Annotated in this window: 134 protein-coding genes, 1 tRNA gene and 1 pseudogene (1 of these 136 cut by a window edge); 74 read left to right on the forward strand and 62 right to left on the reverse strand. The window is 63.1% G+C overall.

The window, feature by feature from the left end:
• Positions 1-202: 202 nt before the first annotated feature.
• Both AC1DQR_RS19705 and ompR read right to left on the reverse strand, forming a co-directional pair.
• A complete protein-coding gene (locus AC1DQR_RS19705) occupies positions 203-1,552 on the reverse strand; it encodes a sensor histidine kinase (protein ID WP_150990620.1) in 1,350 nt (449 codons plus the stop codon).
• Between the two features lie 13 nt (positions 1,553-1,565).
• Positions 1,566-2,288 carry an osmolarity response regulator transcription factor OmpR gene (gene ompR / locus AC1DQR_RS19710; RefSeq protein ID WP_006576352.1) on the reverse strand — a complete coding sequence of 241 codons (723 nt, stop codon included), beginning with the start codon at positions 2,286-2,288 and terminating at the stop codon, positions 1,566-1,568.
• 255 nt (positions 2,289-2,543) lie between these two features.
• Between ompR and AC1DQR_RS19715 the strand changes: the two genes are divergently transcribed.
• The gene (locus AC1DQR_RS19715) at positions 2,544-2,879 is read left to right on the forward strand and encodes a hypothetical protein (protein WP_477133583.1); all 336 of its coding nucleotides are present in this window, start codon (positions 2,544-2,546) and stop codon (positions 2,877-2,879) included.
• A gap of 126 nt (positions 2,880-3,005) precedes the next feature.
• On the opposite strand, the gene AC1DQR_RS19720 is transcribed toward AC1DQR_RS19715, so the two are convergent.
• The 3 genes from AC1DQR_RS19720 to hpnD all read right to left on the reverse strand — a co-directional run bounded on the left by AC1DQR_RS19720 (position 3,006) and on the right by hpnD (position 6,186).
• Complete coding sequence (locus tag AC1DQR_RS19720) at positions 3,006-3,902, reverse strand: SMP-30/gluconolactonase/LRE family protein (RefSeq protein ID WP_416048253.1); 897 nt, start codon at positions 3,900-3,902, stop codon at positions 3,006-3,008.
• Between the two features lie 93 nt (positions 3,903-3,995).
• Positions 3,996-5,270, reverse strand: coding sequence for a Zn-dependent hydrolase (locus AC1DQR_RS19725; protein WP_416048254.1), 1,275 nt, complete (start codon positions 5,268-5,270; stop codon positions 3,996-3,998).
• Positions 5,271-5,349: 79 nt separating this feature from the next.
• On the reverse strand, positions 5,350-6,186 hold the full coding sequence (gene hpnD, locus AC1DQR_RS19730; RefSeq protein ID WP_477133584.1) for a presqualene diphosphate synthase HpnD: 837 nt from the start codon (positions 6,184-6,186) through the stop codon (positions 5,350-5,352).
• 500 nt (positions 6,187-6,686) lie between these two features.
• Between hpnD and AC1DQR_RS19735 the strand changes: the two genes are divergently transcribed.
• Positions 6,687-7,883 carry an efflux RND transporter periplasmic adaptor subunit gene (locus AC1DQR_RS19735; RefSeq protein ID WP_477133585.1) on the forward strand — a complete coding sequence of 399 codons (1,197 nt, stop codon included), beginning with the start codon at positions 6,687-6,689 and terminating at the stop codon, positions 7,881-7,883.
• A gap of 9 nt (positions 7,884-7,892) precedes the next feature.
• On the forward strand, positions 7,893-11,006 hold the full coding sequence (locus AC1DQR_RS19740) for an efflux RND transporter permease subunit (RefSeq protein WP_477133586.1): 3,114 nt from the start codon (positions 7,893-7,895) through the stop codon (positions 11,004-11,006).
• 52 nt (positions 11,007-11,058) lie between these two features.
• Here AC1DQR_RS19740 and AC1DQR_RS19745 read toward each other — a convergent pair whose 3' ends face one another.
• The 7 genes from AC1DQR_RS19745 to AC1DQR_RS19775 form a co-directional block, all read right to left on the reverse strand.
• Positions 11,059-11,469 carry a DUF3830 family protein gene (locus tag AC1DQR_RS19745; RefSeq protein WP_477133587.1) on the reverse strand — a complete coding sequence of 137 codons (411 nt, stop codon included), beginning with the start codon at positions 11,467-11,469 and terminating at the stop codon, positions 11,059-11,061.
• A 32-nt stretch (positions 11,470-11,501) separates the two neighbouring features.
• On the reverse strand, positions 11,502-12,692 hold the full coding sequence (locus AC1DQR_RS19750) for an amidase (RefSeq protein ID WP_416048259.1): 1,191 nt from the start codon (positions 12,690-12,692) through the stop codon (positions 11,502-11,504).
• A gap of 123 nt (positions 12,693-12,815) precedes the next feature.
• Positions 12,816-13,844, reverse strand: a complete 1,029-nt coding sequence (locus tag AC1DQR_RS19755) for an ABC transporter ATP-binding protein (protein ID WP_416048260.1) — start codon at positions 13,842-13,844, stop codon at positions 12,816-12,818.
• A gap of 58 nt (positions 13,845-13,902) precedes the next feature.
• Positions 13,903-14,988, reverse strand: coding sequence for an ABC transporter ATP-binding protein (locus AC1DQR_RS19760; protein WP_477133588.1), 1,086 nt, complete (start codon positions 14,986-14,988; stop codon positions 13,903-13,905).
• A 4-nt stretch (positions 14,989-14,992) separates the two neighbouring features.
• Positions 14,993-15,880 (reverse strand): ABC transporter permease, encoded by an 888-nt coding sequence (locus AC1DQR_RS19765; RefSeq protein WP_416048262.1) that lies wholly within the window; start codon positions 15,878-15,880, stop codon positions 14,993-14,995.
• Positions 15,881-15,907: 27 nt separating this feature from the next.
• On the reverse strand, positions 15,908-16,858 hold the full coding sequence (locus AC1DQR_RS19770; protein ID WP_416048263.1) for an ABC transporter permease: 951 nt from the start codon (positions 16,856-16,858) through the stop codon (positions 15,908-15,910).
• Positions 16,859-17,005: 147 nt separating this feature from the next.
• Complete coding sequence (locus AC1DQR_RS19775) at positions 17,006-18,583, reverse strand: ABC transporter substrate-binding protein (protein ID WP_477133694.1); 1,578 nt, start codon at positions 18,581-18,583, stop codon at positions 17,006-17,008.
• A 290-nt stretch (positions 18,584-18,873) separates the two neighbouring features.
• Between AC1DQR_RS19775 and AC1DQR_RS19780 the strand changes: the two genes are divergently transcribed.
• A complete protein-coding gene (locus AC1DQR_RS19780) occupies positions 18,874-20,121 on the forward strand; it encodes a Zn-dependent hydrolase (RefSeq protein ID WP_477133589.1) in 1,248 nt (415 codons plus the stop codon).
• A gap of 30 nt (positions 20,122-20,151) precedes the next feature.
• Here AC1DQR_RS19780 and AC1DQR_RS19785 read toward each other — a convergent pair whose 3' ends face one another.
• Positions 20,152-21,003, reverse strand: coding sequence for an IclR family transcriptional regulator (locus AC1DQR_RS19785; RefSeq protein ID WP_477133590.1), 852 nt, complete (start codon positions 21,001-21,003; stop codon positions 20,152-20,154).
• Positions 21,004-21,402: 399 nt separating this feature from the next.
• Between AC1DQR_RS19785 and AC1DQR_RS19790 the strand changes: the two genes are divergently transcribed.
• The 5 genes from AC1DQR_RS19790 (at position 21,403) to AC1DQR_RS19810 (ending at position 25,888) form a co-directional block, all read left to right on the forward strand.
• Positions 21,403-22,101, forward strand: a complete 699-nt coding sequence (locus AC1DQR_RS19790; protein ID WP_150990592.1) for a GntR family transcriptional regulator — start codon at positions 21,403-21,405, stop codon at positions 22,099-22,101.
• Between the two features lie 38 nt (positions 22,102-22,139).
• Complete coding sequence (locus AC1DQR_RS19795; RefSeq protein WP_477133591.1) at positions 22,140-22,817, forward strand: DUF2848 domain-containing protein; 678 nt, start codon at positions 22,140-22,142, stop codon at positions 22,815-22,817.
• Positions 22,814-24,148, forward strand: coding sequence for an amidase (locus tag AC1DQR_RS19800; protein WP_416048267.1), 1,335 nt, complete (start codon positions 22,814-22,816; stop codon positions 24,146-24,148). The genes AC1DQR_RS19795 and AC1DQR_RS19800 overlap by 4 nt, the downstream gene beginning before the upstream one ends.
• A gap of 81 nt (positions 24,149-24,229) precedes the next feature.
• Positions 24,230-25,561: an MFS transporter gene (locus AC1DQR_RS19805; RefSeq protein ID WP_416048268.1), complete on the forward strand. Its 1,332-nt coding sequence runs from the start codon at positions 24,230-24,232 to the stop codon at positions 25,559-25,561.
• 240 nt (positions 25,562-25,801) lie between these two features.
• Positions 25,802-25,888: transfer RNA gene (locus AC1DQR_RS19810), tRNA-Leu, on the forward strand.
• 47 nt (positions 25,889-25,935) lie between these two features.
• On the opposite strand, the gene AC1DQR_RS19815 is transcribed toward AC1DQR_RS19810, so the two are convergent.
• The 21 genes from AC1DQR_RS19815 to AC1DQR_RS19915 all read right to left on the reverse strand — a co-directional run bounded on the left by AC1DQR_RS19815 (position 25,936) and on the right by AC1DQR_RS19915 (position 37,795).
• Positions 25,936-27,162, reverse strand: coding sequence for an Arm DNA-binding domain-containing protein (locus AC1DQR_RS19815; protein WP_477133592.1), 1,227 nt, complete (start codon positions 27,160-27,162; stop codon positions 25,936-25,938).
• Positions 27,163-27,451: 289 nt separating this feature from the next.
• The gene (locus AC1DQR_RS19820) at positions 27,452-27,802 is read right to left on the reverse strand and encodes a hypothetical protein (protein ID WP_477133593.1); all 351 of its coding nucleotides are present in this window, start codon (positions 27,800-27,802) and stop codon (positions 27,452-27,454) included.
• Positions 27,786-28,397 carry an HNH endonuclease signature motif containing protein gene (locus tag AC1DQR_RS19825; RefSeq protein ID WP_477133594.1) on the reverse strand — a complete coding sequence of 204 codons (612 nt, stop codon included), beginning with the start codon at positions 28,395-28,397 and terminating at the stop codon, positions 27,786-27,788. The genes AC1DQR_RS19820 and AC1DQR_RS19825 overlap by 17 nt, the downstream gene beginning before the upstream one ends.
• A complete protein-coding gene (locus AC1DQR_RS19830; protein ID WP_477133595.1) occupies positions 28,394-29,314 on the reverse strand; it encodes a DNA cytosine methyltransferase in 921 nt (306 codons plus the stop codon). Before AC1DQR_RS19830 ends, AC1DQR_RS19825 begins: the two co-directional genes overlap by 4 nt.
• A complete protein-coding gene (locus tag AC1DQR_RS19835; RefSeq protein WP_477133596.1) occupies positions 29,311-29,673 on the reverse strand; it encodes a hypothetical protein in 363 nt (120 codons plus the stop codon). The genes AC1DQR_RS19830 and AC1DQR_RS19835 overlap by 4 nt, the downstream gene beginning before the upstream one ends.
• Positions 29,673-30,395, reverse strand: coding sequence for a hypothetical protein (locus AC1DQR_RS19840; RefSeq protein WP_477133597.1), 723 nt, complete (start codon positions 30,393-30,395; stop codon positions 29,673-29,675). The genes AC1DQR_RS19835 and AC1DQR_RS19840 overlap by 1 nt, the downstream gene beginning before the upstream one ends.
• The gene (locus tag AC1DQR_RS19845; protein WP_477133598.1) at positions 30,392-30,916 is read right to left on the reverse strand and encodes a hypothetical protein; all 525 of its coding nucleotides are present in this window, start codon (positions 30,914-30,916) and stop codon (positions 30,392-30,394) included. Before AC1DQR_RS19845 ends, AC1DQR_RS19840 begins: the two co-directional genes overlap by 4 nt.
• Entirely contained in the window at positions 30,913-31,479 is a 567-nt protein-coding gene (locus AC1DQR_RS19850) for a hypothetical protein (protein WP_477133599.1), read from the reverse strand. Before AC1DQR_RS19850 ends, AC1DQR_RS19845 begins: the two co-directional genes overlap by 4 nt.
• Complete coding sequence (locus AC1DQR_RS19855; protein WP_477133600.1) at positions 31,476-31,781, reverse strand: hypothetical protein; 306 nt, start codon at positions 31,779-31,781, stop codon at positions 31,476-31,478. Before AC1DQR_RS19855 ends, AC1DQR_RS19850 begins: the two co-directional genes overlap by 4 nt.
• Positions 31,778-32,977: an RNA-directed DNA polymerase gene (locus tag AC1DQR_RS19860; protein WP_477133601.1), complete on the reverse strand. Its 1,200-nt coding sequence runs from the start codon at positions 32,975-32,977 to the stop codon at positions 31,778-31,780. The genes AC1DQR_RS19855 and AC1DQR_RS19860 overlap by 4 nt, the downstream gene beginning before the upstream one ends.
• Before the next feature lie 202 nt (positions 32,978-33,179).
• Positions 33,180-33,551 carry a four helix bundle protein gene (locus AC1DQR_RS19865; protein WP_150983252.1) on the reverse strand — a complete coding sequence of 124 codons (372 nt, stop codon included), beginning with the start codon at positions 33,549-33,551 and terminating at the stop codon, positions 33,180-33,182.
• Between the two features lie 17 nt (positions 33,552-33,568).
• Positions 33,569-34,075, reverse strand: a complete 507-nt coding sequence (locus AC1DQR_RS19870) for an Lcl C-terminal domain-containing protein (RefSeq protein ID WP_477133602.1) — start codon at positions 34,073-34,075, stop codon at positions 33,569-33,571.
• 61 nt (positions 34,076-34,136) lie between these two features.
• Positions 34,137-34,751, reverse strand: a complete 615-nt coding sequence (locus AC1DQR_RS19875; protein WP_477133603.1) for an Lcl C-terminal domain-containing protein — start codon at positions 34,749-34,751, stop codon at positions 34,137-34,139.
• A gap of 62 nt (positions 34,752-34,813) precedes the next feature.
• Positions 34,814-35,470, reverse strand: a complete 657-nt coding sequence (locus tag AC1DQR_RS19880) for an Lcl domain-containing protein (protein ID WP_477133604.1) — start codon at positions 35,468-35,470, stop codon at positions 34,814-34,816.
• Positions 35,471-35,525: 55 nt separating this feature from the next.
• On the reverse strand, positions 35,526-35,687 hold the full coding sequence (locus AC1DQR_RS19885) for a hypothetical protein (protein ID WP_477133605.1): 162 nt from the start codon (positions 35,685-35,687) through the stop codon (positions 35,526-35,528).
• 168 nt (positions 35,688-35,855) lie between these two features.
• Positions 35,856-36,086: a hypothetical protein gene (locus tag AC1DQR_RS19890; RefSeq protein ID WP_477133606.1), complete on the reverse strand. Its 231-nt coding sequence runs from the start codon at positions 36,084-36,086 to the stop codon at positions 35,856-35,858.
• Positions 36,083-36,736: a hypothetical protein gene (locus AC1DQR_RS19895; RefSeq protein WP_477133607.1), complete on the reverse strand. Its 654-nt coding sequence runs from the start codon at positions 36,734-36,736 to the stop codon at positions 36,083-36,085. The genes AC1DQR_RS19890 and AC1DQR_RS19895 overlap by 4 nt, the downstream gene beginning before the upstream one ends.
• A gap of 127 nt (positions 36,737-36,863) precedes the next feature.
• Positions 36,864-37,034, reverse strand: a complete 171-nt coding sequence (locus tag AC1DQR_RS19900; protein WP_477133608.1) for a hypothetical protein — start codon at positions 37,032-37,034, stop codon at positions 36,864-36,866.
• Positions 37,031-37,180, reverse strand: a complete 150-nt coding sequence (locus AC1DQR_RS19905) for a hypothetical protein (protein WP_477133609.1) — start codon at positions 37,178-37,180, stop codon at positions 37,031-37,033. Before AC1DQR_RS19905 ends, AC1DQR_RS19900 begins: the two co-directional genes overlap by 4 nt.
• A gap of 1 nt (position 37,181) precedes the next feature.
• The gene (locus tag AC1DQR_RS19910; protein WP_477133610.1) at positions 37,182-37,415 is read right to left on the reverse strand and encodes a hypothetical protein; all 234 of its coding nucleotides are present in this window, start codon (positions 37,413-37,415) and stop codon (positions 37,182-37,184) included.
• 35 nt (positions 37,416-37,450) lie between these two features.
• Positions 37,451-37,795, reverse strand: coding sequence for a hypothetical protein (locus tag AC1DQR_RS19915; protein ID WP_477133611.1), 345 nt, complete (start codon positions 37,793-37,795; stop codon positions 37,451-37,453).
• Positions 37,796-37,947: 152 nt separating this feature from the next.
• On the opposite strand from AC1DQR_RS19915, the gene AC1DQR_RS19920 reads away from it, so the two are divergent.
• Complete coding sequence (locus AC1DQR_RS19920) at positions 37,948-38,322, forward strand: hypothetical protein (RefSeq protein WP_477133612.1); 375 nt, start codon at positions 37,948-37,950, stop codon at positions 38,320-38,322.
• A gap of 19 nt (positions 38,323-38,341) precedes the next feature.
• Here the strand turns inward: AC1DQR_RS19920 and AC1DQR_RS19925 are convergent, their stop codons facing one another.
• Complete coding sequence (locus AC1DQR_RS19925) at positions 38,342-38,758, reverse strand: helix-turn-helix domain-containing protein (RefSeq protein ID WP_477133613.1); 417 nt, start codon at positions 38,756-38,758, stop codon at positions 38,342-38,344.
• Between AC1DQR_RS19925 and AC1DQR_RS19930 the strand changes: the two genes are divergently transcribed.
• The 47 genes from AC1DQR_RS19930 (at position 38,757) to AC1DQR_RS20160 (ending at position 73,552) form a co-directional block, all read left to right on the forward strand.
• Positions 38,757-39,038, forward strand: a complete 282-nt coding sequence (locus AC1DQR_RS19930; RefSeq protein WP_477133614.1) for a helix-turn-helix domain-containing protein — start codon at positions 38,757-38,759, stop codon at positions 39,036-39,038. The two genes, AC1DQR_RS19925 and AC1DQR_RS19930, sit on opposite strands and share 2 nt — an antisense overlap.
• A gap of 510 nt (positions 39,039-39,548) precedes the next feature.
• Positions 39,549-39,947, forward strand: a complete 399-nt coding sequence (locus tag AC1DQR_RS19935) for an XRE family transcriptional regulator (RefSeq protein WP_477133615.1) — start codon at positions 39,549-39,551, stop codon at positions 39,945-39,947.
• Complete coding sequence (locus tag AC1DQR_RS19940) at positions 39,940-40,128, forward strand: hypothetical protein (protein ID WP_477133616.1); 189 nt, start codon at positions 39,940-39,942, stop codon at positions 40,126-40,128. Before AC1DQR_RS19935 ends, AC1DQR_RS19940 begins: the two co-directional genes overlap by 8 nt.
• Before the next feature lie 195 nt (positions 40,129-40,323).
• Complete coding sequence (locus tag AC1DQR_RS19945) at positions 40,324-40,620, forward strand: hypothetical protein (protein WP_477133617.1); 297 nt, start codon at positions 40,324-40,326, stop codon at positions 40,618-40,620.
• Positions 40,621-40,643: 23 nt separating this feature from the next.
• Positions 40,644-41,087: a nuclease domain-containing protein gene (locus tag AC1DQR_RS19950; protein WP_477133618.1), complete on the forward strand. Its 444-nt coding sequence runs from the start codon at positions 40,644-40,646 to the stop codon at positions 41,085-41,087.
• Positions 41,087-42,028, forward strand: a complete 942-nt coding sequence (locus AC1DQR_RS19955; RefSeq protein ID WP_477133619.1) for a hypothetical protein — start codon at positions 41,087-41,089, stop codon at positions 42,026-42,028. The genes AC1DQR_RS19950 and AC1DQR_RS19955 overlap by 1 nt, the downstream gene beginning before the upstream one ends.
• Complete coding sequence (locus AC1DQR_RS19960; protein WP_477133620.1) at positions 42,025-42,297, forward strand: hypothetical protein; 273 nt, start codon at positions 42,025-42,027, stop codon at positions 42,295-42,297. Before AC1DQR_RS19955 ends, AC1DQR_RS19960 begins: the two co-directional genes overlap by 4 nt.
• Before the next feature lie 44 nt (positions 42,298-42,341).
• The gene (locus tag AC1DQR_RS19965; protein WP_477133621.1) at positions 42,342-42,662 is read left to right on the forward strand and encodes an endonuclease domain-containing protein; all 321 of its coding nucleotides are present in this window, start codon (positions 42,342-42,344) and stop codon (positions 42,660-42,662) included.
• Positions 42,659-43,258: a hypothetical protein gene (locus AC1DQR_RS19970; protein WP_477133622.1), complete on the forward strand. Its 600-nt coding sequence runs from the start codon at positions 42,659-42,661 to the stop codon at positions 43,256-43,258. The genes AC1DQR_RS19965 and AC1DQR_RS19970 overlap by 4 nt, the downstream gene beginning before the upstream one ends.
• Positions 43,259-43,602: 344 nt before the next feature.
• Complete coding sequence (locus tag AC1DQR_RS19975) at positions 43,603-44,703, forward strand: hypothetical protein (protein ID WP_477133623.1); 1,101 nt, start codon at positions 43,603-43,605, stop codon at positions 44,701-44,703.
• Entirely contained in the window at positions 44,693-45,709 is a 1,017-nt protein-coding gene (locus AC1DQR_RS19980) for a Lar family restriction alleviation protein (RefSeq protein ID WP_477133624.1), read from the forward strand. Before AC1DQR_RS19975 ends, AC1DQR_RS19980 begins: the two co-directional genes overlap by 11 nt.
• A 171-nt stretch (positions 45,710-45,880) precedes the next feature.
• Positions 45,881-46,210 carry a hypothetical protein gene (locus AC1DQR_RS19985; RefSeq protein WP_477133625.1) on the forward strand — a complete coding sequence of 110 codons (330 nt, stop codon included), beginning with the start codon at positions 45,881-45,883 and terminating at the stop codon, positions 46,208-46,210.
• Complete coding sequence (locus AC1DQR_RS19990) at positions 46,210-46,620, forward strand: hypothetical protein (protein ID WP_477133626.1); 411 nt, start codon at positions 46,210-46,212, stop codon at positions 46,618-46,620. Before AC1DQR_RS19985 ends, AC1DQR_RS19990 begins: the two co-directional genes overlap by 1 nt.
• Positions 46,617-46,811: a response regulator transcription factor gene (locus AC1DQR_RS19995; RefSeq protein WP_477133627.1), complete on the forward strand. Its 195-nt coding sequence runs from the start codon at positions 46,617-46,619 to the stop codon at positions 46,809-46,811. Before AC1DQR_RS19990 ends, AC1DQR_RS19995 begins: the two co-directional genes overlap by 4 nt.
• Positions 46,808-47,149 (forward strand): hypothetical protein, encoded by a 342-nt coding sequence (locus AC1DQR_RS20000; protein ID WP_477133628.1) that lies wholly within the window; start codon positions 46,808-46,810, stop codon positions 47,147-47,149. Before AC1DQR_RS19995 ends, AC1DQR_RS20000 begins: the two co-directional genes overlap by 4 nt.
• A gap of 84 nt (positions 47,150-47,233) precedes the next feature.
• Positions 47,234-47,704, forward strand: a complete 471-nt coding sequence (locus AC1DQR_RS20005) for a hypothetical protein (protein WP_477133629.1) — start codon at positions 47,234-47,236, stop codon at positions 47,702-47,704.
• A gap of 202 nt (positions 47,705-47,906) precedes the next feature.
• Complete coding sequence (locus tag AC1DQR_RS20010; RefSeq protein WP_477133630.1) at positions 47,907-48,347, forward strand: hypothetical protein; 441 nt, start codon at positions 47,907-47,909, stop codon at positions 48,345-48,347.
• A gap of 417 nt (positions 48,348-48,764) precedes the next feature.
• Positions 48,765-49,031 (forward strand): hypothetical protein, encoded by a 267-nt coding sequence (locus AC1DQR_RS20015; protein ID WP_477133631.1) that lies wholly within the window; start codon positions 48,765-48,767, stop codon positions 49,029-49,031.
• A 158-nt stretch (positions 49,032-49,189) separates the two neighbouring features.
• On the forward strand, positions 49,190-49,477 hold the full coding sequence (locus AC1DQR_RS20020) for a hypothetical protein (protein ID WP_477133632.1): 288 nt from the start codon (positions 49,190-49,192) through the stop codon (positions 49,475-49,477).
• 1 nt (position 49,478) lies between these two features.
• Positions 49,479-50,153, forward strand: coding sequence for a hypothetical protein (locus tag AC1DQR_RS20025; RefSeq protein ID WP_477133633.1), 675 nt, complete (start codon positions 49,479-49,481; stop codon positions 50,151-50,153).
• 89 nt (positions 50,154-50,242) lie between these two features.
• A complete protein-coding gene (locus tag AC1DQR_RS20030; RefSeq protein WP_477133634.1) occupies positions 50,243-50,860 on the forward strand; it encodes a hypothetical protein in 618 nt (205 codons plus the stop codon).
• Positions 50,796-52,961 (forward strand): phage terminase large subunit family protein, encoded by a 2,166-nt coding sequence (locus AC1DQR_RS20035; RefSeq protein ID WP_477133635.1) that lies wholly within the window; start codon positions 50,796-50,798, stop codon positions 52,959-52,961. Before AC1DQR_RS20030 ends, AC1DQR_RS20035 begins: the two co-directional genes overlap by 65 nt.
• A 7-nt stretch (positions 52,962-52,968) precedes the next feature.
• Complete coding sequence (gpW, locus tag AC1DQR_RS20040) at positions 52,969-53,214, forward strand: gpW family head-tail joining protein (RefSeq protein ID WP_477133636.1); 246 nt, start codon at positions 52,969-52,971, stop codon at positions 53,212-53,214.
• Positions 53,214-54,875, forward strand: a complete 1,662-nt coding sequence (locus AC1DQR_RS20045) for a phage portal protein (RefSeq protein WP_477133637.1) — start codon at positions 53,214-53,216, stop codon at positions 54,873-54,875. Before gpW ends, AC1DQR_RS20045 begins: the two co-directional genes overlap by 1 nt.
• Complete coding sequence (locus tag AC1DQR_RS20050) at positions 54,872-55,750, forward strand: S49 family peptidase (protein WP_477133638.1); 879 nt, start codon at positions 54,872-54,874, stop codon at positions 55,748-55,750. Before AC1DQR_RS20045 ends, AC1DQR_RS20050 begins: the two co-directional genes overlap by 4 nt.
• A gap of 26 nt (positions 55,751-55,776) precedes the next feature.
• A complete protein-coding gene (locus AC1DQR_RS20055; protein WP_477133639.1) occupies positions 55,777-56,397 on the forward strand; it encodes a hypothetical protein in 621 nt (206 codons plus the stop codon).
• A gap of 27 nt (positions 56,398-56,424) precedes the next feature.
• Positions 56,425-57,357, forward strand: coding sequence for a head decoration protein (locus AC1DQR_RS20060; protein WP_477133640.1), 933 nt, complete (start codon positions 56,425-56,427; stop codon positions 57,355-57,357).
• A 107-nt stretch (positions 57,358-57,464) separates the two neighbouring features.
• The gene (locus AC1DQR_RS20065; protein ID WP_477133641.1) at positions 57,465-58,529 is read left to right on the forward strand and encodes a major capsid protein; all 1,065 of its coding nucleotides are present in this window, start codon (positions 57,465-57,467) and stop codon (positions 58,527-58,529) included.
• Positions 58,529-58,861 (forward strand): head-tail joining protein, encoded by a 333-nt coding sequence (locus AC1DQR_RS20070; RefSeq protein ID WP_477133642.1) that lies wholly within the window; start codon positions 58,529-58,531, stop codon positions 58,859-58,861. Before AC1DQR_RS20065 ends, AC1DQR_RS20070 begins: the two co-directional genes overlap by 1 nt.
• The gene (locus AC1DQR_RS20075; protein WP_477133643.1) at positions 58,858-59,568 is read left to right on the forward strand and encodes an ABC transporter permease; all 711 of its coding nucleotides are present in this window, start codon (positions 58,858-58,860) and stop codon (positions 59,566-59,568) included. Before AC1DQR_RS20070 ends, AC1DQR_RS20075 begins: the two co-directional genes overlap by 4 nt.
• A gap of 9 nt (positions 59,569-59,577) precedes the next feature.
• On the forward strand, positions 59,578-59,772 hold the full coding sequence (locus AC1DQR_RS20080; RefSeq protein ID WP_150983282.1) for a DUF2635 domain-containing protein: 195 nt from the start codon (positions 59,578-59,580) through the stop codon (positions 59,770-59,772).
• Entirely contained in the window at positions 59,769-61,259 is a 1,491-nt protein-coding gene (locus tag AC1DQR_RS20085) for a phage tail sheath subtilisin-like domain-containing protein (RefSeq protein WP_477133644.1), read from the forward strand. The genes AC1DQR_RS20080 and AC1DQR_RS20085 overlap by 4 nt, the downstream gene beginning before the upstream one ends.
• A 29-nt stretch (positions 61,260-61,288) precedes the next feature.
• Positions 61,289-61,657: a phage tail tube protein gene (locus AC1DQR_RS20090; RefSeq protein WP_477133645.1), complete on the forward strand. Its 369-nt coding sequence runs from the start codon at positions 61,289-61,291 to the stop codon at positions 61,655-61,657.
• 1 nt (position 61,658) lies between these two features.
• On the forward strand, positions 61,659-61,952 hold the full coding sequence (locus AC1DQR_RS20095) for a phage tail assembly protein (protein ID WP_477133646.1): 294 nt from the start codon (positions 61,659-61,661) through the stop codon (positions 61,950-61,952).
• Between the two features lie 112 nt (positions 61,953-62,064).
• Positions 62,065-64,086, forward strand: a complete 2,022-nt coding sequence (locus AC1DQR_RS20100) for a transglycosylase SLT domain-containing protein (RefSeq protein ID WP_477133647.1) — start codon at positions 62,065-62,067, stop codon at positions 64,084-64,086.
• A 20-nt stretch (positions 64,087-64,106) separates the two neighbouring features.
• Positions 64,107-65,522 (forward strand): DNA circularization protein, encoded by a 1,416-nt coding sequence (locus AC1DQR_RS20105; protein ID WP_477133648.1) that lies wholly within the window; start codon positions 64,107-64,109, stop codon positions 65,520-65,522.
• A gap of 11 nt (positions 65,523-65,533) precedes the next feature.
• Complete coding sequence (locus tag AC1DQR_RS20110) at positions 65,534-66,634, forward strand: phage baseplate assembly protein (RefSeq protein WP_477133649.1); 1,101 nt, start codon at positions 65,534-65,536, stop codon at positions 66,632-66,634.
• Positions 66,631-67,194: a phage baseplate assembly protein V gene (locus AC1DQR_RS20115; RefSeq protein WP_477133650.1), complete on the forward strand. Its 564-nt coding sequence runs from the start codon at positions 66,631-66,633 to the stop codon at positions 67,192-67,194. The genes AC1DQR_RS20110 and AC1DQR_RS20115 overlap by 4 nt, the downstream gene beginning before the upstream one ends.
• Positions 67,191-67,637, forward strand: a complete 447-nt coding sequence (locus AC1DQR_RS20120) for a phage GP46 family protein (protein ID WP_477133651.1) — start codon at positions 67,191-67,193, stop codon at positions 67,635-67,637. The genes AC1DQR_RS20115 and AC1DQR_RS20120 overlap by 4 nt, the downstream gene beginning before the upstream one ends.
• A 112-nt stretch (positions 67,638-67,749) precedes the next feature.
• A complete protein-coding gene (locus tag AC1DQR_RS20125; RefSeq protein WP_477133652.1) occupies positions 67,750-68,751 on the forward strand; it encodes a baseplate J/gp47 family protein in 1,002 nt (333 codons plus the stop codon).
• Positions 68,752-68,758: 7 nt separating this feature from the next.
• A complete protein-coding gene (locus AC1DQR_RS20130; protein WP_477133653.1) occupies positions 68,759-69,427 on the forward strand; it encodes a YmfQ family protein in 669 nt (222 codons plus the stop codon).
• Positions 69,428-69,441: 14 nt separating this feature from the next.
• Complete coding sequence (locus tag AC1DQR_RS20135; protein ID WP_477133654.1) at positions 69,442-70,299, forward strand: gp53-like domain-containing protein; 858 nt, start codon at positions 69,442-69,444, stop codon at positions 70,297-70,299.
• Positions 70,300-70,308: 9 nt separating this feature from the next.
• A complete protein-coding gene (locus AC1DQR_RS20140; RefSeq protein ID WP_477133655.1) occupies positions 70,309-70,881 on the forward strand; it encodes a DUF4376 domain-containing protein in 573 nt (190 codons plus the stop codon).
• Position 70,882: 1 nt separating this feature from the next.
• Complete coding sequence (locus AC1DQR_RS20145) at positions 70,883-71,179, forward strand: hypothetical protein (RefSeq protein ID WP_477133656.1); 297 nt, start codon at positions 70,883-70,885, stop codon at positions 71,177-71,179.
• A 61-nt stretch (positions 71,180-71,240) separates the two neighbouring features.
• A complete protein-coding gene (locus AC1DQR_RS20150; RefSeq protein WP_477133657.1) occupies positions 71,241-71,531 on the forward strand; it encodes a hypothetical protein in 291 nt (96 codons plus the stop codon).
• Between the two features lie 3 nt (positions 71,532-71,534).
• Positions 71,535-72,671, forward strand: coding sequence for a hypothetical protein (locus tag AC1DQR_RS20155; RefSeq protein WP_477133658.1), 1,137 nt, complete (start codon positions 71,535-71,537; stop codon positions 72,669-72,671).
• Positions 72,668-73,552, forward strand: a complete 885-nt coding sequence (locus tag AC1DQR_RS20160) for an SGNH/GDSL hydrolase family protein (protein ID WP_477133659.1) — start codon at positions 72,668-72,670, stop codon at positions 73,550-73,552. The genes AC1DQR_RS20155 and AC1DQR_RS20160 overlap by 4 nt, the downstream gene beginning before the upstream one ends.
• Before the next feature lie 375 nt (positions 73,553-73,927).
• Here AC1DQR_RS20160 and AC1DQR_RS20165 read toward each other — a convergent pair whose 3' ends face one another.
• The gene (locus AC1DQR_RS20165) at positions 73,928-74,644 is read right to left on the reverse strand and encodes a hypothetical protein (protein WP_477133660.1); all 717 of its coding nucleotides are present in this window, start codon (positions 74,642-74,644) and stop codon (positions 73,928-73,930) included.
• A 99-nt stretch (positions 74,645-74,743) separates the two neighbouring features.
• Between AC1DQR_RS20165 and AC1DQR_RS20170 the strand changes: the two genes are divergently transcribed.
• Genes AC1DQR_RS20170 through AC1DQR_RS20195 form a run of 6 tightly spaced genes read left to right on the forward strand, consistent with a single transcriptional unit; the run spans position 74,744 to position 77,351 of the window.
• Positions 74,744-75,154, forward strand: a complete 411-nt coding sequence (locus AC1DQR_RS20170; protein WP_416048930.1) for a hypothetical protein — start codon at positions 74,744-74,746, stop codon at positions 75,152-75,154.
• Positions 75,147-75,695 (forward strand): glycoside hydrolase family 19 protein, encoded by a 549-nt coding sequence (locus AC1DQR_RS20175; RefSeq protein WP_477133661.1) that lies wholly within the window; start codon positions 75,147-75,149, stop codon positions 75,693-75,695. Before AC1DQR_RS20170 ends, AC1DQR_RS20175 begins: the two co-directional genes overlap by 8 nt.
• Positions 75,692-76,057 (forward strand): hypothetical protein, encoded by a 366-nt coding sequence (locus tag AC1DQR_RS20180; protein WP_477133662.1) that lies wholly within the window; start codon positions 75,692-75,694, stop codon positions 76,055-76,057. Before AC1DQR_RS20175 ends, AC1DQR_RS20180 begins: the two co-directional genes overlap by 4 nt.
• A 60-nt stretch (positions 76,058-76,117) precedes the next feature.
• Positions 76,118-76,684, forward strand: coding sequence for a hypothetical protein (locus tag AC1DQR_RS20185; protein ID WP_477133663.1), 567 nt, complete (start codon positions 76,118-76,120; stop codon positions 76,682-76,684).
• Complete coding sequence (locus AC1DQR_RS20190; protein WP_477133664.1) at positions 76,678-77,097, forward strand: hypothetical protein; 420 nt, start codon at positions 76,678-76,680, stop codon at positions 77,095-77,097. Before AC1DQR_RS20185 ends, AC1DQR_RS20190 begins: the two co-directional genes overlap by 7 nt.
• The gene (locus AC1DQR_RS20195; protein ID WP_477133665.1) at positions 77,094-77,351 is read left to right on the forward strand and encodes a hypothetical protein; all 258 of its coding nucleotides are present in this window, start codon (positions 77,094-77,096) and stop codon (positions 77,349-77,351) included. The genes AC1DQR_RS20190 and AC1DQR_RS20195 overlap by 4 nt, the downstream gene beginning before the upstream one ends.
• Before the next feature lie 391 nt (positions 77,352-77,742).
• On the opposite strand, the gene AC1DQR_RS20200 is transcribed toward AC1DQR_RS20195, so the two are convergent.
• Both AC1DQR_RS20200 and AC1DQR_RS20205 read right to left on the reverse strand, forming a co-directional pair.
• A complete protein-coding gene (locus AC1DQR_RS20200) occupies positions 77,743-78,249 on the reverse strand; it encodes a hypothetical protein (protein WP_477133666.1) in 507 nt (168 codons plus the stop codon).
• Between the two features lie 136 nt (positions 78,250-78,385).
• Positions 78,386-78,685: a hypothetical protein gene (locus tag AC1DQR_RS20205; RefSeq protein ID WP_477133667.1), complete on the reverse strand. Its 300-nt coding sequence runs from the start codon at positions 78,683-78,685 to the stop codon at positions 78,386-78,388.
• A 400-nt stretch (positions 78,686-79,085) separates the two neighbouring features.
• Between AC1DQR_RS20205 and AC1DQR_RS20210 the strand changes: the two genes are divergently transcribed.
• Positions 79,086-79,565, forward strand: a complete 480-nt coding sequence (locus tag AC1DQR_RS20210) for a hypothetical protein (protein ID WP_477133699.1) — start codon at positions 79,086-79,088, stop codon at positions 79,563-79,565.
• Positions 79,566-79,680: 115 nt separating this feature from the next.
• Here the strand turns inward: AC1DQR_RS20210 and AC1DQR_RS20215 are convergent.
• From AC1DQR_RS20215 to AC1DQR_RS20240, 6 genes and pseudogenes are all read right to left on the reverse strand, one after another.
• Positions 79,681-80,655, reverse strand: a pseudogene (locus AC1DQR_RS20215) (DNA cytosine methyltransferase); the annotation flags it as partial.
• Positions 80,652-81,242, reverse strand: coding sequence for a hypothetical protein (locus tag AC1DQR_RS20220; protein WP_477133700.1), 591 nt, complete (start codon positions 81,240-81,242; stop codon positions 80,652-80,654). The pseudogene AC1DQR_RS20215 and the gene AC1DQR_RS20220, both read right to left, overlap by 4 nt.
• Positions 81,239-81,709 carry a Lar family restriction alleviation protein gene (locus AC1DQR_RS20225; protein WP_477133668.1) on the reverse strand — a complete coding sequence of 157 codons (471 nt, stop codon included), beginning with the start codon at positions 81,707-81,709 and terminating at the stop codon, positions 81,239-81,241. Before AC1DQR_RS20225 ends, AC1DQR_RS20220 begins: the two co-directional genes overlap by 4 nt.
• Before the next feature lie 209 nt (positions 81,710-81,918).
• A complete protein-coding gene (locus tag AC1DQR_RS20230) occupies positions 81,919-82,272 on the reverse strand; it encodes a hypothetical protein (RefSeq protein ID WP_477133669.1) in 354 nt (117 codons plus the stop codon).
• Complete coding sequence (locus tag AC1DQR_RS20235) at positions 82,259-82,564, reverse strand: DNA translocase FtsK (protein WP_416048271.1); 306 nt, start codon at positions 82,562-82,564, stop codon at positions 82,259-82,261. The genes AC1DQR_RS20230 and AC1DQR_RS20235 overlap by 14 nt, the downstream gene beginning before the upstream one ends.
• A gap of 372 nt (positions 82,565-82,936) precedes the next feature.
• Positions 82,937-83,146, reverse strand: coding sequence for a hypothetical protein (locus AC1DQR_RS20240; RefSeq protein ID WP_416048272.1), 210 nt, complete (start codon positions 83,144-83,146; stop codon positions 82,937-82,939).
• A 38-nt stretch (positions 83,147-83,184) separates the two neighbouring features.
• Here AC1DQR_RS20240 and AC1DQR_RS20245 point away from each other — a divergent pair, with 38 nt between their 5' ends.
• Both AC1DQR_RS20245 and AC1DQR_RS20250 read left to right on the forward strand, forming a co-directional pair.
• Positions 83,185-83,502 (forward strand): hypothetical protein, encoded by a 318-nt coding sequence (locus tag AC1DQR_RS20245; protein ID WP_416048273.1) that lies wholly within the window; start codon positions 83,185-83,187, stop codon positions 83,500-83,502.
• 332 nt (positions 83,503-83,834) lie between these two features.
• Positions 83,835-84,806: a hypothetical protein gene (locus tag AC1DQR_RS20250; RefSeq protein WP_477133670.1), complete on the forward strand. Its 972-nt coding sequence runs from the start codon at positions 83,835-83,837 to the stop codon at positions 84,804-84,806.
• Positions 84,807-84,842: 36 nt separating this feature from the next.
• On the opposite strand, the gene AC1DQR_RS20255 is transcribed toward AC1DQR_RS20250, so the two are convergent.
• Positions 84,843-85,205: an SOS response-associated peptidase family protein gene (locus tag AC1DQR_RS20255; protein WP_416050466.1), complete on the reverse strand. Its 363-nt coding sequence runs from the start codon at positions 85,203-85,205 to the stop codon at positions 84,843-84,845.
• Positions 85,206-85,454: 249 nt separating this feature from the next.
• Between AC1DQR_RS20255 and AC1DQR_RS20260 the strand changes: the two genes are divergently transcribed.
• A complete protein-coding gene (locus AC1DQR_RS20260; protein ID WP_416048275.1) occupies positions 85,455-85,931 on the forward strand; it encodes a hypothetical protein in 477 nt (158 codons plus the stop codon).
• Between the two features lie 99 nt (positions 85,932-86,030).
• On the opposite strand, the gene AC1DQR_RS20265 is transcribed toward AC1DQR_RS20260, so the two are convergent.
• Genes AC1DQR_RS20265 through AC1DQR_RS20275 form a run of 3 tightly spaced genes read right to left on the reverse strand, consistent with a single transcriptional unit; the run spans position 86,031 to position 86,789 of the window.
• Positions 86,031-86,234, reverse strand: coding sequence for a hypothetical protein (locus AC1DQR_RS20265; protein ID WP_416048276.1), 204 nt, complete (start codon positions 86,232-86,234; stop codon positions 86,031-86,033).
• Positions 86,235-86,241: 7 nt separating this feature from the next.
• Complete coding sequence (locus AC1DQR_RS20270; RefSeq protein WP_416048277.1) at positions 86,242-86,439, reverse strand: hypothetical protein; 198 nt, start codon at positions 86,437-86,439, stop codon at positions 86,242-86,244.
• Entirely contained in the window at positions 86,427-86,789 is a 363-nt protein-coding gene (locus AC1DQR_RS20275) for a hypothetical protein (RefSeq protein WP_477133671.1), read from the reverse strand. Before AC1DQR_RS20275 ends, AC1DQR_RS20270 begins: the two co-directional genes overlap by 13 nt.
• A 370-nt stretch (positions 86,790-87,159) precedes the next feature.
• Between AC1DQR_RS20275 and AC1DQR_RS20280 the strand changes: the two genes are divergently transcribed.
• The 5 genes from AC1DQR_RS20280 to AC1DQR_RS20300 all read left to right on the forward strand — a co-directional run bounded on the left by AC1DQR_RS20280 (position 87,160) and on the right by AC1DQR_RS20300 (position 91,937).
• The gene (locus AC1DQR_RS20280) at positions 87,160-87,627 is read left to right on the forward strand and encodes an RcnB family protein (RefSeq protein WP_416048279.1); all 468 of its coding nucleotides are present in this window, start codon (positions 87,160-87,162) and stop codon (positions 87,625-87,627) included.
• Between the two features lie 1,257 nt (positions 87,628-88,884).
• Positions 88,885-89,124 carry a hypothetical protein gene (locus AC1DQR_RS20285; protein ID WP_416048280.1) on the forward strand — a complete coding sequence of 80 codons (240 nt, stop codon included), beginning with the start codon at positions 88,885-88,887 and terminating at the stop codon, positions 89,122-89,124.
• Positions 89,125-89,484: 360 nt separating this feature from the next.
• Positions 89,485-89,991, forward strand: coding sequence for a hypothetical protein (locus AC1DQR_RS20290; protein WP_416048281.1), 507 nt, complete (start codon positions 89,485-89,487; stop codon positions 89,989-89,991).
• 690 nt (positions 89,992-90,681) lie between these two features.
• Complete coding sequence (locus tag AC1DQR_RS20295; RefSeq protein WP_477133672.1) at positions 90,682-91,455, forward strand: alpha/beta fold hydrolase; 774 nt, start codon at positions 90,682-90,684, stop codon at positions 91,453-91,455.
• Between the two features lie 14 nt (positions 91,456-91,469).
• Positions 91,470-91,937, forward strand: a complete 468-nt coding sequence (locus tag AC1DQR_RS20300; protein WP_416048283.1) for a MarR family winged helix-turn-helix transcriptional regulator — start codon at positions 91,470-91,472, stop codon at positions 91,935-91,937.
• 150 nt (positions 91,938-92,087) lie between these two features.
• Here the strand turns inward: AC1DQR_RS20300 and AC1DQR_RS20305 are convergent, their stop codons facing one another.
• Positions 92,088-92,840, reverse strand: coding sequence for a carbonic anhydrase family protein (locus AC1DQR_RS20305; RefSeq protein WP_416050467.1), 753 nt, complete (start codon positions 92,838-92,840; stop codon positions 92,088-92,090).
• 426 nt (positions 92,841-93,266) lie between these two features.
• Entirely contained in the window at positions 93,267-93,596 is a 330-nt protein-coding gene (locus AC1DQR_RS20310) for a hypothetical protein (RefSeq protein ID WP_477133673.1), read from the reverse strand.
• Between the two features lie 248 nt (positions 93,597-93,844).
• Between AC1DQR_RS20310 and AC1DQR_RS20315 the strand changes: the two genes are divergently transcribed.
• Positions 93,845-94,276, forward strand: coding sequence for a GNAT family N-acetyltransferase (locus AC1DQR_RS20315; RefSeq protein WP_416048285.1), 432 nt, complete (start codon positions 93,845-93,847; stop codon positions 94,274-94,276).
• A gap of 68 nt (positions 94,277-94,344) precedes the next feature.
• On the opposite strand, the gene AC1DQR_RS20320 is transcribed toward AC1DQR_RS20315, so the two are convergent.
• The 10 genes from AC1DQR_RS20320 to AC1DQR_RS20365 all read right to left on the reverse strand — a co-directional run bounded on the left by AC1DQR_RS20320 (position 94,345) and on the right by AC1DQR_RS20365 (position 104,689).
• The gene (locus AC1DQR_RS20320; RefSeq protein ID WP_174424498.1) at positions 94,345-94,578 is read right to left on the reverse strand and encodes a DUF2188 domain-containing protein; all 234 of its coding nucleotides are present in this window, start codon (positions 94,576-94,578) and stop codon (positions 94,345-94,347) included.
• Positions 94,579-94,687: 109 nt separating this feature from the next.
• Positions 94,688-95,068: a helix-turn-helix domain-containing protein gene (locus tag AC1DQR_RS20325; RefSeq protein ID WP_416048286.1), complete on the reverse strand. Its 381-nt coding sequence runs from the start codon at positions 95,066-95,068 to the stop codon at positions 94,688-94,690.
• Positions 95,069-95,262: 194 nt separating this feature from the next.
• Positions 95,263-95,784, reverse strand: a complete 522-nt coding sequence (locus AC1DQR_RS20330) for a hypothetical protein (protein ID WP_416048287.1) — start codon at positions 95,782-95,784, stop codon at positions 95,263-95,265.
• 163 nt (positions 95,785-95,947) lie between these two features.
• Positions 95,948-96,469 carry a hypothetical protein gene (locus AC1DQR_RS20335; RefSeq protein ID WP_416048288.1) on the reverse strand — a complete coding sequence of 174 codons (522 nt, stop codon included), beginning with the start codon at positions 96,467-96,469 and terminating at the stop codon, positions 95,948-95,950.
• 219 nt (positions 96,470-96,688) lie between these two features.
• The gene (locus AC1DQR_RS20340) at positions 96,689-98,143 is read right to left on the reverse strand and encodes a sensor domain-containing diguanylate cyclase (RefSeq protein ID WP_477133674.1); all 1,455 of its coding nucleotides are present in this window, start codon (positions 98,141-98,143) and stop codon (positions 96,689-96,691) included.
• A 341-nt stretch (positions 98,144-98,484) separates the two neighbouring features.
• A complete protein-coding gene (gene dinB, locus AC1DQR_RS20345) occupies positions 98,485-99,648 on the reverse strand; it encodes a DNA polymerase IV (protein ID WP_477133675.1) in 1,164 nt (387 codons plus the stop codon).
• Positions 99,649-99,721: 73 nt separating this feature from the next.
• Entirely contained in the window at positions 99,722-102,187 is a 2,466-nt protein-coding gene (locus AC1DQR_RS20350; RefSeq protein ID WP_477133695.1) for a TonB-dependent receptor, read from the reverse strand.
• 171 nt (positions 102,188-102,358) lie between these two features.
• Positions 102,359-103,372 carry a FecR family protein gene (locus tag AC1DQR_RS20355; protein WP_416048291.1) on the reverse strand — a complete coding sequence of 338 codons (1,014 nt, stop codon included), beginning with the start codon at positions 103,370-103,372 and terminating at the stop codon, positions 102,359-102,361.
• A gap of 69 nt (positions 103,373-103,441) precedes the next feature.
• Positions 103,442-103,945, reverse strand: coding sequence for a sigma-70 family RNA polymerase sigma factor (locus AC1DQR_RS20360; RefSeq protein ID WP_416048292.1), 504 nt, complete (start codon positions 103,943-103,945; stop codon positions 103,442-103,444).
• A gap of 252 nt (positions 103,946-104,197) precedes the next feature.
• Positions 104,198-104,689: a hypothetical protein gene (locus tag AC1DQR_RS20365; RefSeq protein WP_416048293.1), complete on the reverse strand. Its 492-nt coding sequence runs from the start codon at positions 104,687-104,689 to the stop codon at positions 104,198-104,200.
• A 333-nt stretch (positions 104,690-105,022) separates the two neighbouring features.
• On the opposite strand from AC1DQR_RS20365, the gene AC1DQR_RS20370 reads away from it, so the two are divergent.
• Positions 105,023-105,274 carry a DUF1488 family protein gene (locus tag AC1DQR_RS20370; RefSeq protein WP_043345911.1) on the forward strand — a complete coding sequence of 84 codons (252 nt, stop codon included), beginning with the start codon at positions 105,023-105,025 and terminating at the stop codon, positions 105,272-105,274.
• A 47-nt stretch (positions 105,275-105,321) separates the two neighbouring features.
• Here AC1DQR_RS20370 and AC1DQR_RS20375 read toward each other — a convergent pair whose 3' ends face one another.
• Positions 105,322-105,978 (reverse strand): SOS response-associated peptidase, encoded by a 657-nt coding sequence (locus tag AC1DQR_RS20375; RefSeq protein ID WP_477133676.1) that lies wholly within the window; start codon positions 105,976-105,978, stop codon positions 105,322-105,324.
• A 158-nt stretch (positions 105,979-106,136) separates the two neighbouring features.
• Positions 106,137-106,540, reverse strand: the 3' portion of a protein-coding gene (locus AC1DQR_RS20380) for a 23S rRNA (adenine(2030)-N(6))-methyltransferase RlmJ (protein WP_043345913.1). The gene runs 454 nt beyond the window's last position; 404 of the gene's 858 nt are visible here — the last part of the coding sequence; the start codon falls outside the window, past its right edge; its stop codon occupies positions 106,137-106,139.

The raw sequence follows: 106,540 nt of genomic DNA on the forward strand, positions 1-106,540 counted from the left end.
GCCTGGGGGCGGGAAACACCCATGGCGATGCGAAGCGAGCCGTGGAGGTGTACCAAGGCCGTATGGCCGCCTTTTTTGCCTACTTTTTTGGCAAGACAAAAAAGTAGGTCGCCGCCCCGCAGGGGTAGTGAAACTGCCTTTGACTTTGCAGTTAAGCAGTTAAGCAGTTAAGCAGCTAAGCAGTTGCAGCCAGCATCTCAATCTACGCCCGCCTGAAAAACGCACTAACTACCAACCCCGTTGCCGGCGGCGGCCGGTTCGCCAACATCAACCTCCCCCCATTTCGCTGCAAGATCCGATTAACGATCGACATCCCCAGCCCGGCGCCCTTGGCTTCGCTGCGTGCGCCATCGAGCCGGTAGAAGGGCCGGGTCAGCAAGGGCAATTGCGCTTCCGGCACGCCGCTGCCATGGTCGGCCACGGTCAGCACGGCTTCCTTGTCTTCGATGCGGGTGCTGATCTCGACCACGGCTACGCCGTTGTCTTCGTCCTTGGCGTAGCGGCGGGCGTTTTCGACCAGGTTGTCCAGGATCCGCTGGACTTCCATGCGGTTGGCCACGGCCATTACGGGGTCGCCGGCGCGGACATGGACGCGTACGTCGTCGTGCGCGCCATAGACGCCGACGGCGTCTTGCACGAGTGCGGACAGGTCGACGGGTTCGACCGTCTCCAGCGCGGGGCGGGCGTAGTTGAGGAACTGGCCGATGATGGCGTCCATCTGTTCGATGTCGGCGATCATGGCTTCGCGCGTGGTGTTATCCACGGGGGACATCTCGGTTTCCAGCCGCAGGCGCGTCAGCGGCGTGCGCAGGTCGTGCGAGATGCCGGCCAGCATGACGACGCGGTCGTCGTCGAGCTGGCGCAGGTCGCGCACCATCTGGTTGAAGCTGTGGTTGGCCTGCGCCACTTCGCTGGCGCCGTGCTCAGGCAGGGTGGGCGGGTCGCCACCGCCGCCGATGGCGCGTGCCGCGTTGGCCAGCCGCTTGAGCGGGTGGTTGACCAGCGACGTGATAAAGGCTGCGCCGATGATCGACAGCAATAGCGCGGCGATGCTCCACCAGAGCCACTGGATGCCGGGCACGCGCTCGAACCGTTCGGGGCTGATCGCCACCCAGTAATCGTCGCCCTCGATCTCGAAACTCACCCATACGCCGGGAATGTCGTTCACGGTGGTGGCGATCACGGTCCCTTCGCCGAGCCGGCTGCGAATCTCCTGCTGCACCAGCTGGGTCAGGAAGGGGTTCGTGGTGGGCACGGAGAAATCGTCGTCTTTCTCGCGCGGGTAGACCTTGATGCCCTCGTTTTGCACCAGGTCGAGCAGCAGGAAACGCCGCCGCGCGGGATCGGAATAGAGCAGGGCGGCACGCGTGAGCTTGACCACGCTGACCACTTGCATGGCGATCTGCTGGGCGCGCGGCGCGCGTTCGAAGAGCCGATAGCTCTGGAACCAGATACCCAGCGAGATCGCCAGCAATAGGGCGATCAGCATGAAGGTTCGCCAGAACAGCGAACCGAACAGGCGCGTAGCCGTGCGGCTGATGACAGTCGCCACGATGCGCGGCGCCTTACTTCACGCCATCGGGGATGAAGACGTAGCCCAGACCCCAGACCGTCTGGATGAAACGTGGGTTGCCCGGATCAGGTTCGATCAGCTTGCGCAGCCGTGAGATCTGCACGTCCAGGCTGCGGTCGAATACCTCGTACTCGCGGCCGCGCGCCATTTCCATGAGCTTCTCGCGCGACAACGGCTGGCGCGGATGCCGGGCGAAGACCTTGAGCACCGAGAATTCGCCGGTGGTCAGGGTGATCTCCTCATCATTTTTGGTCAGCGTGCGGGTAGCGAGATTGAGCACGAAATCGCCAAAGGCGAAGGTCTCCGGGGTTTCCGACGGCGCGCCGGGGACTTCGGCGGGGCCCTTGCGGCGCAGCACGGCGTGGATCCGCGCGATCAGTTCGCGCGGGTTGAAGGGCTTCGGCAGGTAGTCGTCGGCGCCCATTTCGAGGCCGACGATGCGGTCGACGTCCTCGCCCTTGGCAGTGAGCATGATGATGGGCGTCTGGTCGTTGGCGCCGCGCAGGCGCCGGCAGATCGACAGGCCGTCTTCACCGGGCATCATCAGGTCGAGCACTAGCAGGTCGAAACGCTCGCGCAACCAGAGCTTGTTCATCGCGGTGGCGTTCTCAGCTACCAGTACGGTGAAGCCCTGTTCGCCAAGGTAACGGCGCAGCAGGTCGCGCAGACGGGGGTCGTCGTCTACGACGAGAATCTTGTGACTGGTATTTTCCATGGCGGTATCTTAGCGACAAACGCTTTCGGTCAAAATGGCTTAACAAAAGGTTACATACTTTACCCCGAGGTATGAAGGCGCGCATCCACCCTGCGTTTAAACTGCCGCATACCGTTTCCGTAGCCAGTCCCGCGGGGATTTCGTGGGCGTCCGCCGTGTAGTTCACTGCCATGACGTGGCGAGGCGGGGCTACTGGATGTCCGGCTTCCGGCGGTCCTGTAACCACCGTTTCCGAAGCCCAAACCGCCATTATCAATGAAAGTCACCTGCAAGCGCGCCGGGCATACCCTTTCCCGCGCCGGCGCGACTGTTGCGCTGTTGCTTGCCGCTAGTGCGGGGTACCCGCAATCGCCCGGCATGGCGCATTTGTTCCCGGGCGCTGGCAAGCCAGCACCCCGCGAGGCCGCCCCGCGCAACGAGCGCTACAGCCAGGACGAGGCGCGAGCGCGCGCCGGAAAGTACCGCGCCGAGCGTGACATGAACGAGCGCCTGCCCCACGCGTCCCCGAACGACAAGCTCTCGCCCGACGAGCGGCGCAAGCTGCGCCAGAACCTGTACGAACTCGGCCGGGAGATGTACCAGGGCGGCTAGGAGCGAGGCACGCGCACATGCGTGCAGCTTGACACGCTGCGCGGCGAGCGCGATATCGGCGTCCGTCCTACTTCAGCGCCATAGCCCCATCGCCTCATAGGCTCACAGCCTCACAGCCGCATAGCCTCATGGCAGGCCGGCGTGCGGCACTTCGACTTCCGTCATCAGGATACGGCCCTGGCACGAAGCGCGCCGCTGCGCCTCGTCGAAGTTCGGCGCGGCGGCCAGGAACAACGTGGTGCCACGCGGGCCACCCAGGGCGGCCGCGAAGATGCCCGTTCCGCAGGCAATCTCCTCATCGATGCGCCCGCCCGGCATTACCCGCAATACGCGATTGCCGATGGCGTCAGCCACCCAGAGCGCACCTTGCGCATCCTGGGCACACCCGTCCGGCGCCACCTTCGCGCCGCCCAGCACCTGGCCGAGATCCGATCCCGTGGGCTGGCTGCCGAAGAGGGCCCAGTCACGGCGCGGGCCCAGCGAGCCATCCGCGTGCAGATCGAAGGCCGAGATGCGATTGCCCAGGGTCTCGCCCACCACCAGGGACTTGCCGTCCGGCGTGATGACCGAGCCATTGGGGAAGAACAGGCCATCGGCCACCACGGTCACCGAGCCATCCGGGTCGACCCGCACCAGACTCGCGGTGCGCATCGGGGCGCCGGCCATCAGGTCGAAACCGAAATTACCCACATAGGCGCGGCCGTGCTGGTCCACCACCATGTCGTTGACGTGCCCGCTGGCCACGCCGGACAGGTCGGCATGTACCACGAGGCTGCCATCCGGCTCGCGGCGCAGCAGCTTGCGGTCGCGCATGGAGACGATCAGCAGGCGCCCGTCCGGCAGCCATCCCATGCCGGATGGCTGTTGCGGCACTTCGGCGATCTGTTCGACGGCGCCATCCAGGCTCACCGCCATCACCCGGTGGGTGTAGAAATCCGACAGCCAGAGCCGGCCATCGTGCCAGCGCAGTCCTTCCAGAAAGGTGTGCCCCTCGGTCAGGACCGATAGTTCGCGGTGCGCCATGCAGTGTCTCCGTTGTGATCTTTCGATCTTGTGATTGGTGTGCCTACATCCAATACGATTTGTGCCGGGACCGCAAGCGCGCCGCGGTGGGGGTCAGGCGCGGGGCTGGAAATGCCGCAGGAAGTCGACGAAGACCTCGGCCGCGAGCTGGGCGTCGTCGGCCGTGATGGTTTCCAGCGGGTTGTGGCTGATGCCGCCGTTGCCGCAGCGCACGAACAGCATCGCCACGTCGGTCATGCGCTGCATCATCATGGCGTCGTGGCCGGCGCCCGAGGGCAGCTCGAACGCGTCCAGCCCGCGCTTCTTGAGCACCGCGCCGAACTGGTCCATCAGCCAGCGCGCGCAGGGGGCGTTGTTGACCGGCGTCACCCGTTCCACGCCGGCGCTGAGGCCGCGACGCTCGGCGATGGCCTGGATGCCCGCCACGATGTCGGCAATGGCGGCTTCGCGGATGCTATCTTCGCCGGCACGGATGTCCATCGAGAACACGCATTCGGCGGGGATGACGTTGCTCGACCCGTTGGGCACCTGCAACTGGCCCACCGTGCCTACCAGCGTCGGCACTAGCCCGCAGCGCTGCTCCACCAGCAGCACCATCTCGGCCGCCGCCGCCGCGGCGTCCTTGCGCAGGGTCATGGGCGTGGTGCCGGCGTGGCTGGCCAGGCCCTCGACGCGGACCTGGAAGCGGCTGCTGCCGGCAATCTGCGTGACCACGCCAAGCGGCAGGCCGTGGTGCAGCAGGACCGGGCCTTGCTCGATATGGACTTCGACAAAGCCATGCAGGGTGGCGGGGTCTACCGCCGCGGCGCGCAGCGCATCGACGCCGCCCGCGCCCGGCAGGCCAGAGGCGGCCAGGGCTTCGCGCAGCGTCACGCCGTCGGTGTCSGCACGATCCAGCAGGGCSGGGTCGAAGCGGCCGGCCAGCACGCTGCTGGCCAGGAAGCTGGTCTTGAAGCGCAGGCCTTCTTCCTCGGCAAAGCCCACGACCTCGAAGTGATAGGGCAGGCGGATGCCGGCCGCGTTGAGCGCCCCAACCACCGCCACGGGCAGCAGGATGCCAAGCCGGCCGTCATAGCGCCCGCCGTTGCGCACGGTGTCGAAGTGCGAGCCCGTCATCAGCACGCGCGCGCCGTCGCCCACGGCAGGATCGGCGGCGTAGCGGCCGATCACGTTGCCGATGGCGTCGATGCGGACCTGCATGCCCGCCGCCTCCATCCATGCCACCAGCTGGGCCTGCGCGGCGCGGTGGGCCGGGGTCAGGTAGGCGCAGGTCAGGCCGCCTTCCATATCCGAGAAGCGGGCCAGCGCCGCGGCCTGGTCGAGAATGGTCTGGCCAAGCGGGAGGAGTGGGGAGGCGGATTGGGTCATGGCAGCTCGGGCAGTGAAGGCAGTGAAGGCAGCGAAGGCAGTGAAAGCAGGTAGCGGTGCAAAAGGCAGGACGTGGCGTTCAGCGGTTGCGCATCCACGTTTTCCACGCGACCCACAGCTTGCGCATGGGCGTGAGCGAGATGCGCTGGTTCAGCACCTGGAACTCGCTCGCCTCCAGCTCGTCGAGCAGCGTCTGGTAGATCGCGCCCATGACCAGGCCAGCGCGCTGGGCGCGGCGGTCGGCAGCGGGCAGCAGCGCCAGCGCCTCGCGGTACAGCGTGCGGGCCTGCTCGGCCTGGTAGCGCATCAGCGTGACGAAGCGATCGGAGTGCGTGGCCTGGTTGACCTCGGAGACCGGCACCTGGAAGCGCTGCAGCGTGTTTACCGGCAGGTAGATCCGGCCGCGCCGGGCATCCTCGCCCACATCACGCAGGATATTGACCATCTGCAGCGACAAGCCCATCTTTTCGGCGTATTCGAGCGTGCGCGGATCCGTTTGGCCGAGGATCCGGGCGCTCATGGTGCCGACCACGCCGGCCACGCAATGGCAATAGCGCGCGAGCGCGATGTCATCCAGGTAGCGCGACTGGTTGAGGTCCATCTCCATGCCTTCGAGCACTTCGTTGAACATCGGCTGGGTCAGCCCATAGGCTTGCGCGTGCGGCTGCAGCGCCTTGGTCACGGGATGGGTCGGCGCGCCGTTGAACATCTGGGCGAGCTCATTGCGCCACCAGGCCAGTTTTTGATAGGCCACGCTGGCGTCCTGGGTGTCGTCCACGACATCGTCGACCTCCCGGCACCAGGCATAGAGGGCGGTAATGGCCTGCCGCCGCTCGGGCGCCAGGAACAGGGAGCTGTAATAGAAGCTGGAGCCGCTCTGCGCGGCTTTCTCTTGGCAATACTGATCGGGCGTCACGCCAGGCTCGGGTCGGTGAAATGGGGGGCTATGGGGGGCTATATGCCTGCGCTGTCGCCGCGGCAGCCTGGCCGGCGCGGGGCGACCGGTGTGGCGAGATGGCGCGATGCGCTAGCCAGGGGGCCTGTGCCAAGAGCCGCGATTTCCAGTCGTCAGGCCATTCCACGACGGGGGGCAAGGCAGCGCGGGCGACGGGCCGGATTGTAGCATCGCCCTCCCGGCGGCACTGGCCGCGGGCGAGGGCGCCGTCGTGCACTTCGGGCCGCGCGGATACCCAGCGCTGCGGCATTTGGCCGCGCCCGGCGCGATTCCTGCGTCCGACTTGGGATCCAGGGTGGGTGCCCTGTTTGAAAAGTGCGTTTCCGGTATCCCCCTCCGCGCGCCATTTGACGCTTTCAGCTTCACGCCGTTACATTACTGACCGGCGAGTTATTAATCGCCGCCACGCCGCGCCGTGCCTGCCGCAGTGCAAACCGTGCCACCGATCTAACGCTTAACTCATGCCAGTGCCTCATCCCGGGCCGGAAGTTGTGGCCATCGAAGTGCCTTTTTCCACGCTTTTCAGCGCGAACGCATTCGCGGCCGGCTTGCGCATGCGCGGTCGCGGCGCGTTGGTGACCCTGCTGCTGCTCGCCGGAGTGGCGCTGGCGGGTTGCAGCCGTCAGGCAGAAAAGGCGCCAGAGATCCGCCCGGTGCGCCTGATGCAGTTGCAACCGGGCGCAGGCAAGACGGAGGTCGAGTTCTCGGGCGATGTGCGGCCCCGGATCGAGTCGCGGCTAGGCTTTCGCGTGGGCGGCAAGATTGCCGCGCGCCTGGTCGACGTGGGCGCCACCGTGCGCAAGGGCCAGCCGCTTGCCCGCCTCGACCCCGCCGACCTCGGCCTGGCGGAAGCCGGCTCGCGGGCCCAGTACGACGCGGCCAAGACCGACCGCGACCTCGCCGAGGCCGATCTGAAGCGCTACAACGAGCTGTTCGCCAAGAAGTTCATCAGCGCGGCCGAGCAGCAACGCCGCCAGGCCACCTTTGACTCCGCCGCCTCCCGCCTGCGCCAGGCCGAGGCGGGGCTGCGCAACCAATCCAACCAGACCGGCTACGGTGTGCTCGCCGCCGACGCCGATGGCGTGGTAACGCTGATCGAGGCAGAGGTCGGCCAGGTCGTGGCGGCCGGCCAGTCGGTCGTGCGGGTGGCGCAAACCGCGGAGAAGGAGGTCGCGGTTGGCCTGCCGGAGGATCAGGTCGAGCGCCTGCGCGGCATCTCCGACGTCACCGTGCGCACCTGGGCCGAGCCCGGCCGGCCGCTGCCGGGCCGCGTGCGCGAGATTTCGCCAATGGCCGACCCGGTGACGCGCACTTACGCGGCGCGCATCAGCGTGCCCAATCCACCGGCCGACTTCAAGTTCGGCATGACCGCCGTGGTCACCTTCACCCGTACCGGCGACGCTGCCGCGCTGCGGGTGCCGCTCTCCGCGCTGCTGCAAAAGCAGGGCAGCAACCAGGTCTGGGTGTACGACGCGGCAACGGGCGCCGTGCAGCCGGTCAACGTGACATTGGGCGAGCTTCAGGGCAACGAGATCCAGGTCAGGCAGGGGCTATCGCCCGGCCAGACCATCGTCACCGCGGGCGTGCACCTGCTCAAGCCCGGGCAGAAGGTCAAGCCGCTGCAGGCCGTGGTGCCCACGCCAGCCGTGCGCAACTAAGGCGCCGGCATGGATCATTCCCGTTTCAACCTGTCCCGCTGGGCTCTGGAGCACCAGCCACTGACCCGTTACCTGCTGGTGGTGCTGTTGCTGGGCGGGCTCTTTGCCTTTTTCCAGCTCGGTCAGGACGAAGACCCGCCTTTCACCTTCCGGGTGATGGTGGTGCAGGCGTTCTGGCCCGGCGCCACCGCCGAGCAGATCGCGGTGCAGGTCACCGACAAGATCGAGCGCCAGCTGCAGGAAGTGCCCTACGCCGACAAGATCCGCAGCTTCTCCAAGCCCGGCGAGACCACGGTGATCTTCCAGCTCAAGGACACCGCGCCGGCCAAGGACACCGCGCAGATCTGGTACACCGCGCGCAAGAAGGTCGGCGACATCGCGCAGACGCTGCCGCCGGGCGTGCGCGGCCCGTTCTTCAATGACGAGTTTGGCGACGTGTATGGCTCCATCTACGCGCTCTCGGCCGACGGCTTCAACTACAAGGAGCTGCGCGAGTACGCGGACCTGGTGCGCCAGCAACTGCTGCGTGTGCCGTCCGTCGCCAAGGTGTCGCTGATCGGGTTGCAGGACGAGAAGGTCTACATCGAATTCAACCAGGCGCGCTTTGCCCAGCTCGGGCTGGACATCAATGCGATCGCCGACCAGATCTCGCAGCAAAACAGCATGACCGCCAGCGGCGTGCTGGTGACCCCGGGAGACAACCTGCAGGTGCGCTTGTCGGGCCAGTTCGCCAACGTGGCCGACCTGGAAAACCTGGTGCTGCGCGGCCCCAACGGCATTGCCAATATCCGCCTGGGCGATATCGCCCATGTGTACCGCGGCTATGTCGATCCGCCGGCCAGCAAGATGCGCTTCCAGGGCAAGGAGGTGATCGGGCTGGGCATCTCGATGGAGCGCGGCGGCGACATCATCGCCATGGGCAAGAACCTGCGTGCCGCAACGGACGGTTTGCGCGGGCAGCTGCCAGTCGGCATCGAGCTGGACCAGGTGCAAAACCAGCCCGAGGCCGTTGAGCGGTCGGTGGGCGAGTTCGTGCACGTGCTGATCGAGGCCGTGGTGATCGTGCTGGGCGTGAGCTTTGTCTCGCTCGGGCTGCATACCAAGCCGCTGCGCATTGACGTGCGCCCGGGCCTGGTGGTGGCGCTGACCATTCCGCTGGTGCTCGCCGTCACGTTCCTGTTCATGAACATCTTCGGCATCGGCCTGCACAAGATATCGCTCGGGGCGCTGATCGTGGCGCTGGGGCTGCTGGTCGACGACGCCATCATCGCCGTGGAGATGATGGTGCGCAAGCTGGAGGAGGGCTTCTCCAAGATGGAAGCCGCCACCTTCGCCTACACTTCCACCGCCATGCCGATGCTGACCGGCACGCTGATCACCGCCGCCGGCTTCCTGCCGGTGGGGCTGGCGCGTTCCACCGTGGGCGAGTACACCTTCGCCATTTTCGCCGTGACCGCGATGGCGCTGGTGCTGTCGTGGCTGGCCGCGGTCTACTTCACGCCCTACCTGGGCTACCTGCTGCTCAAGGCGCGGCCCGCTGGCGAGGGCGAGCAGCATGAGGTGTTCGATACGCCGTTCTACAACCGCTTCCGCCGCCTGGTGCACTGGTGCGTGACGTGGCGCAAGACGGTGATCGTCATCACGCTGGTGGCCTTTGGTCTCGGCCTCTACGCCTTCAAGTTTGTGGAGAAGCAGTTTTTCCCGGACTCGAGCCGGCCGGAGCTGATGGTGGAGCTGTGGCTGCCGGAGGGCACCAGCTTTGCGCAGACCGAGGCCGAGGCCAAGCGCTTCGAGGCCGCGCTGCGCGGGGACCGCGAGATTGCCAGCCTGACCACGTTCGTCGGCAGCGGCGCGCCGCGCTTCTACCTGCCGCTGGACCAGATCTTCCCGCAGACCAATGTGGCGCAGGTGATCGTGATGCCGGCCGAAGTCGCGCTGCGCGACCGGGTGCGCCAACGCGTGGTGGACCTGCTGGCGCGCGATTTCCCGCAATTGCGCGGCCGCGTCAAGCTGCTGCCGAACGGCCCGCCCGTGCCCTATCCGGTGCAGTTCCGCGTGATCGGGCCGGACGCCGCCGGCGTGCGCAAGCTGGCTGACGAGGTCAGGGCGGTGATGAGCGCCAACCCCAACACCGTGGGGGTCAACGACAACTGGAACGAGAGCGTCAAGGTGCTGCGCCTGGACATCGACCAGGACCGCGCGCGCGCGCTCGGCGTCAGCACCACCGCGATGGCGCGGGTGACCCAGACGGTGCTGACCGGCGTGGCGGTGGGGCAATACCGCGATGGCGACAAGCTGATCGATATCCTGATGCGCGCGCCGCGCAACGAGCGCGACGCCATGTCCGACCTGCAGAACGTGCAGGTGCCTACCGCCAGCGGCCGCGTGGTGCCGCTGACCCAGGTCGCGCGCATCGCCTTTCGCTCCGAGCCGGGCGTGATCTGGCGCGAGAACCGCGACTTTGGCGTGACCGTGCAGGCCGACGTGGTCGAAGGCATCCAGGGCCCCACCGTGACGGCGCAGATCAATCCCAAGCTGGATAAGCTGCGCGCGCAGCTGCCGGCGGGCTACCGCATCACGGTGGCCGGGGCGGAAGAAGAAAGCGGCAAGGCCGGCGCGTCGATCGCCGCGCAGCTGCCGCTGTGCATCTTCCTGATCTTCACGCTGCTGATGCTGCAGCTGCACAGCTTCTCGCGCGCGCTGATGGTGTTCCTGACCGGGCCGCTTGGCCTGATCGGCGCCGCCGCCACGCTGCTGCTGCTCAACGCACCGATGGGCTTCGTTGCGCAGCTTGGCATCACCGCGCTGCTCGGCATGATCATCCGCAACTCGGTGATCCTGGTCGACCAGATCGAGCAGGACATCCGTGCCGGCGAGCCGGTGTGGGATGCCATCGTCGAATCCGCCGTTCGGCGCTGCCGCCCCATCATCCTGACCGCGGCAGCGGCCGTGCTGGCCATGATCCCGCTGTCGCGCTCCGTGTTCTGGGGGCCGATGGCGGTCGCCATCATGGGCGGGCTGGTGATTGCGACGGCGTTGACGCTGCTGTTCCTGCCGGCGCTGTATGCGGCCTGGTTCCGGGTCAAGGCGCCGGAGCCGGGCGGGGCGGTGCTGGCACGCTGAACGCGTGCCCGGGCGTGCTCTGACGGCAGAACCGCCGAGCACGCTCCCTATCTCACATCAACTCGAAGCTGACGTCCTGCGCGCCTTCCCACAGCACCTTGGTGCCCAGCGCGCGCAGGTTCTCCTTGCCTTGCACGATCGTCAGGAAATGGTTGCCCGCCAGCTGGCCCATCTTGCTGGCAAAGCAGCAACTGCCATACGCCAGGATGATCTCGGTCTCGCTGTAGCCGCCGGGGTAGAACAGGATGTCGCCGACCGAGGGGTGGCTGGTGTGGTTCTCGAAATCCACGCCCAGCTTGAACTCGCCCAGCGGGATCCAGCAGCCTTCGCCGCTCCAGCGCACATGGATCAGCTTTTGGCGGTAGGGCAGCAGCTTGGTGAAGGCCGCCACGGTGAGGGGGGCGTCGGGATGGGTTTCGGCGACGAACTGGTAGCCGCCGGCGGTCATGCGGATCTGGGCCATTCAGGCTCTCCTGGGGAAATCGGGGTGGTCGCTCAGCTTAGCGCGGCGACCAGCTTTTCGGCAAATGCAATCAGGCTGCGGTCGCTGCCGGCCGGGCCCATCAGCGAGATGCCCAGCGGTGCGCCTGCGCGGCTGGCCAGTGGCAGGCTCAGGTGCGGGAAGCCGGACAGCGGCGCCAGGCACAGCGTTTGCGCCGACAGGTTGCGGTAGGTCTCAAGTTCCTCGCCGGCGGCGTCGGACAGCGGGGCGATGTCGGGCATGGTCGGCAGGATCAGGATGCCGTCGTCGCCAAGCAGCGCCGCCAGATGCGCGGTAAAGGCGCGGCGAATCGCGCTGGAGGCTTCGAGGCGGGCTTCGGTGACGCCCTTGGAGAATGCGAAGCGCGCGGCCACGTCGGGGCCGAGCTGCAGGCCGTATTGCTCGATCATGGCGCCGTCGGTCTGCCAGGCTTCCCAGCCCTGCACATAGCGGAAGGCCCACCAGATGTCTTCCAGCGGCCGGTCCGCCACGGTGACGGGCGTGGCCTTGCCGAAGGCGGCCTCGATGCCGCCGACCACCGGCAGCAGCGCGTCCAGCGCGGGGGCGGTGGGCATGCGGAACAGGTCTTCGGCCAGCAGCAGGCGCGCTCTGGCGGGCAGGGGCCGGGGGTCGCTGCCGAGCAGCACGTCGGCCACGCGCGCGAAGGTGCCGATGTCGCGTGCAAAGAAGCCGCAGGTATCGAAGCTGTCGCACAGCGCCAGGGTTTGCGCCAGCGAGATCCGGCCAAAGGTGGGGCGGATGCCGAACAGCCCGCAGTGGCTGGCCGGCGCGCGCACCGAGCCGCCGGTGTCGGTGCCGAGCGCGAAGTCGCAGAGCTTGTTGGACACTGCCGAGGCCGAGCCGGAGGACGAGCCGCCCGTGATGCGCCCCGGCGCCGCGCCATTCACCGGCGCGCCATAGTGGGCATTCTTGCCGTTCATCGAGAACGCCAGCTCATCCGTATGGGTCTTGCCGACGAAGGCCGCGCCGGCATCCAGCAGCCGCTGCACGGTAGGCGCGGTGGTGGACTTGATGCCCGACATGGCCAGCACATGGGGATTACCCCCGCCGGTTGGGTAGCCGGCTACGTCGAACAGGTCCTTGGCGGCGAAGGTCAGGCCGGCGAGGGGGCCGCTGGCCGCATTGGCAACGGGTGCGTCAGGGTAGGGGAGGAAGGCGTGGGAGGGATGGCTGGCCAGGGTCATGGATGCGGGTAGCGGTGAAAGTGAGGGCTAGGGTAGCAATCAGTAAAGGCGATATTGGCACGGAACGCACGGCATACACGGCATGCGCCGGCATGCCGTACCGTCACGGCGGGTTGACAGAGCTTACGCCACGGCCTCGGCACGGGCGACAGGCTCACTGGCCAGCACACAGCTCACGCTATGCCCGCCACCCAGCGCGGTCGCCCGCGGCACCGCCTCCAGGCATTGCGCGCGCGCGTGCGGGCAGCGCGGGGCAAAGCTGCAGCCCGGCGGCAGGGCCGACAGATCGGGTGGCGAGCCGGCGATGGTCTGCAGCCGCTGGCCGCGGTCCATGCCGTGCTGGCGGCTTTGCAGCAGCGCCATCGTATAGGGATGGCGCGCGGCGCGCAGGATGGTGCGGATCGGGCCTTCCTCGACGATGCGCCCGCCGTACATCACGGCGACGCGGTCGGCGATTTCCACAGCCGCGCCGATGTCATGGGTGACGAACACGATCGACAGGCCAAGCTCGCGTTGCAGCTCGCGCAGCAGGATCAGCACCTGGATCTGCACGGTGGCGTCCAGCGCGGTGGTCGGCTCGTCGGCCAGCAGGACCTTGGGGTTGGCCGACAGTGCCAGCGCGATCATGGCGCGCTGGCGCATGCCGCCGGACATCTCGTGCGGATAGGCTGCCAGGCGCCGCTCCGGGCTGGGAATGCGCACGGACTCCAGTGCGCGCAGCGCGCGCTGGCGCGCTTCGGCCGCGGACACACGGGCGTGGGTGCGGATGCACTCGATGATCTGCTGGCCGATCGTGTAGACCGGGTCCAGCGCCAGCAACGGTTCCTGGAACACCATCGCCACCTTGCCGCCGCGCAACCGGGCGAGGCCTCGGCCATCGAGGGCGGTGACGTCGGTGCCGTCGATGCGGATCTCGCCTTCCATGCGGGTGCGGCGCGGCGGGTGCAGGCGCATCAGCGCGCGCAGCGTCACGCTCTTGCCGGAGCCGGATTCGCCGATCAGGGCGAGCGTCTCGCCAGGCGCCACCTCAAGCGACACGCCGCTGACGGCGCGAATGGTCTTGCCGCCGCCGGAGAAGGTCACGCGCAGGTCGCGCACCGACACCATGGGCGCGGCTGCCTGGGGTTCGGTGCTGTGGTTGGGTGCGGTCATGGGTACGTTCGCGGGTACGGTCACGGGTGCATTCACGGGTGCAATCACGATTTGGCCCTCAGGGTGCTGCAACGAGCGGGCTGGCGGCTGCGGGCATCTGCCGGCTGTGGCCGCCGTCCGCGCTAGCCATCAGGCAGGCCACCGGATGCCCCGCCAGCGCTTCGGACAACTGCGGCGCACGGCGCGAGCAAACGTCCTGTGCCATGGCGCAGCGCGGATGGAAGCTGCAGCCGGATGGCGGGTTGATCGGGTTGGGCGGGTCTCCCGCCAGCGGCGCAACCTGGGTGCGGTGATCCGGGTCCATTGCCGGCATCGAGGCCAGCAGCGCACGCGTGTAGGGGTGCGCGGGGTTGGCGTAGAGCGTTTCGGTGTCGCCCACCTCCACGACCTTGCCCAGGTACATCACCATCACGCGGTCGCACAGGTAGCGGATCACATTCAGGTCGTGGCTGATGAAGACGTAGGTAAGGTCGAACTCGGCCTTGAGGTCGAGCAGCAGGTTCAGCACCTGCGCCTCCACCGATTTGTCCAGCGCCGACACGGCTTCATCGAGAATCACCAGGCGCGGGCGCAGCACCAGCGCCCGCGCGATATTCACCCGCTGGCGCTGSCCGCCGGAGAGCTCGTGCGGATAGCGCCCGGCAAAGCGCGCCGGCTCCAGGCCCACGCGATCCAGCAGGGCGCGCGCGCGCACGCTGGCTTCGGCCGCGTCGATGCCGTGCACGCGCGCGGTAAAGGCGATGGATTCCTCGATGGTCAGGCGCGGATTGAGCGAGGAGTAGCTGTCCTGGAACACCATCTGCACCTGGCTGCGGTAGCGCTTCATCGGCAACTGCGCCGATCCCACGCCCAGCGCATCGAAAATCAGCTCGCCGCTGTTTTGCTCGATCAACTGCATCAGCAGCCGCGCGGTGGTGGACTTGCCGCAGCCGGATTCGCCGACCACGCCCAGGGTTTCGCCCTTTCTCACTTCGAAGCTGACGCCGTCGACGGCGCGGACTTCGCCACCGCTGCGCCAGGGTAGTTTCGACTTGAGCGGGAAGTGCTTGATCAGGTCGCGCGCGATCACCAGCGGTTGCGCGGGGCCGCCGACGTCGGTGTTGGCCAGTGCATCGGGTACCGTGTCTTGCCAGGTTTCCGTCATGGCGTCAGTCCTTGATTTCCATCGCCGAGCGAATGCCATCGGCGAGCAGGTTGAAGGAGATCGAGGTCAGGAAGATCATGGCGCCGGGCAGGGCGGCAACCAGCGGCTGCGTATAGATCGCCGTGCGCAGCGTGTTGAGCATCAGGCCCCATTCCGGCTCGGGCGGCTTGACGCCGAGGCCGAGGAAAGACAGGCCCGAGGCCAGGATCATCGACACCGAGATCAGGCTGGTGGCGTAGACAAAGATCGGCCCCAGCACATTGTTGAGCACGTGGGCGCGCACGATGGTCAGCGACGACGCACCCGAGGCGCGCGCCGCATCGACGAACTCGCGATTGCGCACTTGCGTGGTCACGCTCTCCGCCACGCGCACGATCTGCGGCACGAACACGATGGTGAGCGACAGCAGCGCATTGCCGACGCCCGCGCCCAGCGTGCCCGACAGCGCGATGGCCAGCAGCACCGAGGGGAAGGCGTACAGGATGTCGACCAGCCGCATGATCACGGTATTGGTCCAGCCGCCGGCATAGCCCGCGACGATGCCCAGCGCGCTGCCGATCACAAAGGCGATCAGCACCGGCGTGATGCCCATGAACAGCGACAGCCGCGCGCCCAGCATCAGGCGGGACAGCAGGTCGCGCCCCAGCTCGTCGGTGCCAAGCAGGTAGTGCTGCGTGCCGATCGGCTTGAGGCGCTTCATGATCGAGGCCGCGTACGGATCGGCCGGCATCAGCGCGGGCGCGAAGATCGCCATCAGCACCAGCGCCAGCAGGATCAGCGCGGCCAGCATGGCCAGCTTGTTGCGCAGCAGGCGTTTGCCCACTGTGGCCCAGTAGCCGGGCGAGCGCTGCACGACGGGCACAAGGGCGGGCTTTTTCAGAGTCATTTCCATGGGGGCTCCCGGGTTTCCTTGATGGCGTCAGTTGCGCTGGATGCGCGGGTCGAACAAGGTCTGCAGCGCATCGACCAGCAGGTTCAGCAATACGAAGAACACGGCAAGCACAAGGATGGTCCCCTGCAGCAGCGGAAAATCGCGCTGGAAGATCGCCGAGTTGAGCAGGAAGCCCGTGCCGGGCCAGGAGAACACCGTCTCGATCAGGATCGAGCCGCCCAGCAGGTAGCCGAGCTGCAGGCCCATCACCGACAGCGCGGTGGGCGCCACGTTCTTCAGCACATGGCGGAATACCGCCAGCTCCGACAAGCCGCGTGCCTTGAGGCCGACGATGAACTCGTTCGAGAGGATTTCGGCCACGAGCGCGCGGATGGTGCGTGCCACGATGCCCATCGGGATCACCGACATCGTCACCGCCGGCAGCACCATGTACTGGATATGCTCCCAGTTCCATGCCCAGTCGCTGGAGCCACCGGGGCCGGCGCCGGTGGCGGGCAGCCAGCCGAGGAACACGGAGAACACGATCACCAGCACCATGCCCAGCCAGTAGTGCGGCATGCTCACGCCGAAGACCGACAGGAAGGAGGCCGTGCGGTCCGCAGCGGAATCGCGGAAGTAGCCCGCCACGAAGCCGAACAGGCAGCCGAAGGTAAAGCCGATCAGCGTGGCCACCGCGGCCAGCCGGACCGAGTTGATCACCGCCGTCATCACCTCGCTCATCACCGGGCGGTTGGTGGCGATGGAGGTGCCCAGGTCGCCGTGCAGCGCGCGGGTGAGCCAGTGCAGGAATTGTTCGAGGAAGGGCTTATCGAAGCCGTAGAGCACGGTGAGCTGGCGGCGCAGGTCCTCGGAGGCGTCGGGCGGCAGCACCGACACCAGCGGGTCGCCTGGCGCGATATGGACCAGCGAGAAGCAGAGCAGGGCGACCCCGAGCAGGATGGGGATCGCGTAGACGATGCGGCGGAGCAGGTAGAGCATGTTCGTGGCCGGGAAGGAAGGCGAGCGTTGCCTGCCGTGGTTTCTCGGGGGAGCCCGGCCGATGCATGCCGGCCGGGCATCTTCTGGATTGCGCTGCGCGTGGCCGGCCCGGGACCGGCCACGCGCGCTGGCCGCTTAGTGCACGGCTCAGTCCATCGACATGGTGGCGATGTCGATAAACCAGCTCTGCGGCTGCACCACACCCTTGACCTTCCTGGAGATCGCACGCGGGCCAACGTCATGCGCGATCAGCACGAAAGGCGCTTCTTCCACGATGCGGGCATGCAGCTTGGCCAGCGCCGTGTCGCGCGCCTTCTCGTCGAACGATGTGCGCGCCGTTTCGATCAGCTTGTCGAACTCCGCGTTGCCGAAGTAGCCCCAATTGTTCGAGACCGGCGGCTGCGTCTTGGTGCTGACAAAACGGACCATGGCGAAGAACGGGTCCATCGCCGCAAAGCTCACGTTGATGGCGTTGGCGCCATGCGCGCTCGGGTCCTTGGCACCGATGCGCCAGTTGGTAAACAGCGTGTTCCACTCGACCACGTCGAAGTCGACGTCGATGAAGCACGCCTTCAGGTTCTGCTGCACGTACTCGTTCATCGGCAGCGGCTGCATCTGGCCGGAGCCCGAGGCAGAGACCTGCACCTTCACCTTCATCGGCTTGGCGGCCGAGTAGCCGGCCTCCTGCATCAGCTTGCGCGCGGCGTTGGCGTCGTACTTGATATCGAACGTGGGGTTGCCCCACCACGGGTTGCCCTTTTCGACGATGCCCTTGGATTCGGCCATGTAGCCGCCCAGCAAGGTCTTCAGGCCCTCGCGGTTCACGCACAGGTTGGCCGCCTGGCGCACGCGCTTGTCGAGCCAGGGCGATCCGGGCGCGAACGACAGCTGCCACGGCCACATATGCGGCTGGGCATTGGCGTAGACCTCAAAGCCGCGGCTCTTGATCTGCGCCACGGCATCCGGTGCCGGTGCCTCGATCCAGTCGACCTGGCCCGACAACAGCGCGGCGGTGCGGGCATTGGCCTCCGGCATCGGCTGCATCACCACCTTGTCGATCTTGGGCACGCGCTTGGCGTCCCAGTACTGCGCGTTCTTCACCATCTCCAGGCGCTCGCGCGGCACGAAGCGGCTCATCTTGAAGGGACCGGTGCCGGAAGCATCGGCGGCAAAGGCCACCCAGGCTTGCTTGGAGCGCTCGGCCGGATCGGTCACCGAGGCCGGCACGGCGGCCAGTTTCTTGTCCCACTGCGTGGGCGAAGCCATGAACAGGTTGCTCAGGTTGTAGGGCAGGAAGGAGTCCGGCTCCGACGTGACCAGCTCCACCGTGAGGTCGTCGATCTTCTTGGCCGAGCGCAGCGTCGGCATGCGCGAGGCGGTCACGCCAACCTGGCTGGGATCGAACTGCCTGGCGGTCTTGTCGAGCACCTTGCCCACGTTCCACACCACGGCGTCGGCGTTGAACGGCGAGCCGTCGTGGAATTTCACGCCGGGGCGCAGCTTGAAGATCCACTTGGTCTTGTCCTTGGCATCGACCTTCCATTCCGTGGCCAGGTCGGCAATCAGCAGGCTGGGGCCGYTGSCCTTGGASAGRTCCCAYTGSGTCAGCSCGTCRTACAKSGGGATGCCGGTGAAGCGGTTGCCYTCGAARCCCTGGTCGGGCTGGCCCAGCGTGCGCGGGATGTCGGCGGCGGTCATGCCGATGCGCAGTACCTTCTCGGCCATCGCGGTGCCCGGCAAGGCAAGGATCGAGACGGCGGTGATCGCGGCAGCGGCGGCGATGGACTTCAGGCCGGGTTTCACGCTTCTTACGGAGTCGGAAGAGAAAACGGTCACGGGCAAAGCTCCTGGGTGGGGGGAAGGGGAGACGGAACCAGTTAAGCAAGTCATATGCCAGTGCCTATGCCTATGCCTATGCCACTGCCAGTGCCCGAGCTTTGTTCCGCTGGCGTTCCTGCCATGGCCTGTTTTTTGCTGACTTCCCCGTCTGACTCCCAACCAACCGGCTTCCCGACATGGATCAGCAACACCTTCCCCGCATTAACGCAGCACGCCTGTGGCAATCGCTGATGGACCTCGCGCAGATCGGCGCCACGCCCAAGGGCGGCGTGTGCCGCATCGCGCTGACCGAACTGGACCGCCAGGGCCGCGACCTGGTGGTCGGCTGGTGCCGCGCGGCCGGGCTCGATGTGCGCACCGACGAGGTAGGCAACGTGTTCGCGCGCCGTGCCGGCAGCGATCCCCATGCGGCCGCGGTGGCCACCGGCAGCCACATCGACACCCAGCCCTCGGGCGGCAAGTTCGACGGCAATTTCGGCGTGCTGGCTGGCCTTGAGGTGATGCGCACGCTCAACGACCTGGGCATCGTCACCCGCGCGCCGCTGGAGCTGGCGTTCTGGACCAACGAGGAGGGCACCCGCTTTACGCCCGTGATGATGGGTTCGGGTGCTTTCGCCGGCGTGTTCGAGGCGGAGTTCATCCGCGCCCAGCGCGACCTCGACGGCATCAGCGTGGGCGAGGCGCTGGAGCAGATCGGCTACCGCGGCGAGCAGCCCGTGGGCGAAGTGCCGGGGGGCATGTTCGCGGCCTATTTCGAGGCGCATATCGAGCAGGGGCCGGTGCTGGAAGCCGCCGGGCTGCCGATCGGCGTGGTCTCGGGCGCGCTCGGCCAGCAATGGTGCGACGTGACCGTGACCGGCATGGACGCCCACGCTGGCCCCACGCCGCTGGCGCTGCGCCACGACGCCATGCTGGCGGCCGCCCGCATGATCGATGAAGTCAATCGCATCGCCGTGGCGGAGGCCCCGCACGGGCGCGGTACGGTAGGCTACGTGCAGGTCACGCCCAACTCACGCAACGTGATTCCGGGCCGCGTGGACTTTTCCGTGGACCTGCGCAATCTCTCGCAGGCCGGGCTGGATCGCATGGACGCCGCCATGCGCGCGTCGTTCGCGCAGATTGCGCAGCGTGGCGCGGTGGAAGTGTCGATCCGCCAGGTGGTGAAGTTCGAGCCCTGCGTGTTCGCGCCGGCATGCGTGGACAGCGTGCGCCGCGCCGCGGCCGCGCTGGGGCTGCCGCACATGGACGTGGTCAGCGGCGCCGGGCACGACGCCGTGTACGTGGCGCAGCGCGCGCCCACCGGCATGATCTTCGTGCCGTGCAAGGACGGCATCAGCCACAACGAGCTGGAAGACGCGCTGCCCGAGCATATCGAGGCCGGCGCCAATGTGCTGCTGCAAGCGATGCTGGAGCACGCGCGCTAATGCCATTCAGCGATTTAGCGATTTAACTTCTCAGTGGGCGATCGAACGCGAGATCGCCCACGCGCATTCGATCACCATCGGCGCCAGCTTTTTCTGCGCCTCGGCCATGCTCCAGCGGCTGGCCGGCGGCGACACATGCACCGCGCCCACCGCCTGCCCCTGGCTGTTGACGATGGCCGCGCCCACGCCCATATCGCCCAGGAACAACTCCTCGTTGTTGCAGGCGTAGCCCACCTTCCGGCAAGCCACCACCGTCTCGAAGATCGCCGCCACATCGGTCAGGGTGGACGGCGTGCGCGCCACCCGGGCCGAGTCCTCGAGCATGGCCATCACCTGATCGTCGGGCAACGTGCTCAGGTACGCGCGGCCGCTGCTGGTGCAGTACATCGGGATGCGCATGCCAACGGGCGTCAGCACCGGGATGTACTTCGACGTCATCAACTGCGCCACGTAGACCATTTCCAGCCCCACCGGCTCGGTCAGGTTGGCGGTCTCGCCGCTGGCATTGGCGAGCTGCGACAGGTAAGGGCTGGCGACCTGGATCAGCGCGTCGGCGGACAGGTAGTTGTAGCCGATCTCCATCACCTTGGGCGTCAGCCGGAAGCGCCGCGTCTGCGGGTGCTTGGCCATATAGCCCAGCGTTTCCAGCGTATGCACGGTGCGTTGCGCGGAGCTTTTGGTCATGCCGGTCAGCCCCGCCAGTTCGGCCAGCGTGAGGGTGCGATGGGCTGCGCTGAAAGCCCGCAGCACTTCCAGCCCTTTCTCCAGCGACTGATTGAAAAGCGGGTCAGGGCGAGCGGATTTTTCGTCGCTTTCCGTGCCGCTCTCCGTGCTGCTGGCCGGCGCTTCGCCGCCGTTTTCCTGATGGTCTTGCCGGTTCATGTTCGCGTTCCGCCGAGTCTTCGTACAGGTGGCGGGCACCATCGCAGGGAAGGCCTGCACCACGATGAATGCATATTGCACCAATATACGACTGAATCGATTATCGATTCGTTTGGTTTCCGTCCATGATATTCGGGCTATCTTTCTTTGGGAATAGCGGCGGTGCCGCAGGCCCTCCGATTTGGGAGCGCGGGCTTTCTCATTTCGGTTGAATGCCTTGTTTTATAAGGCTTCCAGGGGGCTTGCCTGGTTGTGGGTGGGTGAGACATGCATCGCATGCGCGACAGTGCAATGCGGTCGATTCGTTCCCCTTCAGTGTTTACCCGCACTCCTGATTTGTTGACGATCAGTGAAATATCAGACTAGTATCACAACAACTTCAAGACTGCGGGAATCACCATGTCGAACCCGATCCGGCTGGTCGGCGGCGCCGATCACACCCCCGAGCCAGCTTCGCGCGCTGCCACTGGCGCCGCGTTGCGCGAGCAGGCCTATGCCGAGATCAAGCGGCGCATCATTTCCTGCGAATTTCGTCCTGGCGAGCCGCTCAACGAAGCCCAGGTCGCGGCCTTGCTCGGCATTGGCCGCACCCCCGTGCACCAGGCGCTGCACCGGCTGGAAGTGGAAGGGCTGGTGTCGATCCTGCCGCGCAAGGGCGTGCTGGTCTCGCCGCTGTCGCTCAATGAAGTGCTCGACATGATCGAAGTGCGCGCCACCAACGAAGTGCTGTGCGCCACGCTGGCCTGCGAGCGCGCCCACGAGAGCGATCTCAAGGCCATGCGCGAGATCGTCGACCGCTCGCCCGACCTGATCGCGCGGCGCGACATCACCGGCCTGGCCGCGCTCGACCTCAAGTTCCATACCGCCATGTCGGCCGCCTCGCGCAATCGCGTGCTGGCCGACCTGCTGCGCGGCCTGCACGAGAAGCAGGCGCGCTTCTGGTTCCTCTCGCTGTCCGACCCGCAGCACCTGGAGAACGTCTACCAGGAGCACAGGGTGATCATCGACGCCCTGGAGCGGCGCGACGTGCCGGCGGTGCGCGAGGCCATCCGCGAACACATTGACGAATTCCGGAAGAACATCATCCGGACCATCTGACCGTTTTTCTCCGCAACATCCGCAACAGGTAGTGAGCAATGCCGACACTTCAATTCCACGTAGCCGGCGAGGGTGAACTCGTCCTCGATATCCAGCGCCTCATCATCGCCGGCTGGACCGGCCGCGACGCCGACGCCGTCAACCACCACATCCGCGAGCTCGAAGAGATCGGCGTCAAGCCGCCGACCACCGTACCGTGCTTCTACCCGCTGGCCGCTTCGCTGCTGACCACCGACGCGCTGCTCGAAGTGCCGCGCGAAGACTCCTCCGGCGAAATCGAGTTCGTGCTGCTGGCGGCCAAGGACGCGATGTACATCGGCGTGGGCTCCGACCACACCGACCGCAAGGTCGAAGCCTATGACGTCACCGTCTCCAAGCAGATGTGCGCCAAGCCCCTGGGCACCGAAGTCTGGCGCTTCGACGATGTGGCCGCGCACTGGGACCAGCTGCAGATGCGCTGCTGGCGCACCCGCAACGGCCAGCGCGAGCTCTATCAAGAAGGGCTGGTCACGCGCCTGCTGGACCCGCGCGACCTGATCCAGCGCCTCACCGGCGAAGACAAGCTGCCGGTGGGCACCGCCATGTTCTGCGGCACGCAAGCCGTGATTGGCGAACTGGGCAGCGGCGAAGCTTTTGAAGTCGAGCTCCACGATCCGGTGCTCAAGCGCACGCTGCGCCATGCCTATCGCGTGGAATGCCTGGCGGTCGCACCATGAGCACCGCGCTGCCAACCATCGCCGCGCTTGCCGCCGACCTGGCCGCCGGGCGCACCACCAGCGTGGCGCTGACCGAGCAGGCACTGGCTCGCATCGACGGCCACCGTAACGCTGGCGGCACCGCCTTCCTGGAGGTGGACGGTGCCGGCGCACTGGCCGCAGCCCGCGCCGCCGACCAGGCACGGGCCGCAGGGCTGGTGGCATCGCCGCTGGCCGGGCTGCCGGTCTCCATCAAGGACCTGTTCGACGTAAAAGAGCAGGTGACCCGCGCCGGCTCGAAAGCGCTCACGGGCGAGCCCGCCAGCGCCGACGCGCCCGTGGTGGCGCGCCTGCGCGCCGCCGGCGCCGTGCTGATCGGGCGCACCAACATGAGCGAGTTCGCGTTCTCCGGCCTCGGCCTGAACCCGCACTACGGCACGCCCCGCACGCCCTTCGACGACGCACGCATCGCGGGTGGCTCCACGTCCGGTGGCGCGCTCAGCGTGGCGCTCGATATGGCCGTCGCGGCGCTCGGCACCGACACCGGCGGCTCCATCCGCATCCCCAGCGCGTTCTGCGGCCTGACCGGCTTCAAGCCCACCGCAAGCCGTGTGCCGCTGGCCGGCGCCGTGCCACTGTCGACATCGCTCGACTCCGCCGGCCCGCTGGCGCGCTCGGTTGCCTGCTGCGCCGCGTTCGACGCCATCGTCAGCGGCGAAACGCTGGACAGCCGCCCCGCGCCACTGGCCGGGCTGCGTCTGCTGGTGACCCGCGATTTCGTGTGCGAAGGCCTCGATGCCGAAGTCGCCCAGGCCTTCGACGCCACGCTCGCCACGCTCTCCCGGCTCGGCGCGCAGATCGTACCGTTCGATTTCCCCGAGCTCAAGCGCCTGCCGCAGATCAACGCCGCCGGCGGCCTCACGGCAGCCGAAGCCTGGCACTGGCACAAGCAGTTGCTGGCCGAACGCGGCGATGCCTACGACCAGCGCGTTGCCATGCGCATCCGCCGTGGCGAGCAACTCGGCGCCGCCGACTATATCGAGCTGCTGGCCGAGCGCCGCGCCATGCAGGCTCGCGCCGCCGACCTGCTGCGCGATGCCGACGCCTGGCTGACGCCCACGGTTGCCGTACGCCCGCCACGGCTCGATGCCCTGCAAAGCGACGAAGCCTTCTTCGCCACCAACGGCCTCGTGCTGCGCAACCCCAGCGTGCTCAACTTCCTCGACGGCTGCGCCGTATCGCTGCCGATGCCGGCGGCGGAGCAGGGCATGGGGCTGAGCGTCGGCGGCCTGAACGGGCGCGACGCGCGCGTGCTGCAGGTGGCCGGCGCCATCGAAGCCGCGCTGCAGTAACGCGTAGCAGCCAGCAGAAAAGACCGAGGGCCGCGACCAGGCAGCGCGGCCCCGTCAATCAACACCCAAGGAGTACCACCGATGTCTTCCGTGATGACCGGCGCCCCTGGCGCCCTGGAAAGCCCGGCCCACACCCCGGCAGAGCGCAATGAGGCCTACCGCAAGATCGCGGTGCGGCTGATTCCCTTCCTGGTTTTCTTGTTCGTGCTCGCCTGGATCGACCGCGTCAATGTCGGCTTTGCCAAGCTGCAGATGCTGCAAGACCTGCAATTCAGCGAAGCCGTCTACGGTTTCGGTGCCGGCATCTTCTTCATCGGCTACTTCCTGTTCGAAGTACCCAGCAACCTCTTGCTGGAAAAAATCGGTGCGCGCCGCACGCTCGCCCGCATCACCATCCTGTGGGGCTTTGCCTCCATGGCGATGATCTTCGTCAAGACCCCCATGCAGTTCTACGCCCTGCGATTCCTGCTCGGCGTGTTCGAAGCCGGCTTCTTTCCCGGCGTCGTGCTCTACCTCACCTACTGGTTCCCCGCCCAGCGCCGCGCCCGCATCAACGGCCTGTTCATGACCTCGTTCGCCATCGCCGGCGTCATCGGCGGCCCGCTCGCCGGCTTCATCATGAGCAGCATGGAAGGCGTCGACGGCCTCGCCAACTGGCAATGGCTGTTCGTCATCGAAGGCATCCCCTCCGTGCTCGCCGGCATCGCCGTGCTGATGTTCCTGCCTGAAAAGCCCATCAGCGCCAAATGGCTCAGCCCCAGCGAGCGCGACCTCGTCACCCGCGAGATCGAAGCCGAAAACCGCGACCCCGCCAAGCACTCCTCGCTGCGCGCCGCCTTCACCAACTCGCGCGTCTGGATCTGCGCCGCCATCTACTTCTGCGTGGTCAGCGGCAACGCCACCATCGCCTTCTGGTCGCCATCCATCATCAAAGAGCTCGGCGTCAAGGGCAACCTGCAGATCGGCCTCGTCTCCGCCATTCCCTTCATCGCAGGCACCCTCGCCATGGTCTGGAACGGCATCCACTCCGACCGCACCGGCGAACGCCGCCTGCACTGCGCGCTAGCCACCCTGATGGCCGCCGCCGGCCTCGTGCTCACCGGCATGTGGCTGCACAGCGCTGTGCTCGCCATGGTGGCGCTCACCATCGCCTCCGTCGGCATCCTCGCCGCCTTCCCGGTCTTCTGGTCGCTGCCCTCCGCCTTCCTCGCCGGCACCGCCGCCGCGGGAGGCATCGCCCTCATCAACTCCATCGGCAACCTTGCCGGCTTCGTCGCGCCTTACATGATCGGCTGGTTCAAAACCAGCACCGGCCAGCTCTCGTCCGGCCTGTACTTTGTCGCCGCGCTGGAAGCCTGCGCCACCGTCCTGGTGCTGGCATGCATCAAAACCAAGGTCAGCGCGAAGGCATAGCCCAAGAGATGCCCCCGGCAGCACGGGGGGCTGGATTCCAGCGGCGCTTTGCGCTAGAATCCGCTGCCTCGTTGCGCTGCATGCGCAAAGTGCGCCGGCAGCACAGGTAACACAAGCCAGGCGGGCAGTTTCAGCCGCCTGTTTGCTTTTGTGCTCTTGTGAGATCTCTCACGCTGCCCGGCACGCCTGTAAGACAACGAGCACAGCGGCCTCCCGTCAGGGATGCACGCCGCAGGGACTGCGAGGGTGGCGAAATTGGTAGACGCACCAGGTTTAGGTCCTGACGCCAGCAATGGTGTAGGGGTTCGAGTCCCCTCCCTCGCACCAAAATTCCCTTTAAAATCAATGGCTTGTATTTTCAGGCTGTCAAAAATTTAGCCAGTTTTTGCCGGTTTTGCAGTTGATATGCCAGCAAATTTGCCAGCATTTCCGGCGAACTTCTCCACGGCCCGATTGCCTGCTTCGGCGTCAGCCGACGGCATCCAGCGGCCATACACCCGGGCGATCATCGTCCAATCTGCGTGACCCATCTGCTTTGCCACCCACATCGGGTGCTCTCCAGCCGACAGCATCATCGAGGCGTACGTGTGCCTGGTCTGATACGGATTTCGGTACCGGACGCCCGCGCGTTTGAGCGCCGACTGCCATACGCGCCACACCTGGTGCGACCCGGAGAACCGCTCCCCTCCGGCGGTCGTGAATACGGGGCCGTCCAGTTCGGTCATGAACGTCAGTGCCTTCTGTTCCTCCAGAGCGGCTGCGGCGGGCGCCAACAGGCGAATGTCGCGGCGGCCGGCTGCTGTCTTCGGAAATTCCGCCACCCCCTTTGCCTCCCGGGTTATCGCCCGGCGGACGCGCACATACCCCCCAACGAAGTCGATGTCAGACCAGTTCAGCGCGATGAATTCCGACGTGCGCATGCCGGTCCACAGGGCGAACTGGATCATGTTGCGGGCCCCGGCGCGGAGCTTCTCCAGCACGGCTATCTGCTCGGCGGGCGATAGCGGGTCGATCTCGTCAGCAGCCTCGCCTTCGGTGGGGCGCTCGGCGCGCGCGTACGTATAGCCGGAGAGGGGGTTTGCGTCGATGATCTCATCGGCGGCGGCATCGCCCAGGGCTGAGCGCATACAGCTCTGGATGTTCGATAGGCGCTTGTTCGAGACCTTCTTCTCCTTGCTGTCGTCGATGCCGGCCAACCAGTCGCGGATGGCGGCTCGCTTCAGGTCGGACAGCGGCAGCTTCCCAAATTTTGGGATCACCCACCGATTCACGATCAGCTCATAGCCCTGGTACGTGGAGGCCTTGAGCTCGACCTTCTTCCGTTTCAGCCAGGCGTCGAAATAGGACTCGACAGTGAGGGCGTCGCCGGGCCGCTCCGCGAGTGCCGCGGCGTGCTTCGAGTGGGGGAATGTCTCGGCGTAGTTGAATTCGCCTTTCTCGATCGCATGCAGGATTGCGGCCCGGAACTGCTCTAGCTTTCGAGTATTGGAAGGCGAGGGCTTCGTCCGGATACGCTCGCGGCAGCGCTTCCCCTTGTAAGGGAAGGTGATTTCATAGCTGGAGTCGGAAACGATAGCGACTCCTGTCCCTTTTCGACCCATTTTTCGTATCCGTCTAGGTCCATCAGAATTTTCTTCGAACCTGGGGCGTAGCGCCAGACGCCGCCCTCGGGCCAGATTCCCTTGCATTTCCGCGTGTAGACAGCTGCTGCCGTGAGGCCGGTCAGTTCGCAGAACTTGGCGATTGTTACAAAGCGTACCATGCGACCTCAGCTTTCCCGCGACGCGTCAGCGCTCTGGGATTTTCTTGTGCACTCATGATTTCCTCTGATCCGCCAAGCGCGGCGCGTCAATTCGATGATTCGTTGTGCTGCTTCAGTCATGCTGCTGCCTATCCCTTCATGATGTGCCGCGTGACGCTCAGGATGCCGCTGCTGCCGGCAGTGGGGAGCGACGCCACGGCCGCCGGCTCTGGCTTCTTCTCGTCGGCGTCAGGCTCAACCGATTCAACCGCCTGAACTACCGCAGCCGGCGCTTCGGCGCGGGCGCCTTCGAGGAACCGGCTACTGCCTTTCCCGCCGGTGGCCTTGAGATACTCGACCTCGACCTTTGCGCTGTTGATGATGGTCTGGCTGACCTCTGCGACGGCTTTGGCCTGCTCGACGCTGATCGGGTTTGCCTTGTCGCGCAGGCCATCTAGCGTGGCGAACAGGTGGTCGCGCAACTTATCTATGTTTTGCATTGATCCTCCTATTGAGGTAGCCCATCATTTGCATCACGGCGACGAGCTCGGGCGGGTACTGGTGGACCGAGTTCCGCAGCATCAGGTCGGTGCGGGAGACGAGCTCCAGATTGTCGAGCGCGATATGCGACTTGTTGCCGTCCTTGAACGTCACCAGGTGTCCAGGCGGCACTGGGCCGTGCGCAGTTGTCCAGACGAGGATGTGCACCTCGATCCAGTCCAGCTTGCCCCGCCCGGTGTCGGTCACCTTGCGCTGCAGGTAGCCATGCTTGCTGACGCGCTCGCTGCCGATCGGCTTCCAGGTGGGCGAGCGGCGGCCGGGTTTGAACTGCGTTGACTTGCTTCCCGGGCCACCCTTGTTCCTGGCCGGCTGTCCCTCCCGGTAACGCGCGGACTTGCCATGCTTCGCGTCAATGCGACCGACCACCTGTAGCGCAAGGAAAGCCGCATTTTTCTGGATTCCGAGGCGAGCCGCCATGGCGTACACGCCGCCGATGGGGCGGTCGAATGCGCGCGCGAAGGCCTCGGTGAGGGTATCGGGGTAGAAGAGGCGCATAGCCTCGATCTCGACCTCGCTCCAGTTGCGGCGCTTCATGCCGCCTCCTTCAGCGCCTGGATCACGTCGCGACCGACCAGCGGGCAGACGGCGTTTCCGAGCATGTGCACGGCCAGCTTGTGCTGTCGCGGCAGGATATAGGTTTCAGGGAAGGACATCGCCGCTCGGCACTCGTCCTTCGAGAACATGCGCATGCGGTCGCCATCGACTATGGCCCAGCGGTCCACCGTAGTGATGGTGCCTACGGGACGGTCTAGGCTGCGGCCTGTGAGCCCAGAGCCGGTGCCGTAGTACGGCATCACGAAGCGGTCACCGAACCGGGCGCGGCCTGCCGCTACGCGTGCCAGAGTCTTCGGCGAACGCCCGGGCTTGTCGACGCGTGACCACTTACCTGCGTTGAAATCGATGATGGTCGAGGCAGGGACGTGATCACGCTTTGGAATCACCAAGTGCAGCGGGTGCTTGCTCCGCGTGGCCACGATAAAGATCCGCTCCCGGTGTTGCGGCACGCCATGGTCAGCGGCATCGATGATGTGCGGAGCGAGTTGGTAGCCGAGAGCCTGCATGGCCTGGTGCCAAGCCGGATATAGGGACCAGTTCAGGAACTCTGGGACGTTCTCGATGACTGCGGAATAGGGCTGGTGGAACTCGACCGCCGACACCACTGCCCAGGCCGTCGAGCGGCTTGCGTCATGCTGGGGGTTGTTGGCTGCCTTGCCGCGCGCTCGGCTATGCCCTTGGCAGCAAGGCGACGCCAGCAGGATGTCATGTCGCGGGACAAGCGCCCAATTGGCCTGGTGCAAGTCCTGGCATGCGTGCTGGGTGCGCGGGTGGTTGGCTGCGTGCGTATCAACGGCTTGGCGCGAGTGGTTTCCCGCCCATACAACTTGCACCCCGGCCATTTCAGCGGCCGTCGTGAAGCCGCCGAGGCCGGCGAAGAGATCGGCACCCGTCACTTGACATCTCCTCTTTCGACTGCGGCGCGCAGTTGGGCAACCACCTCCGGGTTCTCATCGCGCCACGATTGCCAGCTTTCGTGCGTCAGCTTCCATTCGATCCAGACAGGAAGGTCCGGCTTCGCCAGGAAGGGTTTGCGCCTCTTGGCACAACGCTCGCAGCGATGCCCCAAGGCAAACAGGTGATTGCCGCAGAAGAATAGGCCGCAGCCGCGCTCACCGCCGTTGGTCTCCCCGCCGCACACATGGGCTAGGCCACGGTCGATCTCTTCATTGCAGTCAGGATGGTCGCAGCGGGCCGGCACGCCATAGCCGATGTCACGGTTCCAGTTGCTGTCGTATCCGATGCTCCAGCCCATCACGCCCCCTTCGGCGCGCCGGCGATGATTGCAGCATCAAGCAGCGCCAGCACATGCAGGTATCGATTGACCGGCTCGCKGCGCAGCGTCATGGCAGGGCGGTGTTCGATGACCCATTCGCGGACCTCATTCAGGCCGGCTGTGCGAATCGCGTCCTCCGCGGACGCCGAAGAAGCGCGCCGGCGCCGAGCCCGCTTCTCTACCGCCTTCTGGCGCACGAACAGAGCGTAAGGGCCGTCTTCCGTGGGGTATATCTCCAGCAGCACCCATCCCTCGCCCTCGGGCGCACTCGGCACCCAGGCGCTGCAGTCTGGATCGCCGTCGTCGAAATAGCGGTCAAGGAGCGCTTGGTCCTTGCAATCGCTCTCCATGCTGACAAACGAGGCTTCCAGGCCGAAGGCGGCCAAGAACAGGTCGTAGCGGGTGCTCTCGTCGCAGACCGGCAAGTCGGGGTGGGTCAGATGACCATCCGCGTCACGCACGATCTCGCGTGGTGCCAGGAGTCGCTTATCCAGGCCTTCAAGAATGATGAAGGGCATCGCCGGCGCGGCGAGATCAGAGCGCACGTACTTGATGTCGGCATTGTTTTGGCTGCCCGCGCACCACGAGACCTCCTGCAAGTCGCTGAAAGCCGTATTCACCGGGATGTCGCCAACGCACAGGACGATCCGATCCGGAGCGCCAGTAACGCGCGGTTCTGCTTGCTGCTGTTCTTCGCTCATGCTGCGTCCTTGTTGGGTTTGCGGCCCGCGTGGTCGCGGCCTTTGGGTGCGTCGGCCCACCACTTCGCCGGCTTGCCGGCAGGGCCATACTGGAAAGGCGTGAAGACCTCGCCCACCTGGTCTCTTTCCCGCAGGAACCCCCAGGGTTTGACATCCCTTGCAGGTACGATAAACAGCGTCCACACCTCAGTGGGGGTGCAGACAGCCGGCGGCCCATTCGCGATAAGGATCACGCGATGGAAGGTGTCACCTGTCAGGAAATTCCACCAGCGCACCTTGCGCATCTGAGCGTATTGGCGGGTAGCCTCCCAATACCAGCCGAGAAGTACCAGAGAGAGCGCCCAGCGCCACGGATGGTCATGCAGGCCGCGATCAGGATCGGAGCCCACGAAGCGATGCAGGTAGAAGCGGATCCCGAACAGGGCACAGACGAAGTAGCGCTCGAGATAGGGCTTGCCTTCCTCGCAGATGATCTTGACCGGACGGCGGGCGGAGTACGCGAGTAGTAGGCGGCGGATCATGCGCGCTCCAACACGGGCAGGCTTTCGATGGTCGGGCGCACCCTCCGCGGTGACCACGAGAGTGGCGGCTGCTTCTTGATCACCTCGTTCAGGGCCTCGAAAGCAGCTTCAAGTACGCTGGGTAGCTCGCCATCCTCCGGTAGGTCGTCGCTGAAGTGGTCACTGCCGTCGATCTCGCGGGGGTAGTTGGCCTCGCAAATAAGAAGGCGCAGATTCTCGTAGTTGCGCTCCGGATCGTCCTGAACGTACTCGACCAACTCTTCTTCGGAAGAGAAGTAGGTGTCGCAGGCGTCGGAATAGAGTGGCGCCTCTCCGTCCCACGCCTCTTGTGGCATGGCTGCGTACCGCTCTTCATGTGCCTTCTGGTGGCACTCCGGGCACTTCGTCCAGGCCTTCTCGTGGACAGTCCCGCAGTCACAAACGAGATGCGTTGCGCCGCTCCAGCGCGCCATGCGCTCGTCGTTGCCCCAGAATCGGCCTTGCCTATCCACCCAACCTGTCACTGTCACGATTTTCGCGGCGTCGTCGCTGGTGCTCAGCACCACGGGTTCAGGCCTTTTCATGCGAAGTGTCTCCCATGCAGTTGATCAAGCTTGTCGACCTGGGAGCCGGAAAGCTGCGTCACCTTGCCGGTCTGCTGAGCTTCGACGAGCGTTTGGACGAACGATTTTTCCCAATCGGTAAGATCGCGCGTATCGAGCATTCCCTCGAGCCGCTTGATCATGGTGGTGGTGCTAACGAGCATGCGGCTCTCCTTTGTGATTGCTTGGGCTTCGAACCAGCGCACGTGTGCGCTGGCGGCAAGTACCATGGCACCGACGAAGACAGCAGCCATGGCAAACGGGGTGACCATTAGCCAACTCATGCCGGCTCCATTGGGGGTTGGTTCGCGGAGCGGCGATAGGTCTTGGTGAGATCAAAGTTCACGGCGTGGCCGCGGCTCCGCACGATGTTCGCCAGGCGCGCTCGGTCCGCATGACTGCCGGTGGCCTGGCGAAGCAGACCAAAATAGCTATTGGCCGAGGCATGCACGTCACTGGCATCCATCTGCTGTAGCCGACGAGCGCCATCATTGACAGTGCGGGCCCGAGTGGTTCGTACCCACGGTCGGACGACCTGGCCGACGAAGTCGACGCCACGGGCGATGGGCTGAAGGATCRTCTTGGCCGGGTTCAGCCTGGCACCCAGCTCGCGTGGCAAGAATGCCTCGATGTCGTCATGGGCCGTGTTCAGCCACTGCGGCGATTCATGTAGCAGCAGGAAATCATCCACATAGCGGATGTAATGCCGGCTGCGAACCTTATGCTTCGCATGCTGGTCCAGTGCGTCGAGATAGACATTGGCGAAGAACTGCGACGAGAGGTTGCCGATCGGCAGGCCGCGATGCTCTGGCTGCTTCATCAGGCTCTTGTGTGGCGGCACCAGCGCCATCAACTCGGCTGGAGACTGCATCTGCACGCCGGGCCGCGGGTCATGCATCAGCACCAGGTCGGCCAACCGCATCCACCACGGCTCAGTGACGCGGGCGGCGAGCTGGGCGCGCAGCACCCGTTTGTCGATGCTGACGAAGAAGTTCGCGAGATCGCACTTCAGGTACCAAGCCGGCCGTACCCAATTCTCGGTGACGCTACGCACCTTGGCTTCGAGCCGGCGAGCGGCATACAGAGTGCCGCGTCCGGGGATGCACGCGCAGCTGTCGGCGATGAACGATGCATAGAACCGCGGGGAGATGCGGTTGTAGAGTAGGTGGTGCACGACGCGGTCGCGAAAGTCCGCAGCCCACACTTCCCGGGCCTTCGGGCGGGTGACGACGAAGCAGATCGATCGACCGGGCCTGTAGCTGCCGTCGGCGAGCTCGTCGGCAAGCTGGCACAGGTTGCGCTCGAGGTTCTGTTCGAAGGCGAGGGCGCTGTGGGTGTTGCGCTTGTTCTTCCGGCAGTCGAAGTACGCGACCACCAGGTCCTCGAAGGAGAAGCCAGCAGGACCCGCATCGGTTTGATCTGCGGACGGCTCGGGCGCGAAACTCGTTGTTCTTGTGGTTGTTGTTCTGGTTGCCATCATTGAAGTTCTGATTCCACGCGTTGTTTGAGTTGCGCTCGGACTGCGTCTATTCGTGCTATCTACGTCGCCTCGCCGAAGGCCTGGACCGATCAGCAAGGAGACTGCGCCAGACCAGACCTGGTGACTCCCAGCGGTATCTGTGATGCGCATGGCGGTGGCCTTGTGAGCCAGCGGCACGACCAGATTAAAAATCGCACAGGCATCACCGCCTTGACGGTGAGGCAACGGGCGTCGATGCGGAGTACTTCTTCCATCCACTTGCCTGCTTGCCGATGCTGTTTGTCAGCGCCACTGCCTTCGCATACTGCGGTCGGGAGATCAGTCGCTTATCGACGGATAGGCGCAACAGCAGCTCCGCCACTTGAAGGCGCTCGACCAGATCCAGAAGGTGCTGTGTTTTCTCGCGCGCGGTGTTGGCGCGGAAAATCAGTACCGTGATCTCGATGCACTCGTCCCTGATCTTCCCGCCAATCTGTGCCTTGAAATCGCGTGGCATGTTCTTGGCGAGATCGGTTGAAACGTCGAGCAGGTCGTACGCCGTCTTATAGATAGACAGTTCGGTATGCAGGCCCATGTTGAATGACTAAATAACTAAATGGTCAATCTGCGGACGGCTCGGGCGCGAAACTCGTAGTACTTGCGGTAGCCGTTCTGGCCGCCATCACTGAAGTGCTGACCCCACGCGTAGCCTGAGTCGCGCTCGGACTGCTCACCGGACCAGTACCAGGCGCCCTCGAACTCCTCTTTCAGGTTGGCGAAGAGCAGAGCCTGTTCCCGTCTCGTGGGCAACTCGCCGCCGGCGGCAGCGGCCCATTCTTTGGCCTGCTCCCAGTTGACGTCCTTGGCCGAGCCCGGCAGCAGGACCAGGTGATGATCAGGTGCGCCATCCTTGCCGAGAATCACGCCGGCATAGTGCTCCCCCGATGCGAGCGCAATGCCGAACGAGATCAGGCGCATGGGTTCGAGAACATCGCACCCGGCGGTCTGGATGGTCTTCGCCGCCAGGCTGTCCAGCCAGGTCTTCACGACCGTCTCCGTCGGGATGGTTACCTTCGCTCCGCCGACCTCGACGGTCACGCTATCTGCGACTTGAGTCATTGCTGTGCACTCCACTGATTGGGTGAGGAGAAGCCGCTGACGCGGCGATTAAATTACTAAATTACTGATCCAAGAATCTGCGGACGGCTCGGGCGCGAAACTCGCCGCTCTTGAGGTCGTCGCTCTGGTAGCCACCACCGAAGCCCTGACCCCACGCGATGCCTGAGTAGCGCTCGGACTGCGTCGAGGACCAATGCCAGGCCTTCTCGAATAGTTCCGGGACGTTCGCATACATGAGGCTCAGCTCACGGCGCGCCGGCAAGTAGAAGTCGCTGTGACCATCGATGTTCAGTCCGCGAGCCCACTCAGCCGCGGGATGGCTGTGGCGTGAGCAGAACAGTGCTTCGGTATTGGACCAGCCATTAAATTCGCTCTTGGCGTTCGGCTCGTCGACATCTGCGCTGCCCCAGGTGATTTCCTCGACCGATGCGTCCGGGTGCGTCGGCACGATCAGGTGATAGTCAGACTGACCGTTTTCGCCGCGCATCACACCGGCATACACTCCACCTTGGCCGGCCCAGACTTCGCCGATCTTCGGTGTGCCGGGATGGATTCGCGCCTGCGGCTGGTTGCCTTGCGTCAGGCCGTCGAGCCACGCTCTCATGACCGATTTTGCCGGGAGGGTTACCTTCGCTTCACCGACCTGGAAGATCAAGTTTTCGTCGACTAGCATCATTGCCGTGCACTCCAATGAATGGATAGGGAATAGCCGCTGGCGCGGCCAGAGAAATGACTGAATTACTGAATGACCAACAATCTGCGGACGGCTCGGGCGCGAAACTCGTGGTACTCGTGGCTGGTGGTCTGGTCGCCATCACTGAAGCCCTGATTCCACGCGGTGCCTGAGTTGCGCTCGGACTGCGTCGACGTCCAGTACCACTCTTCCTCGAAGGCCTCGGCGCCGTCAGCCTGGAATGCGGCCGCACTGGTCTGTGCGGGCAGCTGCTCGGTGTAGGGGTAGCCAACGGGCACGCTGCTTGCGTTGTCGCCGTCTCGGAAGCCGGCATAGTTGCCAGCGGTCGGCTTTAGGCTGCGATAGATGATCTCCAGCTCGTCGCGCGCCGGCAGATACCAATCGTGATAGCCGTTGGCCTGGAGGCCGAGAGCCCACTTGCCGAGGGCGCTGCCGGCTTCGGCCATGGCAGCAGTATTGGCCGCGCCATCGAAGTAGCTGAGCGCGCCTTCGACGCGGCTACGATCGCCATTCCAGGCGACGTCGTCATGCTCGCCGCCATCCTTAGGCGCCACGATCAGGGCATAGATGCCGTCGGCCTGGCGGATCTGCCCCGCGTAGAAGCCGCCACCTAGCGGATCGCCGGCCAGAATGGCATTGAGGGCTGCTTGGGTGATCGTGTTGCGCACTGCGCTTGCTTCAACTGCTGTCACTGCGTTCATGGTGGTCCTCGGGGTTGTCAGTGTGGTGCTACAGAAAATCGCTACTGCGAGGGGGTTAGTACGGCTCCCAGCCCAGTGCAGGTAGGCCGGTGGCCTTGCTAACCACTGGGTTGCCGTGCTTGTCTTTCTTGGGCTTGCGCACCATGACCTTGGGTGCGTAGATGCGCGAGGTCTTGCGGGCGACCTCGATCCAGTCCTCGGCGAACTGGGGGGGCATCGAATGTAGGGCTGACCTGCGTCGGCGCCGCCTGGATAAGGATGTTCTCTGCCATCTCACGTACCTTAGCGTTCCACTCCTCAATGGTGATGCTGGAGTCGCGCAGCTTCGCCTCGGCCCTCTTCAAGGCCACGGGTAGGGTCATTCCGTACACACAGAATGCGGACATCATTTGTCTCCCGATTGAGCCGCGAGCTGGTCGCGGAGGATGGTCAGGCCGGTGAGCGCGTCTTGCGCTGCCTGGGTGTAGAAAGAACCGTGCTTGATGGCCAGGTCGATGGCGCAGGCCATGTCCTGCGGCGTGTCGTAGGTCTGCCGCTGGGTTGGCACCAGGCGCGAGCGCTTCATCAGCTCAAGGTTCGCGGCGAGCGTGCGAGCGCGAAAGTCGGGGAGGCTCACGCGGCCACCGCAGCAGGGGATTTCACCTTGGCCGCGTCGTACTGGCGGATCGCCCAGGCGATGGCGTACAGGTTCCAGATGAAGTGGAAGGTGTATTCGTCGCAATTCCACTCCCAGCAGTCCTCGAAGAGGCGGGGGTGATCCCGGTCGTGGAAGTCATTGAGCTTGTGAAAGGCGTCGCTAGAGTCGCCGTCGTAGATGCACTCAAGGACGTCAGCACGGACCGAATCCCACATTTCCCGGCGCTTGTCATGTGCCACGTAGCGGTCGCGGCAGTATTCCCGGAACCGCTCCACCACACGACGCTTGAAGATGTCGGCGCTGAACGTTTGCGCGCGGCCCTTGCCGTAGCCGTCGCTGCTTACCGCCTGGAGCTTTTCGCACCAGTATCCCTTGTTGATGTATAGCCGTGCAGGGTCGCCCCGGTCGTCCGTGCGGAAAAACTGGAACATGTCGTCCAGGCGCGAGAACACATAGGTGCCACAGTCGCCGCGGATGCAGAGGGCGCCCTGCCACGTCAGGATCTCGAACCAATACGAGCTGCTGCCTGGGCGACGGAATTTGACGTGGCGGTCGACGCCGTTGTCGCGCACCACGGTCATCTGGTGCTGGGCAGTGTCGCGCTCGAAGTGCTGTTGATCGCAGGTCATACTCGCTTCACCTGAACGTTAGTGGCACCACGGAGGGCGGCACGATTGAGAGCGCTGGCGTAGGCATCCCACCAGGTCGGAAAGGGGCTGGTGTGGACCGGCTCGTGGTTGATGAAGATGCGGAAGGTCACGATTGCACCCGATAGAAAGCAAAGCGAATCGAAGTGCCGTCGTCATCGAGGTACGTGGCAAAACCCGAGGCTGCGACCATGGCCATAGCGATCAGGCAGGCCACGAGCAGGCGGCGGCTCTTGCGTGCCTGACGCTCCAGCCGATCCAGGCGGTTGTTCACGTTCATGCTGCCCTCCAAACCGACGGGCGTTGCTTCGGCATGTCCTGCTGCTGGTCGAGGTAGGTCTGCAGGTTGAGCAGCGCGACGACGCCCATGGCAACGGCGAACCAGCGGACTATTCCAATGACGACGGATATGGCGAACTTACGCATATCAGCACTCACCCGTAGCGTTGAAGATGGCCACGGCGCGCTCGTGGAAGCGGGAAGTGCCCTCGCCGGGAACGCCGCGCGACTTGTTTGCTGCGGCCCACAGAAGCTTCTGCCCCGGCGTCATGATGGCGACGGCGGCAAGAATGACCTGGTGGGCGTACTGCAGCTCGCGCAGCACCGCCTGTTGCTGGTTGTCGTGGGCGGCTTTGCGCTCGACGGCTTCATCTATGGTCATGGTCATCTCCAAGCCCGCCGGGCGGGCGGGGTTGGTTAGAGGCCGCCGCCGTAGCCGAACTGGGCCATGAGGTAGTCGCCAATGAAGCGGCGCGATTTGCCGTCCAGGCCGCCTCGTTCGTTGATTGCGTAGATGACCTCCGCGCGGACGGTGGCGCGAGTCGGGCTGACGAGAGGAGTGCGCGAACGAATGCGCGTCATCAGTTCGCCTGCAACGTCCTTCAGCGCTTGAACGTCCATCCCGCCCTCATCCAGTGTCTGCACGCCAGGGAGCACCACGTGCACAGGTCCGCGATCCTTACCTACCGTGCCGGTAAGCACATCAAAGATGCTGGGCTGTTCGTTGGCTTGTCGCGGCTGAATGACCATCTCGTGCTCCATCTGTGCTGCACCGGGTGGTGCCTCTCTGGAACGGATTAAAGCATGCTTGAATGTGAAAAGCAAGCATGCTTTACGGGATGGCGTGCAAGTGTTTTCCCTGCGCTACGCGCGTGCTAGTCGTCTAAGACTTCACTGAGCACCCGGGTTATAGATTGGGCGGCGACGCGGCGGGAGGCCCTGAAGACGCCGTTGAGGTACCAGGCGAGGTCGCCATTCCCGAGCATGAGTATGACGATGCTGTTCTCTTCGTTTTGAGGGGGGTGAACCTTTCGCCCCCGGCCTCGTTTTTTTCTATAGGCAACAAAATCCAAAATCTTCGCCATGCTGACCCCATCCGGTTGCCGCCGGATGTGCCCCGGCGATCTCTCGAACCAGTGGAATATCTTTTAAGTGCCTGCCACAAAACCCCGCTTAAGCGGGAGGCAGCTTTCTCTGCACAAAAGTGGCAGAAAGGACTGCCGGGGGTGGCAAAGGCGCATGGCAAAAAAAAGCCCGCCGATGGCGGGTTTTTCGTGAGTTTGAAGTGATATGGGCGGCTCGTTCGCACTAACCGCTGTGGGTCTTTCGTTTCTCCTTGCTGACCATTCCCTCCGAACGCGGGGTGCCCCAGTCATCCTTTCGTTCGAGGACCGCGCGCGTGTATTCCGTAACGATACGGTCGAGCCCGGATTTCTGCGAAGCGCTCAGCTGCTCGTATTCCTCCCGGCCCACAGAGAACGGCCAAGTTTGATCTGGCGTCTCCGTTGACGCGAGAGATCCATTTCCGGTGGCTAACCAGAAGCTATCGACTCCCATGAACTTGGCGGCTCGCGCTGAGTTTTCTGCCGTGAGTGCCTTCGTCTTACCAAGTAGGACTTGGGACACAGCCTGGACGCTGATGCCAAGGTCGTCGGCCAGCTGCTGCCTGTCTTTTCCGGAGGTTGTGAGGGCCAGCTCGAGGCGTTGGCCGTAGGTGCTTTTCATGGCGAAAGCATACTTACAAGCTTGTAAAGCATGGTTGCCTTCTGGTCTAAAGAATGCTTTAATTGAGCGCATGGAAAAGTCCAAAGCCACAACCCTCCTCGGAGGGACGCCATCTGCAGCAGCCGAAGCGATCGGTATCTCGCCTCAGGCGTATTCGCAGTGGCCGCAGATTCTGCCGAGGCGACTCGCTGATCGTGTAGTGGCGGCTATTGCGCGGAAGCATCTTCCGGCCGCGCTCATTGGGAGCGAACTGTGCGTCGATCAGGCAGAGCCGAAGTGATCAGTTTCCGTTCTGACTCTCGTCAAGCGCCAGCACGATTCGCTCGAGCTGGGCGATCAACTGGCGAGCGTTGCGGATGCACTCGCGCAGCGCAGGCCTCTGATCAACAGCTGGTCGCCTTGTCCGACTCGGTTTCCCTTTCCCTGTTGCGAGCCATTGAGAGGACACCCCAAGTGCACGCGCGATTTCGTCCGTGTACCGGCTTCCCTTTGCGTTCCGGTTCGGATCGGCCAGGTACTGGATCGATTGATATTCGACGCCGACACGCTGTGCAAGTGCGCGCCGAGAGGTCGGCGGCTCTGTTTGTTGCATTGCCCAGCGGAGGCGTTCTGCGTACGTGTACATGCGGTGAAGTTTGGCATTGGGCCTATGCAGATGTGTTTGTCATTTGCCGGCAGAACCTTCTGCCAGGCCGGGCGGAACTCGCCGCTCGGTAAAAAAATTTTCGGCTTTCCCCAACTGTGGATTCAACCGTGGAACCGATGAAATTTCCCTATAAGGATGAAGAAGATGAGGACCGCCGACCAGCTTGAAAGCCGCGCCGGTATTGGGATAGCGGCGATTCCCACGGCCGCTGGCACCCCGCCGGCGCTCTTTTTGCCGGATAGCCTGATTGCGCGGTGCGTGACATTCCGTGACGCATGCGCATTGGCCTGGGAATACCGCGCCAACCAGGCACTGACCAAGCAGGTGTTGGCGGTTCACGCGGACCTGTACCCGTCCCACTCCAGCGATTACTTCCATCGAGAGAAGCACAACGCCAACGGCAAGGCGCGTCGCGACCTGCCGGCGGAGAAGATCGCGGACGTCGAACGGGTGTTGGGCAACCGGGCTATTAGCCAGTACCTGGCTCGCCGCGGGATGCTCACTCTCATGGAAGAAGTGATTTCTGCGAGGACTCATGGATGAAAGCGATGCGCTCTGCGATGCCCGGGGGGCGGTGCACGACGCGATGAAGAGGCAGGGAGACGACAAGGAACAAGCGATCCAAGAGCTGCATGCGATGGCCGATAAGGATCCGCATTTTTTCGAAGCGCTGCGCGCTGTGGGTTTGATGGACCTCCAGGCGGAGCAGGCGGTAAAGCACTGAAAGGACCCCCGTGATTCACGAACTCATGCCCCGAGAGCAGGTCCGGGCGGCCGGCGCCGAGGCCTTCCGCCGCGGGCAGAAGCCTGACGACAACCCGCACTGGCCGCCGGGCACCGACGCACACGTTGAGTGGAACTCGGGGTTCAAAGGCGAGCAGTACCGGGACGCGAAGCCCGTCAATGCATAGGAGGACGCATGCAGACCGCAGTAGCAGACACAAGCATTCGTGCATACCGCCAGGCCAAGAAGGCTGGCGAACTGGAGCCGCGCCAACGGCAGATCCTGGCTGTGATGGCGCCGTACCCGGCTGACTATTCGCTGCAGGAGCTGAAGAAGCTGACCGGCCTGGAGGTGAACGTGCTCAGCGCACGCGTCAACGAACTGCGCGAGGAGCTTTGCAAGGTCGAGCGTGGCCCGGCGCGCGCCTGCAAGGTCACGGGCAAGACGATCCGCCCGCATCGCCGACCGCACCCGCAAGGGGCCCTGTTCTAACGATGCTGACCAGACGCAGCCCCATGAAGCGCGGCGCTCAGCTGCAGCGCCGCACTTCGCTCCAATCGAACGCCTGGCTGAAACAGGTGGCCGGCTTGGTGCCGAGCGCCTTCAAGAAGAAGCGGGCAACGCGCCGGCCGATCGCGCAGCGCCGGTTTGCTGAGGCTTGCCGCGGCGAGCCGTGCTACCTGCTGATTGCCGGCGCCCCGGCGCATCCCCTGGAATCTGTCGTGGCCTGCCACTCGAATCAGCAGATCCACGGCAAGGGAATGGGCCTCAAGGCCGACGACGAGAAGACGGTGCCGGGCTGCGGCTGGTGCCACCACCAGATCGACCAGGGCAATCGCCTGAGCAAGGACGAGCGCCGCGCCTATTGGGACGCCGCATACGCCCGTTGGGTGCCCATGCGTGCGATCAAGCTGGCGAAGCAGGGCGGCGCCGCGCTGCCGGCCGGGGAGGGCGTCTGATGTCCAACCCGTGGTTCCGCATGTATTCGGAGTTCGCGACCGATGCGAAGGTGCAGAGCATGTCCGAGCCGATGCAGCGTCGCCTCATGATGCTGTTCTGCCTCCGTTGCAGCAACGCTCTTGCAACGTTGCAAGAAGATGAATTGGCGTTCGCCCTCCGTCTCAGCGACGAGGAACTAGCGGAATCCAAGGCGCTTTTTGTGCGTAAGGGGTTTGTTGACGAGGGGTGGAACCTCTGCAATTGGGACAAGCGCCAATTCGTCTCAGACTCAAGCACAGGGCGGTCTCGCAAGCATCGGGAGGGCAAGAAGAAGGGAGTGCAACAGGCATGCAACGTTGCAGCAACGCCCCCAGATACAGAAGCAGATACAGATACAGATACAGAAGCAGATACCTCAGTGGTTCATGAGGGTGAGAGCGGGTCGGCTTCGCCACCCGCCGCCGCCGGAAAGGCGACACGTCTCCCGAAAGGCTGGGTACTGCCCAAGCCGTGGGGCGAGTGGGCGCTGACCGAGCACCCGAGCTGGACGGCCGACCACACCCGCAAGGTGGCCGAGATGTTCCGGGACCACTGGCACGCTGCCGGCGGCGCCAATGCGCGCAAGGCCGACTGGGAAGCCACCTGGCGCAACTGGGTTCGGCGCGAAGGCCCTCTGGCCGGCTCCGGTGCTGCCGGTGGCGCTGCGGCCACGACGAATCCCGGTCCGCAGTGGTGGCGCAGCAACGAGGCCATCGAGGCTGAAGGCTCAAAGCACCGCGTCGTCTGGAAAAAAGCGCAGGGCGAGCACTTCCCGGACTACAAGGTCCGCGTTTTCAAGGCTGCTGGCGAGGGCCCTTGGCGCGACGAGCTCATGGCCGATCTGTTGCGCACCAAGAGCTCGCGCTATGCCGAGATCCACCAGTACATCTACGGCCATCCGCCGATCGGGGATGCGGAATGAACTGCAAACCGGGAACTCTCGCCTACATCGCAGTGCCGGCCGATTGGCCGAGAAAGACGCTGGACGGCAAGGTTGTCGAGGTTATGTGGCTGCGCGCTCCATTCGCTGATCCGTCGAAAGACCAGAGGCCGGCGTGGTGGTGCAAGTTCCCGACACCCTGGGTGCATGCAAAGGGGCCGGTCAGCGAGTGCTTCGTGCTCGATGCGTGGCTGCGCCCGATCAGTGGCGTGCAGGTCAGGGACGAGATCCACAGCGAGGTTGAGACGTGAGGGGCGGGATTCGGAGGCCGGCTGCGCCGAGACGCCCGCGCGGCGTGGGAAGCCCGGGCGAAGAAATCTTTGCCCTCCACCTAAAGGCATCGGGTTTGCTCGGACTGGAGCGGGAACACCGGTTCGACGCAGTGCGGAAGTGGCGGTTTGACTTTGCATGGCCGGCGAAGCGGCTGGCTGTGGAAGTGGAGGGCGGTACCTGGAGTGGCGGGCGACATACCCGTGGCTCGGGCTACCAGGCGGACCTGGAGAAGTACAACGCGGCCGCGGCACAGGGGTGGACGGTGCTGCGGTTCACGACGGGCCAGGTGAAGACGGGAGAGGCGCTGGCGGTGGTGCTGGCGGCGATGAGGGAGAGAGCATGAAGGACTGCAGGGACTGCAAGCACTATCGGCCTGAAACAGGATTTGCCGATCCGACAGGCAGCTTCGCGACGTGCGCGGCGCCGAAAAATCGCTGGCCGTACGTCGAGCACAACCGGGGAGACCGATTCCCGATCGACATCGTGGCGAAGACTTGTGGCCGCCGCGCTCGCTGGTTCGAGCCGAAGCCGGTGCAGGCCGCCACGCCGTTGCCGACGATCACCGGCCTGGCCACCCGGCTGAATCCCCAGGGGCCGCCGAAGCGCAGCCCGGCAGCGCCGTCGCGCGCTGTGGCCGCCGCGTCCGTCCCGCGCCGCTCGGCCGTATCGGCAGCAGTTCCGGCCCGGTCCGCTTCCCGCTCGAGCACGACCGATGACGGCATGTCCATGCTGCCGGCGGCGATGCTGCTCTCCAGTCACTCGGACGATGGCAGTGCCGCGGATTCTGGTTCGTTCGGCAACAGCTGGTCGGCGCCGGTGAGCCGGGGCGGGTCCTTCGACGGCGGCGGCGCGTCGGGAAACTGGGATAGCGGGTCTAGCTTGTCCTCGGATAGCTGTTCGTCGTCGGACAGCGGCAGTTCGTCCTGCAGCTCCGACTGAGGGGGGGTGACATGGACGTTCCCGCTTTCATTTGGTTTGCGCTGGTGGTGGTGATCGTCGGCGCTCTGGTGGTCTGGGAGAAACGGCGATGACCTGTACGAATTGCGGAGGCAACACCCATACCGCGCCACATTGCCCCATGAGCCGCGGCATTCGAATTGCAAGACCGACAACGGAGACAAAATGAGCAAGATCTTCAAGTACCTGGATGAGCATATCCCTGCTTTCGTCATTGGCGGCCTGGCGGGCGTGGTCATCGCATTTGCTGTGGTGATGCCGGCGCGGGGTTTGCTATGACCGCTATCTGCCTCAAATGTGGCCATGCCCCACATGATGGCTCCTGCGTGAACGTCGCCGATCGCTACGCCGCGCCCCAAGCATCCTCCCCCGGCGAGCCAGACGAAGGGCTGTCCAAGTTTGTGATTGCCTTTATCGACGGTCAGACAAGGACGGTCGGCGAAAGCACGCTCATGCGAGCCCAAGTGGCAGCTGYGGCCTGGCGAGCGGCGGAAGGGGCATCCAGTGAGGGTGAGCTGACGGTAGACGCTTCGCAGTGCATCACATTGCGCCGGAGTGAACTCGAAGCCAAGCTGGCAAAGCCCACCGCAGGCCCGACGGCCGGTGTCAATAGCGTTCACGCACAGTATTGGCGCGACCTGACCGAACACTGTTTCGGTGGTGGCGCATACGCGGCGCCAAATGCGTACGAATGCATGGTGAAGGTAGTTGACCGCGCCGCTCCCCCAGCACCTGTCAGCCGGGCGGAACCGAATGATGGCGCAGATGATGAAAGCGGCGAATTCACGCTGGACGATATTGAACGCACGGCGTCTTGCTGCTCAGAGTTCTTTGGATCGCGGCTGCGTTTTCTGATCAACAAGGTGCGGGCACTGAAAATCGCGACGTCCGCTTCCAATGAGCCGGAAGCTGCCAGCCGGGCGGAACACCAGTGGAGCGAGGACGGTGAAAAGTGCGTCCGTTGCGGATCGCCTGACTGGTGCGCTGGTGAATCTTGTAGCGCCGGTGATGAACGCATGTCTGCTGCGTTTGAGGACGCGATGCGAGCAGCCCTCGCGGCTCGTCCAGACCAGTCGGCAGCAACCATTTGGGTGAAGGCGCTGGCGTTCGCCGAGAGATGCGCCCAGTCCGCTCCCAATGAGGGTGGCAGCGAGCCGGTGGCGCGCGTTGGCGGGTTACACGAAGACGACATGCCTCACACGGTTTGGTTGCGCCCGTCCGCAGTAATGCCAGGTGACTTGCTCTATGCCGCCCCTGCGCCGGTCGCATCGCCTGCCGCGCTGACGGGTCACGAAGCGGAGAGTTTGCGAATGATCGCCGGCTGGCTCGATCGGGACGGAACGCCTGAGCCGGCGGCGTTTCTTCGTGGCCTGGCCGTTCGGCTCGCCGCATCGCAGGCCGAAAAGGGAGAGAGCCATGTCGAATGAACTGAAGCCGTGCCCGTTTTGTGGCGGGGCTGCCTACTTTTTCAAAATCGTGGATGAGGAATCGTCGGATTTTGGCGGCGAAGGCATTGTGTGCACGTCCTGCAATGCCTCCACTGGGTTGCGCTTTGCATGTGGCGATGAGGTTAAGCCGAAATTGGCTGAGACTTGGAACCGCCGCCCCGACACCCGCGCAATGGGGGCGAGCGTGGTGACGGATGAGGCGTACAAGCTCCTCACTTACATTGCGCATCATCCGCTGCCACTTTCTTCGGATGATTTGAGGAAGCGCGCCCTCGCCCTCCTCGCCGCCCCGCAACCGAGCGCCAAGGCGTTGACGGATGAGCAGATGGAATCGGCGCTGGAATCCTGCCCGTGGGCGCGGCAAGTCGAATCCCGCAATGCTTTCAGATCAGGATGGAGGGCGGCCTTACTCGCCCAGCCGGAATTGCCCGCAGCCAGCACGCAGGAGGACGGGGAGGGGCAACCGAGCGCCAGCGTGCAACAGGCGTTAGTGTGCAAAGGCGCGCCGGAGCTTGGAACGGCGTGCGGGAAATGCTCGCGCTGTCTAGCCGCACCACTTCGCCCGTTTCAACACCGTTGTGGCAAATGCGGCGGCACCTATTCCGCCAGGCACGGGAAAGGCATTTGCGCGACGTGTCGCATTCGCCCGCAACCGAGCGCCAAGGCGTTGACGGATGAAGATCGTAAGGCCATCGCCTATGCGGCATCCTGTTTGGACTACAGCTGCCGCACAGAGGTGAACGGTTACCACTGCGACTTTGTGGACCGCTTACGCGCTCTCGCCACCTTGGCCGCAGAGCAGCCCAGCGAGGACAAGCGCGATGCGCCGGCCAAAGGTTTTGTGCCGGTGAGCGAGCGGAGGCTAGGTGAAGATGGGTATTGCATCGGCTGCGACTGCCAAGACGACGAGCTTGACCCGTGCGGCACCGCAGTGCGTCAAGACGAGGAACGCCGCGCCGCAATCGCCAAAGGAGAGGGGAAGTGAACGACGCCATCCTTCTTGCATTGCGTGCAGCCGTGAATCTCGCTCGGTTCAATGGCGTTCACACTGTCGCCGTCTTGCGCTCGCGTCTTGTTGAGGCTGGACATTCGCAAGCCGACACAGACGCTGCGCTGAAGTTTTGGGCAGATCGGGAAGCTCAACGAGGAGCCAGCCATGACTGACACCTCAGAGCGGCTGGAGAGCGGGGATTTTGAGGCGTGGGAACGGATATTCCTCGAAACCAATCACCGATTCCCCGACCGCGCGGAAATCTGGCAAGCCGCCCGCCGAGCGCCCGCAGCAGGGGCGCCGGAGGGGTGGAAGCTGGTGCCGGTTGAGCCGACCGATGAGATGCAAGACGCGGCGGGAGAGTCTGTCTACGGCTATTCTCGATACCAAGCAGAAGAATGGGGAAAGAGCGAGAAATTCGAATCGTCTGCGTACGTCGGAGTAGAGGCGTATCGGGCCATGCTCGCCGCCGCTCCGAATCATGAGGTGAAATAATGGATAAACAGAGAGCGCAGAGGAAGCTCAATTACGCCGTTAAGAAAGGAATTCTGGTGCGTCCTGAAGCCTGCTCCAAGTGCGGGGCGACTGGCGTCTGCTCAGATGGTCGTTCAATCATCCAGGGCCATCACCATGATTACTCCAAGCCGCTAGAAGTGGAATGGATCTGCGCGAAATGTCATCGCAAAGAGACCCCGCTGCCTGCTGTAATGGGTGCGCCGGCTTTCGGGGAATGCAATGGGCAAGCAAAGCTCACCAGGGAACAGGTAGCCGAGATCCACGAATCTCCGCTGGGATGCCGTCGTCTTGGGAGGTTATACGGCGTCGATAAGCGGACCATTCAACGAATCAGGCAGCGCAAACAGTGGCTCGCCGCCGCTCCCGCAGCGCCCAAGGAGAAGGTATGACCACCATATCCGACCGCGAAGCCGATGTGCTCGCCCTTGTGCGGCAGGGGAAGGCCAACAAGGTGATCGCCCGCGAGCTCGGCGTTTCTGTCCACACCATCAAGTCGCACGTGTCCAGCATCATGCGCAAGCTCGGCGCCAGCAACCGTACGGAAGTGGCAGTCAAGGCCATTTCCCTGGGGATCGTATGACCGGCCCTCGCATTCTCTCCACGGAGGACCTGATATTGACGGAGCGGGCGGCTCGTGCCGCTGGGCATGAGGTGCAGCGATTCCGCGCGCGTGACCTGGTGGTGATCCAGATCCGCGAGCCCGGTGGCCAATGGCGCCAGTTCGACCCGCTGAACGACGACGCCGAGACGTTCCGGCTTATGGTGGATTGTGACGTTCCGCCTTCCCGTGGCACCACCGCCATCATCACGGTCGGCGGGGTGGTCGAGCAACTGGCGAGCCATTCTAACCGGCGCGCCGCGTGCCGCCGGGCCATCGTTCGCGCCGTCGCAAAGGACTTCCGGGAGGGCTATCGATGAGCACGGACGCTATCTGCAACGCCTTTGTGATTCTGGGTATGGCCGTCGTGGTCATGCCGATCGTATGGGGGATGGTGCGCTGATATGGCTGGCAACAAGAAGACCCGCAAGCCATACCGCCAAGCCTGGAATGCCGGCGGATTGAAGCTGCGCACCGAGCCTTGGAAGGTGGATGCTGTATTCCGCCCGCTGGAGAAGATCCTCGATGCCATCGAGCGCGACGGTACCGTGACGGCGACCACCGCCGGCGTCCCGGTGTTTCAGGACTGCAATGATGGGTGCTGGTACGAGACGGCGCCGGCTATCGAGGGCGTTGTGGCCGCGTACGAGATCCACGCCAGCCGGCAGCGCCGGGCTCTCCCGCTGGAACCGCTCCGCCTCCTGGTGCGGAAGATCCGCTACAGCATGCCTCTACAGCAATCCGACGTCGATGCCTCGCGCGCTGCGCTGGCGGCATTGCGTTCTGAAAGCATGGAGATGCGGTCGGACTATGCCCGTGACCTGGTGAAGATCACCCAGATCCGCATTGAACTGGACAAAAAGGAGGCAGCTTGATCCACCCGAGTTACATGTACCGCCTGACCCCGGAAGAGATAGCCATCCGCCGGGAGGAAGAGCGGAGCAGGGCGGACAAGGCCTGCGGCGGGTGCATACACCGATCACCTTTCGTAGACCCAGTTGGGGAGCAACTGCGGGAGTGCAAGTTCAAGAAGCGGGAATACGGGCGGAGATGTGATTTGTTTGACCGGGGACACGGATGACGATAGAAGCGAGATTGGAAAATTGGGGAAGAGTGGTTCGTGATCCGCGCTGGCAGCCGCAGCACTGCGCATCATGGGCAAAGCTGGCGACAGCGCTCGGGCGCCAGGACGACACCGAGGCACCCCAGCAGATAGTCTTGAAAGATGTGGCGGACGGATGGTTGCTCGAGCAGGCCTGGCAGATGGTCATTCCGCCGCTAGAGAAGCGGTTGCTGCAATACCACTATGTCCACAGGATGCCGCCGGATATGGTCTGCCGCATCCTTGTCAGGAAATATGGGGCATCACCGAACACGCTCAAGCACTGGAAGGTCCGGCACGCGAAAGCGGTTTCGGTGATGCTTCACATTCTAGGCATCCTGGACGCGCGGGACCGTATCAAGGAAGAGGCTGATCGGGTGTTGGCCCAAGCTAAGGAAATGGGGGTGATGGCGTGATAGTGCTTTGGTATGAGAACCAGCCGAAATGCTTGTTGTTGAAAAAAAACTGCACTATGCTACGCCCAGATTACTGATTGCCCATCGTGGCGTTACCGGTTAAGACCGAGACATAGCATCCCTTAGGAGGGATGCGTGTCTCTAGACGGAACGCGATGGATTGAAGCCCGCCAGGTTCGCGCCTCGCGGGTTTTTTGCATTTCAGCCGGCTTTGGCGTGCCGCCCAGCGGTCCACCCCAAGATAGCTCCTATCCCCTTGCCGCTTGCGGCGGCACACCAAAGCTGAGCCGACCATGTACGCCTGGATGTTAATGAGTACCGTCGCCGAGATCATGGTGCGGGAGTGGTTCGGTCTGGGTATTTCCCGTTACGGCAAGGGCCTCCCGCCGGTAGCCGCGGCAACAATGGAAGGATGACATGAAACGTTCGTTCCTCGTCGTATGGGCGTGCTCCCTCGCGCTCAGCCTCACCGCCTGCTGGCGCACCGTGATCGACCTCGGCTTCCGCGCGTATCGCCGCGCCCGAGACTGGGTTGTCGATGCGGCCCGAGTTGTCTCGCCGAAGCTGCCGTCGGATCGCCTGCCCGCCACCCGCATCGACGCGGCTGCCGAATTCGTGCTTCGCATGGTCAAGCGCGACCGCCCCGTGATCCAGGCTCGATGGCGCATGTGTCCATCCGCTTGATCTGACGCTGTATTTCCGTTGTCTCCTCTCAGGTCTCCCACCTGGGATTGCCCGCCGATCCCCGTCGTGCGGGCTTTTTCTTTTCCGCTATCTCATTGCTGGCGGGTTTGCGGCGCTTAGCTGAAGCCTGGCGCGATTCCTATTGAGGCGATCAGGCCATGGCAAAACCCGCGAAGACCGCAAAGAGCAATGCAGCTAGCGCGGCCGCCGAGCTCATCGGCGACACTGTATTGATGCGTTCGGCCCTGTGGCTGAATGGACGGCGCGTAGTGGCGGCAATCGTCACCGGCATCGAAGAGGCGGATTTTGGATTGGCTGGGGCACGCGCCATTGTGTCGGTGACGGCTTTCCCGCCCGGTGCTCCATCTCGCATGATGCATGACGTTCCCTTGTTCGAGAAGGAACCGCCGGCGGAGGTGATCCCTGCTGCTTGGTTTAAGGCTTAGCATGATCAACATCTCTGTCCGCTTCGATGTCAAGGCATTGCAGCGTAGCCTCGACAACTTCGCGCGTAAGCAAGTGCCGTTCGCTACGGCCCAGGCGCTGAACGCCACAGCGAAGAAGGTGCAGCTCGCCGAGCGCGAGAACATGACCAAGGTGTTGGACCGCCCAACGCCATTCACGCTGAACTCCGTGGCCGTACGGCGCGCCGATAAGCGTGGGCTCACCGCGACGATCTATGTGAAGGACATTGCTGCTGCGTACCTGGAGCCGTTCGAAAAGGGCGGCGCGCACAAGCTGATCGGCAGCGGTAGGACTTGGTTGAACCCGAAGGATAAGGCGCTGCTGAACAAGTACGGAAATTTCTCCGCGGGAAAGCTGGCATCTCTCAAGAGTCGCCCCGACACATTCATCGGTGCAGTGAAGACGAAGCGGGGCGAGACGATCAATGGGCTGTGGCAGCGCCCGTTCATCAGAAAGGATCAGAAGGTCCGAGGCAAGTCGAAGGTAGCGCGGGGTTCGAATACCACGGGGAAGCTAAAGCTGTTGATGCGGTTCGGCGATGCTATCCCTGTGAAGCAGCGGCTGAACTACCGCGAGATCGCTGCCAAGACCATCGCCGAGCACTTCAAGGCCGAGCTGACGAAGTCTCTGGCGGCGGCGATGCGGTCCGCAAAATAGGGGATTTGTTGCACAAAAACAACGGGTCCCTCCTGAGTGTTCCTGCGGCATGGGCACTGCGCACCGCGTTGTAACCCCAGCTATGAATCTTGAAAGGGGTTCGCACCTTGCCCGCTGGCATTTCCCTCCGCGAGTTCGCGCGGCGTGACGGCTGCTCTGACACGCTAGTTCGCAAAGCTCTGAAAGCCAATAGGCTCAAGGCTTTCGAGGACGGCTCGCTTGATCCGGCGCTGGTCGGAACGGCTTGGCGCGAGGCGAATGCGAAGGGTGCGAACCCTGCGAACCCCGGTGCGAACAGTTCGCACCGGGTTCGCAGTTCGCGGCCTGTTCGCACCGAGCCGGCGATTTCCGATGGCGAGAGCCTGCATGAGGCGGCGAAGCGGCTAGCCGATTCCGGCGAGGTCAAGATGACCTACGCCGAGGCGCTAGAGAAAAAGGAAACGTACCTCGCGCTGCTCCGCCAGCTCGAGTACGAACAGAAGACCGGGTCGCTTGTCGAGTTCGATACCGCGCAAGCCATCCTTTTCGAGGAGTTCCGTGCGCAGCGTGATGCATGGCTGAATTGGCCGACGCGGGTAGGCCCGCTGTTGGCCGCTGATCTCGGTCTCGAAGCAGACAAGGTTACCGAGGCCCTCACCGCGCATGTCCACAAGCAAATCACCGACCTCGGTGAGCCGGAGGCCAATTTCACCGAACGAGAAGGCTGAACGGTTGCGGCTCGCCTGTCGGCGGGCATGGACACCTCCGCCACGCATCAGCGTGCCGGCATGGGCGGACAAGTATCGCAAGCTGGCGAAGGAGGCCGGCAGCACGTCGGGTAACTGGTCGACGTCGACCGTTGAGGTGGCGCGTGGCCCCATGCTGGCTGTCACCGAGCCCGGCGTCCACGTCATCACGACGATGGTCAGCACGCAGCTGCTCAAGACGGCACTGCTGGAGAATATTTTCGGGTACTTCGCCCACCTGGATCCGTGCCCGATCCTGCTGCTGCAGCCTAAGGAGGCCGCGGCAGAGCAGTTCAGTAAGGAGCGGATCAGCCCACTGATCCGTGTGACACCGGTTCTGCGGGATCTCGTCGGTACCAGCAAGACCCGCAACGCGGATGAGACGCTGCTGTTCAAGGCGTTCCCAGGTGGATTCCTGGCCCTAGCCGGCGCCGGCAGTCCGGACAACCTGGCGCGGCGCCCGGTGCGAGTGATCCTCGCGGACGAGGTCGATAAGTACCCTGTCACGCGGGAAGGTGAGCCGATCGCGCTGGCCGAAGAGCGTACGGCGACGTTCGGTGTGAACTGGCTCTCCGTCCGCGCCTGCTCGCCCACGGTTGAGGACGAGAGCCGGATCGAGAGCAGCTACAAGGACTCAGATCAGCGACGCGCATCGGTGGCCTGCCCGCATTGCGGGCACCGCATGTTCCTCGACTTCTTCAAGCATGTCGATTGGGACAAACGCCGCGATGAAAATGGGAATGTGCTCGAGCACTTCCCAAAGACGGCGCGCATTGCTTGCGAGTCGTGTGGCGAGATCTGGTCCGAAGGCGATCGCCTTCGTTCGTTGCGCTCAGTTCGATGGCATCAGACACGTCCATTTGAGTGCTGTGGAAATCGACATGTCCCGCTCGATGACTACGAGCGCGCCTGGCGCGGCCCGGAGGACGAGCGCTCTACCACAATAGAAGCGGCCTTGTCGGCCGTGTGGGATTGGTGGGAAAGCGACAGGTACGCAGTCTATAGGGCTAAGTGCCCTGATTGCGGGACTTGGCGGGTCGATAACGAGCATGCCGGCTTCCAGGCCGGGAAGCTCTACAGCCCGTGGCAGAAGGACAAACCGTCTGACATCGCAGCGAAGTGGCTTGCCGCTCAGGGCGACGAGGATAAGAAGCAGACCTGGTGGAATACCCAGGCCGGCTTGCCATACCGACCGAACTCGGGCAAGACGCTGCGCCTCGATGCGCTGCTCTCGCGGGGCGAGCGATGGCCGGCCGCAGTGCCTGACGGCGTTGCCGTCATCACCGTCGGTGTGGATACGCAGGACTACCGTTTCGAAGTTGAGGTGGTCGGGTGGGGTCGCAATGAAGAGAGTTGGTCGATTGCCTACGAGGTGATCGAGGGTGATATGGAAACGCCAGATCCCTGGGAGCGCCTTGATGCGCTGCTGAACCGGATTTGGCATCGCGCGGATGGCCGCGGCTTTGAGGCGATGGCCGTTTGTATCGACTCCGGCGGTCACCATACGCAGAAAGTCTATGACTTCTCGAAGGCCAGGCTTGGCCGGCGAGTGTGGGCGATCAAGGGGGAGTCGGCAGTTGCTGGCAAGCGGAACCCGGTTTGGCCGGTGAAGAAGCCGTCAAGGCGCACGAAGGCGTCCTTCCGCCCCGTCATCTTGGGGGTCAATGCGGCCAAGGACACGATCCGAAACCGGTTGCACGTCGAGGACCCGGGCGCCGGCTACATGCATTTCCCGAACGATCGGGACATCGGCTACTTCGAGCAGCTGACGTCCGAGCGCTCTGTCGTCAAAGTCGTCAGCGGCCAAAAATTCCGGGTGTGGGAGCTGCCGCCAGGGCGTGCCAATGAGGCCCTTGACTGCCGGGTCTATGCCTATGGTGCGCTCTGCGGCCTGACTCACCTCGGGCTCAAGTTGAACAAGCGCGCGGATGATATAGCCATCCCGTTGCAGATGGGCGGGGATGGCGTCTGGGCACCCCCAGCTACGGACGCGTCGCCGCCGGCGACGACGCCGGATGCAACGGCATCCCCGGCAGCAAACGCAAAACCTGCGAAGAAGTCTCTCGCCAGTCGCTTGGCATAGGAAAGAAATGGCCATCACGGACGGAATGAACACTGCCGACATGCAGTCGCGCTTGGCCGCCTTGCAGGCGGCCTACTTCGACCTGTCCATGGGCGGAAAGATCGTGACGGCCACCTACAACCAGGGCGACGGCACGAAGTCGGTCACGTATCAGCAGAGCGACATCGCGCAGATTCAACGCGGCATCCTCATGTTGCAGAAGGCACTCGGCATCATCTGCCACTATCCGCGGGCCCGAAGGATCTTGTTTTAATGCCATCCCTTATCGTCGACTCTAGCGGCAAGCCTTTCGGGGATCTGCCTGCCGGCGGTCGTGCGCGCGCTGATACTGGGCTGGGTGGTACGGTGCTCTCCGTGCCGCCGTACTCAAATGCGTTTCCCTATGAGGCGTCGAGCTATCAGACGCCCGAGATGGGGAACTGGCAGCCCTGGATTCGCTCGCCGGACTCGGAAATCAACCTGCACCGCGACCAGATGGTCGCGCGTCACAGGGATCTGGCGCGTAATGACGGCTGGGCGTCTGGCGGTGTCACCCGGATTCTCGACAACACGGTTGGTGCGCACCTACGGTTGTCGGCGAACCCCGACTATCTTGCCCTTTCGATGCTCGCTAAAGGGTTCGATGCGACCTGGGCCGATGAATTCCGCCGCGCCGTTGAGGCGCTGTGGCGCGGCTACTCCGAAGACCTTGGGCACTACAACGATGTATCCCGGGAGCTCACTATCTCGCAACAGCTGCGCCTCGGTTTGAGGCACAAGCTGGTCGATGGCGAAAGTCTGTTCGTCACATACTGGATGCCGGAGCGCATCGGCCGCGGTGCGGCTAAGTACGCAACGGCGTTCCTACTGGTTGATCCCGATCGTCTGTCGAATCCATATCAGATGATGGATACCAGGCAACTTCGCGGCGGCGTGGAGATCGACGAGAACGGCGTGCCGATCGCGTATCACATCCGGAAGGCCGAGCAGAACGACTGGTACAACGCCTACGAGTCGATGGTATGGGAGCGCATCGAACGCGAGGATCCGGATGGCTGGCGGCGTGTGATTCATGACTTTGAGCGTGATCGCGCCGGTCAGCACCGCGGCATCGGCATATTCACCCCGGTGCTCAAGCACGCGAAGATGCTTGCGCGGTACTACGGCGTCGAACTGCAGGCCGCTACGGTGGCGACGATCTTCGGCACGTACGTGACGAGCCCGTTTGATCCCAAGATGATCGAATCGGCGATGGACAGCGAGGGCGAAGATCTGGGCTTCTATCAGGACCTGCGTGCGGATTGGGCGAAAGAGCGGCCGGCGATGCTGAACAATGTTCGCGTGCCGACCCTGGCGCCTGGCGAAGAGATCAAGCAGGTAGCCGCTGCGCATCCGCATGACGGCTTCTCGGACTTTGCACACGAAATGCTCCGATCGATAGCTGCCGCGCTGGGTGTATCCGCGGAGCAGATCACGCAGGACTGGTCGAAGACAAACTACTCAAGCGCTCGCGCTGCATTGCTCGAGAGTTGGAAGACGCTATCGAGGCGGAACACTGAGTACAAGGTCGGAACTGCGACACCCATGTATGCAACCTGGCTTCAGGAGGGGATGGATCGCGGCGATCTGGATGACGTGCTCCCGCGCAATGCGCCCGATTTTGTCGAGGCAGCAACGGCATACGCACGCTGCGACTGGCTTGGCGTAGCGCGCGGCTGGGTTGACCCTGTCAAGGAAAAGCAAGGAGCGATCCTTGGCCTTGATGGTGGTCTATCGACACTGAAGCGCGAGTGTGCAGAGCAAGGCCTCGATTGGGAAGAAGTTTTGCACCAGCGCTCGATCGAAGTCGCTGAGTTCAAACGACTTGGCCTGCCTCCGCCGAAATGGTTTGGAGAGGCCGCAACGGAAGCTGCCGGGGAGCCACAAGCAGAATGAAAAGCTATCCATTTGCAGCAGCGCGGATCTTCGATGTTCCGTTGGCGATCCACCCATCGAAGGGGCAGGTGATTGCGAAGGCGCTCGCAAGCCGATTCGGCATCGGTGATGTCTCGTTTGCCGGCGACGCGCCGGTTATCGTCAAGCCGATGGCATATGACGATTGGGATGATGGTCCGACTGAGTCCTATGAGGAAACGCCCTACGATCTGAGCCAAGGTGTCRCAATCATCGACGTCTCTGGGACACTGGTCCAAAAGAGCAGTAATCTGCGGCCATATTCGGGGATGCTCGGATATAACGCAATCCGCTACAACTTCCTTGCGGCTCTGAATGATGACCAGGTCAAGGCCATTGTCCTGTCGGTGGATTCGCCTGGCGGCGAGGTGGCCGGCTGCTTTGACCTGGCCGACCTGATTTACAGCTCGCGGAGTGTCAAGCCGACGCTGGCAATCCTGAGTGAATGCGCATATAGCGCGGCGTACGCCCTGGCCAGCGCGTGCGAGCAGATCACGGTTCCCCGCACTGGTGGCACGGGTTCAGTAGGCGTGATTTGTATGCACATAGACCAAAGTAAGGCGATCGACAAGGCCGGTATTGCCGTGACAATCATCAAATACGGCGATCGCAAGGCAGACGGGAATCAATTTAGCCCGCTTTCCAAGGAGGCGCTGGAGCGATTCCAGGCCGACGTGGACGAAATGGGTGAGCTCTTCGTTGCTACCGTCGCCCGCAACAGAAATCTGCCTATCGAAATCGTTCGAAAGACGCAGGCCACAACGTTTCTCGGTGCCGCTGGCGTCGAGATCGGCTTTGCCGACGCCGTGATGGCGCCGGACGAAGCATTCGAATCCCTGCTCGTCGAGCTGGGCTGACACTCCCCACCCAAGAGGTTCCAAATATGAGTATTCGCACCCTCGCGGCGCGCGGGCTCTCGTTCGCCCATCTCGTCGGCATTTCCTCCCGCGCTGCTCGCGCAGAAAGTGAAGACGACGAGCGCAGACAGCGCGACGGCGAGTCGGACGATGACTATGCCAAGCGCATGGAAGACAAGGACAAGGAAGAAGAGGAGGCCCGCAAAGCCGAACAAGAGCGCAAAGACGAAGAGGCGAAGGCCGAGGAAGAGCGCAAGAAGGAAGAAGAGGCGCGTGCACGTGGCGAGAACGATGACGACACCGATCCGGACGCCGAAGACGACGATGAAGAAATGCGCGGAAAGAGCGCAGTAGCTCGCGCCCGGCTGCGTGAGCAAGCGCGTTGCGCTGCAATCTTCGCTTCCAAAGCTGCCGCTCGCAATCCCATGCTCGCGGCGAACCTTGCGTTCAAGACACGGATGACACGCGCTGAAGCGATCGCGACGCTCGAGGGCGCGCCGGCTCCCGCATCGGCAGCGCACGTCAACCGAGCATCGCGGAACCCGATCCTTGGCGCCGATGGAGGTGCCAAGCCGTCTCCTCAGCAAGCGTTGGCGGCTCGCTGGGACGCGAACCTTAAGGCCGCCAACCCGTCGAGCCGCCGCTAACCACTTCTGCCCCAAAGGAACTGAACCATGGGTAACCCCACTTACACGCCGTTTCAGGAGACACTCCACAACGGCGGCTTTATCGTCTCGCTGGCCAACGGCCATCAGTCCATCGATCAAGGCACGCTGACCGGTGGCGTCAAGGTATTGGCCGGCACCGTGCTCGGCACCGTCACTTCGGCGCTGACCGCAGCCGCTGCTGCACTTGGCGCAAACACCGGCAACGGCACGTTCGGCGCGATCACGCCGCAGGTTGCGCCGGCAACGATGATCGGCGTCTATAACGTCCTGTTCACCGCTGCGACGGCCTTTACGGTCACCGCGCCGGATGGCCAGACTGCAACAGGTTCGACAGGCGTCGCATTCAGCGCTCTCGGTATCGGCTTCACCATCACGGCCGGCGGCACCGCCTTCGTGGCTGGTGACACCTTCACGGTGACGACCACTGCCGCACCCGGTAACCCGGGCATTACTTCCGCCGCCGGCGGATCCAACACCGGTAACGGGACGATGGGTTCGCTGACCGCCGCTGGCTACGCTGCCAAGGTCGGTGTCTACGCTGTCGAGTTCGATGACGCGACGCATTTCATCGTGTCCGATCCGACGGGAGCGGAAGTCGGGCACGGAACGACCGGCGTTGCCTTCAAGGCGGGCGGCCTCTCGTTCACGATCACGGCCGGTGGCACGGCGTTCGTCCCTGGCGACAGCTTCGCGGTCACGGTCGCGGCTGGATCGGGCAAGTACAAGCCTTTCGACCCGGCCAACGTGGACGGATCGCAGGTTCCCAGCGGCATTCTGTTTGCCACCAAGGACGTCACGACCGCAGACAAGCCCTGCGCCGTGGTCGTCCGTCAGTGCGAGGTGAACGCATCTGAACTGGTCTGGCCGACCGGCATGAGTGCCGCCGCGATCGCCACCGCCGCCGCGCAATTGAAGGCCCTCGGCATCCAGCCGCGGTAACACGCAATTGATCTGACCAGCAAGCCGCCCACGGGCGGCGTTTTCGTTTCCGTAATTCAATAGGCCGCCAGCGAGGCGGCTTTTCTTTTTCCAAAAAGGAACAAGCCATGGCTGGCGAAATCATTGACATCTTCAACAGCGACGCCTTCAGCGCATTGACCCTGACACAAGGCGTGCAGCGCAACCCGTACCAACCGGGCGCACTGGGCCGCATGAACATCTTCGATCCCAATCCGATCCGCACCACTGCGGTGTCGGTCGAAGAGCGTACCGGTACGCTGAAGCTCATCGGCTTCAGCGAGCGCGGCACCGAAGGCACGCAGCGTACGACCGAGAAGCGCAAGATGCGCTATTTCGACGTGCCGCGTCTGATGCACGACGACACGATCCACACCTACGAAATCCAGAACATCCGCGAGTTCCCGGAAGGTCCGACTGGCCAGATCGTGACCGTGCCGATGCAGCTCGAGCGCGAAGTGGCACGCCGTTTGGCCGGTCCGACCGGCCTGCTGGCCAGCGTCGAGTACACGAAGGAATACCTGCGTCTCGCTGCAGTGCAAGGCCTGGTGCTTGATCCGAAAGACGGCTCTGTCCTGTACAACTGGTTCGACGAGTTCCAGATCACGCAGGCCGCGGAAACGGCGTTCAACCTGTCGGCTGGAACGCCGAACAGCCTTCGTCCTATCGTCAACGGCGTCAAGCGCACGATGGCTCGCAAGGCCCAAGGTGCGTTCACTCAGACCACGTCGGTCATGGGGCTGTGCGGTGACACGTTCTACGACCAGCTCACGAATCACCCCGACGTGATCCGCACGTTCGTTAACTTCGAAGATGCGCGCCGGCTGCGCGATGACAGCTTCGGTGATGCATTCAATGCTGTCGAGTTCGATGGCATCACCTGGGTGAACTACCGCGGTTCGGACGACAACTCGACCATCAAGATTCCAGACGACAAGGTCAAGTTCTTCCCGGTGAACGCACCAGGCATCTTTCAGGAAGTTCTGGCCCCGGGCGAGTCGGCGGAGTTCATCAACCAGCCTGGTGCGCCGGTGTATGTGCTGCCGATCGTAGATCGCGATCGCCGCATGTGGTGGAAGATGGAGGCGTACTCGTACCCGCTGTACCTGTGCACTCGCCCCGAGGTTCTGCTGAGCGGCCGCGCGGGGTCGTAATGCCTATCGACTGGGATGGCTTGGTGCTGGGGCCAAGCATGAAGACCTTCGGTGAGCCGGTGAAATACATGCCGGCCGCCGGCGGGGCCTTCTCGATAACGGGTGTATTCGACGATGCTTACCTCAAGGAAGTGATGTTCGAGGATGCATCGACGGGTGTGACCGAAGTCAGTGCGGTCCTCGGCATCCAGCTTTCCCAGTTCCCGGCGAAGCCTCTTCAGAGCGACAAGCTTTCGGTGTTGAGCGTCAACACGACCTACGTCGTGCGCGACGCGCGCCCGGATAGCCACGGCGGCATGAAGTTGCTGCTCAGCAAGGTTAGCTCGCCATGACCACCTCCGCAGAGTTGCGTGGCCTGTTCGTGGATGCGCTGAAGGGTGCGACTGATGCGGGCCAGGCTGTCTATTCGCCATTCGATTGGCCGACCGCACCGACCGCTTACCCTTCGATCCTGGTGCACGCTCGCAAGGAGCGAAAGGTGTCGCTGGGGCCCAATGCTCCGCAGTTCGATGTCTACACCACGTTTGAAGTCATAGCGCGTACTAAAGCTCCGGCCGGTCCGGCGGACAGTGGTTCGGCGGTGGCGCTTGCGGCGGCGGAAAGGCTGAGGGCGCAGATCGAGGTAGCCCTGATCAATAACCCAGCCATTTGGTTGGATGCTGCGTTCGGTCAGCGAGTAGAGCAGTTCACATCCATCGACTCCGACATCAACACTAGCTCGGAGGGCGACATGCCGATAGCCGAGCTATCGCTGCATATCGAAGCCAAATTTTACCAGGGGCCTGAAGACTTCTATTCGGTTCCAGTGGCACCTCTGCAGACCGTGAATATCCACTTCGATGCCGTGGAGCCATTCGATGCCCGCGGACAGTATCCCGACCCGCCATTCCCTGATGCCGTTCAGCCTGGTGCACCTGTCACGCTCAGTGACGGTTCGTCTGTTGTGCTGGCGGACGGAGAGCAGGTAACGCAAGAGCAGCGCCTGTCCGGACCCGATGGCCGAGACGAGGGCGCACTGACGATCACGCTTCCTCAATAGGTGCACCCCATGAAGATCAAACCAGCCCCGGGACTGAAAGTTCGAGACCCGGTGACGAAGCAATTCATCGGTGACGAGCATGAGGCCGACGAGCGCGACCTGTATTGGCATTGCCGCCTTCGCGATGGCGACGTGGTGCCGGCCGACTCACAAGAAGAGCCGGTCGATCCGGTGACCTCGCGAAATAGCGGAGCGAAAGCATGACGATTCCATTCAAGAATGTCCCACAGAACCTGCGGGTCCCACTGTTCTACGCTGAGCTGGACAATAGTAGGGCGAACACCGGCGCTGGCACCCAGCGCGCGCTTATCATCGGCCAGGTGACATCGGGCGGCACGGCAGTGGCGAACACCCCGCAGATTTCGCAGGGCGCGACCGAAGCGAAGGCGGTGGGCGGCCAGGGCTCCATGCTGGCGCTGATGACCGCCGCGTATCGCGTCGGAGATCCGTTCGGCGAGGTGTGGTACTTGCCGCTGGCGGACGGTGGTTCCTCGGTTGCCGCGACGGGTGCGCTGGCATTCACTGCGCCAGCTACCGCGACGGGCGTTCTGTCGCTCTATATCGCCGGCACCTTGGTCTCCCTGATCGTCACCGCCAGTCAGACGATCGCACAGTTGGCCACCGCGTTGGCGGCGGCGATCAATGCAAACGCGGATCTTCCGGTGACTGCCGCTGTCGACGGTACGGTCGCGTCGAAGGTCAATATCACCGCGAAGAACAAGGGGCTGGCCGGCAACGACATCGATCTGCGCCTGAACTATCGTGGGGCGCCCGGCGGTGAAGTCATGCCGGCCGGACTCACCACAACGATCACTGCGATGGCCGGCGGACTGGTCAATCCCGATTTGACGGCCGGTCTTGCCAACTTGCTTGACAAGGAGTTCGATTTCATCGCTTTACCGTACACGGACACTGCGTCGCTTGATGCGATGAAGTCGTTCCTCAGCAGCACCACGGGTCGCTGGAGTTGGAGCAAGCAGCTGTATGGCGGCGCGTACGGTGCGAGTCGCGGAACGCTCGGCACGCTGACCACGTTTGGCACGGCGCGAAACGACGAGCACATGTCGATCATGGGCTTCAATGACTCGCCGACGCCCAATTGGATCTGGGCGGCGAACATTGCCGGAGCAGTGGCAGTGTCGGCCCGCGCCGATGCCGCGCTGCCGTTGCAGACGCTTGTTCTCGCCGCGGTACTGCCCCCGCCGCTTCAGTCGCGTTTTGCGCTCACCGACCGCAATGTGCTCCTGTGGGATGGTATTTCCACCTTCACGGTGGCCGCCGACGGTACGGTGGCGATCGAGAATCTGATCACCACGTACCAGTTGAACAGCTTCGGCCAGCCCGATAACAGCTATCTGCAGGTAGAGACGCTTTTGACGCTCCAGTTTGTTCTGCGCGAGCTCAAGACTGACATCACAAGCAATTTCTCTCGCGTGAAGCTCGCAGCAAATAGCACTCGCTTCGCGCCTGGCTCCTCGATCGTGACGCCGAACACCATCAAGGCCAGTCAGATCGCGAAGTACCAAGATCTTGAGTACCGCGGCTACGTTCAAAAGAGCGATGAGTTTGCAAAAGCGCTGATCGTCGAGCAGAACGCGACGAACCCGAGTCGGGTCGACATTCTCTACCCGGGCGTGTTGATCAACCAGTTGCGGATCCTCGCGTTGCTCTTCCAGTTCCGGAATGGCTGATTCACTACGCAAACTAGGAGCCGATGAATATGGCAGATAACACCAATCGCATTGCCGGGACGGCGAACCTTACCGTCAATGGCAAGAGCTACATGGTTGCGGGCGATTTTGAGTACAACCCATCAAAGGTGACACGCCAGACGCTATCCGGCCAGGATGGCGTTCATGGGTACAGCGAAACGCCCCGGCCGGGCTCGATCTCGGCCACGCTGCGTGACGCCGGCGGCCTGACAGTCGCGGACCTGAACGATATGACTAACGTTACGGTCGTCACCGAGCTTGCCAACGGCAAGACCATCATCGGTAGCAACATGTGGACTATCGAAGATCAAACAGCCAAGTCTACCGACGCGACCATTGAGGTCAAGTGGGAAGGCCTGCGCGTCACGGAGAACTGAAATGGATCAACCCGAAGAAAAAGTCATCACCCTGCGGAAGCCTGTCGTGCTCGGCGCCGGCGACAACGCCATCACCTATGAAAAGCTGACTCTCCGTGAGCCCATGGCCGGCGAGCTGGAGAAGGCCTGGGGATCGGCCAGCACAAACGCCGGTATCAGCATCACCCTGATCAGCCTGGTCGCAGGCATCCCCCGGAGCGCCGTGCAGAAGATCGGACAACGCGACCTGAAGGAGGCGAGCGACTACCTCGGGGGTTTTACCGAGGATGGCCCGGAGACTGGACTGACGGAGTAGCGGAGGTCACAAAGTACTTCGGGTGGGGCCCAAACGAAGCGTGGCAACTGCCCCTCACGCGCCTGCTCTGGTGGAGCGAGCAGATGAAACGCATGCTTAAGCCCCCCTCCTGATGGCCAATACCTTCACGATCACCATCGCCGCGGTTGATCGCGCGACCGCTACGGTCCGTAAGATCAACCAGTCTATGGCCCGGCTCACGAGTCCGGTGCGCGACCTGGGCCAATCTCTTGGGAACCTCGGGCGCGAGGTGGGCATTGATAGGGTCAGTCAGTCCCTGGGCAAGGTCGCTTCGTCGGCACGCAGCGCCGTTTCTGGTGTGACGTCGCTCGTGCCTGCATTGGGTGTGATCGGCAGTGCTGCCACCGTCGCTGGCATCGGCGCGCTGGCGAGCAACTGGGGGAAGCTGGGGGCAGAGATCGCTCGGACATCGGCGGTCTTGGGCGTCTCAACGTCGGATCTGCAGGCCTACCAGGCTGCGGCTCGGCTGGCTGGTGGAACGGCTGAGGATATGACCAGCAGCCTGAAGTCCTTGGGGGATACGTTGGAGGACGCCGCCTTCAACCGGAATCCCCAGGCATTGGTGTTGATGAACCAGCTCGGCATCAGCATGACGAAGACGAAGGATGGAGCGGTGGATGCCACTCGTGCATTGCGCCAGGTGGCCGAAGCAATCGCACGGCAGAAGGGGAACGTGCAGGCCCAGCGTCTCATTGCGCGTACGTTCGGTGTCGAGCAGTTGCTGCCAATGTTGCAGAAGGGGGCGGCCGGCATTGAGGCCTACGTTGCTCAGGCGCGTTCTCTGGGTACCGTGATGGGTCCTGACAAGATCGCCGCTGCCAAGGAGTATGCCCAGAACATGACGAAGCTGGATCTGGCGATCGATGGTCTCAAGTCATCGGTCGGGAATGCGCTGATTCCAGCTCTGTCACCTCTGCTGCAAGATCTGTCTGAATGGGTCACGATCAATCGTGACCTGATCGCGACCAACGTTGGCGAGTTCGTCAAGGATGTTGCGACGTGGATAAAGAGTGTCGATTGGGGCAAGGTCACTAAGGGTACCGGCGACTTCGTAGACGCTCTCGGTGGTGTGAAGGGGGTGGCGATCGCGATTGCGGCAATCACCTTCGCAGCGCCAATCGCTGGCGTCGCCACGTTGATCGGGAGCCTGTCCAAGCTAGCCTTGGTCGCCATCCCGGCCGCGGCGAAGGGATTGGCTGCACTTGGGGGTGTTGGGGCCGCTGGTCTGGGTACTTTGGGCACTGGTGCCGTTGCCGGTGCCGCTGGATACGGCTTGGGCAGCCTGATCCGCCCCCAGTTTGATGACTACGTGAAGTGGGCATCCGGTGGCGAGCGCTGGTCATTGCGCGATTACTTCACCGGCACCAATCGTCACGCGCTTAAGGACACCGGCGGCTACACGCAGGAAGAGATCGACAGCGTGAAGTCTGGCGGTGGCGTACGCCTAAGCGCCGACGCGAGGAGTCGCTTGGCGGCCGGCGAGGAGCGAAATGCGTCGCCGGCCGGTGCTGGTGGTCAGAAGGGCTCTGACTTGTTTTCCCGGCTCGAGTCCCAATACGGCTTGCCTTCCGGCTTGCTAGATAGCGTCTGGGCCACCGAATCTAGCCGTGGGACTGGCAAGATGGTTTCGCCTGCTGGCGCCAAGGGTCATTTCCAGTTCATGGATGCCACGGCGAAGCAATACGGCGTGACGAACCCTTTCGATCTTGGGCAGTCCGCGACCGGCGCAGCCAAGATGTACAGCGATCTGCTTAAGTCGACTGGTGGCGATCTACCTAAGGCTCTCGCGGCCTACAACTGGGGGATCGGCAACGTTCAGCGTCAGGGCATCGAGCATGCGCCGGCGGAGACCCAAGGCTACATCAAGAAGGTCATGGCCGGTATGGGCGCCGAGGCGCCGATGTCCTCGGTCTACGCAAAGTCGCCAGATGCTGCTGGCACGCCCGGCCGTGCCAGCGCATCGGGCTCGTCTGACGGCTATGCCGGCAAGGCGCTGGTAGAAATCGTGCTGACCGGAGCCCCGCAAGGGACGCGAACCAGTGTCAAGTCGACCGGCAATGTTGAGGCCACGACCCGCGTGCGGGATTCCATGCTGACAGACAACGTGGTGTAAGAATGGGTCAGGCGAAAGTCTTGAATGCGATCGGCAGCATTGGCGGCGCCGCGTCGGCTTTGTCTAACCTGGCCGGCGCGCTGGGCGGTGGCTTGCCGGGGGCTTGGCGTTCCGCGCTCCGCCAGGCCTCGTACAAGGGCGTCCCGTTCGGTGTTTTTGGTGGTGAGCTGACCTTTGGTCGGCGAAATTCCGTCCATCAATACCCTCAGCGCGACGGCGTTTGGGTTGAGGATCTCGGTCGGAACGCGCGCCTGTATCACCTGAGTGCCTTCTTGGTCGAAGGTAGTGCGAAATATGGTGGCGGTGGGGTTGTCGGTCAGCGCGACCGGCTGATCAAGGCCTTCGAGACTGCAGGTGACGGGGAGCTCGTGCATCCGACCCTCGGCAGGGTGAAGGTGTCTGCCCTGGAGGCGCACTGTCTCGAACGCTGGGATGCTGGTCGCTTCTTTGAGGTGACGCTGACCTTCATCGAGGCGGGGGAGCGAAAGTACCCGGCAGCCGTGACTTCTACTGCCGATGCGCTCAGCGCCGCCGCGCAGGGGCTGAGCGTGGCTTCTCTCATTGCATTTGTCAGGGACACGGCGTCAGCAGTGATGTTGGGCGCAGCAATCGTTCAGCAGGCCGTTTCCACGGCGCTAGGCTGGTACGCGGCTGCGGTGAGCCTGGTTCACGACGTGAAACGGTTCTTTGGGGCAGTATCGACGCTTGTGGGTAGCTTTGGGCGCCTTTTTGGGGGTGGGAATAGCGGGTATTCAGCTGCCAAGAAGGCCGTTCGGGCGCCATCGTCTGTCGATCAGCTGATCCGGAATGATGCTGCCGCTCGGACCGTCGTGACGCAGGCGGGGGCCGCGCTGGTGGCCGCTGCTGGCAACGTAACAGACACGGCAACGTTCGGAGCGGCCACGCAGAGCATGGCCGCGGCCTTGGCGGTCTCGGCGGTCGACCCTGCCGATCGCATCCGATTGCTGATCAACTTGTCTGGCTATCAGGCGTCAGCACCGACGACGTCGTCCGCCATTGGCGCAGGTATGGCCACGATGCAGGACGCATGCAACAGCCTGTTCCGGCGAGCGGCCATCGGGCAGCTGATCACGGCCTCCGGTAGCTATCAGCCGACTTCGTGCGATGACGCGGCGGCGATGATCGATGTGATGGCCGGCGTGCTGGATGCCGAGATCACTGCAGCGGCGGACCAGGGTGCCGACGAGGTGTATCTGGCGCTGCTGGACGCCAAGAAGGCTGTCGTCGCGGATTTGAAGGCGCGCGGCGGAGATTTGGCGGCTGTGACCACATATGCCTTCAGTGCCAGCGTGCCCGCATTGGCGCTAGCGCAGCGCATTTATCGAGATCCAGGCCGAAGCGACGACCTGGTGACGCAGGCGGATCCGGTCCACCCGGCTTTCATGCCGACCACTTTCACCGCGCTCTCTTCCTGATTCGATTCCGAATGGCAGATGACAACTTCCCGGACGAGGCCCTCCTCGTAGTCGGAGAGCAGCAGCGCGCGTTAAAGGGGTGGAAGCAAATCCGGATCACCCGCGGTATTGAGCGGCTGCCGTCCGATTTCAGCATCAGCATGACGGAGCGCTTCATCTCCGGCGAGGAGGTGATCGTCAGCCCGGGCGATCCCTTCCGGCTCTTGCTTGGTGGCGACATCGTTGTGACGGGGTTCGTGGACACCGTGACGGCACAGTTCGATGCGCAGTCACATAGTGTAGCCGTGGCCGGCAGAAGCAAGTGTGCGGATCTCGTTGACTGCGCTGCCGAGTGGCCTGGCATGCAGATCGTCAACAGCAACATCGAGCAGATCGCAAAGCAGTTGGCCGTGCCATATGCGGGCCTGGGCATCGAATGTGACCTCACTGATTTGCCGACCGTGCAGCAGCTCAACATCCTGCTCGGCGAAACGCCGTTCTCGATCCTTGAGCGCGTGTCGCGGTACAGCTCAGCGTTGGTGTACGACAACCCGGATGGAAACCTGGTGATCACCAGGGTGAGCGATCAGCAGGCGGCCGGTGGGTTCGCCGAAGGGATCAACGTGGAGGGCGCGCGCAGCGCCTTCTCGATGCTGGATCGATTCTCGGAGTACATGGCGGTCCAGCAAGCGCTCGACATGCTGTCGGATCTGTCCGGCGGCAGCCTGAACGTGATCACTAAGGTAGCAGATACCGGCGTTGGGCGTCGCCGGCAGCGCGTCATCGTGGCGGAGAACCTCAGCGCCATTGGCATCGAGGTGACTCAGCGCCGCGCAGTCTGGGAGATGAACCGAAGGATCGCGCGTGGCGCGGCCGTTACGCTGACCACGGACTCGTGGCGGGATGCAGCGGGCGCCCTGTGGGAGCCGAACACCCTCGTGCATGTGACGCTCCCCACAATCAAGGTGCCCGATGCCACTTTGCTCATAGGTGAGGTGACATATCGCCTCGACGACACGGGCACACATGCGGACCTGGTGCTGATGCCGCCCGATGCCTTCGCGCCTGAGCCGTTCCAGCTTCAGCCGCAATTCGCCGACGTGATCGGCACCGACGTCAGGGGAATTCAATGAGGCAGGCACTCGAAGCGCTCGGCGCGCGGGTCCGCATGCTCGTGGGGAGAGGGCGTATCACAACCGGGAACGATGCAGGCGGCGTGCAACAGCAACAGGTCAAGTTGGCTGACATTGAGACTGGCGATAACCGGCCTCGGATTGCCGAGTTCGGCTTTACGTCGATGCCGCCAATTGGATCGGATGCCGTGGTGGTGTTCTTGGCTGGTGATCGCTCCGCTGGCGTGGTCATCGGTACCAATCACCAGGCGTCGCGGCCCAGGAACCTGAAGCCGGGTGAGACGATGATCTTCAGCCTGGATGGCAAGTGCGTCTATCTGTCAGACGCTGGCATCCGGGTTGATGCGAAAGGCCAGCCGGTCGACGTGTCGAATGCATCTGTCGTCACCGTTGATGCGGCGTTGCTCCGCTGTACTGGGGATATTCAAGACAACTACGAAACCAACCCTCACACGATGGCGGAAATGCGTGCGATCTATAACACGCACGATCACAACATCGAAGAAGTGCAGACCGGCACTAGCACCGTCACCTCCAAGCACCCGAACCAGACCGAATGAGCGATACGACCACCGTATGGAACGTCAGCCGGTCCCGCGGGGACTGGGTGATCGTCGGCGCTGTCCTGCAGACCGGCAACGACTTGTCGACGGCCATCCTGATCTCGGCCTTCACCGATAGGGTAGCTAACGCCGACGACGTGATCCCGGACGGATCGAATGATCCGCGGGGCTGGTGGGGTGATCTTGGGGAGGCCGTACCGATCGGATCACGGCTGTGGCTCCTCGAGCGCGCAAAGCAGAACGACGACACGCTGCAGCGTGCTTATGACTACCTGACCGAGTGCCTTCAGTGGCTGCTCGATGACGGCGTCGTCGCCAAGTTTGACATCCTGGTGGAATGGACTCGGGAGAGCATGCTCGGCGCGCAGATTCTGGCCTACCGAAAGGACGGCACCACCGAAACGACGGCCTTTACCTGGGCATGGAACGGAATTTCTTGAGATGCCATATTCTCGCCCGACACTGACGCAGCTCCGCACTACTGTCGCTGCAGACATTGCCGCTGCATTGGGAGGCACAGATCCGCTTCTGCGGTTCTCGAATCTTGGCATCATGGGCACCGCCCAGGCCGGACTTGCGCACCTCCACTATGGATACCTCGACTGGATCTCGAAGCAGGCCGTTCCGTACACGGCGACCGGGGAGTATCTGGAGGCGTGGGGTGCACTGAAGGGCGTCTATCGGAAGGACGCTACGGCCGCCGGCGGCCAGGTCATCCTGTCTGGCGTGGTTGGCACGCTGATCAGCGCTGGCACGAATGTGGTCCGCGGGGATGGTAGGACTTACACGATTCAAGTTTCGGTGACCATTGGGGGTGACGGAACTGCCATCGCAACCGTAGTTGATCAAGCGGCCGGCGCGGCCGGCAACTGTGCTGCCGGTACCGTGATGTCACTGAGCATGCCCATTGCCGGCGTGCAGTCGAACGGCGTCGCTGCGGCGGCCTTCACCGGTGGCGCCGATGTCGAGCTGGATGACGATTTCCGGGGGCGGGTGCTGTCCGCCTTCCAGCAGCCGGCAGAGGGTGGGAATGAGGGCGACTACGTTCGCTGGGCAACAGCTGTCCCCGGCGTCACGCGTGCGTGGTGCGCGAGAAACGGGTTCGGTACCGGGACGGTCGTGGTCTACATCATGCTCGACCAGGCCAACGCCATCAGCGGCGGGTTTCCGCAAGGGACTGATGGCGTAGCAACAGATGAGTCGCGATCTGCAGTCAAGGCGACCGGGGATCAGTTGACGGTAGCGAATGCCATTTTCTCCCCGCAGCCCGTGACGGCGTTGGTCTACTTGGTGGCGCCGATAGCAACTGCGATCAATTTCACCATCGCTGGACTCTCCGGCGCCAGCTCGACCACCAGGGCATCAATCTTGGTTGCGATCGCAGATGTCCTGCTACGCAAAGGCAAGCCGGGTGGCACCGTGAATCTGTCAGACATCGAGTCGGCAATTGCCGCTGTTCCCGGCACGTCTGGATTTGTGATCACGGCGCCGGCCGGAAACATCGTCTGCAGTACGGGGCACCTGCCGATCCTGGGCACCATCACCTATTCCTGAGATCGGCATGCTCGCTCCGGTTTTGACTTCTGCGGACTACCTGCGCGCGTTTCAGGCACTCATGCCGCGCGGACGCGTTTGGAATACCGATCCCGATTCGATTCAGACCAAGACGGCGGCTGGTCTGACGGTTTCCTATGCGGTACAGACCGCTCGAAGCAACAATCTCTTGATCGATGCGTTCCCGGCGACAACGTATGAGTTGCTGCCGGAGTGGGAGTCGACGTTAGGGCTGCCAGACCCCTGTGCGGGGCCATCAGCATCCGTCCAGGAGCGGCGGCAGCAAGTGGTAGCAAGGCTGTCCAACAGCGGTGGCCAGTCTGCGGGCTATTTCATTGGTCTAGCCCAAAAGCTCGGCTACGAGGCGGAGGTTGAGAATCACGCGCCGTTCCGATGTGGGCAGAGTTGCGCGGGTCAGTCCGTCGGTTCGACGGATTGGTTCTTCACTTGGACGCTGCATGCGCCTTCGGCATCGATAACGCGCTTCCGGGCGGGGCAGTCTACGGCGGGCGAGGCGCTTGGCGCCTGGGGGAATGCGGTTCTTGAGTGTGAGATCGAGTCCGCGGCTCCTGCTCACTCCATTGTTCTGTTTGCCTACGATCTGCCCATTCCGGTGGTCACCTATCTAGGGGCGCCGGTAGTTATTGGTGGCGGGGCTCCGGTTGTTGCACTCTAAGGATTCATCCAGATATGTATCAGATCGACAATTCGTCCGCGGCAACTTCGCAGCCTGCGTCGACCGCGCTGGGAACGCCAGGCTTCTTTACCGACGGGAATCCGGCAACAGGAACCCCCGCCACCATCGTGCCCGCGGAGTGGCTGAATGCCGTGATGCTGGAGCTGGCAAATGTCGTGACCGGCGCGGGGCTCACCCTCAACAAGGCGGCGTTCAACCAACTCTTGTTGGCGATCAGGGCAATTGGAAAGCAGTCAGTCATTCTCGCGGACACCGGCGCAGTCAACGCTTATGCCGCAGCCAATTCGACGCCGCTTGTCTCCGGTACGCTTACGCATGGCGTGCGCCAGTCGGTACAGATCACGAACGCCAATACTGGCGCTTCGACCTACGCCCCAGATGGCCTCGCAGCAAAGCCGATCTATGGCCTGAACCTCTCGCCTCTACAAGGCGGGGAGCTTCCCGTGGGTGGTGTCGCAAACATGATCTATATGGTCAGCGCTGCGATCAACTCCGGCAATGGCGCATGGATCCTTCTCGAGTGCACGGGGGGGGCGCTGCAGGTTCCTGCGGCTACGCAGAGCAATCAGGCAGTGAATTTGGGCCAGTTCGCCGCAGTCTTATCGGGAAATGGATACACGAAACTGCCGAACGGCTTGATTCTGCAATGGGGGGCTGTCGTTGCCACTCCGGGTGGAGTTGCTGTGCTATTCCCGATTGCGTTCCCCAATTTTGCCTATGCGGTCGTGCCTGGAAACAACGGAGCGACGAGCTCGTACATCTGGACAAGCTATCCGTTCGCGTTGTCGGGTTTCACCATATATTCAAGCGCGACGACGGATCAAAGCAGCTGGTTCGCCATCGGGCGATAAGGGGGAAATATGGGAAAGAAGTTCGCAGCATACGACGCTCAGGGCACCATTACCGCCTTCTATGACGACGAGGATAGCCCGGCGCCTGAAGGTGTCTCGGCAATCGAGATCACTGATGATCAATGGCAAGAATGCCTCTGCACCCCGGGCCATAAGGTTGTGAGAGGCGACCTGGTGGCGCCGCCTCCGCCAACTGCCGCGAAACTGCTTGCAGACGCGCAGCTCGCCCAGATCACCATTCTCAACAATGCATGCGCTGCGGCCATCGTGGCGGGCTTTTCCTCGCCTGCCCTCGGCGCGATGCATACCTACCCGTCGAAGATGACGGACCAGCAGAATCTATCGGCCTCCGTTCTCGCGTCTCTGATGCCGGGCCTCGCAGCAGACTGGGTGACTCCGTTTTGGTGCGCTGATGCCTCGGGTGCGTGGTCGTACGCCGACCACACTGCGGCGCAGATCCAGCAGGTCGGCCAGGATGGCAAGGCGGCGATTCTCGCGTGCCTGACGAAGAAGGCTCAGCTTGCCTCGCAAGTTGATGCCGCAACGGCGGTAGCTGCCGTCCAGGCCGTCGTGTGGGACTGATATGAGCCGCGCCAAGCTGTTCCTCATCTGCCTGCTTTGCGCGGTCACAGCGCCCGTGCTGCTGATCGCCATGGCCTGCCAGGCGGTGTTCGGTTCGACGGACCGCGCGCTGAGCATGGCGATTGCCTACGACGTCTGCGGCAATGCCCTGTTTGGCGGTAGCGAGGGCGAAACGATCTCCACGCGTACAGGCAACGGCCTGATCGCTGACAAGCGCTGGGCGAAGCTCGTAGCGCCAGTCATCGACGCACTGTTCGGAGCCGGGCACTGCCTGTCGAAAGCGACGATCACTCGGTAAGCAAATCACACCATCGCATCAAGCCACCTTCGGGTGGCTTCTTTCATTTGGAGGCCCCGAAATGGCCGGGAAACAGCTCAAAGATTTCGACAGCGCCGGCGCGATCTCCGACGCCGACATCCTCTATGGCGCGCAGCTCGGTGCCGAGAAGAAGGTCACCCGAGGCGCTGCTGCGGCGTCTCCGTACTTCGCAACCTTCGCCGCGCTGACCGCAGCGCTGGCAGCTGGCCAACTCACTCTGCCGCGCCTGGTCATGGTCACTGCTGACGAGACCAAGAACGGCACGCCGGCCATGTACTTCATCGACGCCAGTGGCCTCGGCTACTGGGGCGCCTTTGTGCGGAGCTTCTAAGACATGACGACCACAGTATTCTTCCCGGCCGGTGCGCCGAACCAATCCGTCGGCGGCACGCTGGCGAGCGTCAATGATGCCGTCACGCTCGCCACCGATTCTCTCGGCAGCGTTGACTTCGCGCTGGCCGGCACGCCCGTAGGCGCCACGGTGGCATTCGAGGGCACCTCGGACGGAACCACCTGGTACGCCATGAAGGCCTACCCGAAGGTGCCTGGCGCAGCAGGCAGCACGACGGCCAATGCCGCCGGCAGCTACAACGTCACGGTCGGCGGTGCGGCGAAGGTCCGTGCGCGGCTGACGGCGATCACGTCCGGGTCATTCACTTGCGTGGCGAATGGGACTATCCAGGCCGGGCACGTTGGGGTTAAGAACGGTAACGCAGCAGACTTGCAGGTCAATCCCCAGGATCTCGGCGCCGCGCCAATGCAGGTTGCTCAGCAGCGCGATTTGCTTATGCAAGGCATCGCGTTCAATTCCGGTCCGGCCACGCTGTTCACCCTGGACATGACCGGCTACGACAAGCTGTCGGTTATGTTCTTTGGCGGAAACTCGGTCGCATCCTTCTCGTTCGAGGGCGCAAACGATCTATCGCAGGCCAATTGGGAGGCGCTCTCCGCCGAACCCGATAACGCGAACTACGCTCCGATTCCATTGCGTAGTTTCAAGCCAAATACAACCGGTCCAATGTCATGGACGGTTGATAAGCGCACTCGGTTCATCCGACTGCGCTATGACCAGCAGGGGTCTGGAGTCTACGCTTGGCGGGCCTCGGCCAGTCTGGGGCAACTGAGTCGCAGAAGTGCGCCTTCTGCAGAATCGTCGTGGTCCTACGCGGCAGGATCTGGCGGAATCGTGAACACGAGTGCGGTTGTGGCGAAGGCAGCCGGGCAAGCGGGCGAACGTCAGTACATCAAGTCGGCACAATTCTCCAATTCTGGCGCAGCAGGCACGGAAGCAATGATCCTTGATGKGGCCGCAGTGCTCTGGCGTGGCTGGGTGCCTGCAGCTACTGGCTTGCCGGCCATCCTATTCGATCCGCCGCTGCGCGGATCGCCTGCGACTGCCGTGAATGTCCAACTGAGCTCGGGCACTACGGTGGCCGTGTACGCGAATATTCAAGGGGTGACCGCACAATGAGCACTCAACTCAATCTCTCCGACCAGAATCGCGGCTATTCCCCGAGCATTGTCGGTTGGGGTGATAGCCTTACTGCAGGAACTGGCGGCACTCGAAGCTATCTGCAGTGGCTTTCCGATTTGCTGGCGAACCGCGTAATGACAAACCAGGGTATCGGCGGACAGACCTTTCAGCAGATCGCGCCGCGCCAAGGTTCAGCACCCGCGCTTCTCACATTGTCAGGAAACGCCTTTAACGGAACTGCCGCTGTACCAGTCACGTTGGCATCGCCGCAGCTTTTGTCCACGCCAGCCGACAACAATACGCGGGTAGTATCCGGCCTGCTGGCCGGGGTGCCTTGTTACCTGACGCGCACGGCGAGCGGCGGCCCGCCGTCGACCACAGAAACGTACACCGTTACGCCGTTTCTGACCTCAGCCGTGGCCGTGCCGGCAAACACACCGTTCTATCCGGACGACGGCCTCAACGCGCGCCATCAGATTCAGTTGCTCTGGCTCGGGCGCAACAATACGCCGACATTCGTCGGCCTGAGCGACGCCATCGATGCGTGCATTGGGTATATGGGTACGCCGCGCCGTAATCTGGTGCTCGGCGTCCTGAACGCGTTGAACGAGACGATTGGCGGCGCGAACTACAGCGCCATCGTTGCGCAGAACGCAGACGCGGCTGCGCGTTGGCCGACTCAATTTGTCGCCATGACGCCGCCGACGGCAGAAGAAATGGCGACACTCAGCTACACGCCAACCACGCAGGACAACACCGACATTACGAACGGCACCATTCCGACCGGGATGCGCTTCGACAATGTGCATTTGAACGACGTGGGGTATCGATTGATCGCATTGCGGTGCTTTCGCAAGATCGCAGCGCTGAACTGGTAATCAAGGCGTGCCACAGCCCGCCACGAGCGGGCATCCTCCGGAGCAAAAAAGTCCCGCCAGGCACGGAATGCCCGGCGGGGATACGAATTTGCACCGTGCCCAGCGGAGGGCTGCGACGCGAGATTTAAGGCTGGCAGGGCGCGGGGCTTGGGACTGTCAACAATTGTCACGGCGGCCTGCCGCTGCGCTAGCGACGCTTTCCGGAGAAGGCAGATCCGTTGACCACGCGCTGAAGCATGTCGATACGACCATTCTTGCGTGTCGAGGCTGATGGTAGTGGCGCAATGATCGGGCCGAGCTTTGGGCTCTTCTCGGCCTGGGAACATCGCCCAGGCGGCCTTCTTGTCTTGGGTCGGTGATTCGTCGGAGGGGCGCTCAACGATCTGGCTCCGGGGATGCTGGCGGCGGGACTGGACCGCGCTTCGCCGCCGCCGATGGGTCGCCCAACAGAACTCGAAGGTCGTCTTCAAGGGCTCGTAGCGCCTCCGGGATATTGCCCTGCGTGAGTTCCCATGCCTTTAGCTGCATGTCAAATTTGTGCTTATCGCGATCCGCTCCGCTACCGAGCGGCTGAAACGCGTAGACGCTGAATTCGAAGAACAGCTGCTTTATTTGCCCTATAAACGCGGAGAGAGCATCGCAGGCAGCGGCCGGGAGATAAATCCGGTTCTTTTCGAAGAACCGATAGAAGTCAACAATGCTCTTGAGCGTGGCGTGCTTCTTTTCCTCCATGCTTGGCTCTCCAACGAGCTGCATGGGCTTCACGTAGGATTCAAGATTCCAGAGAATTTCGGCGAGGAGAGCATATGCTTCCGCGATCGTCTCAGCTCTCTTTTCATGAAGGCGGGCGAACCGAATCTGATGCTCGCTAGCGCTGCGCTGGAGTTCGCTCTTCAGCTGTTCAGCAGCTAGGTCGTACTTTGCCTTCAACTCAAGCTCGAAGGATTTCGCGTTACGCGATAGCTCCGCATCTTGCCTCCGAACTTCGCGACTGAGCCACTGGGTCAAGAGGGTCTTGCTCAGGTAGGCGAGAACCCCGATCAGGAACGAAGGGCCGCCGAAGCCAATCAGAATTGTTTGCCAGAGTTCCACGCATTTTCTCACTGAATGTCATCGAAGCTACGGAGTTTAGTACGACTCCTGAGCCGACTAGCCCGCCCCGAGCGGGCATCTTCTTTTCCGGGGTCACAAATGTCCGAACCAATCAGCGGCGGTGCCGCAGCCGGCGCGGCGGGCGCTGCTGCCTTCAAAGCTTTCGGCGGTCCGGCGGCGGTTGCCGCCGGCGCATCCGGTCTCGCCGCCCTCGTAGTGATGATGATGATGACTCCACGAAGCCCAAGAGAGTGGGCGGTAGGGCTGATCTCTACCGTCGTATCCAGCGTAGCCGGCGGCGCGGCCGTCGTGCAGAAGTTCGGGCTGCAGGCCTGGACGCACGACTACATCGGCTTGGTGGCGCTGTTCGGCGTGGTCTTTGCCTGCGGCCTGCCGGGCTGGGCCATCGTTCGCTGGCTGTTCAACTTCATCGAGCGCCGGCGCGACAAGGACCTGGCCGAGGTGGCGGGGGAAGTGCGCGACGCGGTGACTGGGGGCAATCATGGCTGACCTTCTTGTCACTGCCGCGCAGCTGCACGCCATCATGCCGCTGGCCGGCGCGCGGGCCGATGCGTTCGCGGTACCGCTGGCCGCTGCGATGCTGCAGTTCGAGGTGAACACGCCCACGCGCTCGGCTGCCTTCCTGGCCCAGGTCGCGCACGAGTCGGGGCAGTTGCGCCTGCTGCGCGAGATCTGGGGGCCGACGCCTACCCAGCGCCGGTATGAGGGCAGGGCGGACCTCGGCAACGTCGAGCCAGGCGACGGCAAGCGGTTCATGGGGCGTGGCCTGATCCAGGTCACCGGCCGTAAGAACTACCTGCTGTGCGGCTTCGGGCTGCACCTAGACCTGCTGACGCAGCCCGAGCTGCTCGAGCAACCTGCGCACGCGGCGGCGTCTGCCGGCTGGTACTGGCACACCCACAACCTGAACCGCTTTGCCGATGCTGGTGACTTCGTGGGCCTGACGCGGGCCATCAATGGCGGGATCAACGGCGTCGCCGAGCGGCGTGCTTTCTGGGCGAAGGCCAAAACTGTACTGGAGGTTGCATGAGCAAAGCCAAGATCGTTCGGGACAGCGAGGGGCTGTTCTATGGCATTCGTTTCGATTGCCCTGGGTGCGTATGGCCTGATGGCGCGCCCATGGCGAAGGTGCTGCCCGTGAGCTGGCTGCCGCCCGGCGAGACCGAGGAATCGCCGCACGTTGCCGGCAAACCGCATTGGTCTTTCAACGGCGATTTCGAGCGTCCCGTGTTCGGTCCCAGCGTACTTCAAACATGGGGCGAAGGGGAGCGGCATCGGTGCTGTCATTCGTTCGTCGGCTGCAATGGCGCGGCACCGGGCCAGATCATCTTCCTTGGCGACTGCACGCACTCGCTCGTCAGTCAAACGGTAGAGCTGCCCGAACTGGGCTGATCCACCCCACATCACCACCAGCCCTGCCGCGCGCGGGGATTTTGCTTTTCTGAGGCCCCTATGGCTGACCAAACTCCCGTCGTTCCTCACGAGCATCTCGTCAAGGAAACCGTTGTCGAGATGGAGTACTACGAAGACCACGCCGCACCGCGCGGTGAGTCGCCCACATTCCGGCACACGAAGGCTACGGGCCACAAGGCCGGCCTGCGATGCGCGATCAGCGGCCAGCCGAATCCCGAGTATCACCATGTGTTCTGCGAATGGGCGGACATGGATGCCGTTGACTGGGTGGCGGTGAAGGCGATCGCGATCGGCGAGATCACCGAGATCCCGGTTCTGGACGAGATCACCGACCAGCCTACCGGCGAAACCTTCCCTGTCGAGCAGTCGGCCGTATGGCTGATCTGCAAGATCACCGAAGCGCGCGGCTTTGATTGGCGAGCCTTCGACCCAGAAAAGCCCGAGACCTTTGTCGATTCGATGCAGAACATGCTTCCGCTGTCGATGAAGTTCCACCGGTCGGCGGTGCACGGCATTCATCACCGCACGCTGCCCACGTTTGTCTTCCAGGCCTACCYGCGGCGCGCCGGATTCATCTTCACACCCGACGAGGTTCAACCATGCTGATTCTTGACGCTATCGGGGCGGCCATCAAAGCCGTGTTCGCCACGCCCGAGCGGATCTTCTTTGCTGCGGTGCTAGTCGTGTTGGCGCTGGCCGGCGGCGCGGTCTGGGTCTATCGCGGTGAGCGGGATTCGGCGCGCGCTGAGTTGGTGCAGGCCCGGGCCGACCTGGTCAAGGCCAAGGACGACAACCAGGCGCTGGCGGGGTCAGTCGCCACCCAGAACGCCGCGGTGGTCGCGATCGAGGCGCAGGCCAAGCTGCGGCAGTACGAAGCCGCCAAGGCGGATGCCACCGCCCAGGCAGCCCAGTCCAAGTACACGCTGCTGGCCGGCAAGATCCAGGCTCAAGTGCCGGGATCGGACCAGTGCGCATCGCTGCACGGGCTGCGGCAGACCTTTGTGAAGGAGCGCCCATGATCCGCGCGCTGATGTTGTGCCTGGTGCTTGCCGGCTGCGCCGCCGCGCCGCAGGTGATCGAGAAGCCGGTGGAGGTGAGGGTGCCGGTGGCCGTGCCATGCAAGGCGGCCGAGATCCCGGAGCCTGATTGGCCGCTGGCGAAGGTGCTGCCGGCGGCCAGCGACTTCGAGTGGTTCCAGGCGGCGCTGGTGGAGCTGGCGTTGCGCGCTGGGTATGAGGTCAGGCTGAAGGCCGCGGTGGCTGCGTGCCAGTAGGCTGCGACTCGCTATCGCTTGAACACAAAATTATCGTTTACCTTCGATGCCGACAATTCCTGGTCGACACAGCCCTTGAGAATCAGGTACGACCCGGCGCCGCTTCCGAATCTTGCGACACTATCGCAGTGCTTTCGTGTAGCGGCGGGGAGCTTTTCCCACGCACCCTTTAGGGCGTCATACGAAGACTGTTCTTGCTGGTAGCAGCCGCTGAGTATCAGCTGCGACGGCGCACCGCCAAAGTTCGCAACTTCGCTGCAGTGCGCTTTGACGTTGTAGTTGGGCATTTCTGCCATCGCGCTGCATGATAGGCCGGCTACTACACAAGTGAAGAGGATGCGTTTCATGTCAAGGGGGAAGTGGCTGGGGAAGTATGTTGGCTGTGTTTGCATCAATTCAAGCGCTTCGTGAATGACCTCAAGATGCCATCAACACACCGAGATGTGATCATGTAGCGCTTGAGGAAGAGTTGACCATTTGCGCCAACTTCCATCCTTCGGACTTCGCCGGCGGGGCCGGTTTCTCCTTCCGAGCAGTTTTTCTGCAGGGGTGCGCTGGTTTCAGCAACCCGCTCGATAGGACCGGCAAGATATGCCATGTAGGTGCTGTTGTCGTAGGACAGGCTACGAATCGTCTTAACGCTGTCGTCAGACCGGCTACCGTTTATGACCGCAAAAGTCTGGCCTGGGGCCATTTTTCGGCATGATCCGTTGATCGCCTGTGCTCCAGATACGTCCTCGCTGCTGCGATCTGACCGGGCACTGAAGGCTTGCCTAGCCTCGACCGCTGTGCTGCAGATCACCGGGTCATCATAAGCCGACTTGTACCTCTGCTCGGCGAGTGCGCCGGATGAAGCGATGGGCGCGATGATGCTCAGAATGCATAGCGTGAGACGCATCTTTCTGCTCGGTATTTGGTTTGTCGCAGATTATCTGCCTGGCGGCGTGCAGATAGCGTACCTCCCCACTGAGGTAGGGTATTTGGCCCCACTCGGCCGCCGTCGCTCGCATCGCCGGCTAGGTCTACGGGCTCGCCTACGACGCGCTGGCGCCCATTGCTTCCGCGCGATAGACCGACCAGTATTGGTGAGAGTGTTTCCCGCGGCGGGCGGTCTTACGCTCCACAAAGAGGCGAACGCGGCCGGCCGGGCCCGCATCTATCACCACCTGGTGTTCAGTAACGCCATCCCGGGTGGGTTCCGGGAGACCGGCGAGAGCGCTTGCGATGTAGTCACCGCGGACGGTCGGCAGAATGCCGTTCCGGGCCTCGCCCTGCGACTGGCCGGCGGCGATTGACGGGATCTGGCATCCCGCGGCGGATTTGCTGTTGCCCATGGTGGCACCTGAAAAATACTGTACGTATATACAGTATATCTCGGTGCGTGAAGTTCTCCACGCGTCAGGCCATCGGCACCCCGATTTGCCAGCTTTTTGCCAGCATCTTCCGTTTTAGCCTGTATCTATAAGGAATAGTAGGGGTTCGAGTCCCCTCCCTCGCACCAAAGTCTTTTTCGCATCACTTATTCACCTCGTTTCACCTCCCGCATTTCGGTATCACTTCAGCCCGCAAAGCTAAGCTGTACAAGGCTTGGCGGGTGAATTGCGGCAATCGCTTCGCTGCACTCTGCACATTCCCATTTCACTTCTAATCGGCACTCCGGCCCCATAACGGCCCCACGTTCGGCCCCACGAAATAGCACACTTTGCGAAGTCAGCATCTGGCTGGCGCGCGCAGGTGAAGGTGAAGGGCATCCGCGATTCCCGCCTGTTCGACACGAAGGCCGAGGCGCAGGCCTGGGCGGCCAAGCGCGAGACGGAAATGCGCTCGATCGGCGCCGGGATGGGAAGCAAGACCCACACGGTCGGCGATGTCCTGGACAAGTACCAAAAGGACGTCAGCCCGAAGAAGCGCGGCAGTCGCTGGGAGATCCTGCGGCTTGAGCTGATCGGCCGGAAGGAGATCGAGGGTAAGCTGTTCCGCGACATCCGACTGATGGACCTCAAGCCATATCACATCACCGCCTGGCGCGATGCCCGGGAGCGGGGGGTGGCAGGGGCCTTGGTGTCGCGGGAGATGTCGTTGCTGTCGCACGCGTTGAAGGTGGCGCGCGACGAGTGGGGCTTGCTACTGACCGACCCAATGAAGACGGTAAGCCGTCAGCCGGAGACAGCCCGCCTCGCGAGCGGCGCATCACAGATGCCGAGGCAGGGCTGATCGGCCAGTCGCTGGGGTGCCGGGAAGGGTTGCCGGTTGAGCTGCCGGTGCAACGTGTGGCGGTCGCGTTCCTGTTCGCCATCGAGACGGTCATGCGGTCCGGCGAGATCCTGGGGCTCACCAGCTTGTCGTTCGCCGCGGGCAGGCGCGGATCAGCGACCGACCACCGGCCGTTGTCGTGGCCAGCAGTTGCCGACACCGCACCGCTCGGCTGTTACCACCCCACGCCGCCACACCATAGTGGCCACCGGTCAGGTAGTGATCGCCGCGCTCGCGTCACATGCCAGGGCGTGGGTCAGCCATGGCATAGGCTCCTTGGCCAGTGTCGTTGTGCGCGATGACCGTGCCGGCCGGCTGGTCAAAGCCGGTGATGCGATACTTGCCCGCGTCCTTGAAGCCGGTCGATGCGCGCGGGTCCTGCACGCACTGGCCGGTGCCGTGGGCGCTGGTGACGGCGCCAGCGGCCTGGTCCCAAGGGGCGATCTGGAACTCGTTGTTGTGCTTGGCCGGGCCGACGTGGCGCGGATCGGCGACGGTGTAGTAGCCCTGGCCGGGCATCTGCTGCGTGGCGATGGTGTTTGCATGCTGCTCCCACGGCGCATGCCATAGGCAGCCGCGGCACGTTCTCGAAGACGATCAGTTCGACCGGATCATCCTTCCAGGCCTCGCACATCAGCCAGACGCAGCGCAGCGTCAGCTCGTTGAGCGCCTGGTATTTTGGCGTGCGGCTCAGGGCCTCGGACAGCAGCCCGGACGCGCCTTTGCAGGGCGACGAGATGAACACGCAGTTCGGCCGCTCATTGCCGGCGGCGCGCCGGATGTCGGCTGCCGTGGCCTCGTGCCAGCCCGCCGGCGGCTCTTTGCCGTGGAAGGCGGTGTACATCGCGCGGGTGAACAGGTCCATGACCGTGCACTTCACGCCCACGAGTTGCTCGAAGTCGCGCGCGGCGGCCGGGTTCATGTCGATGCCGCCGATGCACTTCCGGGTCGCCACCATGTTGCCGACTTGGGAGGCGGCCTTTTTGAAGCCCTTAGCGCCCCCGCCCAGGCCGCAGCAGAAGCCGAACGGCTTGTATTCGCGGCGGATCATGCGAACACCTCGGTATTCTGTTGACTATTCTTTGCATTCGAAATTGGTCGGTGCTGGTAGCCTGTTTGCCCCCAACGCGCCAATCCGATTGCCGACCAATGACTACCGTTCTTGCCATTACCGTTGCCTGCGGCGCATTTCTCAGGCTCTGCGTCGCGTCTCCCTACGAAGGGGCGTTCGGGCTGGACAGATGCGATCTGGACGGATTCAACGTGACCCCGGCATGGGGCCACGATAGCGGCGATAACGGTGAATGCACGCACGTTGGGGATTGAGACGCTTTGCGCGTGTTCACGATTTTTTACAGATGCGCCGGATGGCGCCCGGTATGCCGGCGACAAATCAAGAATTCCACTGAGGAACGAGCCATGAAATCCATTCTTGTGTTGCTGATCGCCGGTGGCGCTTTGCTTAGCGGTTGCGCCGTGATTCCTTACGACGATGGATACGGGGGTGGCCAAGGCAACGGCTGCCCTCCGGGGCAAGCTAAGAAGGGAAATTGCCGAGTTGACCAGTACGGGAACGAATCCTTCTGCCCACCAGGTCAGGCGAAGAAGGGCCGCTGCTGAGTTGCATGGGGTGATCACTTCGTCTCTCCTTTTGCAGCCTTGCGCGGCAGGTGCTGCATATCGACCGTCGGATGCGCCAGCGCGTCGATTTGCTCGCACGGCCACATGCGGTCGGTATCGCGCTCGCAAATGCGCGATGCCTCGTCTAGCGTGTACTTGCCTGCCTCGTTGATGCGCGTCACATAGCCGCTGCGATTCTTGCCCCACCACATCACGCAGTTGCCGACGAACTGGCGGGTGTCCTGCACGTAGAACATCGGCACAGCGGGCGACGGATCTTCCGTCTCCGTGGATGCCCGGTAGTTCCAAGCCTCAATGGCTTCGGCCTCCGACCTGTATTGCAAGGCGATGGACTGCCCGTAGCAGAGCACTCCCGGCGCCGTGTACATGGTGCAGCCAGCAGCGTGCCAACCGTCGCTCATCTTCGTGGCGGCCGGTTGTCCGCAGAACGGGCACGGCTTCAGCTTCTGGGCGCTCTCAGTCATGGCCGCCCTCGTGGTGCTTGTAGACGATCTCATCCATTGCTGCGCCCAGGCGCTTGGCAGTGGAGGATCCCTTGTAATCGTTCTCCCACATACCATCGACAGATCGCACTGGAAGCAAGATTCCCCTGCCATGGCACGCCGAGCAAATCAGCATGGGGCCATCGAATGAGCGACGTACTTGGCCGCCACCGTTGCACCGATCACATTTCTCAGCCACGGCTCTCTCCTTTGGCGATTGCGGCGTCGATGGCTTCGTCAAGGCGCTCGTCGCTGGGGCAGTCTGTGCCGAGGCGTACATCGGAGTGATGGCAAGCCACCACGAATTGAATTGATTCGTTCCAGTGCTGTTCTCGCAGCCACCGATGCCGCTCCGCATCGCGTTTGTCCTCGCTGGGCTGCTCTGCGGCCAATTTCGTCACATCACGAGAATGGTCGGCCAAGAGGGCGGTAGCGAATGCGATCAGCTTGGCATTGAATCCTGCGGACCATTCGCGCTCATTGGATCGCGGCGAGATCAGGCCGCGCTCGCCCGCGAGATCCAGAAACACGTCATCCGTCAGCACCTTGGCGCTCGGTTGTGGGGCGATAGGCGATGCGCTCGGGGTAACTGCTTTGCCTGTGCTGAACAGATCCTGTGCGCGTTCGCGGTAGTGCTTGGCGGCACCAAGGGTGGCTTCCTCGCTGTCCAGCGTTCCGCAATGGTTGGCCTTCGAGGTCCGGCGAGCTCACGACGCCATCGGCTTCCATCTGCTCGATCAGGCGCGCGGCGCGGTTGTAGCCGAGCTTGAAATGGCGCTGCACCATGCGCCGCCGAAGCCGCCGAGAAAGCCCAAGGCCGCTGCCCACCTCGACCATCCCGAGGCCGCCTAAAGGCGACCCGACCAATACGACCTTTGCCGCGCCTCTCGGCGCGCCACAACTGAACGGGCTGCGGCCCGACCGGGGGAATCACCAGGCGGCGACGATCACCGGCACGGTGCTTATCGGCCAGGACACCGTACCACGCAAGGGCATATATGCCCTGCGCAATCAGCGCGTGTCGGTCGGTGTGCTGGTGGACTGCGACGACTCGACCACCTGGGCCAACCAGGTCGCGTTCGGCCTGTCCGAAGGCATATACATGATCGGCGTTGGGCCCGCTGGCGACAAGATCGCCAGCGCGGTTTCCACGAAGGCGACCGCCGGCATCGACAGCTACGCCTTCAGGCTGTTGTTCGGCGACTGGATCTACTTCCTGGACACGGCCAACGGCGTGACCCGCTTGATCTCGCCGCAGGGCTTCGTGGCCGGCTTGCTGGGGAAGCGCAGGCCAAGATCCGCGCCTATGCCGCTGCAAAGGCCGACGCCGACGCGCAGGCGGCCCAATCCAAGTACACGCTGCTGGCCGGCAAGATCCAGGCGCAGACGCCTGGCGCCGACCAGTGCGTATCGCTGCACGGGTTGCGGCAGACCTTCACGACCGAGCGGGGGAAGCTATGAAGTGGCAACTTGCGAAATTTCGAAATTTCGCGGCGCTGGCTGCACGCAGGAATATTCTGGGAATATTCTGCGCCGCGCTTTGTAGTCTCGCCGGCTGCGCTGCCGCGCCGCAGGTGATCGAGAAGCCGGTGGATGTGAGGGCGCCGGTGGCCGTCCCGTGCAAGACGGCGGAGATCCCCGAGCCGGACTGGCCGCTGGCGAAGGTGACGACCGGCGCCAGCGACTTCGAGCGGTTCCGCGCGGCGCCGGCCGAGCTGCTGCTGCGCGCTGGCTACGAGGTCAGGCTGAAGGCAGCTGTGGCGGCCTGTCAGTGAACATTCATCTTTGCGACAGATGGAAAAAGGGGTGTAGGCGGCAGGGTAGACACCTACACCCTCGAGGATTGGCAACGGGGTCAATCTGTCGCCGGTATTGATTGTGGTGCGTCGCAGCAATATCAGTACCCCTCCGATGAAGGGAGGCGTCGCGGAGCAGGGAAGGTGGCTTACGTACCTGGAGAGCGAGGCGCGGAAACCGGCGCTGCTAAGCATCGAAAGACAACGAAGAACATCACCCAAATTGGTGATGTTAGCTGGTACAGCGACCGCTAGACTTGCGTGGGGCTTACTGCGACGTTATCTCTGTAGGGCTAAAGGTTGGCGTCAAGATGCCACAGATTGACAGGAATTTACTTTGTCATTTCTTAGCACCCGACGCAATGCTAGACGATACAGGGTACAGCATTTTTAGCAAAGGAGAGATCGATACACATAGAATGCTGTTGACACTCAACCGCGCGAATCAGCCAGTTTTTTCGGTACTTCGGATGGTAGGAAAAGTGAATAAAAAATTCAAAGGAATAGTGGTAGGCGGATTCAGATTTCGCTGGGCCTTGTTGGGATGCATTGGCTTCAGTTTCAGCGTTTCAAGTCACGCATTTTGCGAGCAGGAAGCAGTCGCACATTGCAATCAAAATGAAAACCCCGGATATGTCGACGGCTGCATCAGGACTGCCGCGCAGAGCATGTATCGCCATTTAGATGACCCAGAACTCTCGGCGCAAATTCGGGAGGATGCGTCGGCACCGCCGGGGAACATTGGCTACGAAAAGAAAATTGCGCTGCAAAAATGTGTGATTGCAAAATACGACAGAGAAAAATCTGTCGCAGCGGCGAAAACGGACACCCAGAAGGCCAAAAAGGCAGGCGGAGACGCCAGCATTGACAACCGGGATAAGAAGCCGGCTGTAATAGCGACGAATGACAAGAGCGCGGAAGGCGATAGACAGTCTAAAAACAAGACAGAGAGTGATCGTGCGCCATACATAGCAACAAAGTGTGTACGCATCGTCCAAGGAGGACAGGGCGTTGCGGATGCGTACAAGCGCATAAAGAACGATTGTTCCACCCCAGTCACCGTTGTGTTTTGCTTGGAGGCGCAGGGAGGCATCAATGAGTGTTTGAATCCACGCCGTTACGGTCTAAGCGATGTCATTCCCCCTCACAGGTACCAAATGACAGCGGACGCGATTCAAGGGCCATGGACTGCCTGGTACTTTGTCTGTGACATGAGCAACCCTAAGAGGCAGACCTGCCTTTCGCCCAAAGAGATCGCGGGTGCGGCTCCATTTCGCGATTGATTTAACTACTAGCGCCGGAGCCCAAGGGCATGGGACCTACTCGGCAGCCGTCGCCCGCGGCGCGCGCGGCGCCGGCTCAGCGTCCATCAGCACGGACGGGTAGGGCCGCATGAAGCTGCGCTCCCGCTCGGGATCCCGGCAGGTCAGCCATTCATCCCATTCCGCCCGCGGCACGATCACGATCATCCGTTTTTCCTTGCCCGGGGCGTGGAAGTGGTTCATCAGCGGGTGCTTGTCGGAGTTGATGGTCAGCATGGTGAAGCTAAACACTTCCGAGCTGGCCTCGCCCGGCCAAGCGTGCCAGAGACCCGCGATGGCGAACTCAGGTTCGTCCTTCAGCGCATGGATTTGGGGCCGCTCGCGCGCGGCGCGCCAACAGCAAGCCCAAAAGGGCGGCAGAAAATGAAATCACTGCAATGATGACCGTTTGAGAACAATCGGACGGTTTGGGAACTACAAAATTCCACGTGAAGAAGCGCGCCAGAGGTCAGCCCTGCGAGTAGGGCGCTTTTCCTCTTGTGGGATTTCCGTATTTGTCGGTTCGCCACACCACCCCGATTAGGCGATCTACATTCCCCCATAAAGGGCTATTGCAGACACTGCCAGCGCGTCGGAGACTGGGCATCACTTCACTCTCATGAAGCTGACATGGAAGCCACAAAAGAGCAGGGCGACGCCGCCAAGAAAAACGCCATGCGCGCCGAGATGCTTCGCGCGCAGGCGAGGCGGTTCATGAAGTTCGTGGGCGAATGTCTTGCTCAGGAGGGATTCATGGCCCGCGCCGCGGTGGAAGGCCCAGCGTTGCCGGGTGACGAGAGGGAGAGTTTCGAGCTCAATACTAGCTTCGGCCGCGTTTATGCTCAGTTCGGCTTTGCGAAGTGGGATGGGCACCTCGTGGGGCGGTACCAATTCTCGCGCTTCATTCTAGGCGCGGATGAGATGATGCGGCTGGTCCCATTCCACGTGATTCTGATCGAGGATCAGGGAAACGCAACCTTTGCCGAGGATGGCTTCTTCGAATGGAAGATCCCAGATAGTCCGGATAGCAACTACGGTCCGGCGCTCGTCGGCTGTTTGCTCCACGGATTCCAGGAGTCGCTTCCACAGTTAAAGCGACCGCGGTAGAACTGATTCGCCGGAATACAGCCACCTTCGGGTGGCTTTCTCTTTACTGCAGCCCTGACCGGCTGCTGCTCTTGGCCACCTCAGAGTGGCCTTTTTCATCTAGGGCGCCAGCGTGCGCACCAGTCTCGACTTCAGCGGCCAAGGCCTAAATGCGAGAATCCAGACGCAGGCCAGAGGCCCAAATACAGGTATCAGGGCTAGATACTCGTAGCCCGACTCGAAGCGAGCCGTCCGGAATACCTTCCGGAATGGGAAGAACCAGAGCGCCTCGAAGACAAGGAAGCCCAGCAGGAAGATGCTCATAGCGGCCTCATGGTGCGGTGCACACGTTGGAAGCAGTGTACGGCCGGTCTGCGTTCTTTGATCCCCCAATATTGGGGGAGCGTTTGAATTCCTCGAGTGGCTCCCCCGTGATGCCTTCGCAGTCGAGGCGCAGCTCGGCCGTGTCACCGGGCAGGAACTGGGTTTCCAGGAGGATCGATGCCGCTTGATAGGTCACAGCGAACATGCCATCTCCTGACGAGTGGCATAGTGGCGCGCGCCGCGGGTGCGCAGGCGGATTGAGCGAGGCCCCGCGAACTGGATGCTGTGGGCGAGTTGGAAGCTGAGCGAGGTGCCCTGGTAATCGAACGCCAGGCGGTCGATTGTCCACGCCAGCGCCATGATTGCTGCGGTATCGACCCCAGTCAGGGTCAGGGTCGCGCTCGCGGCCAGGGCGATGGCCTCCACCTCTGGGTTCCATGTGTCGGCCACGAGCAGCGGATCGTCGATGGCGAGGTGGAGGCAGCGTATCGCCAGACGCGCTACCCCGTGGGACTGGCTGTAGAGGTAAACTATACCGGGGGCGCAGGCGAACATGTCTCTCTCACTGGTACTGTATGGATATCCAGTATAAGAGCTGCCCCAAGCCAGGCGCGGATAGTTGAGTTAACTGTATGGATATACAGTATCTGCCGCCAACCATCTCGCGGGCTTCGGTGGCGTCGATCCTGGAGTGGTCGTTGTGCGGCATGCATGCACAGAATTGCTCGCTGCGCACCGGGACATTGGCGTACGGGGCGAAGTCACCCGGGGTCGGGACGGCCCTATACCAGCTGGGCATAGATGCGCGGGTGAGGGCGCCAATGGTCTTGTGATGCACACGTTACGATTTCGTAACGTGTCGGCGCGGGGGGGCGGGATAGACTGAAACGCACAGGTCCTCACACGTGGGCTATAGGAGATCGAGATGCGGAAGATCAAGGTGTTCGCCAGCTTTGCGCTGGCGGCGTGTACTCTCACTTCGATTGCGGGCTATGCCCAAGATAGGGGGCCTGGCGGCGATGATCGCGGAAGGCCACCCATGGGTCATGATCAGGGACAAGATCACGATAACCAGCACGGCCACAACGACCGCGGCCGGGATGGTGACCACCGCCAGCAAGGTGACAGAGGTTGGGAAGGTGATAGGGGCAGGGAACAGATGGACGAAAGGTATGGCCCTGATCGTCGCGCCGATCGTCCGGGCCCTGGCAGCTGGCACAGGGGTGAAAGGGTCCCCCCGGAATACCGTCAGCGTCAGTACGTGATCGATGACTGGCGCGCCTATCGGCTGTCGCCTCCGCCGCGCGGATACCAGTGGGTGGGCGTTGGCGGGGATTACTTTCTCGTCGCCGTTCCGACCGGCGTGGTCTTCCAGGTGGTCATCGGGCGCTAGGTTGCGGACAGCAAAAAGCCCGCCGGGTGGCGGGCTGCGATGATTTGACGATAAGCCCTTAGTGTCGATGGATCAGGTGGTCAAACCATGTCTGGACGGCACGTTGTCGTGCCGATAGCAGGGTCGGATCATGTTCGCGGAGCACCCAGACAACGATCGCGCATAGCGCTAATCCGACGAGCAGGACGACTAGCGAGGCAACCATGGCAGCCTCCTATTGGGTGGCTATACAACCAGTGTAGGCCATTCCCGCCGTGCCCGAGCGTGTCAAGTCCTGACATAGGTTGACACGGACAAGAGCCTACGCCTTAGGCGGGGAGACGCATTTGAACGTCAGTTCTGACTCAAGTGGGGTCCACCCGCGAGCGCCGTGGGTCTTCATGTCAACCGCCTCCATTTCTTTGTCTTGCCCCTGGCAGTACTCGTTGGCACGACGCAGGCTGCTGGCCTTGATTTCTTGCCACGAGTCCACACCGCCCAGGTGGCGGGTGCCTACTGTAAAGTTGCCGTTCCCGGCTGGGCTGACCTCCGAAACTGTGGTGCAGCCTGCAAGAAGCGCGACCAATGCCAGCGCGGCTATGCACATATTTCCTTCCTGTTAGTTATCGTTTAGATTGGCTCAAACCGGCCCGGTAGAACGCCGGATCCTCCGTTTTGTGGAGAGTCAAGCAAGGGAACGCGCCACGCGCAGCTGCAATGTAGGCGGCCGCGTTGCGGGTGCCTTCTGCTGAATGAAAGGTCTCAGGCTGGCCGCCTGCGGCCTACGCGCAAATCCCGAGGCCGCAGGCGCATCCCCGACTTGCTGTCATCGCATCTCGCAATGATGAACGGCCTGTAGGACGAAATCCGGCATGAAATCAGTGCGCACCCGATAGCATTTGCGTATGGCTTGAGGGATGCTGGATTACCCAGCTCGGACAAGCCCATGCTGCTCTTTGTGATCGTTACCCTTGCGGCAATTGGGGTGATCACCATTGTGATTTCCCTGATGAAATAGTGTCGATGCTCCGATCCAGTTCCCCAAAGACCAGACGAGGCTAACGGAAGCGCCAGGTCGGCGAGCATCGCGCCAACGGCCGGTACGCGGGTCGACTCCTACTACAGCGGGGAGTCCCACATCTGCAGTCTTGGTTTCCAGCGACGGCGGTTAATTTGACGTGTCGCTCAATGCAGCCATTCGTTGAGAGAAGCTGCTTCAAGATGAAGTCGGAGTGGCCAGTCTCAGCGCGCGGTCGCGGATCCTTCCTAGGAGATGCTATGGCTTTCAAATACACCTTCATTGATGTAACCAACGCCACGCCCGCCGGCGCCCCCGTTCTCGTGGCTGAACTGACCGCAGACGCGCCCATCGCGCATCTCGCTATTGGTGCGGTCATTCGTCTGCCGGACGCTGGCGGCAAGCCTTGGCTGGTAAAGGAACTGAGCCTGAGCCCTACGATCCAGGCCAACGTGGTCGGCGCGGACTTGGCGGTCTTGGTCTATGTGACTGCCGAGTAGGCCTGCGGCTTTCGCGGACATCCACGAATGCGCTGTGTGGCTGTCACGCAGCAATTCCCAGCATCTTTGCCGGCAAGTGGCAGGTACTGCCGAACCTGACCGCATGCCGAGCAGAATGCTCCGGCGGGCACCGCGGTCAGCCTGCCGCGGCTTGGAGCCGTCGAGCTCGCGCGCCCACTCTGGATCCCGGCAGGTCAGCCAGCCATCCCATTCCGCCCGCGGCACGATCACGATCATCCGTTTTTCCTTGCCTGGGGCGTGGAAGCGGTTCATGAGCGAATGCCTGCCCGCCGCTCGTGGGGCAGATTATGTTGCCCGAGGGAAGGCCGCCGACAGTTGGCTGCCCGCAACGCCGCTTGCATGACGCGTCAACGATTGCGAAAATCGCGAGCGGTTTTGGACAATGCTGACGAGCGCGCGTCGCAACAAGGGCTCAAGAAACAACCCATGAAAAAAATAACAACGCTTTTTCTAGCGTTTACGGTCGCCGGCTGCGCAAGCTCGGCGGCGCCGAACTTCGTGAACGGAAGATATTACATGGCAGGCGATTCGACATGCGAGCGATACAGGGTTCTTTCGCCAAGTCGAATCATGTGCTTTAACTCGGACGGTCAGGCAACCGGATACAGAGATGCCATGACTGATCAGCAGTTGCAGATGTATCAGTTCAATCAGCAGATGACTGTCCAGCAAATGCAGCAGCTCAATGCGCAATTGCAGCAGCAAAACCAGCAACTGCAGCAACAGCAGAACGCATGGCGTCAAATGCCGCAATACGTGGCGCCGCAAGCCGCGCCTCTGACACCACAAGACGGCAATCAGATCCGATGCATCAACACCGGGCCGGTTACTCGCTGCCAATACTAATCTAATGGCGCATTGCGCCGCCTCCCAGGCCGCAAACGCAAGCCACCCACGATGGTGGCTTTTTTCATGGCCGCTGCCGGCCCGTTGTCGGCGCTCGCAGTAGGGGCTACTTCGCTGAGCTGCCGGACTCCCGGGGGGGGGCGGGTTGGGCTGTGCCTGGTCATAGGAAGGGGTGGGCGGCCAAAGTGAGCGCCAAGGGCAATCAGCGGCTGGCCAGCGTCGTTGCTATGTCAGCGCCGGGCACGCCGTATCGGGTGTGGGCATAAAAAAAAGACCGGCCGAGACGGGAGATCCTTGCCGGTCTTGCGCAGAAGCAGGAGCGCAAAGGGGCACAGCAGATGCCGTGCGGCGCGAATTAAATCAAATTAAGATCTGATATGCAACATATTTAATTTGTAAGGGCCAGATGACAAGATGTCCCTAAGTTCAGTCAAAGCCCGCCATGTGCGTGCTTCTTCATTTCTTAGGCCTTGGTGGCCGAAACAGCCTTCCAGGCTGCCACTGGCCTGTCGCAGGCGTTTTTCAACACGGGCTCAAATTGACAGTATACTGTCAATTTGATGGGCGGCTCGGCGCTTTGGTGATGTGCCTGCGCAAGCTATTGATGCTGTCTATTGCACTGTGAATCGCAGTTGCCGACAGTTCACCAATTTCCCCGCGAAAGCCGCGGAATCGATACAGGAGATCACGATGAAGCAGACAACAATCGCTGGAACGCAGGGCAGTCTTGCGCTGCTTGAAGCGGGCAATGGCAGCGATCTGCCCGTGCTGTTCCTGCATGCGGACTCGGGGAGAGCAAGCCAATGGGCGGAGATGCTCAAACGCATCGGGGGACGCAGGCGGGTGTATGCGCTTGATTCGCGGGGAAGCGGAGATAGTGCCCCTGCTGCGGATGGTGATTATTCCTATGCGGGGCGAGCACAGGACATTGTCGATACCGCCGCGTCCTTGAAACTGGATCGGTTCATTATCGTGGCACACAGCGGCAGTGGTGCGGCTGCCTTGGAATATGCCGCCAGGCACGCGGGCCGGGTGGCGGGACTGTTCCTGCTGGATCCTGCGACGGATCCACGGGCGCTTCCTGCTGATATTCGCGCCGGAATTCTAGAGGCCCTGAATGGGGCTGCGAGCCTTGATGTGCAGCGGGGGTTCTATGCCTCGATCGTGGGCACCAACCCACAGGTAAAGGCCAGGGTGCTGGAAGACTGTGCTGCGGTCGACCTGGCAGCACGGCTGGGATTTGCGGCCGCTTTCGCAAGCTGGAATCCCGAAGCTGCGCTCGATGCATGGAAAGGCCCCATTTTTCTCCTGGTCAGCAGCGCGAACGACAAGCCAAGTGCGCTTCATGCGCTGCGGCCGGCGTTGCCGCATGCCGTGGTGGCCGATACCGGGCACTGGATACAGCTCGACCAGCCCGATCGCGTCGAGCGAGAAATCCTGCGCTTCATCGCTAGCGTCCAATAGGAAGGAGATTGGGAATGCGCGTCGATAAAACCGAAGCGGGCGTGATTCTGACGGATATCGTGCTAAAGGTGTTCCGTCTCGAAGGCGGTTTCATGGCAGCAGCCGAACAGATCGCTGCGCCAGCGGGATTGACGGCGGCCCGATGGCGCGTTCTCGGGGCCGTGCTCCATGAACACCGCACTGTCGCGGAGATTGGGCGTTTCATGGGGCTAACCCGGCAAAGTGTGCAGCGTCTGGCGGACGTCCTGGTAGGCGAGGGTCTAGCGATGTTCCTCGACAATCCATCCCATAAATCCGCCAAATTGCTTGCCCCAACCCCCGCAGGCCATTCTGCTGTGGCGCTATTGGCAACGCGTCAAGCTGCCTGGGCGAATGCGGTCAGTCAGACATTCAGCGCTGAACAGTTCATCCAGTGCAGAACAACGATCGAAGCAATCATCTCATGTGTCGAGGCGACACGAATTGGCCCAGGCGAGATATAAGCGAGGGCGCTGGTGCTACGGCAAAACGCCGATGCGCACCTTCCTCGACTCCCTTGAGCCTGCCAAGGAGAAACTTGTCCGGCATTGAATCGCGCTTCTCGATTCAATGCCCCGGCTACCTGTCGGATTTCCTCGCGCCAAGTCTCGTTTTCAGACGAGGAATTCGACAACCCCACCTTTCAATTGGTACATCGCTCCGACAATTTTTAATTTTCCATCCTTCTCCATCGGCGCCAGCACGTTACTCCCGTTTCGTATTGCGTCGATCGTGCGTCGAACATTGGTTTTTGCCACCGCATCGACAAATTCATCATTCTTGCTGCTTCTGTCGCCGGAGTACTGCGTTTCATCCACAGCCGGTCTGATCTTGGCCAAGAGACCGGTCAGGCTTCCCAGTTCGACATGATCAATCGCGCCCTTGATTGCTCCGCATCCTGTGTGCCCCATCACCAAGATAACTTTGGCGCCGGCCGCCGCACAGGCGAACTCCAGGCTTCCAATGAGATCCTCATTGGCGATATTGCCCGCGATACGCGCGTTGAAAGTGTCTCCAATTCTCGTGTCAAGGATGATCTCGGCCGGGACCCGGGAGTCAATGCAACTCAAGATCACCGCCGCTGGATACTGCCCGCCGGTAGTCTCTCTTTTTTGTGCCAGATAATCGTGGGGTAGCATCTTCCCCAAACGGAAACGTCTATTTCCTTGCTTAAGGCTCTCGATAATCTGGTCCGGTGTCAATTTGTCTCGCTCAGACTTCGATAGCGCCACCGCGTAGGCTGATTCAGCGCCCCCCATGCTTCCCGCCAGCCCAACGGCTGCGACGCCAAGCGCAGTTTTCAGCACGGTACGTCTTCCAACGCCGTTGGAGGACGCCGCTGGACAACAGTCAGTATTCTTGTGCATCTCATTCTCCGCAAACAACCGCAAAGCGATCATTGTTGTCGGCATCGCGGCGCTGTCGTCCATGGGCGATTCTCTTCGCGCCGGCTCCCTGGCAGGCGGTAGCCGATCGCCAAGCCACCTGCTTCGCAGCTTGTGGAGTGGCGCTAAACACATGGTATTTGCAGTGAGGTTCCCGGGCTATTGGACTTTGGTCCCACGGGGGATCCCCGTATCGTCGGCGTGGACGTTAACGCTTCGCTTGTGCAGAAGCGGAAGCCGGACTCGCGCGGAAAGTCCTGGGATGAGACGGCTTTCAGATCTATGTGCCTGAGAGCCGGGCGGACATGCCGCTTGAGCTTGCCGCAGTCGTTTGCCGCACCCGCGTATCGTTCTGGGTACTCAGGAAAATGGGGCGCTCATGGTCTCGGCACGCCGGTGTCGCTCCCATCATTTGCCCGGCTGAGAGCGGCCTGTCGACGGATTCAACGAAGTTTTGCTTCCACCGCCGCCGTAGTCCTGCGAAGCTCCCGCAGTCTGCGCAGCGTTCAACTCTTCTCGCTGATGCCCTGAAGTGGCATTGCTATAGCGCTGCGTAATAGCGCCGTTTACGCCAGAGAGCGAATTGCTCTGACCTTGTGCTGAGCCGTAGGCCGTGCTGCCGTGCTGCTGCGAGGCGGCGGCATAGCCACCGTAGCCAGCCGATCCGGAAGATTTGTAGGCCGTGAGTTGGGCGTGAACTGCGCCCGGCACCAACATTAGAGCAAGAATCGGAGTCATTCTCATGCTGCATCCCGGTTGGGTGAAAAGGGGCGGCAAGGTGGTTGCCCGCACCCTCGGGAGAAGGCAAAGGAGCAATATGTCGCCGCTATTGATTGTGGTGCGTCGCACCAGTTTCAGTACCCCGCCGTAGAGGGGGAGTGCCAGGGCTTTACGTGATAGCGGGTGACTTCGCAGTGGACGTTGGATGCTGGCTGCTAAAGCCTGTGCCAGAATCGCGATTTCGGCAATGAGTCAGGAATGAAACGATGACTGCAAATCGCAGCGCCAGTCTGGATATCCGAAGGCTTTCCCCTGCGCAATGGGGGCAAGCTTTCCCTGTCATTGCGCAATTGCGCTCGCTGGATGAGGCCGAGTTCCTGCGCCGGGCGCGCCGGCAATCCCATTCCGGCTACGAGTTGGTTGGCGCCTTTCAAGGCAGCAAGCTGATCGGCGTGATGGGGATGCGGCCCGTCCATACGTTGGCGCGCGGGGCACACCTGCACGTCGATGACCTTGTGGTCGACGTGCAAGCGCGCGGAAGTGGTGCTGGTCACGCCCTGATGGCATATGCGGAAGCCGACGCGCGTGCGCGCGACATGACAGCGGTGTTTCTCGACGCACGGCCGGAGGCCATTCCTTTCTATGAGCGCGAGAGCTATGTTCTCCATCCTGCGCCCTCGATGAAGAAAGTGCTCTGATCCCGCTAGTGGCTATTCCATGGGGCAGGCTGGCGCGCGGGTCCTGAACGCCAGTCGCCTGGGCATGATCAGCCCCTTATGCTCCTGGGGTCTCGCCCGTAGCTGTTCCGCGTACGGATCTGGCCATCCTGGCCGTGCACCAGGAGCTCCACCTTCTCGCGCTGTGCAATCACCGTCGCGGCTTCCACCGCTTCTTCCTGAGTGAGGAAGTGTGCTCTTTCACCCTTCGCCCCCTCGTGGATGATGTCCCACCCGTCGCCATGAGGCACGACGTGTACGTTGCGTTGCGGTATCGAATCCATGGCTGTCTCTCTGAGCAGTGCGCTACTGCTGTTTTAGGGGATGTTCTGTCCGCGGCATGGCGGGATAGTGGGAGGTGTCCGATACTTCACCTGGACATCGGATGTCGCGCTATTTTTCCGGCTGTCCTACCAATACGTCGAGCGGGACGCGCAGCGCCGCCGCCAGGCTCTGGAAAACCTCGGGGCTGCCATCGCGTTTGCGGTTCTCTATCTGGCTAAGGTAGGGCTTGCTAAGGCCTGCCGCTGTCGCCAGCGCGTCCTGGGTCATGCGGCGATATTCCCGCCAGGCCTTGACCGGGTTATCCCCGGCGAGTTCGGCGTCCAGGATGGCGGCAGGGATCCGAAAGGTGTTGTCTTGGCCCTTCGCATGGCCTGGCAGCGTGACATCGATCGGGTCCTCGACCCGATGCTTGATGCGCTCCCACAACTCAATAGGCACTACCGCAAACTCGGGGCGGCCGTCGCGTTCGATGAACTGAATGTTGATCATGGCAAGGCACCTCCTCGATGGGCATTCCCGGACATTCCCGGGGTGGCTTGGGCCACCGGGCCGAATGCCTGGTGAATGCGATCGTGTGCATCTTCATGTTAGCCATTGCAGCTAACCATTGTGCAAATATTGTTTGCTGGTTGCCGTCGCGCTCGATGCGCCGAACCTTGATCATTGGCCGGCGTCGCAACCCGTCAACCCACCAAAACGTCCTCGCCCACGATCGCATCAATTTCCGCATACAGCCAATCCGACGCCTCATCCGCCTCCAGCTCCAGGTCAATCCATGCACGCTTGATCGACGGGGCAGCCCCCAGCCCGCGTCGCGAAACGACCCGGATCAACTGTCCGCCGCGCGCCTGTATGAACTCAGCCTCTGCTTGTGTGGACACATCGGGAACCACAACATTGCGGCCGTCGTGCCGGGCCAGCGTTTGCGCGAAGTACCTGACCAACACGTCCGGATCCATCGGCGCACGGATCCAGGATTCCCGAAGCGTGTGCAGCAACTGGGCGGGTGACCTGCCTAGCGCCGGGATGACGTCGTGGCGTTTTGCCAGGCTGAAGTACGTCTCATGGATGCCCGCACAGGCCTGGATCATGTGGCGCAGCGGGGCGTCGAAGGTGATGACGTGGAAGGCGCGGTTCCCGCAGGCCAGGTAGTTCGTGATGAGGTCCTGGCCGGAGTCCGGGCGGCCGCAGAGTCCTATGAGCATGAAGTTTCCTTGGTCGTGCAGCTTCAGGGAAGTCGATGCCAAAGATTACCCATGGGTAATCAAAAATGCAAGCTCATTAGGTAATTGCGGCGCCCCAACGGGATCGTGCGGAGCGCGGAGGGCGGGGTGATACATCCGGCACAAGCCGGAAGTCGCGCTTATCTCAGCTTGCGGACGTTTTCTTGCGTGGCTTGCCGGGTGTCTGTGCGCCGCTTTCGTGAACGGCGTTGCTGGCTTGCTTGAATGCCGTGCTTCTCCCGCCGGTCTTCAGCACGCGGGCAGTTTTGGTGTTTTTCTTGTATTTACGCACCGATTGCACGGCTTCGACCTGCGTGATCAATTCGATGGCCGCGAGCATCCTGTCGATGTCTTCGTTGCGCAAGCCATTGATCAGGCGGGCGAATCGGGCGGCTATCTCGGGCGGCAGGGTTTCTTCTTTCGGGGGTGCGGCGGCGTCTTGTGCGTCGCCGTCCAGCCACAGGCGCGGCAGCCCGAGCTTGGCTTCGATGTCGCGAGCGAGATGTTCGCCGATGCGTTTTTTTCCGGCTTTGCCTGTGTCCGAGAATATGCGGGAGAAGTATGAGGGGTCGCGGTCCAGCCGGTCTGATAGGCGCGCTATGGAGCCGCCGAACTGTTCGGCCATGATCTGGGCTAGGCGCTGTTCACGCGTGTCTTGAATATCCATGGCCCATTAAACCTGTGCATTACCTGAAGGTAAATTTTCTGTTGGTACTGTAAATTCAATGACTAATAGGTAATTTAATGGGTGGTTTATGCGTCAGGGAGCGTTTTCCGGCCATTGATGAATGGCGTGAGAGGCTGGCCGGGATGCCGGGGATTCTGCTGGTGCGTCATTGCTGTGAGGTGTCAGGTATCGCTTCACCAGTCACCGGCCTGGCGTGGCTCAGTAACACTCGATACGGTTGCGGCCGCGTTCCTTGGCGCGGTAGAGCGCCCCATCGCTGCGCAACAGGGATAGGTCCGCGCTGGGATCGGTGGCATGCATGAGGGCAATGCCGACGCTGACGGTCAGCGTGACGATCTGGCTGCCGTCAAGCAGTGCGGTTTCCGCGATCTGATGCTGTATGCGCCTGGCAAATCGTGTTGCCGTCTCAAGGCTAGCATCGGGGAGCACCACGGCAAACTCTTCGCCACCGATGCGGCCGGCGAAATCGTGCTTTTGCAATGCACTGCGCAGCAGCGCCGCGAAACACCGCAGGGCGTGGTCGCCCATGGCGTGGCCCCAGGTGTCGTTGATGGCTTTGAAGTGGTCGAGGTCAAACGTCAAGACGGCGGCAGGGCGGCTGTCGGTGCGCTGGATCCGGGCGAGCTCTTGTTCGATCCGCACGACGAAGTGACGGCGATTGGGAAGTTGCGTCAGGAAATCGATGGTTGCAAATTCCTGCAATTCTCCCTCGATGCGCTTGCGCTCGGTCGCGTCTGTGATAAATCCGTGCCATAGCATGCTGCCGTCGTCGAGCCGCCGGGGACGCGCGTCGCCTTGCCGCCAGCGCAGCCCTTGCCTGGGCAGTTCGACGCGGTACTCGAGGTGCCAGGGCGTCAGGCTCGCGGCGGACGCGTGAAGCGAGGCGCGGTAGGCTTCCAGATCGTCGGGGTGGATGACGGCATGGATGGGGCCTGTGCTGGCGGCTACCTGTTGCGGCGTGAGCTCGTAGATATCGGCGATGCCGGCGCTGGCGTAGGGCAGGAAGGACTCCCCCGTTGGCAGCAGGCGATGCTGGAATACCAGGCCGGGGACTTCGTTGGTCAGGCTGGTGACCAGGTCGACCGTTTGCTGCAGTTCTTCGGCGAGTGCCTGGATGGCCGTGATATCGGTGGTGGTGCCGATCATGCGCAGCGGCTCGCCGTTGCTGCCGCGGCTGACCACCTTGCCGCGGCTGGATATCCATTTATAGCTGCCATCCTTGCAGCGGATCCGGTGGTCCACCGCGTAGCTTTCCGTTTCCTGGTTGAAGTGGGCTTGTATGGTGGCCTGGACGTAGGCGAGGTCGTCGGGATGGACGCGGGTATAGCTATCTTCGATCCGGTTGGTGATCTCGGATTCTTCATAGCCGATGATGGCTTTCCAGCCGGCCGAGTAGTGGATGCTGCCCGCCTGGATATCCCGGTCCCAGACGCCCGTGCCGCTTCCTGCGATGGCCAGCTCAAGCCGCTTTTCGTTTTCCTCGAGCCTGCTGGCGTCGTCGTTCAGTCTGCCTTGGGCCAGGTCACGCTCGATGATGGCGACCGCCATGTCGGCAAAGTCTTGCAGACGGCCGCGCTCCGCCTGGTCCAGTTCGCGCGATCCGGCATCGAACAGGCAGAAGGCGCCAAGCCGGCTGCCGCTCGATGTGGTCAAAGGGCACGCCGCGTGAAAGCCCATGCGCAGGCCGTCGATAAGGATGGGCGCGTCGCCAGGATGCACGTCATGCAGCGTAACCAGCGCAACCTGGACCCTGAAGAGGTGCCGCGCGAGTCGTGTCAGCGCATCAAACCGCTCTTGCTGTAAGGCGACTGTCAGGTTCAGCGACCTTGAGGTGTCGATGCGTTCACGTCTGGTTTCAGCTTCGGTAGAGGCCCGCATATCCAGGTCAAATGACAATTGACGTTAGCCCGAAGGTGTTGATTGTGCGCAGGTGCTGCAGAGTTATGCACGGCTGCGCCAATACTATCAGACGGATCGGCTCGAAGCGGGGCCGGCTAAGCGTTGTCGGCGAAAGGCAACTCTCCCTGTACCGGCAGTGCGGCCGGCTCCAGTTCTCCCGCGGGCGTCAGCGCGCTGACCCTCACGCCCAGCAAGCGGATTTTCCTGTCCAGCGGAACGCGTTTGACGCATTCGGTGGCGGCGCGCCGCAACTGTAAGGCGTCCGCCGTCGGGGCCAGCATGCTGAGGTCGCGGGTGACGGTGTGAAAGTCGTCGTAGCGCAGCTTGACGCCGATGGTGCGGCCCACGTAGCCCTTGCGGCGAAGGTCTTCCGCCAGGCGCTGGCACAGGCCGGTAAAGACTTCGGAGAGTGTCTGGCGGTCTTGCCTGGGGTGCAGGTCGCGCTCGAAGGTGGTTTCCCGGCTCATGGACTTGGGCTCCGAGCTGGTGACCACCGGGCGTTCGTCATGGCCTTGCGCGATCTCGGCTAGCCAGGCGGCGTAGCTGCGGCCGAAATGGGTCTGCAGCATGCCCAGGTCCGCGCTGGCGAGGTCGCCGACCGTGGCGATGCCCAGCGTTGCGAGTTTCTCGGTGGCCTTCGGGCCGATCCCGTTGACCTTGCGCACGGGCAGCGGCCAGATGCGCAGTGGCACATCGCTGGCTGCCAGCAGGGTGAGGCCGTTGGGTTTGTCGAGTTCGGAGCCGATCTTGGCGAGGAGCTTGTTGGGGGCGATGCAGATGGAGCAGCTCAGTCCCGTGGCTTCGCGCACCGCTTGCTTGATGCGGGTGCCGATGTCGGCGGGCTCGCCGGGCACGTCGCTCAGGTCGATGTAGATCTCGTCAATGCCCCGGTCTTCGATGTCGCAGGTGAAGGTGGCGACGGCGGCCTTGAACAGGCGGGAGTAGTGCCGGTACGAGTCGAAATCCGTGGGCAGCAGGATGGCGTCGGGGGCGAGCTGCGCGGCCTTCATCATGCCCATGGCGGAGAACACGCCCAGCGCGCGGGCTTCGTAGGTGGACGTGGTGACGACGCCGCGCCCGGCGTAGTCGCGCAGGCGGGCAAAGCGCCGGCTGCCGTCGGGAAGTATCTCGGGTACCGCATTTCGTCCACCACCGATCACCACGGGCTTGCCGCGCAACTCCGGGTATCGCAATAGCTCGACGGACGCGTAGAACGCGTCCATATCCAGGTGGGCGATGCGGCGGGGTGCAGATGACATGGCGTCGGCGAGTTACTGTATGCATATACAGTATATCGAATTCTGCCGACAATACCGCTGCGTCCTGGTCGCGCTACCAGCGATGCACGTAGGTGGCCGTCATGACGATGCCCGCCGCGGGCAGGTGGGAGGTGTTGTTGCTGTTGCGCAGCAACTGGCTGTAGAGCGGGTAGTAGTAGCGGTTGAGCAGATTCTGAATGCCTACTGTGATGGTGTCCTTCTTGCTGACCTGGCAGCGGCTGATGAGGTCCAGCGTGGTGTAGCTGGCCACATCGCGCCGCCCAAAGCTGTCGGCGCCGTTGAGCCGGTAGTCGTGCCCGGCGAAGAAGGTGGCTTGCAGGCGGTGGCTCCAGGCGGGCGTGGGCCGGTACTGCACGTACCCGGTGAGCTTGAGGGGCGGGATGCGGTAGCCGCTCATCTGCTGGCTCGGGCTGCCTTGCGGGGTTTCGCGGCCGCGCATCAAGGTGAAGGTGCCGCCGGTGCCCCATTGCTCGTTGTCGGACAGGTAGTCGGCGGAGGCTTCCACGCCATAGATGCGCTCGGCGGTGCGGGTCAGGATCAGGCCGTTGTTGAAGCTCTGCACGTCGCCCAGGTTGGAGGTGGTGTAGAACACCGCCAGCGAGGTCAGGGTGTTGCCGAAGGCGCCGCGCCAGCCGAGCTCGTAGTTGTTGGTCTTGACCGGCTGCAGGTCGGAGGCGCCGAGATTGAAGCCGGCGCGCGCATTGCGTACCTGCAGGCCGATGTCGGGCAGGTTGAAGCCCTGGCTGAACGCGGCATAGAGTTCGTGCCCCTTGACCGGCTTGTACACCACGCCGACATTGCCCAGCAGCGCGGTGTAGTCGACCGAGCCGCCCTTTACCTTAGCCGGCTGTGCCAGGCGCGATTGCGACAGCGGCACGAAGTCGTTGAAGCGGGCGTTGGCGTACTGGTAGCGCAGGCCGCCCTCGGCCGACCACTGCGCGTTGAATTTGTGCTGCAACTGGCCAAAGCCGCCCAGGCTGCGCGTGGTGATCTGCGGCATGTAGGTGAGCGTGCCGGTCTTGTTGAAGACGCGGCCGCCGCTGGCGTCATAGGCCTTGGGATCGAAGATGTCGATCGGCATGTCGCTGCGTTCCTGCTCGAAGTCCAGGCCCCATACCAGGCGGGTGCGCTTGGCGCTGTCCAGCGGCGTCTTGATGGTGAGGCGGCTGCCGAACACGTCGGAGTTTTGCATGGACTGGTCGACATTGCCGCCGCGCGTGACGACCGCGCGCGCGTCGAAGGGCGTGAAGCGCGTGAAGTAGTCGCGGTAGTAGAGCTGCGCGGAGACCGCGCTGYCTGCCAGGTCCTTGTGCTCATATTCGAGATTGACCAGCGTGTTGCGGATCTGGTTCTGGTCGGCGAGCTGCAGGCCGCTGATGGCGCGTGCGGGCACGCTGCCCGGCGTCAGGCGGGCTACCGATGGGTCGGAGGCGTAGTCGGTGTCCTGTTTGGCGTTGAAATGGCTCACCGCAAGCTGCACGCGCTGCTCGGGCGTCAGGCGCAGGCCGAGCTTGCCGCCGATGTTGTAGTTGTCCGACTGGAACAGGTCGCCCTGGCTGGGCTCCGGAGCGACGCGCTGGCCGCGCGCATCGTAGGCGCTGCCGATGCGGCGGGCACCGACGTCGAAGGCATAGTCGACCATCCCCTCGCTGCCGGAAACATGCTGCTGCAGCTGGCCGGACAAGCCATCCGCGCGCAGCCGGGACAGCGGCGAGGTGAGTGAAAACGTGGTCTCCGACAGCGGCGGGCCGCCGGCCGGGCGCGTGTTGATGGAGACGATGCCCCCGGTGGCCCCGCCGCCGTAGATGGCGCTGCTGCCGCGCAGGACTTCGATGCGCTCGATCAATGCGGGGTCCACGTTGGCGAGGTTGCGCGCCGAGTCCCGGTTGGTGTTCAACGGAATGCCATCGACGAGGACCAGCATGCCGCGGCCCCGCAGGGTCTGGCCGAAATCGGTCACGGTATGGCTGGAGTCGGCCATGCCGGGAACGACCTTGGAGAGCAGGGTGGCGACGCTGTCGGAGCCGGTCTTCAGCGCATCGAGCTCCTCGCGGTCGATGACCGTGACTTGCCGCGTGGGGCGCATCAGGTCGCTGGAGGTTCGCGAGGCGGTGACTTCCACGGCTTCGAGCATCCTGGCGGCCTCCGGGGCGGGCGCGGTCGTCGTTGCCGGGGTGGTCAACGTTGTGGTGGCGGCGACCGGTGCGGCGGCACCGGCGTGGCCCACGGGCTGCAGCACGATGCCGCTGCCATTGCGCTGGTAGCGGATGCCGCTGCCCTTGAGCAGCATATCGAGCGCGGCTTCGGCGGGCATGCTGCCATGCACGGCCGGGGCTTGCTTGCCTGCCACCAACGCGGGCGTGAAGAACAGCTGGAGCGATGTTTGCCGGCCGAGCTGCGTGAGCGCGTCGGCCAGGGGCTGGGCACGGATATCGATCGCCACCGGCGATGGCAGGGCTGGCTGGGCAGTTGCCGGCGTGGCAACGGCGCCGATCAGCGCGGCGGCCATGGTGGCCATCAGGAGGGGCCTGGCGCGTGCGTGGCGGGCCGGGATCTGTTGCTGCTTCTCAGGATGTTGCTGGTTCACGTCGGGTCTTCTCGGAGAGGCCGGATTGGCACAAAGGCACGCAGGCCCGCGGTGCGCGGGCACGTTCCGGGAGAAGACGAAACGCGGAGCAAAAACCTGAATCTAGCGTGAAAATATTTCCGTGCTGCCGTCGGGCAGGGTGCGCACGCCCACCGGCAGGAACTGCGGCAGGGCGGCGAGCAGGGCATCGGTATCGTCGGCGCGGAACACGCTGCTCAGCCGCAGTGCGCCGGTGCCGGCGTCGCGGATCCTGACCGGGCTGTGCCGATAGCGGGAGACCTCGGCGGCTACCAGCGACAGCGGCTGGTCCTTGAACAGCAGCTTGCCTTCGCGCCACGCCACGGCGGCGCCGAGATCGACCGTTGCCGCGGGCGCGACCCGGCCGTCGCCGGCAATGCGCGTGCCAAGGCCGGCCGACAGGCGCGCCGCAGACGCAGCTGCGCTGCGCCCTTGTACGCTCACCGACCCGGATTCGACCGCGACCGTGACCTCGGCGCCGTCCCGGCGCACGTCGAAGCGGGTGCCGGTGACCGTGACGCTGCCACTGCCGGCATCGACCACGAAGGGCCGCTCGTTGGCGTGGGCGACCTCGAACATAGCCTCGCCGTCTGCCAGCGTCACAGTGCGCTGGCCTGGCTCGAATCGTACCGATAGCCGCGTGCGCGTATTGAGCTGGACGACGGAGCCGTCGGGTAGCGTCACGCGTTGCCGCTCGCCAGGCGCGGTGCTGAAGCTGGTTGTGTAGTGGCTCGCATCGCTGGCCACATAGGTAGCCGGGCCGGGCGCGGCCTGCTGGCGCTTGAGCCAGGCGGCGCCAACGGCCACCGCGCAGAGGCTGGCCAGTATGGCGGCGCGCAAGGCAGGTCCCGATCTCCGGGCGGCGGCGGCCGGTGCCGGGTCTTGCGCCAGGGCGCGCAGGCGCTCCGGGTCGAGCACGCCTGCCACTTGCCAGATGCGCTCCAGCGCGGTGTATTCGGCCCGGTGCATGGGGCTGGCGTCGAGCCAGGCCGCCATCTCAATGCGTTCTTGCTCGCTGAGCGAGCCAGCGCGGACGCGTGCAAACCAGCGTGCCGCGGCTTCACGGGGAGCGTCCGGCGGCGGCGTCATTGGCGTCATCGGCGTGCGGCCCCAGGGAGGGGCGCGGGCAAGGAGGAGGGGGCAGGAGCCTGGATCAAGGCGTGGTACTCAATGGGGTGCTTGCGGGCCGAGCCGGTCGCGCAGATGGCGCATCGTGCGGATCATGTGTTTTTCGACCATGTTCTTGGAGACCTGAAGGCGCTCGGCGATCTCTTGCTGGGAGAGCCCTTCAAGGCGTTGCCAGACAAAGACCTGACGGCATGCCAGCGGCAGCTCCGCCAGCGCCTGCTCGAGCGCGGCGGCGAGCTGGATGGCGTGGAGCGCGGCTTCGGGATCGCCGGAGCTTGCGTGATGCGTGTCGATGCTGTCAAGCGGGAGCGTTTGCCGGCCTCCCTCGCGCCGGAAGGCGTCAATGGCAAGGTGGCGGGCGGTCTGGTGCAGGTAGGCGCGGGGATGCTCGGGTGGGCTGTCCTTGCGCTCCAGCACCTTGAGCAGCGCGTCCTGAGTCAGGTCCTCGGCATCAAAGCGATTGGCGAGCTTGCGAGTCCAGGTGCCAACCAGCTCTTCGTAGTAGGCGAACAAGCCGAACGCGCGCGAGGGATGTGACGGCATGGCGTGCGCGCGGTTGCGGGTGGTTGCAAATGCGACGTATTATCATTTGCGCAGGCAATGTTCGTCAATAGCTACATTGAGTGGCGCGACAGAGCAGCAATACGGAGCAGCAACATGGGGCCCGCCCGCCGGCGCGAAAAAAAAGCCCGCGAACTGCGCGGGCCTTTGAAAGCGCAGCCGGTGTAAGCGGATCCGGCTGGCTCGCGATTGTCGCAACGTGCGTGGGAATCTCTTTCCCCTCTGGCGATGGGATCAGCGAAGCAGGAAGGCGATATCGTTGACGCTGATCTGCGCCGGCGCGACGCCGCGGCGCTGCTGGAACAGGATGTGCTGGAGGACCTGGCGGCGCTGCCTGGCGAAGACGGCCAGGTCGATCGGAATGCCGGCCCGGGCATAGTGCTCGACCAGCAGCTTGTAGGCACGGTGCCGCATCTGCAGGGCTTCGCCTTCGGCGCGCAGTCGGCCGGTGTCTTCGGGCGGTGTCACCTCGGCCTGGCGCAACGCCTCCATGGCGGCTGCGTGCATGTCGCGGTAGCGGTCCAGTTCAGTTTGCGTGGCGTGCAAACGCTCGCGCAGCGCGCGGACCTTGCGCTGCAGCTTTAATGTCATGCCAACGCCATGCTCGATGAGGGCGACGGTTTCCAGCGCGTGGCTGGCTGCGGCGATCGTGTTTTTCCAGATGCCCCTGTCCGTCACCTCGACGTCCGGCGCCCACCCGTTGCTGGCTCCGCGCAAGCTTTTCATAAGACCCCTTGACCCTTGTGTTGATGTCCGGCGGACAGCTTTATGCTTGCCGTCCTGTCCTGGACCACGGAGATCGTGCCACCGTGGTTGCGATGGGAATCGTACGGTCTGGCCGTGCGCGGGCGAAGTAGAAGATGCTTAGATCTGGTTTTCCCAACACCTATGTCGCGTCATGTCTGTGTGGCTCGACACCAAGTCATCGGCAAGCGATATGGCAATGAGAAGCGGTCTTCTCCAGACTTGCTGATGGGATAGTTGCCCAATCCGGCGCAAATACGGCAGTCCCGCCTTCTATACCGTACAGAGGGGGCCGAATCGGACTAGGATACAGAGATGGCACTTAATTTTCCCAATCCCAGCCGGAGTTACGACCCATCCAGGCATTGCGTATGTTTTTGGGGCTACGACAGTTCGCGTGAGATCTCCTTCGAGGTCGACCGAGCGGTACTCTCCAACCTCAGCCCCGAACTGCGCCCGGACGAGCCTGCCGTGCTGGAGGCATTCGACCGCCACCGCGACCACATACTTGAGCTCGCACGCGGGCTCTATTCCCGCAGCCGGCAGAACAGGTACACCATCTCCTGACAGCGGCTCGATCCATGGTGGTTCCGATCGTGAGGGGCGCCCGCCCGTCACGAGGCCTTTGCCGTGCGAGGCGGCAGCGGTGCGGGTTCCGCCGCCATCTTGTCCGCGGCATAGGGGCGCAGGAAACTACGCGCCAGTTCCGTATCCCGGCAGTTCAGCCAATCGTCCCAATCGGTGGGCGGCACGATCACGATCATCCTTTTTTCCTTGCCCGGCGCATGGAAGCGGCGCATCAACGGGTGGCGATCCGAGTTGATGGTCAGCATGGTGAAGCTGAAGGCCTGCTGGCCAGCTTCGCCTGGCCACGCGCGCCAGAGCCCCGCGATCGCCATGGGCGCGGCGTCTTTGAGCCGGATGCGCCAGCGCACCGCCTTACCGGTTTCGTAGTCGGGCTCGTAGAAGCAATCCGCTGGCACCAGGCAGAACTGGCCGTTCTTCCAGGCGGCGGAGAAGGTGCGTTTTTCGGCCACCGATTCCGAGCGCGCGTTCGTGGTGTCGAACTTCGCCACGCCCGGTGGAATGCGTTTCCTGGGGACCATGCCGAAGGTAGCGACCAGGCATTGCCGCTGGCCATCATGGTCCGAGACGAGCAGCGGCGCCGCATAGTCGGGCCACGTTTCCGGCGGCCATTCCTGCGCTGGGCGGGTGACGCCAAATACGTCGCGCAGCAGGCCGGCCTGCGCGGGTGCGTAGTTGATGCACATGGGCTGCCTCCAGCGGGCGCCGCTTGCTAATGGGATTAACCAGTATGGAGTATGGGTGGGGAAGGGCCAAAGCCCGGTGCGGGCGAACGCCCGCGGATTGCTGAGCCGATGCGGTTGCGTGAGGTACGCAACCGAGCGCGGCCCGGCCGGCGCGAAGATCAGCTTTCCTGCGCTTCCAGCGTGAAGCCGGCGCCGTCGTCCTGGCGCAGCATCGTCACCAGGGCGGGCATGGCTGCCTCCAGGGTTTCCTTCAAGCGCCACGGCGGGTTGACGATGAACATGCCGCTGCCATGCAGGCCCAGCCCGCCAGCGACCGGGTGCTTGACGCGCAGGGTGACGTGCAGCCAGCTCTTGAGCGGCAGCTTCTTCAGCTGCACCGGCAACTGCACGGATTCGCGGCGCTGCACTTCGGGATACCAGATCGCGTACATGCCGGTGGCAAAGCGCTGCAGGCAATCCTGCAGGCTGCGCACCACGCGGCCGTAGTCCTGCTTGTCCTCGTATGAGGGGTCGATCAGCACCAGCGCGCGGCGCGGCGGCGGGGGCAGGATGGCGTTGATGC

It is taken from the genome of Cupriavidus sp. 05L411 (genome assembly GCF_056398045.1).

What these genes read in the sequence shown, in the direction of transcription:
- ompR (WP_006576352.1), bottom strand. Translation starts at nt 2,288, where the DNA reads ATGGAAAATACCAGTCACAAGATTCTCGTCGTAGACGACGACCCCCGT.
- AC1DQR_RS19715 (WP_477133583.1), top strand. Translation starts at nt 2,544, where the DNA reads ATGAAAGTCACCTGCAAGCGCGCCGGGCATACCCTTTCCCGCGCCGGC.
- AC1DQR_RS19720 (WP_416048253.1), bottom strand. Translation starts at nt 3,902, where the DNA reads ATGGCGCACCGCGAACTATCGGTCCTGACCGAGGGGCACACCTTTCTG.
- AC1DQR_RS19735 (WP_477133585.1), top strand. Translation starts at nt 6,687, where the DNA reads ATGCCAGTGCCTCATCCCGGGCCGGAAGTTGTGGCCATCGAAGTGCCT.
- AC1DQR_RS19740 (WP_477133586.1), top strand. Translation starts at nt 7,893, where the DNA reads ATGGATCATTCCCGTTTCAACCTGTCCCGCTGGGCTCTGGAGCACCAG.
- AC1DQR_RS19745 (WP_477133587.1), bottom strand. Translation starts at nt 11,469, where the DNA reads ATGGCCCAGATCCGCATGACCGCCGGCGGCTACCAGTTCGTCGCCGAA.
- AC1DQR_RS19750 (WP_416048259.1), bottom strand. Translation starts at nt 12,692, where the DNA reads ATGACCCTGGCCAGCCATCCCTCCCACGCCTTCCTCCCCTACCCTGAC.
- AC1DQR_RS19755 (WP_416048260.1), bottom strand. Translation starts at nt 13,844, where the DNA reads ATGACCGCACCCAACCACAGCACCGAACCCCAGGCAGCCGCGCCCATG.
- AC1DQR_RS19765 (WP_416048262.1), bottom strand. Translation starts at nt 15,880, where the DNA reads ATGGAAATGACTCTGAAAAAGCCCGCCCTTGTGCCCGTCGTGCAGCGC.
- AC1DQR_RS19770 (WP_416048263.1), bottom strand. Translation starts at nt 16,858, where the DNA reads ATGCTCTACCTGCTCCGCCGCATCGTCTACGCGATCCCCATCCTGCTC.
- AC1DQR_RS19780 (WP_477133589.1), top strand. Translation starts at nt 18,874, where the DNA reads ATGGATCAGCAACACCTTCCCCGCATTAACGCAGCACGCCTGTGGCAA.
- AC1DQR_RS19785 (WP_477133590.1), bottom strand. Translation starts at nt 21,003, where the DNA reads ATGAACCGGCAAGACCATCAGGAAAACGGCGGCGAAGCGCCGGCCAGC.
- AC1DQR_RS19790 (WP_150990592.1), top strand. Translation starts at nt 21,403, where the DNA reads ATGTCGAACCCGATCCGGCTGGTCGGCGGCGCCGATCACACCCCCGAG.
- AC1DQR_RS19795 (WP_477133591.1), top strand. Translation starts at nt 22,140, where the DNA reads ATGCCGACACTTCAATTCCACGTAGCCGGCGAGGGTGAACTCGTCCTC.
- AC1DQR_RS19800 (WP_416048267.1), top strand. Translation starts at nt 22,814, where the DNA reads ATGAGCACCGCGCTGCCAACCATCGCCGCGCTTGCCGCCGACCTGGCC.
- AC1DQR_RS19805 (WP_416048268.1), top strand. Translation starts at nt 24,230, where the DNA reads ATGTCTTCCGTGATGACCGGCGCCCCTGGCGCCCTGGAAAGCCCGGCC.
- AC1DQR_RS19815 (WP_477133592.1), bottom strand. Translation starts at nt 27,162, where the DNA reads ATGGGTCGAAAAGGGACAGGAGTCGCTATCGTTTCCGACTCCAGCTAT.
- AC1DQR_RS19820 (WP_477133593.1), bottom strand. Translation starts at nt 27,802, where the DNA reads ATGCAAAACATAGATAAGTTGCGCGACCACCTGTTCGCCACGCTAGAT.
- AC1DQR_RS19825 (WP_477133594.1), bottom strand. Translation starts at nt 28,397, where the DNA reads ATGAAGCGCCGCAACTGGAGCGAGGTCGAGATCGAGGCTATGCGCCTC.
- AC1DQR_RS19835 (WP_477133596.1), bottom strand. Translation starts at nt 29,673, where the DNA reads ATGGGCTGGAGCATCGGATACGACAGCAACTGGAACCGTGACATCGGC.
- AC1DQR_RS19845 (WP_477133598.1), bottom strand. Translation starts at nt 30,916, where the DNA reads ATGATCCGCCGCCTACTACTCGCGTACTCCGCCCGCCGTCCGGTCAAG.
- AC1DQR_RS19850 (WP_477133599.1), bottom strand. Translation starts at nt 31,479, where the DNA reads ATGAAAAGGCCTGAACCCGTGGTGCTGAGCACCAGCGACGACGCCGCG.
- AC1DQR_RS19855 (WP_477133600.1), bottom strand. Translation starts at nt 31,781, where the DNA reads ATGAGTTGGCTAATGGTCACCCCGTTTGCCATGGCTGCTGTCTTCGTC.
- AC1DQR_RS19865 (WP_150983252.1), bottom strand. Translation starts at nt 33,551, where the DNA reads ATGGGCCTGCATACCGAACTGTCTATCTATAAGACGGCGTACGACCTG.
- AC1DQR_RS19870 (WP_477133602.1), bottom strand. Translation starts at nt 34,075, where the DNA reads ATGACTCAAGTCGCAGATAGCGTGACCGTCGAGGTCGGCGGAGCGAAG.
- AC1DQR_RS19875 (WP_477133603.1), bottom strand. Translation starts at nt 34,751, where the DNA reads ATGATGCTAGTCGACGAAAACTTGATCTTCCAGGTCGGTGAAGCGAAG.
- AC1DQR_RS19880 (WP_477133604.1), bottom strand. Translation starts at nt 35,470, where the DNA reads ATGAACGCAGTGACAGCAGTTGAAGCAAGCGCAGTGCGCAACACGATC.
- AC1DQR_RS19885 (WP_477133605.1), bottom strand. Translation starts at nt 35,687, where the DNA reads ATGCCCCCCCAGTTCGCCGAGGACTGGATCGAGGTCGCCCGCAAGACC.
- AC1DQR_RS19895 (WP_477133607.1), bottom strand. Translation starts at nt 36,736, where the DNA reads ATGACCTGCGATCAACAGCACTTCGAGCGCGACACTGCCCAGCACCAG.
- AC1DQR_RS19900 (WP_477133608.1), bottom strand. Translation starts at nt 37,034, where the DNA reads ATGAACGTGAACAACCGCCTGGATCGGCTGGAGCGTCAGGCACGCAAG.
- AC1DQR_RS19905 (WP_477133609.1), bottom strand. Translation starts at nt 37,180, where the DNA reads ATGCGTAAGTTCGCCATATCCGTCGTCATTGGAATAGTCCGCTGGTTC.
- AC1DQR_RS19910 (WP_477133610.1), bottom strand. Translation starts at nt 37,415, where the DNA reads ATGACCATAGATGAAGCCGTCGAGCGCAAAGCCGCCCACGACAACCAG.
- AC1DQR_RS19915 (WP_477133611.1), bottom strand. Translation starts at nt 37,795, where the DNA reads ATGGAGCACGAGATGGTCATTCAGCCGCGACAAGCCAACGAACAGCCC.
- AC1DQR_RS19930 (WP_477133614.1), top strand. Translation starts at nt 38,757, where the DNA reads ATGGCGAAAGCATACTTACAAGCTTGTAAAGCATGGTTGCCTTCTGGT.
- AC1DQR_RS19925 (WP_477133613.1), bottom strand. Translation starts at nt 38,758, where the DNA reads ATGAAAAGCACCTACGGCCAACGCCTCGAGCTGGCCCTCACAACCTCC.
- AC1DQR_RS19935 (WP_477133615.1), top strand. Translation starts at nt 39,549, where the DNA reads ATGAGGACCGCCGACCAGCTTGAAAGCCGCGCCGGTATTGGGATAGCG.
- AC1DQR_RS19940 (WP_477133616.1), top strand. Translation starts at nt 39,940, where the DNA reads ATGGATGAAAGCGATGCGCTCTGCGATGCCCGGGGGGCGGTGCACGAC.
- AC1DQR_RS19945 (WP_477133617.1), top strand. Translation starts at nt 40,324, where the DNA reads ATGCAGACCGCAGTAGCAGACACAAGCATTCGTGCATACCGCCAGGCC.
- AC1DQR_RS19950 (WP_477133618.1), top strand. Translation starts at nt 40,644, where the DNA reads ATGAAGCGCGGCGCTCAGCTGCAGCGCCGCACTTCGCTCCAATCGAAC.
- AC1DQR_RS19955 (WP_477133619.1), top strand. Translation starts at nt 41,087, where the DNA reads ATGTCCAACCCGTGGTTCCGCATGTATTCGGAGTTCGCGACCGATGCG.
- AC1DQR_RS19960 (WP_477133620.1), top strand. Translation starts at nt 42,025, where the DNA reads ATGAACTGCAAACCGGGAACTCTCGCCTACATCGCAGTGCCGGCCGAT.
- AC1DQR_RS19970 (WP_477133622.1), top strand. Translation starts at nt 42,659, where the DNA reads ATGAAGGACTGCAGGGACTGCAAGCACTATCGGCCTGAAACAGGATTT.
- AC1DQR_RS19980 (WP_477133624.1), top strand. Translation starts at nt 44,693, where the DNA reads ATGTCGAATGAACTGAAGCCGTGCCCGTTTTGTGGCGGGGCTGCCTAC.
- AC1DQR_RS19985 (WP_477133625.1), top strand. Translation starts at nt 45,881, where the DNA reads ATGACTGACACCTCAGAGCGGCTGGAGAGCGGGGATTTTGAGGCGTGG.
- AC1DQR_RS19990 (WP_477133626.1), top strand. Translation starts at nt 46,210, where the DNA reads ATGGATAAACAGAGAGCGCAGAGGAAGCTCAATTACGCCGTTAAGAAA.
- AC1DQR_RS19995 (WP_477133627.1), top strand. Translation starts at nt 46,617, where the DNA reads ATGACCACCATATCCGACCGCGAAGCCGATGTGCTCGCCCTTGTGCGG.
- AC1DQR_RS20000 (WP_477133628.1), top strand. Translation starts at nt 46,808, where the DNA reads ATGACCGGCCCTCGCATTCTCTCCACGGAGGACCTGATATTGACGGAG.
- AC1DQR_RS20005 (WP_477133629.1), top strand. Translation starts at nt 47,234, where the DNA reads ATGGCTGGCAACAAGAAGACCCGCAAGCCATACCGCCAAGCCTGGAAT.
- AC1DQR_RS20010 (WP_477133630.1), top strand. Translation starts at nt 47,907, where the DNA reads ATGACGATAGAAGCGAGATTGGAAAATTGGGGAAGAGTGGTTCGTGAT.
- AC1DQR_RS20015 (WP_477133631.1), top strand. Translation starts at nt 48,765, where the DNA reads ATGAAACGTTCGTTCCTCGTCGTATGGGCGTGCTCCCTCGCGCTCAGC.
- AC1DQR_RS20020 (WP_477133632.1), top strand. Translation starts at nt 49,190, where the DNA reads ATGGCAAAACCCGCGAAGACCGCAAAGAGCAATGCAGCTAGCGCGGCC.
- AC1DQR_RS20025 (WP_477133633.1), top strand. Translation starts at nt 49,479, where the DNA reads ATGATCAACATCTCTGTCCGCTTCGATGTCAAGGCATTGCAGCGTAGC.
- AC1DQR_RS20035 (WP_477133635.1), top strand. Translation starts at nt 50,796, where the DNA reads ATGTCCACAAGCAAATCACCGACCTCGGTGAGCCGGAGGCCAATTTCA.
- gpW (WP_477133636.1), top strand. Translation starts at nt 52,969, where the DNA reads ATGGCCATCACGGACGGAATGAACACTGCCGACATGCAGTCGCGCTTG.
- AC1DQR_RS20045 (WP_477133637.1), top strand. Translation starts at nt 53,214, where the DNA reads ATGCCATCCCTTATCGTCGACTCTAGCGGCAAGCCTTTCGGGGATCTG.
- AC1DQR_RS20055 (WP_477133639.1), top strand. Translation starts at nt 55,777, where the DNA reads ATGAGTATTCGCACCCTCGCGGCGCGCGGGCTCTCGTTCGCCCATCTC.
- AC1DQR_RS20060 (WP_477133640.1), top strand. Translation starts at nt 56,425, where the DNA reads ATGGGTAACCCCACTTACACGCCGTTTCAGGAGACACTCCACAACGGC.
- AC1DQR_RS20065 (WP_477133641.1), top strand. Translation starts at nt 57,465, where the DNA reads ATGGCTGGCGAAATCATTGACATCTTCAACAGCGACGCCTTCAGCGCA.
- AC1DQR_RS20070 (WP_477133642.1), top strand. Translation starts at nt 58,529, where the DNA reads ATGCCTATCGACTGGGATGGCTTGGTGCTGGGGCCAAGCATGAAGACC.
- AC1DQR_RS20075 (WP_477133643.1), top strand. Translation starts at nt 58,858, where the DNA reads ATGACCACCTCCGCAGAGTTGCGTGGCCTGTTCGTGGATGCGCTGAAG.
- AC1DQR_RS20080 (WP_150983282.1), top strand. Translation starts at nt 59,578, where the DNA reads ATGAAGATCAAACCAGCCCCGGGACTGAAAGTTCGAGACCCGGTGACG.
- AC1DQR_RS20085 (WP_477133644.1), top strand. Translation starts at nt 59,769, where the DNA reads ATGACGATTCCATTCAAGAATGTCCCACAGAACCTGCGGGTCCCACTG.
- AC1DQR_RS20090 (WP_477133645.1), top strand. Translation starts at nt 61,289, where the DNA reads ATGGCAGATAACACCAATCGCATTGCCGGGACGGCGAACCTTACCGTC.
- AC1DQR_RS20095 (WP_477133646.1), top strand. Translation starts at nt 61,659, where the DNA reads ATGGATCAACCCGAAGAAAAAGTCATCACCCTGCGGAAGCCTGTCGTG.
- AC1DQR_RS20100 (WP_477133647.1), top strand. Translation starts at nt 62,065, where the DNA reads ATGGCCAATACCTTCACGATCACCATCGCCGCGGTTGATCGCGCGACC.
- AC1DQR_RS20110 (WP_477133649.1), top strand. Translation starts at nt 65,534, where the DNA reads ATGGCAGATGACAACTTCCCGGACGAGGCCCTCCTCGTAGTCGGAGAG.
- AC1DQR_RS20115 (WP_477133650.1), top strand. Translation starts at nt 66,631, where the DNA reads ATGAGGCAGGCACTCGAAGCGCTCGGCGCGCGGGTCCGCATGCTCGTG.
- AC1DQR_RS20120 (WP_477133651.1), top strand. Translation starts at nt 67,191, where the DNA reads ATGAGCGATACGACCACCGTATGGAACGTCAGCCGGTCCCGCGGGGAC.
- AC1DQR_RS20125 (WP_477133652.1), top strand. Translation starts at nt 67,750, where the DNA reads ATGGGCACCGCCCAGGCCGGACTTGCGCACCTCCACTATGGATACCTC.
- AC1DQR_RS20130 (WP_477133653.1), top strand. Translation starts at nt 68,759, where the DNA reads ATGCTCGCTCCGGTTTTGACTTCTGCGGACTACCTGCGCGCGTTTCAG.
- AC1DQR_RS20135 (WP_477133654.1), top strand. Translation starts at nt 69,442, where the DNA reads ATGTATCAGATCGACAATTCGTCCGCGGCAACTTCGCAGCCTGCGTCG.
- AC1DQR_RS20140 (WP_477133655.1), top strand. Translation starts at nt 70,309, where the DNA reads ATGGGAAAGAAGTTCGCAGCATACGACGCTCAGGGCACCATTACCGCC.
- AC1DQR_RS20145 (WP_477133656.1), top strand. Translation starts at nt 70,883, where the DNA reads ATGAGCCGCGCCAAGCTGTTCCTCATCTGCCTGCTTTGCGCGGTCACA.
- AC1DQR_RS20150 (WP_477133657.1), top strand. Translation starts at nt 71,241, where the DNA reads ATGGCCGGGAAACAGCTCAAAGATTTCGACAGCGCCGGCGCGATCTCC.
- AC1DQR_RS20160 (WP_477133659.1), top strand. Translation starts at nt 72,668, where the DNA reads ATGAGCACTCAACTCAATCTCTCCGACCAGAATCGCGGCTATTCCCCG.
- AC1DQR_RS20170 (WP_416048930.1), top strand. Translation starts at nt 74,744, where the DNA reads ATGTCCGAACCAATCAGCGGCGGTGCCGCAGCCGGCGCGGCGGGCGCT.
- AC1DQR_RS20175 (WP_477133661.1), top strand. Translation starts at nt 75,147, where the DNA reads ATGGCTGACCTTCTTGTCACTGCCGCGCAGCTGCACGCCATCATGCCG.
- AC1DQR_RS20180 (WP_477133662.1), top strand. Translation starts at nt 75,692, where the DNA reads ATGAGCAAAGCCAAGATCGTTCGGGACAGCGAGGGGCTGTTCTATGGC.
- AC1DQR_RS20190 (WP_477133664.1), top strand. Translation starts at nt 76,678, where the DNA reads ATGCTGATTCTTGACGCTATCGGGGCGGCCATCAAAGCCGTGTTCGCC.
- AC1DQR_RS20195 (WP_477133665.1), top strand. Translation starts at nt 77,094, where the DNA reads ATGATCCGCGCGCTGATGTTGTGCCTGGTGCTTGCCGGCTGCGCCGCC.
- AC1DQR_RS20200 (WP_477133666.1), bottom strand. Translation starts at nt 78,249, where the DNA reads ATGCGTCTCACGCTATGCATTCTGAGCATCATCGCGCCCATCGCTTCA.
- AC1DQR_RS20205 (WP_477133667.1), bottom strand. Translation starts at nt 78,685, where the DNA reads ATGGGCAACAGCAAATCCGCCGCGGGATGCCAGATCCCGTCAATCGCC.
- AC1DQR_RS20225 (WP_477133668.1), bottom strand. Translation starts at nt 81,709, where the DNA reads ATGACTGAGAGCGCCCAGAAGCTGAAGCCGTGCCCGTTCTGCGGACAA.
- AC1DQR_RS20235 (WP_416048271.1), bottom strand. Translation starts at nt 82,564, where the DNA reads ATGGTCGAGGTGGGCAGCGGCCTTGGGCTTTCTCGGCGGCTTCGGCGG.
- AC1DQR_RS20245 (WP_416048273.1), top strand. Translation starts at nt 83,185, where the DNA reads ATGAAGTGGCAACTTGCGAAATTTCGAAATTTCGCGGCGCTGGCTGCA.
- AC1DQR_RS20250 (WP_477133670.1), top strand. Translation starts at nt 83,835, where the DNA reads ATGCCACAGATTGACAGGAATTTACTTTGTCATTTCTTAGCACCCGAC.
- AC1DQR_RS20260 (WP_416048275.1), top strand. Translation starts at nt 85,455, where the DNA reads ATGGAAGCCACAAAAGAGCAGGGCGACGCCGCCAAGAAAAACGCCATG.
- AC1DQR_RS20265 (WP_416048276.1), bottom strand. Translation starts at nt 86,234, where the DNA reads ATGAGCATCTTCCTGCTGGGCTTCCTTGTCTTCGAGGCGCTCTGGTTC.
- AC1DQR_RS20270 (WP_416048277.1), bottom strand. Translation starts at nt 86,439, where the DNA reads ATGTTCGCTGTGACCTATCAAGCGGCATCGATCCTCCTGGAAACCCAG.
- AC1DQR_RS20275 (WP_477133671.1), bottom strand. Translation starts at nt 86,789, where the DNA reads ATGTTCGCCTGCGCCCCCGGTATAGTTTACCTCTACAGCCAGTCCCAC.
- AC1DQR_RS20280 (WP_416048279.1), top strand. Translation starts at nt 87,160, where the DNA reads ATGCGGAAGATCAAGGTGTTCGCCAGCTTTGCGCTGGCGGCGTGTACT.
- AC1DQR_RS20285 (WP_416048280.1), top strand. Translation starts at nt 88,885, where the DNA reads ATGGCTTTCAAATACACCTTCATTGATGTAACCAACGCCACGCCCGCC.
- AC1DQR_RS20290 (WP_416048281.1), top strand. Translation starts at nt 89,485, where the DNA reads ATGACGCGTCAACGATTGCGAAAATCGCGAGCGGTTTTGGACAATGCT.
- AC1DQR_RS20295 (WP_477133672.1), top strand. Translation starts at nt 90,682, where the DNA reads ATGAAGCAGACAACAATCGCTGGAACGCAGGGCAGTCTTGCGCTGCTT.
- AC1DQR_RS20300 (WP_416048283.1), top strand. Translation starts at nt 91,470, where the DNA reads ATGCGCGTCGATAAAACCGAAGCGGGCGTGATTCTGACGGATATCGTG.
- AC1DQR_RS20305 (WP_416050467.1), bottom strand. Translation starts at nt 92,840, where the DNA reads ATGCACAAGAATACTGACTGTTGTCCAGCGGCGTCCTCCAACGGCGTT.
- AC1DQR_RS20310 (WP_477133673.1), bottom strand. Translation starts at nt 93,596, where the DNA reads ATGACTCCGATTCTTGCTCTAATGTTGGTGCCGGGCGCAGTTCACGCC.
- AC1DQR_RS20315 (WP_416048285.1), top strand. Translation starts at nt 93,845, where the DNA reads ATGACTGCAAATCGCAGCGCCAGTCTGGATATCCGAAGGCTTTCCCCT.
- AC1DQR_RS20320 (WP_174424498.1), bottom strand. Translation starts at nt 94,578, where the DNA reads ATGGATTCGATACCGCAACGCAACGTACACGTCGTGCCTCATGGCGAC.
- AC1DQR_RS20325 (WP_416048286.1), bottom strand. Translation starts at nt 95,068, where the DNA reads ATGATCAACATTCAGTTCATCGAACGCGACGGCCGCCCCGAGTTTGCG.
- AC1DQR_RS20330 (WP_416048287.1), bottom strand. Translation starts at nt 95,784, where the DNA reads ATGCTCATAGGACTCTGCGGCCGCCCGGACTCCGGCCAGGACCTCATC.
- AC1DQR_RS20335 (WP_416048288.1), bottom strand. Translation starts at nt 96,469, where the DNA reads ATGGATATTCAAGACACGCGTGAACAGCGCCTAGCCCAGATCATGGCC.
- dinB (WP_477133675.1), bottom strand. Translation starts at nt 99,648, where the DNA reads ATGTCATCTGCACCCCGCCGCATCGCCCACCTGGATATGGACGCGTTC.
- AC1DQR_RS20355 (WP_416048291.1), bottom strand. Translation starts at nt 103,372, where the DNA reads ATGACGCCAATGACGCCGCCGCCGGACGCTCCCCGTGAAGCCGCGGCA.
- AC1DQR_RS20360 (WP_416048292.1), bottom strand. Translation starts at nt 103,945, where the DNA reads ATGCCGTCACATCCCTCGCGCGCGTTCGGCTTGTTCGCCTACTACGAA.
- AC1DQR_RS20365 (WP_416048293.1), bottom strand. Translation starts at nt 104,689, where the DNA reads ATGAAAAGCTTGCGCGGAGCCAGCAACGGGTGGGCGCCGGACGTCGAG.
- AC1DQR_RS20370 (WP_043345911.1), top strand. Translation starts at nt 105,023, where the DNA reads ATGGCACTTAATTTTCCCAATCCCAGCCGGAGTTACGACCCATCCAGG.
- AC1DQR_RS20375 (WP_477133676.1), bottom strand. Translation starts at nt 105,978, where the DNA reads ATGTGCATCAACTACGCACCCGCGCAGGCCGGCCTGCTGCGCGACGTA.